Consider the following 115,343-nt stretch of genomic DNA (forward strand, 5'->3'; position numbering starts at 1 on the left):
CCCCAATTTTGGCCGGGCTTTCATTTATCCATTTAAAATTTTCGCTTGCGACCAATGACTGCCAAGCCCAGTAGCGAACCCAGAACGGCCAGTCCCCATAGTGGGGAGACTGACTTATCATCGGTCTGTGGTAAGGTCGCCTTCGTCGTCTTATTTGCGGCGAGAGTGGTCATATGACCGCCATTTTGGCTTGATTCGGCCACAGTAACCGCTGCACCACCCGTTGCTGGCGTCTTAGCCGGCTTGGTCACATTCGGCTTCTTACCATCCGGTTTATCGGCCGCATCACCCGGATTAATCAGATTAGTATCCCCGCCATCCTTTGCATAGATGTAGGTCACCTCACTGTCTTGCTCACCATAAACGCCGTTAGCATTGGCGGGGGTCGTCGCGAGCTTATAACCATCGACAACTGCCGGCACGGTCGTGTAGCTGTCGCCGACCTTCCCAGTCAGAACCACATCCGCCGCCACCGGTGTGCCATTACTCGTTTGATAATGAACCGTCACTTTAACGGTAGCACTTGGCGTCACAACCGGCGGCGTAACTGGCGTCTTATCGTAGACGTAAACCACGTGGATATCATCGGCCGCATACGTTCCGTTAGCATTTTCGGGGGTCTTGGTTAAGGTATAGCCATCAAATTCCTTGGCCGCGGTCGTGTAACTGTCACCGACTAACTTAGCCTCCAAGATCTCATCGTCCGCGAGTGGTTTCCCATCCTTGTCTTGGTAAGAAACCGTGACCATCCCAGCTTTGTCGGATAGCACGTAGGGTTGGAAGAGCACGATCCGTTGATGCTTCTGGCCATCAACCTTTTCAGATGCTTGCCCAATCAAAAAGTATTTGTACGCTTGGGGGATCGTTTCCTTACTTTCGTATGGCGTATTTCCCGGTTCTTGATCCCGCAGGTTGTAAAAGGTAATCGATCCATCGGTCTTGTTAAAGGTATAGTCGCCACCACGGAAATAGGCGTACCCGGCAGCCGGCCCGGACTCAGGATATTCCGTTGGTTGCCATCGACTACCCGAAGTTCCAAGCTTCCAATGATAATTATCTTCATCGGTATAGAGCGCTGGCAAGATGGCGGTCCTAGTGGCTCGGTCAACCCTGATCAGTGGCAACGTCACAAATTGTTCCCAGGCCGTGACACTGGTATTTTCCATAAAGTGGAATCCAGATAGGTCTAAGATACTATTATATTGAATATCGACGCTCTTTAAATTTTTGAGCCCCCATAATGGACTAGCATCGGTAATCCGATTCCCCGTTAAATCTACCGTTTCCAATTTGGTCATCGATGCTAATTCCGAAATATCAGTCACATCACCGTAGTAGTGCTGAGAGGCATTCAAATCAGACTTCAAGGTTAAGTGCTTCACGTTGATCGCATACTCCAACCCCTTCAAGGAAAATGAAGTCGTACCATCAATGTAAGTATCCTTATTCCCTGAATTAGAGCTTCCGCCGACGTGAACTTCATCTAGTAGAGCCATATCATCCTGGGTGATTTCTTCTGGGGTGGTCCAGGTCCGCCCAAGGTCCATTTCATTCAGTCGATTCATGATCGTCAGTTGTAGGGTCTTGTTAGGCAGCCAGTCATTGATCGATTCCTTGACGACTGGAGCCGCCGTTGGGGCCAGCAAACGACGACTGCGAGTCTGTTCTAGCACCACACCACTAGCGACCGGTTCTTCGGTCACTTTCGTATCACTGTCGTCTTTAAGTGCCGGTGTTTTGTCCGGCTTGTCTACCGGTGCGGTCACCGGTTCAGGGTCCGCTTTAGGAACTGGAGCGACTTTAGGCGTCAGGCTAACTTTGTCGCTAGGTGTCGATTCAGCGGTTGTCACCGCAACCGGCGTCGATTCATCATCAGAGCCCACATCCGCGTTAGCCGTTACGTCCACGACCCCCAGGGAGAGACCTATAGCGATGATGCCCGCAAATATCCAGCGCTTACCTTTTTTATACATCTTATAATGCCGTTTAGTATCCATTTTATTTAACACGATATTTCCTCCCTTTCACGGGTTTGCTTAGGGTGTCCAGAATGAATCCGATTACATTATAGTCATGGTAATCAATTGCTTATAGTCATGAACTATGTAGATCCTTATGCAATTAGTATATACCGTCGTCAATAAAAAAGCTAATCTACTTTTCCAATCAAATTTATTTGGTGGTGATTATTTTCGGCAGAAATTGCGTCCCATCAACGTTGTCACACCAACTATTCAGTGAAATTCGTTTTAATTAATTTATCACTAAATAACTAAATATAGTAAAAGAACCTCTCACCAAAAATGGTGACAGGTTCCCTATCCTGTGTAAGTGAATTTTAGTACGAATTGACTCAGGCTGGCTTGCCATTGATTAAAATTTATGCTCCCAGTTCCCTGACTTCCAGAACCTCGAAATCAACCTTAGCCGGACTCATTAAACCCAGTCACCGCTTGGCTAGTCCTGTTCCGCTAGCCAACTGGTCAGTCGGGCTAAATAAGCCTCGGTTTCATCGATAAAAACCATGTGCCGGCTGTTGGTAAATAGCGTCCATTCCGCATTAGGCAAATGATCCACCATCGTTTTCGCTACCAATGGTGTACACAGGTCGTTGACCCCACTGGTCACCAAGGTGGGCATGGTCAGTTCGTAAAGACGATCCGTGTAATCATAGTCGGCCAGGGTCCCCGTTGGAAAAGCTTCATTGGGTCCCCAAGCCGTTTGATAGGCTTGGGTCCCACCAATTTTTGGTCGTCGTAAATATTCGGCCGACGTTGACGTCACCGGTCCGGACGCATGGGCAACCATATAACGTTGATTGGCCGCCAGGTACTCCGGTGTGCTGAAATCACCAGTCCGCTCGGCGGTCGCAAGCGCCGCACGATCGGCGGGCGCCATAAAGGTAATCAGCCGGTGCTGCTCCTGTGACCACAGTGACGAGGAGGATAACGTGCTAGCCAGAATGACGCTTTTGATACCGGCAGGCCGCCGTTCGCAAAGATAAATAATGGCCAACATCCCACCCCATGACTGGCCCAACAAGTGAACCTGATTGAGGTGCAAGTAGTCGCGTAACGCCGCGAGTTCATCGACCCAGGTCGTCGCGTGCCACAGCTCGGGGCGATCGGGAATCGACGACCGGCCGCATCCCAGTTGATCATACATGATCACTGGTCGGCCGGTTTCCGCCGCTATTTGATCAAAGACTTCAAAATAATTGTGGGACGAACCGGGACCACCATGTAGTAACAATAATGGCGTTAGGTCAGATTTGAGGTCCCCCACAATTCGATAATAAGTTTGGTATTGATGAAATGGCATAAAGCCTGTTTTAATTTTCATGAGGCACCTCGTGTTTTCTTATCTGTGACAGCAGCGATCCACTTCTCCGATCAGCATACTGCTAGTGCTCCCGGAACGTTAACTGGACGCCAACGTTTGTTATCCCAGTAGCCAGATCAACCAACCTGTGGATTCTACCGTAATGACCCCGTCAATTGTGCGGGTCCCTTGCTGGAAACAAAAAGTGGCGACCGCCGTGGCCGCCATTTCGCCGATCATTCAGTTAAGTAGTCTAATATCCGAAACATGGCCTGCTGATTGGCCGCTGGAACCGGTGTGGCCAAGATATCGGCCGCCGTTTGTCCCAGAACCGAGCCATTGATATAGGGAAAGTCATTCACGACAATTTCGCGAACGTCGTCAGCCACCGGTTCGAAGTGGAATTGTAGTCCCACGACGTGATGACCAATCACAAAGCCTTGATTGGCAACCCGGTCGCTGGAAAATAGCCGCGTGGCCCCGGTAGGAATGCTAAACATATCTTGATGCCAGTGCAGAACCGTTAGCTGCTCTGGCAATCCGGGAATCACGTCCGTTTGCCGATACACGGGTGCCCAGCCGACCTCCTTGACCGGGGCTTGAGTGACTTCACCACCCAAGGTCAGACTGATTAATTGTGCCCCGAAGCAAGCCCCAAAGATGGGAACATTTCGTGCCATAAGAGTCTTAACCAGCTCGCGTTCCTCTTCAATCCAGGGAAAATCATCGTTCGGACTCATTGGGCCGCCGAGGATCACCAACATGTCGGTCTCGTCCGCACTCGGCACGTAGCCAAACTGGTAGGGATGGTAGATGTACACCTCGTGGCCGTGGCCCTTTGCCCAAGTGGCGATTGAACCGGGACCCTCGTTGGGTGTGTGTTGCAAGATATTAATGCGCATAACGGCTTCCTTTCCATCAACGGCAATGTTGGCATGGGTATCGCCTGCAAATCCCTATAATGACGCTATTATAACACGCACCGCTTGGCTAGAATGCTTCATGGAGAACATCTCACTATTAATAATTACTATTTGTTATTAATAATGTTAATCCGAGAATGTATCCACCATTCTGGCAGCCCCAAGGGCAACGCGCCGAGAATCCGGCCTAGGCTCCAAGTGAGTGATTGACCGGATGGCAACTGCTGAGCGAAAAGCGGATCAAGAAAATCGACTGGAACACCAATTATGGTGCCATTCATGCTGACCCGCAATGCCGCAGCTTCCTGAACCGTTTTTTGCCAATACCGACCAATGGCCTGGCGCGCCAAAGGGGACACTACCTGGGCACGGTCGATATCGGTCACAGCCACTTCGCCATCCATTTCGGCGAGGCTCGAGAAATGCTGAAAAGCCGGTAGGGTCGTTGTTAGCTCTCGATCCAAGGGTAACTTTACCTGTTCAAGGGGATTCGAAACGTTTTGCAAATAATCACATAACCACCAATACCCCAATCGATCGGCTGGCGCTTCACTCCACCAGACCCGAATAGCTTCGCCACGTGCAATGGCCACATCCAACCGTTGCCGTTGTTGCTGAACTTGTTTAGTTAGGATCTCGGCACTCGGCTGATCCGCCTGAGCAGCTTGTACCGCCCAGGCCTCGGGATCAAACGTTTTTAGCCTGGTGAGGTCACCGACTGCCAGATCCCATTGAAGCCCCAGAACCGGTTGTTTTAACGCCATGGACAAGCCATTGGCAAAACTTTTGTTGAAAGTCACATCCATTTTCAAATACTCCCCTAATGCTTCGTTTTACTTTTCTAAGGCTGCTAGTTCAGTGGCGGAATACACATAGTCGACGTGGGCCATCGTGGGTACCTCATCCCAAGGAACTGGATAACCGGCCCCGTGCGCACAGAATACCGAGTCCGGTGTGTTATCCAGGTCGGAAACAGGGGCATAGTCCTGGGCTGCGATGACCTCATCGGCATTGTGACATGGCCGATAGCCGTCGATCAAGCACTCCAGAGCCCCTTGTCCATGTGTATAGGCCTGGACGGCCTGACTGTAGTCCTGCATTTCTGCAACCGGCGCCACACCGGTCAAGGTGGTCATCCCCGTGGTCGCATTTTCTACCGGGGATTCAAACTCTCCGGCCATTCGCTGGATGTCGGTCATCGCGCGACCGACCTGATCCTGACCGACTTCTAACCGGAATCGATACCACGGCTCCAATAGCTCGCAGGCCCCACGTTCCCGCAACATCATCAATCCCTGCCGCACCGCGCGCCAGGTAGCCTCACGAAAGTCACCACCCACGGAATGTACGATGCTGGCCCGGCCACTAATTAAGGTAATTTTCACGTCGGTTAAGGCCGAACCCGTTAAAACACCCAAGTGTTCCTTGGCCCGTAGGTTACTCAGAACCTGATGCTGCCAGTTTTTACCCAATACTTCCAGCGAGCAATCAGCGGCGAGCTGAATCCCGCTGCCCCGTGGTGCCGGTTGTATCAGCAAATGGACTTCCGAGTAGTGACGCAAGGGCTCAAAGTGACCAACGCCTTCCACCGCTTGGGAAATTGTTTCCTTATAGAGAATACTGCCCTCACCGAAACCAACGTCCAGATTAAAGCGATCATGTAAGATTTGTTGCAGAATTTCTAACTGGACAACCCCCATGATCTGCACCCGAATTTCCTGCAGATGACTCGACCAAGACACATGTAACTGGGGATCTTCATCTTCAAGTTCCCGTAAGATCGTTAAACATACATGAATATCGTTGTCCTTAGGATCCAGCGTGTAGTTCAAGACCGGTTGAATCTCCGGCGCCCGGCCATCCGCTTCCTGCCCAAGTCCCTGCCCAGAATAGGTCTCCGTCAGGTTAGGAATAGCACAAACTTGTCCGGCACTCACGGTTGGTTGAATCGTAAATTTGGCACCATTGTAAACTCGGAGCTGGTTCACCTTTTGTTCACCCAAAATCACGGCCTTATTGGCGAGCTCGCCGCCAGTCATCCGTAACCAGGTCAGGCGTTCGCCCTTCTCATCGTGGGAAATCTTAAAGACCTTCGCGCCAAATTCCGACTTGGTCGGCATGGCAACCGTCCACTTTTCTAGGCCGGCCATGAGTTCAGGAACCCCCGTTAGCTTTAGGGCTGCTCCAAAATATACTGGAAAGACTTGCCGCTGACTGATCATCCGTTGAATAGCCCCATCTGACAAATCACCGGCATCCAAATACTGCTCGAGCACCGCGTCATCTTGCATGGCTAGGTTTTCACGATCAGCCGCCGCAAACACGTGGTCAAAAGGCAGACAGCCCCCTGAAAAGGTCGCCTGTAATTGCTCCAAGAGTGCTTGTCGGTCTGTTCCGTTGGCATCCATTTTATTCACGAAAATGACCGTTGGTACCTGATAATCGGCCAGTAACCGCCACAGCGTTCGAGTGTAGCCTTGGATACCATCCGTGGCCGACACCACCAGGACCGCATAATCGAGAACGCTAAAAACCTGTTCCGTTTGGCTCGCAAAGTCGACGTGTCCGGGGGTATCCAGCAGAGTCAGATCCAAGTTTTCCGTCTGTAACCGTGCCTGATGAGAAAAGATGGTGATTCCACGTTGTTTTTCCAGATCATCGGGATCCAAGAAGGCATCCCCATTGTCGACTCGACCGAGCTTACGCAGACCGCCGGCATGATAAAGCATGGCCTCGGATAACGTGGTCTTGCCGGCATCAACGTGCGCCACAATCCCCGCTACAATTTGTTTCATCGGTCATTTCTCCTTTAATTTCATATTTTTAAATGATTTCGTTCATTGCCTAGCTAAAACATCCTCTAACATCATACCATCTCTGTTCCAGTAGGAACATTATGCGTACTCCCTACTCTTACTAACGAAATTACGGCCGAAATTTTCGCATGAATTGACAAAAAAAGCTGAAACAAATCCCATATGGACTTGTTTCAGCCTGAGTTTACAAGGTTTTGACGAGATTATACCAGATCTCCCCCGCGTGGTCGGAATCGGCCACGCCGCGATTATCAAAGCCATTCTTCTCGTAGAAGGGCACGTTACGATCCAAACTGGTGAGGGCAACTGTCTGGCGTTGTTGAGACCTGGCAAGAGCCGTCATGGCGGTCAAAAGTTGACTCCCCAAATGCTGCCCACGATAAGCCGGGTCCACTGCAATCGTAAAGATGAGCTGATTGCCGCCCTGCACCAGGTTAGTTGGCGTTGTCTCATACATCCAGTCTTCCACCAATGGTTCAGTGGTGGCGGGACCAACCACGAACCCCACAACCCGGCAAGCGATCTTCCCCACTAAAAATGTGGCCGCTAATTTGGCAATGCGGTCACGATATTGAGCCTCGGTCCCAGCCTCATCTGGCGTAAAGCCCAAATTCTCAATCCGTAAAATGTCTGGCAAATCCGCCAGTGTTACCTGGTTAATTTCCATTATGAACCCCACCTTCATTCGATAACTTTCGGATTAGCATACCAAAAATCCCAGTGTATGTCCCGTCGTCAATGTTTCATGTGAAACATTGACGACCGCTGTCGCCCCAAACAAAAGGACCGATCACCTTCAATGATGATCGATCCTAAAAGGTTTTGTTTAGCTATCTTGGCGAGTCGCAGCTAAGTCAATTTCCCGGACGTTAACTTCTTGTGGCATATCATAAATGAATTTTACCGTTTGTGCCACGTACTTAGGGTCCAACGTCAGGCCACCCATAGTCTGCTTCCAGGCTTCATAGTCCTTCAGTGCCCCGGCATCGGTCACATGGGTCAACAGTTCCGTTTCACCGGCACCCGGTGCCACCAAAGAAATCCGGACGTTATCGTTGGACACTTCCTGACGAATCGTCTCGGACAAACCATGAACGCCAAATTTGCTGGCGACATAGGCAGCATGGTTCGCGAATGCCTTGAATCCAGCAATGGACGACATGTTGATAATCGTTCCATGCTTCCGAGCCACCATCGCTGGCAGGACAATCTGGGTCCCATTTAGCACACCCATGACATTGGTGTCGAGCATCGTTTGCCATTCCTTAGGGTCTTGGCGTTGAACATTTCCTAACAACATCACCCCGGCATTGTTAATCAATAAATCAGTGGCGCCATACTTGGCTTCCGCTGCTTGAATGGCCGTCTTTAGCGCCGCCTGGTCGGTCACGTCAACGGCCGCCGTCATGACATTGGTAAAGTTCTAAGGGTAACGCTTGAATCTTCTCTACACGGCGTCCCAGTAGCAATAATGGGAACCCGGCCGCATTAAACAACTTGGCATCTTCTGCCCCGAAGCCTGAGCTGGCACCGGTGATCACAACTAATGGTTTTGTTTCTGTCATAATAATAAATCCTCCTAAATGGTCTTGTCTTTGATTGATTAATGGTAGTATAGTTTCTAGAGCTGACTCTAAGTCAAGCCACAAATTCAAAAAAGGCGGTTTATTTTATGAGTTATTCAATTGGTCAAGTATCTGAAAAGCTTTCCATCAGCCCCTATACCCTCCGCTATTACGATAAGGAAGGCCTATTACCATTCGTCGATCGCAACGATGCGGGGCGGCGGCGCTTCAAAGATAATGACTTTAATTTTCTGGAGGTCATCATGTGTCTCAAGGAAGCCGACGTTCCCGTCAAACAGATTGGCGACTTCATTGACCTGTGCATGACCGGCGACACCACGTTACAGGCCCGCTATGACTTTCTAACGGAGCATGAGCAGGCCTTGGAAAAGAAGATGGCTCAGCTTCAGCACACCTTGGACTTCCTCCGCTGGAAGAAATGGTACTACAAGACCGCGCTACAGGCCGGTACCGAAAGTATTCACTATCTTCCCGGCACCAATCATGTTGATCCGGCGGTCCATGTGGAATTTGAAAAATTGGTGGCCAACGGCGCCAGTCCCGAAGAACTGGGAAAATTAGCGTAAAATAATGACCGCCAAGTGATGATTAGCCATCACTTGGCGGTCATTTTAATTTATGACGAGACGGGCTTGTTGCATACAACATCCCACAAAAATCCCTTTTTTATGCCAGCTTCTTATAGAGCACCCGCATCGTTCGACCGAAGCGATCTGGCTTTTGATCAATCATTTGGAAGTCCAGATGCTCGTAGAGCCCCACGTGCTGGGTCACAATGTAAATTCCGTTGATATGGGCTTCAACGGCGACTTTCTCGGCCGTTCGAACCAATGTCAGGCTGAGACCGCGATGACGATACTCTGGATTGACGTATACCGTACTGATGAATGGTGTGTAAGTAACGTCGCGCACCACGTCCTCCGCGGTAACGCCGCAGAATCCCACCAACGTCGCGCCATCGGTCATGTAAATAACCCGCTCAAACGGTTGCCAAGACCCCGCCAGCATATGTTGCTTGAGGGCGGCCCCGGCCGGCCATTCGATGGCCCCGATTTGTTCCGCCGCCATATTCCATAGCGGGTCTGCCGGCGTCATGATTTGTGTTTTCAGCACGATAAGCCACTTCCTTTTACGATATTAATAAGTCCATTATAGGTCACTACTGGTTACCAAAGTAGTCGTTGACAGCTGTCGTGTCACTTATTTAAAAATCGCTTCGCCATTGCGATAGGCCTTAACCTGTCTGGCATATTGGGACTTAACAAACTTATGGGTCTTTTGGTAACCAAAGTCACCAAATGCCATCACCTTTCCCTTTCGGTACACGGCAAAATCAACATGTGAGAACCGAATCATGGCATTCTTTTTAACATGTCCTTTAACACGGTAAAGATGCTTGCCAATCTTTTGATACTTGAGATGATTAATAAATTCCGTTGGCATATTGGAGATGCCAATGACAAACTGGTTCCGCGTGATACTATACCGCGAGCCAAAGCCCTGTGCACCCGTCCGCTTCGCTTGAAACTCACCGCGGATGGCTTTAGGCGTTCCACTATGCCACCGGGAAGCATTGGCCGTTGTTGACATCATACCGCCTAATACGAGTGCCGAGATCGCTGCCATGACCATTTTGCCAACTTTAACCATCTTTTCTCCTCCAAGGTTGTGTGAGTGAGGTAATCCTCATCGATAACGTCATATTAATATTAATTATCAGCATTTTGATTAACACTGGGCATCTTTCATCAACGTTACTATGTGCCTTTTGAGAGGTACCGTCAACTAAGTCGCTGTATAAATAATCTGATACCCTAGCATTGACTATTCAACCCACCCAATCTTGAATAACCACAAAAACATCCTATACTAGAACTAATTAAGGAGGAGAAGTAACCATGAGAAAAACTATGTTAATTGGCACACTAGCAAGTTCATTGTTATTTAGTACAATCATGATCATGCCCGCAACTACGGCGAGTGCTAAAACAACCTACCTACCCAAATCCGTTCGGAGTCACAAATGGTACCGCCTTACCGATGGTTACCAAGCGGGCTACCACGACAAAACAATTTTCAAGGGTAATAAAATGACCGTATCAACCCTTGGTGGTAAGGCACACTGGCACTTTACCGGGCTCAAACGACACAGTAAGAAAATCTATTATGGCCGTCTACATTATTCCAAAAAGAATTCGGAACCCGTTAAGGTAAAGATCATTAGTTCTAAACACTTCGATATCATTCCCAAGCATTTTTCTTGGCTCAAGGGGAACTATACTGGCAACGAAAAGATGGGTGCTAGCATCTATAAGCGGTAATCATTAGTTACATATAAAGGGAAGTCGAGACAATGCTCGGCTTCCCTTTAATTTAATAAAAAAACCTCCATGGCTAGATCTTTCGATCCCACCATGGAGGCTTATTTTATCTTTTAATTATTAATAACAACTAATCTAATCTTTCTTGCCCTTCGTTTCAGACCGCTTGAATCCAAACAGGCCACCGAGAATAGCCAACAGAGCGACACCCCACCAGGATGACGTTTGCCGATCACTGGTTTGTGGTAAGGTCGTTGCCTTGGCCGCAGCCAAGTTAACCTTTTGCGAACGAGCGCCGTTAGCACTCAGCTTAGCCGCTTGGGCCCCACTAGCGACAGTTCCCTTGTTGGCTTGTGAGCCAGTCTTGCCGGTGTTAACCTTGTTGGCTTGCCCACCCTTTTGATCGGGCTTAGCAGGCTTCTTAGGCGTGATAACGGCCGCAGCACCACCGTTGTTGCTATCAGCAGCATACGTGTAGTAAACGTCTTGATTCCCGGCAGTGTAGACGCCGCTGGCATTAGCCGAACTGGAAGCCAACTTGTACCCTTTGATCGTTGGAGCGCTAGTCGTGTAGCTTTGACCAACTTCACCAGTTAACGTTTGATCGTCGGCAACCCTGGTGCCATCTGCCTTTTGGTAGTGGACCGTGACCGTCCCGTTCGTAACGGGATTAACTGGGTTAACCGGCGTACCTGGGTCGACTGGTGTGACTGGCTTTCCAGTTGATTTGTAGTAAACATAAATATCGTTGTTTACGTCGTGAATTGTTCCGCTCAAGGTGTTGTCAGTAACGGTACCACTCCCATCAACATGGTCGAAGGTGTAGCCATCAATCGTCGGCACGTCAACGGTCCATGCGGTATCCTTCTTGCCGGATTCCTTCACAACCTTGTCACCAATGGCATTCCCATTTTCATCGACCAGATAAATCTTTTGCAGTGGATTAAACAGCAACGTAATGTTTTGTGCATCACTATCGTAGGTCACTGAGGAGCTTTCGGAAGTAGCCGTCAGATCTGGCGTATACTTAGCGGGCTTTTCATATTCAAACCCACGGTTTTCCAGGTCAGCAATGGCTTGTTGAACCGATGGATCATCCAAGACATCCTGTGATGAACCAGTCTTGCCACTCAGAATAACGAATGGGGCAATCTTAACCCCACCGTCTAATTGGAAGGCCACCGTGACGGCGCCAACACTCGCATCCGTCGTATATGGAACGGTAATGGTCCCAGTGAAACTAAGGCCATTAGGTGCTGCCGGTTGTGTTAAATCGTTGTGCCGACTAACATCCCAGTCCAGAACAAGCTTACCAGAAGGGGACGTCAGATCATACCAAACGGACCAGTTCCCAGCACCAATCGTACCGCTTGTCGCCGTGGCTTGGGGATCGCCTTCCATGAATTCGTTAAAGTTATACAGATTGTCATAGGCAAATGACCAAGTCGATAAGTGCTTAGTAGTCGGATTCAAAACAGCCGGTGCCGTCGTCCAAGTCTGGTTATTGGCGGAAATCATGTAGGAGATCTGGTCCATGAATGGTTGCCAGTTTAGCCCCAAGAGTGGCGTAATATCATAAATATGGTTATTTGAGAATGAGAAGAACCCTGGTGTTGCCGTGATATTACGCAGTGGCGACACATCCTCAATATCGTTAAATGAAAGCGTAATGTTAGATAAGTTAGTCATCTTGGACATAAATGACAAATCTTTTAATTGGTTATGACCTAAATCAATCGTTGTCAAATTTGTCAACCCGGCCAAAGGTGCCGTATCGGCATCCGTCAACTGGTTATTCTTGAGCTTCAAGGTTACCAAACTCGTGAGGTCTTTCAAGGCCGACAGGTCACTCAACTGACCATTACCGCTGGGGTTACCCCAGGTCTTGCTGGCCGTCGCATCTGGATAAATTACTAATTTTGTCAGGTTCTTAGCGTACTGTAAGCCTGCCAAAGACTTCGCATTGGCAACCGCGTTGTAAAAGGCTTGGTCGGTCCGTTCCTTAGCGGTAGCCGCACTACTACTGAAGTCAATAGATGTTAATTCAGCGATTAAATCTGAGGTAATTTGAGAAACATCCGTCACTTCTGGATGGTTGTTTTGTTGAATAGCAAATAAGACCACCTGTTGGAAATCCTTATCGGGAACCAGATCGTCGACCGTTGGGGTAGCCGCATCAGCAGCCGGCGCCATACGGGCGTTCATCAGCGGAGACTTTTTCGACGTCTCTTCCGTGGTTCCAGTCTTGTCATCGGAATCGCCAAGCGAGTTGCTGACCTTCTTATCGTCGGTAACCTTCCCAGTGTCCTTAGCAACTACGTCAGGGCCATCGCCGTTTGACCCGGACTTATCCTTGCCCGCCGAGTCAGTGCCACCATTGCCAGGTAAATCACCTGAATTATCCTGAGCAGATTGCTCCTCAACTTCTTTATCATCAACTGGTGCATTCTTGCCGGATAGGGTGACTTGCTTATCCTGAGTCGTCCCATTGACAATCTGACCAGCCGCGTCATCGGTGCCGGTAGCCGTAGTTGCCGCATGGGCATTCGTCGATAAACCAATCGTCGTTAAGGTTAAGGCAACGGCACTGGTTAATAGCCACCGATTCTGACGCTGTTTACTGATATTTTTATCTAATTTCATTTTAAAGTCCCCTGTCATTCGTGACGTTTTTCCCTAGTCAAAACAAATAGTCATATGTAAGTTAAGGTACTGATTAGGTTCAATGTACCACCACTAACGCTTTTAATCAACACTGTAAACATTCATTTACATTGTAAATGTCAGCGGCTTAGCCACCCAGCGCTGATATATCAGCGTTTATCAAGACACTTTATTAATTGGATTTAAAAACGCGCCTCTCATATTTCAACCATAAATTATAACTGTTATGCCCGATATTACAGTATTCGTCAGCCGTTTTCGAAGCGCTTTGATAGATATTCACTAAACTGTTACGATCCCGGGGTTATGGATGAACTTTTCAACATTTAAGACTCATCGTCACAAGGCACTGACTACTTTAAAAATACAAATAGGGTAGCAACTGGTTCCTGCCACCAGTCGCTGCCCATAGCGTGTCTATAATGAAGCCGGCGGAAACTGCATTGGCATTGACACAGTAACGTTCCCCGACATGTTTCACGTGAAACTTCGATCACCACTGGTCCTGCCGCCAACACTCGTTCCGACCGGTAATTGACGCCAGTTCGCCATGACCCAAATATGATATAATCACCGCTGGAAGTAAATCATACCAATTAGCGAAGTCTTAAGTATCACTACGCAACCATAAACCAATTAGGAGTTATCAAATGAATAAAATTCTACAAGAACAGTTCCTTGTCGATGACCTTTCGGCCGACCAAAAGACCGTGATCACCAACATTAATGACTATATCAAGCAAGGGCTAACGGGCAACACCTCATCCGTCGCCATCATTCAAGGAGCCGCCGGAACGGGGAAGTCCGTCGTACTGATGGAACTTGTCCGCCAATACATGACCGACAAGCGCTACAAGACCTCGTTGGTCGTGAACCATCCCGAGCTGTACAAGGCCTACCAAGACTTGGCGGAGTCCATTCCCAACATGAAGGTCAAAACAATTCGCCGGCCAACCTCACTGATTAACGACGCCCAAAAGAATCATAAACAGTACGACATTATTTTCGTGGACGAGGCTCACCTCCTGTATTCCAAGTCGGAACCCTACGCCCACTATCGCGGTCAGAACCAACTGACCGACCTAATGAATTTGGCTAAGGTCGTGGTCGTCGTTTACGATTTCGAACAGGTCTTCCAGTCAAAGATGTACTGGGACAAGGATCTCCTTTTCAAAACCATCGGCTCACATCCCCATAAACAATTCGATATGAACTTCCAATACCGCATGGTCGCCAGTGATGAACAGGTAGCCTGGATGGACGACCTGTCTGCCGAAAAGCCCTTGAAGCCGTTCCCTGACAACAGCAATTTCGAATTCAAGACTTTCGATACCGCAGGCGAACTCTTCGAAAACATCAAGAAGCATAACAAAGAGGTCGGCATGAGTCGAGTCGTCGCCACCTCGGGCTTCCCTCGAATTGACGGCCGCCACAACGTCGAAATGGATACCTTCAATCTGCCTTGGGACGAATGGGACCCGCAACGGACGCACTGGGCCAAGCGTGAAGGGTCAATTACCCAAGTGGGAACGATCTACACCCTGCAAGGCTTTGACTTGAATTACGTTGGCATGATCATCGGGCCTTCATTTGGTTACGATAAGAAGTCCGACACCATGACCATCATCCCCAAGAAATATTCCCACAAGGAAATCTTTAAGAAGCGGAAGGATATTCAGTTTTCACAGGAAGAATACAAGACCTTCATCGCCAACGTCCTCAACGTCTTGATGAAGCGCGGAAAGTACGGCCTTTACCTGACGGCCTACGATGACGCACTACGTCAACGACTGGTTGAATTGGATAAGGAACGACAGTAAAAAGCAGCCACCAGGACCCTAGTTCAGGGATCTGGTGGCTGCTTGTCAAGGCCACGTTAAACGACATGCGCTACAACTGTGTCGAGGTCTTCAAGCACGCCGGCGATGACTGGCAGGCCATCCATTCCACTTGGTCCGTCATCCGACCAATGGACGTGGCCTTCGATCCCGCCAAGCCCCTCGTTTAATCGCTGCCGAGGTGGCTGCGTTTGAATGAGGGGCATCTTGAACGCCTAATCGCTACCTAAACAACCATGTCCCATGACCACTAGAAAAGGTGTCCTCAATGAGGGCACCTTTTTGATTTAGCCGTTCTTTTCATGCCACGCCTTGATTTGTGCTAAGCGGTCCTTGAAGCGCCGCTCGTTGCCTTCGCTGGTGGGCAGATAATACTCATGTCCATCCACGGACGGCGGCATGGTCTTCATCGTGGTTAATTTATCCTTGGCGTAGTGGGCCAACTCGTAACCCTTGCCGTATCCCAAGTCCTTCATCAACTTGGTTGGCGCATTGCGAATCTGTAACGGCACGGGGTCATTGGCGGTCTCTTTAACATCCTTGGCCGCGGCCAGCCGGGCCTTGTAAATGGCATTGGACTTCGGGGCCAACGATAAATAGGTCACGGCCTCGACCAGGTGCACGTCACACTCGGGCATCCCCAGAAACTGGCAGGCCTGAAACACGTTAATCGCAATGTTCAAGGCGTTGGTGTCCGCCAGACCAACGTCCTCACTGGCGAAGCGGACCAATCGGCGGGCAATATACAGCGGGTCCTCGCCACCTTCCAGCATCCGCGACAGCCAGTAGATCGCGGCATCCACATCGCTATTGCGCATGGATTTGTGCAACGCGGAAATGATGTTGTAATGCTCCTCGCCGGTCTTATCATAGAGCACAAACTTCTTCGTAATCAGCTGACTGAGATCGGCCATGTTCACCGTGGTTCCTTCGTCAGTCTTGTTCCCATTCAAGATGGCCATCTCAAGCGTGTTTAACGCCATTCTGGCATCCCCATCGGCAAAGTTGGCGATCGCCTGAATCTCATCGTGACCAATCTTGATGGTTTGTTTGCCATAACCTTCCGGATTACTGAGGGCATTTTCAACCAATGTCACGATGTCGGCCTGCTTTAATTCGTGGAGGACAAAGACCTTACACCGCGACAACAGAGCCGAGTTTACTTCAAACGAGGGGTTCTCGGTCGTGGCCCCAATGAGGATAATGCTCCCCCGCTCCACATAAGGCAGAAACGCATCCTGCTGGGCCTTACTAAACCGGTGGATTTCGTCCACAAAGACCATGGTCCGCTCACCAATCTCGCGGTCGAGTTCCGCCTGCTTCATAATTTTCTTAATCTTGCTAATCCCGCTGTCCACGGCACTGAAGCTTAGAAAACTTGACTTCGTTTTTCGGGCAATAATTTCTGCCAGCGTCGTCTTGCCAACGCCCGGCGGGCCCCAGAAGATCATAGACGATACCTGATCATTTTCGATGATTTCACGCAGAATTTTCCCCGGTCCCAGGAGGTGCTGTTGCCCCACGAACTGGTCCAGGTCCCTGGGCCGCACGCGACTCGCTAATGGGGTATTCTCGGGTTGATTGGCGAAAAGTGATTCCTGTTTCATAGATAAGCCACCCCACTTTCAGATTTAACGTCATGAGCCAGTCTAAACCATGACGTAACGTGACAGTCAACGAAAGACCCCTCACTGACCACGCCGTCAGCGATATTTCTTCCGCCCAGCAAAAAAATCCGGTGACGTCCCTCCAAGGCGTCACCGGATTTCACTTCAACTTTGCCGTTGCCAGTCCCTCAGGCGGCCACTCGTTTAACAGAATCGAGTTTTCCCTGGACCACCAGCCGGTTGGGTTCGTTTCGCTTAGCCGAGGCACAAGTCACTAGTGTCACTAACTTCTGTCCTGGCACATCATCGATAACGTCCACCGCATGCCGGTCAACTACTCGCACCCGCGTTACGCGGTAACGGTAGACTTGATTCGCATTCGACAGATACACGCTATCCCCTCGTTTAACCTGTTTCAGCGGTGAAAACAGGAGGTGCTTCGAGGTCATATAGTGGCCCGCTAGTGCGTAGTTGCCTTGGCCCATCCGTTGATCGGCCTTGAACGTTCCCGCACCACGAACCATGACGGCATTACTGACGCCAATTCCAATCGGTAGGTTTACTCCCACCGCTGGAACGCGAAGCTGGCCAACCGCGCCATCGTACCCACTGTGTCCCGTCAACTCTCTGATTTCGTACCCACCAACCGTGAGTGGCGTCAACTGGGAAGTCTTGGCATAGTTGAACGGGGCTGTTTTGCCTTTAGCCGCCTTAGTCGCTCGCTGCACGCTTTCCGTCGTTATCTTCCGCAGAGCCGTGTCTCCCATGCGTGACACCGAGTAACTTTGCGTCAGGGCTAGCAGGACCAGCCCACTCCCGACCAGAAACATTACCAACAGCCAGAGGGAGCTTAACTTGAACGATCGTTTACGCTTCGTCATTTTGCTTCCTCCTTTGCTCGTTGGTAACGCCGGTAACCCGCCCATCCCCCACCGAGGAGCAGCAGGCCCGCTAACACTAGCAGCCCAATCTTGTACCAGTCCCAAACGAACTGTCCCTTAGGAATCGTCTGTGTTTCATTTGGAATCCGCCGACCGGTCACCAGCAGTCGATGCGAATTAATCATATACGGTGTACAGGTCATCAGCGTCACCTGATTCAGCTCTGCGTCGCGCTGAATGGGTTGGCGCGTACTCGGTTTCACCGTTCGCACGTCTGTAACCTCGTATGTCATCAACCCATAGGCATTCTTCAGGTAAAAGCGATCCCCACTCTTTAACCGCGGTAGGTCCGTGAAGAGTTGCGCCCCGGGCAGTCCCCGGTGGGCCGTAATCATACTGTGCTGGTTCCGTTTGCCTTGCGGGACGTCCGTTCCCCGAACCAACCCCGTATACTTCTGTAACACGTCTTCGCTGGCTCCCGCAAAGACCGGGAGCTCCACGTCAATCTTGGGAATCGCTACCAGCGCCAATGGCGTCGTGTCCACAAACCGGCCTGAATCTTCTTTGAATGGGTCCTTCACCATCGTCCGATTAATCGCTTCCTGCCGCTGTAAGGTCTGTCGGAGCGCCTTACGTTGAGCCGTGTTCGCCGTCCGCAATTGTTCTTTATACGCATCGAGGACCCCCTGCTGGCGCCATTCCGTTACCGTATTGCTGACAGCTGGGTAACTAATCAGGCCTAGGCCTAAACAACACAGTAGGATTACGAGCCATTTACGCATGTCGGGGTCCCCCTTTCTTTAATTGTCTAAGTTACGCGGCGTTCCGTTGCCGACGGTACAGGTAACCGGCCCCACCCATCAGGAGCATCCCGATGAGGATAAACAGCCAGATGCCCATTCCCCCAGTAACTGGGAGCGCATGACGCTCGTTTTGAATCGTCTTGATGTCAGTCTTGTCATTGGTTTCAAACGTTGTGGCCTTCCGCAGTGGCGCGTATCCCACCGGCGCTTGCGTTTCGATCAGGTTGTAAGTCACCTTGCCCTTGCGCTGGTCGTACACGTAAGGGACGCCCGTGAAGTCAAAGTGGCCATCGTCTCCGGAAGTTAATTCCGTTGCCTGGTCCTTGTTCGTTACCCATTTAACGAAGGTCTTGCCTTGGAACACTGCCCAGTAAATCTTGCCAGTGTGGTCAATCTTCTGCACTTTAAACTTGGCACCCGCCAGACCTTTGTCCGTCTGAGCATCAACCTTCTTGAATTCCGCGCCTCCCAGAATCAGGTGATTCAGAATCCCAATCCGCGTGCCGTTAATCTTGAAGTAGTCTTTGTTCGGCTGCATGTCCTTTGGGTAAACCTTACCCCGCTTGTCGACCGTGAATGATAAGGAAATTTTGCCATCCTTAACGTCCGTCTGGTTGTACCATGGGTGCCGTGAGATGGAGGCTTCCGTTAACACATACACTGTGCCAACTTCTAAGCCCCCAAATTCAATGTCGCCGTTCTTGTCAGTCACTAATGTCCTGATTTCTCCTAAACCGTCCGCCCGTTTCAGTGTGAATTTCACCTTGTTCAGGGCAACGTGTGTGCCGCTCGTTGGGTCTACTGGGTTGATCCCCACCTTGTGAATCTCAGGGTCAACATCCCGGGCAACCAGGTTCTTAGGGTAGAGGTGAATCGTGTCCTGGTCGTTCAGTGGTAGCGCCACAACCATGGGGGCCGAGACACCCGTCAAATGGTGCTCTGGTGCGGCCGTTTCCATAATCAGGTAGAAGCCCCGATTGTTCAGCCCCGGGAAAGTCAGGCTACTGTTCTGGTCAGTTAACGTTTTCGTCCGGATGGCCTTCAGGCCGTTGGCCGCCACGAAGTCCGTTTGGGCTTCGAGCACATCTTGGGGTTCCGTCTTGCCGTTCGTGATGTCACTAATCAGCTGGTCACGAGCCACCTTGAATTCATCGTCCGTGACCTTGCCGCTCTCAATTCCCCGCTTAGCGAATAGGTCCGTCAGGTCATAAACGCTGTAGCTCACATCGCCAAACTTACTCGGGTCGTAGGGAGTCATGCCATCCAGGAGAGCCATTTCTTCCCCAGTATTTTTAATCGTTTGCGTCGACTGGTTGTCTAACTTGTGCAGTTTCATCGTCACCGTTGCCGGTGCCGAACTACTCGCTTGGGCCGCTGCTGGGCCGCTAAACGTCATGCCGCAGGCGACCAGTGCGGTCACTGCCAGTTGGCGTAAAATAGTTAATTTCATGGGTTATCCTCCTCTAGGGTGTGCACGCCAAATGGCGAGAGACGATAGGACGAGTATGAGCCCTGCAACAATTACCCAGATGATGCCGTGACCCCCAGTTACGGGCAGGCTGTATGGGTCATTTTTAATCTTGTCTGGCGTCGCTTGACCTTGGTTAGAAACCGTGAAGTCATGCGTGCCGCCATTTACGTAGCCGTCTGGTGCTTTCGTTTCGATAAGCTTGTAGTCGCCGTGAGGGAGACCCATCACCTTGAAGTGACCGTTGTCGTCACCCGATAGCGTCGTTGCTTTGCTCTGGCGGTCTACCAAGCCCGTCATCAGACCGTTGTCGGCAAAAGTCAGGTATTGGCCTTTCGCATTTTGAATCACGAATTCTGCATTGGCGAGGGCCTTGCCCGTCGTGCCGTCAACCTTCTGGAATTGGTAAGTGCCCCGCTTGAAGTGCGTTACCACACGGTTCGTGCGCTTGCGCCAAGTGTGGCCCTTGCCGGAGTTAAACGTCATGCTCGCCCGATTCTTGAAAGTCCCAACGAAGTTGTCGTCAATAATCGTCGTCTTGATCCGGATGGCGAAGGGCTTGCCGTCAAACGTTAGCGCTTCAATTTCCTTTTCCGAAAATTTGTAAGTCAGTTTGCCGTCGTCTGAAATTTTGATATCACCAGTCATCGGACCTTCCAGCGGAATCCGCTTGCCGTCCGTGTTGAACAGTTCAACGTCGTCCTTGCCAAACTTTAAGCCCGCTGGTAACTTGTCGCGTAGCGTAATGGCGTTTGGCTTAGCAATGGAGTCGTTGGGAATGCTGTAAGTCGGTTGGTAAATCGTGTAGTACAGAACGTTGTGGTTGTCGTTGTCACGATCAACCGTCACGCCGTCTAAATTGTTATTGTCTAGTCCAACTTCTTCAGTCCGGTGAACTCGTTTCTGCGGTGCTTCTGGTTCCAGTGGCATCACGTAGCCGCTGGAGAAGGACTGCCAAGTGAAGCCAGACTCACTCTTTAGCATGAATAGCTGGTCTTGACCAACTAGTGGGAAGGATACGGCACCCAGCTCGTAGTCGCTGGATCCGAGGTAGTCACCCCAGTTTGCCGGACCATCTTCGCCATTGTAAGTTTCTTTGTTCGTAACACCGACGCCAGTTCCTTCATACCAACCGTCTTCGTATTCAGTGATTTTTGCGCCGGGTGCTAACTTTCCTTGCAGCTTTAACCGGCTGCCTGCCCACTCATGTTCGCCGTCCTTGTTCCCGTTTAGCGAACCAAAAGTGAAGTAGCTCCGAGCATCGCCATTGCCATCGAGTTCCGGGAACACCAGGGCTTGGCGCCAGTCGCTCGTCGTAAACGTTACGTCCATGTCGAGCCGCTTGATGCCGTTGTATACCATGCCGGAGTAGAAGTTGTTGGAAAAGTCGATGAAGGCTTTTCCATCATCATCTTTGCCAGTAATCTTTTCGTGGTACTGGATGTTTGAAATTTTAACGATGGCACCCATTGGTTCCGTCGGTGTGTCTGCCGATGCGGAGTCCGTGTATGCCCCAACGTTGCTGTAGTAAACGTAAATGTCGTCGTTTTCGTCATCAACTGGCTTGCCGGAAACCGCTACAGCGTAGGCTTTTTCTCCAGCTGGTGGGCCATCGATGTCGCCTTTTCTCATGTATGAAACGTGGTAACGGTCTTCAAAGCTGTTTGGAACGTAGTAACCGCCAATTTTAATTTTTTTGTCGTCGTATACCTTTTCATGAACCTTTACATGGTCTTTTGCTGGTAGTGAGCCACCAACGATGAGGCTGTCTGACCAGCTGCCCACCTGGATTTGTGCCCGGTGAACGTTGATGCCGGCGCCGGATGGGAATTGTGGCGTTGCCACCTGTGACGTCTTAGTTTCAGGTGCCTTTACCGCTGCTGGCTTAGCTGGGTCAGTTGCCTTGTCGCTGTCGTCCGTTTCGGCCTGCTTGCCCCGTGAGCTTGCGGAAGGTCGTGTGCCTGACTTTGAGCTGGAAGTTACAGCGTCATTGTCTTGATTGCTGTTTTGATCCTTGCTGTCATTGCTGCTACTCACCTTTGAGGATTCCTTCGCTGCTGATTCTTCGTCTTCTTTGGGAGTCATCACGGCAACTTTAGCCAAGTCAAATGTTTCTGATTTGTCGACTACCAGTAACTTAAGTTCTAGGTCGCTGATAAGTAGTGGGTTAGCCAGCTTAATTGGCACCAGGAGTTCGACCGTTTGCGCCCGGTCCTGGCTGTTGTTTAGGTTTAATTGCTTCTGTTGGTCAACCTCGGCCGCGATGCCTTCAGTTGCCTCTAATTCAGTAATTTCGCCAGGAACAAATTCTGCTTGGTCCTGGTCGGCCAGTGCAATCACCGTGTCACCAGCAGGAAGGTCCAGCGTTAACGCCATTTGCACGTCCTGTGGTTGGTGGCTTGGGATGCTTTCAACAACTCTACCGCTTTGGTCGTGGAGAGCAGCTGATTGAATGATTGTCTTGCGCTTCTTGGCCTGGCCCAGTAGTGAAGTTACGCCAATGAGACAAGTGATGATTAAAATGATTCGTAGCCATTTTTTCATGGGGAACACCTCCATATCAAAGCGGGTTGCGAGTCGTCTCTTCTTCAGTGATTTCAGAATAACAACGAAATATGAATTATTTATGAATACTATATGTAAATACTAATAACATTAAGCCTATTGTTGTGTTATATAGTGAAGCTATTGTAGGATAAGTGTACTTAGTTGCAGGTCTTTAGTCCTTTAGCGGATTTAAAACACTGCTATAACGATGTTCACGTGAGCTAACAATTAGTTTTTGTCAATATTTGTTAGCGATTCGGATCGATAACTTTTCCACTAAATTTTTGCAGAAAAGCTATTATTGCTGATGTCTTGACCGGGTTATAGCCGTCATTTGTATCGACAATCTCACTGATTACCGCTTTGGTTTAGAGCCGGTCAACCATTACTGATGACCGACACGCTAGGCTTCATAAAGCGGGATACCCATCTTCAGGCTCAGGATACCTCGCTTGTTTGTCATACGCGATGACTCTAACCTATCAGCCAGAGACCCATAGTTAACTCTCCCCAAAACAAAAAATAGGTAGGCGTGAATCGAATCTTCCGATTCACGCCTACCTATTCTAATTCTAACTTTCACTAATAAAACTACTTTTTAATCACTCTGGTTTTATTACTAGTAACGAAACTACCGTCACTGAGCATCAAACGCGTTGTTAAATGATACCGGACAATCTTCTTAACTCGTAATATTTCGCCACGCTTCAAATGTTTAACTTGATGTTTAAGCGCCTTGTCACGATAGGCATTCGTTTTCCAAATTACTTTGATTCGCTTAGGATTACCTTGATAGTATGAGTGAACCGTAAAGGCTCGTTTAGCCGTGATATAACCAGTCTTGCCGTATCGTTTAGAGCCAGATGTCACATCCCGAACCAAGTACCGCTTAGTGCCGTTCTTGGAGTACGCAACACCCATAATCACAAACTGGGGCCGCCGCGACCGCTTCTGCTTGGCATAGTAATACTGCCGCGTCTTCTTACTAAAGTCTGGGGTCCGGTAAAATCCGATCTTTTTAACGACGGTGATTGCCCGGTCCTTCTTGGCAACGACGACCGGCTGTTTCTGATCGCCAGTCGAAGAACTGTCACTTGAGCTTGAGGACTCACTGGTAGATGTACTGGTGCCGCTACCGGTCGGGATTATCGGCGCTACCTTATAGGATAGAGTAACACTTTGGGGATCGGCCGTATACGTCCCCGTCAATGAGCCTTCAGTGGCCTTGACGTACTGATACCCCTTAATGGCGGCTGGCTTGACGGTATAGTCAGTCCCTAACGCCCCCCGGCAGCTGGCTGTCGGCTTGAATCGACTTGCCATCCTGGTCAATGTAATGGATCGTCACGGGATTCCCCGGCGTTACTTGCGGTTCCCATTGATACGTTTCGTTCTCAGTTATCGCGAGTTGCCCATTATACTTACCGATTAGATCGGTTGTACTATAGGTCTTTTTATTAGGATCACCGTGTTTTATATATTGGTCCTGACGATTTTCCCAGTTCCCCGTATACTTTGCTGGATCTTTATCTTCCGTCGTATCTGGTCCGAGTAGCTTGGAACCCGTCAGGTCATCTTGCGGGCTCAATGTTAATTCAGTTAGGTTGGAGCTCATCGAGCCGTCAAACATCCCCGTTAGTGGTATTTGGGGCTTCCAATCGCCAATGTTGAGGCTATTAATATTGGCACCGCCAACCATGCCGGAAAAGCCGCCCGCCACCGAAGCCCCAAATGGCGTCGTTGATTTATCTTCATTAACTCGGTCCACATCAAGCTTTGCTAGGTCCAAAGAAACGGGATTGTCGTTGTTATCATTATAATTTGCAAACATCCCACTCACATCGGTAGCTTTACTCGTATCCAGGTTCTCATAACCCTTGACCGGATCAGCGCCATTGAACATGCCATGCATATCCGTGGCGTTGCTCGTATCAAATTTGGACACATCAATACTGTTCTGCTGACTACTCAAAAACATAAACGCAAAGTTAGTTGATTTGCTAGTATCCAGGTTTTGCCAGTTTTTAATCTGTGGCGTATCGTTCAAAAAGTTAGCAAACAGGAACGAGGCATTTACGGGCGTTGTGACCTTACCATCGAACGAGATTGTCTTAAACTTAAGATTATTTTGATCTGCGCCCTCCCGGATTTGTATAGCGAAAAAGGGGGTCACGTAATCACTATATGGTTTCGTCGCCTCAGGTAATTCTCCGCTACCAACATGCAAAACACCATCTGCAGTTAGTTGCCACGGGCAAGTTCCTAATTCCGATTTTTCTGCCGTTTCCGAATCAACGACCGTGGTTGCATCAGAAGCATGCGCCACCGTCTCGGTTCCAATCATAGGAAGTGTAGGGACCGTTCCCAACACCTGAACGCCACAAAAGACTACTCCTGCTGCAACTACAAGCCCAATTACATGTCGTTTCATGAGCGATACTCCTCCCAATATTTGCTGAGTCCATCTAGGTCTTTATTATCCTTAAGTTTAGGAAACCACTCGAACTATTACCGCGTAGCATTGTCGTCTTCAACGACCATAGTGTAACACATCTACACCCGAAAAAGAGGTAATCTTTAAGCAAAAAAACTCGTATCCGCTACGATACTTTCGGCATCTATGCTCAATAACAAACAGGACGACAAACATAAAATCTGTTTGTCGTCCTGTTTGTTATTAATTTGGAACGTGTATTAGATTAATATCACTTATTTATTTGCGGTAGAAGTACAGCAAGTGATCGTTGGAAAAACCATGATCTCCCAATGCCTGTTTACCATGGTGCTTGCCAGCGGTAAACGTCATGAAAGCCGCATAAGGCACTTTGCTCTTAGGAAGCCTGGGCGTATCAGGATAGATGCTGTACACATTGTACTTGCGATCATAATACATGCCACGAATTTCCTTTTTAGAAAAAAGAATGGTCTTGGACTTCTTATGGCCACCCTTAAAATCCATTCTCATGGAGTATGAGTTTTTCTTGAAAGTGTACGTCCATCTAACCTTGATGCCCTTCTTGTACTTAGAGTAACTCTTTTCTTGCCAGGTTCCTCGCAGCGCTTTAGGCATCGTCTTGTAATACGTAACCCGCTTCGCTTTCGCTGCGGCGTTGACCGGTTGGCCAAAGCTGGTCACTGTTCCGGCCAGCCCTAGGCTTAAGACTGCCGCTACCAAAAATTTAACTTTCATAATGTACTCCTCCAATTGACAATCGTTTACGCCATCAATTACATCATAATTATAGCACCATGTTAACCATCAGAATACATAAATATTTGTCGATTGTGACATTGTTGAAACGGTTACTTATAAAATGGTGATCCCGACTCATCGTCCGAACCCACCTGGTAGTAGCGTTATGGTGCTTCAATCTCCAAGGCCCCAAACTGTGAGTCTCTTTTTATATCCCAAGAACGCTGTCTTTCAACTGCAAATTCGTCACTTAAAAATAATAAAGAGGCCGTCCAATAATTTTGGACGACCTCTCGTAAATCGTTAACGTACGCCAGCCTTATTTATCAGTCAACCTAGCGATGATTGATTATTTGCGGTAGAAATAAATAATTCTGTCATCGGCGATAGCATGTTGTCCCAGCGCCTTTTTACCATTGTGGCGACCAGCGGTAAACGTCAGGTAAGCGGCATAAGGTAGCTTACTCTTGGGAATCGATGACCCACCAGGAAAGACATTATACTCTTTGTAGCGGCGGTCATAGTTCATGCCACCAATTTCCTTTTTAGAAAAATGAATGGTCTTGGACTTCTTATGGCCACCCTTAAAATCCATTCTCATGGAGTATGAATTTTTCTTGAAAGTGTACGTCCATCTAACTTTGATGCCCTTCTTGTACTTCGAGTAACTCTTTTCTTGCCAAGTCCCGCGTAAAGCCTTAGGCATCGTTTTGTAATATGTCATCCGCTTCGACTTCGCTGCGGCGTTAACCGGTTGGCCAAAAGTCGTTACCGCTCCGGCAAGGCCCAAGCTTAGGGCAGCCGCTACCAAATATTTAATCTTCATATGTACCCCTCCAATTGATTATCATTTAATACATCAATTACTTCATAATTATAGCACCATGTTAACCATCGGAATACATAAATATTTGTCAGTTGTAGCATTGTTGAAACGGAAATTTCCGCAATAAGAGGGAGGAACCTGCGAAACATTCAGCCAGAACCACTCATTGGTCATCCCTATTTGATCGCGTACTTCCAGGATTTGTAATAAGTATAGAGACCAGCCAATGACATGTACTTAACCTTTTTACCCTTTAATTTCCTGGTACCGGTGTAGTAGAAGCTAAAATCGTCCTCATAGGCCGCGTAGAAGCCAAACATTTGCTTATGATTTTGTTTCTGACGGTAAACATAAAGTTTTTTACCCGTTAAGGTCTGTTCATACCGCCATTTGCCATGCTTATGGAACCTGTAATACTTTTTGACTTGATGTTTCTTGACGATGATCTTACTGGCACCAACATCCTTATCCCAGTTGTACCACGTCCCCCGTGAACGTTTTGGCGTGGTATGGGTGTACTTGAAGCCCTTCAACGTCTTGGGTGACCTATAGGCTTTGGCGACGACATCTTGGGTGTTGAGTGTCATTCCACCCGCCGTCCCTAATACAGCTAGCGTCCCCAGTAAGATAGCTTTTTTAAACATGAAACCCCTGCTTTCCTGGATATGTCCGAAATAAGCCGGCCGTAAACCGATTCATTTCTGGCTTCATTATACAAAATGGTTCTGACATATTGTGTCGCTAATACCAAGCTGTTTTATTTAGACTACTCCCACCGCTACTTTATTAAGCTCAAAACTTATTTAGTCGTTTGAGCATCTAACTCCCTATATGTATACTTAAATTATTAAGGAGGGGAACCGTCATGAAGAAGTCAATACTTATTGGAACAACCATCAGTACCCTTTTACTTAGCACCTTTCTAACGACACCAGTCACCACGGCTAGTGCCAAAACAAAATACTATGCCAATCCATATACATTGCGACATCATAAATACTGGTACTCTTACCAGCAAAACTATTCCGGGAAATGGGGATATCGTCGCCTACACTTTGCCAAACACAGTGTTTTCATCGCGACTAAAACCCACCGTAAGGGCAAATGGCACCACAGTCATATCTCGGCCAAACATTATTATGTCAACAAGCATCACGGTTGGTACACCTTTGGTACCCGGGGGAGTGACAACGTTTATCACGTCAAGCCCAGCTGGCGGTACATGAACAACCATAGGCATTGGACACTGGGTGAATTCGATCCATCAAATAACAATGGCGGCTACCAAATCAATCCACCTTATACTGTTTGGTCATACACGACTTACATGACAGGCGATGGCTGGTATTACAACGTTAATCATGTCCCAAGTTTTTAGGCGGGTCCTATGATTAAACACTAAGAGGCATCGGTTGGTGCAATGACCACCGGATGCCTCTTTTTATTATCATAATTTTTTATTCCTAATGTAGCGCCTATCCAGGGGAGAAAAACCGCATCATTTATGATACAGACCCCCGTAACCACCCAGCGATTAATCCCAGGAAAAATCGCGTCACTTATGATACGGAGACCCCTCATTAATCATAAACGCCCGATAAACCTGTTCCGTCAACACCAACCGCATCAATTGATGGGGCAGCGTGAATCGGCCAAAGGAAATCTGCGTGTTGGCCCGCTTCAGAACGGCTGGCGTGAGTCCTAGGGAACCGCCGATGACGAACGTGATGTCCGAATGACCATATGTGGTCAAATCCTTTAGTTCCTTGGCAAACTCCTCAGAGGAGCGCTCCTTGCCTAGAATGGCTAGGGCAAAAACATACTCCCGATCCTTAATCTTGCTGAGGATGCGCTCACCCTCGGCCGCCATAACCTGGTCCATCTCCGCCTGAGATAAATTCTCAGGCGCTTTTTCATCTGGCACCTCGACAATTGAAAACTTACAGAAACGCGACAAGCGCTTCGCATATTCCGCGATCCCCTGTTTGAAGTACTTTTCCTTTAATTTACCCACCACGACAAACTTAATGTTCATAATTCTCCTCCTATACACAGGTTATCCACAAAGTTATCCACAGGCACTTGATTCACTTTCCCAGATATTGGGGGCAGTTATCTACCGACCCACCACATGTATTTTTACAAAAATGTCAATGATTTTTTAGTTATCCACCGCTGTCCACCAAAACAAGTGTTTGTCGTTCCCGCTTACAATCCGCGTCAAAACTGGGTTTTGAGCGCCATATTTTCACGAACGGTTTTTCTGTCCACAGTTGTCCACCGGGCCTGTGGATAACTTTTCCACCGAGTTCAGGGCCGTTATTCCGGACTTTTGTCAAAATCCCCAGATCTACGTCCGAGTTATCCTCAAAGTTATCCACAGGCTATTCCGAAAATAATTTTGCCGATGAATGACGATGCCCATTCATGGAACTTCGTTCGGTGATTTGGCGAACGAGGACGTTTTCATAGCCCTTCGTTAACCGTTAAACTTCGGTTTTTCATTCATAGTTTAGCATATCAAAAAAGACCGCCATATCAAATGGCGATCTTTCTTTCAAATTCTTTCAAAATTTTCGACTTAGCTTTCGGAGTTAGCGTTTGTCGAGGTCTTTAACTGTGAAGACGTTTCGGTCAATTTAACCTTTGTCGTCTGCTTCTTACCATTGTGATAGTAGGTCATAGAAACCGTATCGTTAATCTTGTACTTATACAACAGGTCCCGCAACGTTGATTGATTAGTAATCTTTTGACCACCTAATTCGGTAATCACGTCATACTTGGCCAATCCCGCATTCTTGGCAGGTGATCCTGTTGAAGCACTCATCACCACAACCCCGCTATCCACATTAGATGGCAGCTTCAAGACGGATTTCTGTTGCGAGCTGGAAACGTTGGCTAAGTCAACGTAAGTAATCCCCAACGCTGGCCGAACAACCTTGCCCTTTTTAACCAGCTGATTGATGATATTGACCACTTCATTGGAAGGAATGGCAAAGCCCATCCCCTCAACGCTGGTGCCTTCGGTGTCACTGGCAATCTTTGAAGAGGTAATCCCAACGACTTGGCCACCGACATTAATCAGCGCCCCACCAGAGTTCCCGGGATTAATCGCGGCATCGGTTTGGATAACCGTGGCGTTCCCAGTCTGCGTCCCGGCGGAATTTGTAGTCTCAATCGTCCGCTTCTTGGCAGAGATGATCCCCTGCGTCAGTGACGTTGCGTATTGACTCCCTAGTGGCGACCCGATGGCCAAGGCGGTCTCGCCGACCTTCACCTTATCGGAATTCCCAAAGGAGGCAACGGTCTTCAAGTCACTCCCATTAACCTTCAACACGGCCAGGTCGGTCACAGAATCTTTCCCGACAACCTTGGCCTGCAGCTGCTTACCACTGCTGGTAACCACCCGCAAAGCCGAGGAACCAGACACCACGTGATTGTTCGTCACGATGTAGGCCGTACTGCCACTCTTCTTGTAAACCACCCCAGAACCCTCGGAGGCTTCTTCCAGTTGTGATTTAGAACTAGATGATGAGGACGAAGAGTTCTCACCAAAGAGTTGGCCAAGAGTACTATTATTGCTGTTTTCCTTTTGGAGGTTAATCACTGAAACCATGGCACCTTTAACCTGATTAAAGGCTTTCGTTGACTGAGTGTTTACATTAACCGTCACGTTCGAGGTCGAGGCATTACCACTCTTGTTACTACCACTAGGAACAGCCGTATCATTAATACCGCTATTATTAATATATGAGATACCACCATAGGCGACCCCACCACCAAGTAACCCGGCAACAACTGCCGTAATAGCAACCTTTGTCAGCGTGAGCTTCCCCCGCTTCCGACCTTGTGGTGCCGACGTTGGCGTTTCTTCGTTGTTATTATCATTAATCTGATCGTTGTTATTATTATTGTCCATCATACTGCGCTAATGCGCTAACCCTCCTCATTTATGGCTGGGAACAGACAATCCGCCAACCATTCTGATTAATTACCCCAATCATACCGATGGAGTGTGAATTTTTTTTGATAAATTCATGCAAAACACCTAAAGTTTACCGTTTCTTATAAAGCCACAAGCGGTGTTGCTTCCTCTGGATTCGTATCGATCAACTGGAAATCATGACCAACACCAAAGTCTCGGTTTTCCATCATTGAGGCCACGGTTAAGTGACAGAGCGACTGCATATTGTTGTGCAGACTCCGGTGACCAAGATAAATCTTCTTGGTCCGGTTACCCAAGACGTCCATCAGGGCATCAGCCCCTTCTTCATTGGACAAATGGCCCTTGTCACCCAGGATCCGTTGCTTCAGAGGCCAAGAATACTCGCCCATCCGCAACATTTCCACGTCATGGTTGCATTCCAAGAGGTAAGCGTCAGCGTTCGCTATGACGCCCTCAATATGCTCTGAGACGTACCCAGTATCGGTGAGGATAACGAAGGTTTTCCCGTGATAATGAACGGCATAAAATTGCGGTTCCGCCGCATCATGTGACACGGAGAAACTTTCAACATCAATATCCCCAAAGGTTTGAACAGTGTCGGGGGCAAATAGGTGTTTCTGAGCCAAGTCAACCTTCCCAATCTTTGAGTCCATGGCATCCCAGGTCCCTTGATTGGCAAACACATTCAACTGTTCGTAGCGTCGGGCCAAGATCCCCACGGCCTGCCGGTGGTCGGAATGTTCATGCGTGACCAAGAGGGCGTTGACGTCCTCCATACTGCGGTTGATATTTCCCATCAATTTTTCAATCTTTTTGCCACTCAAACCGGCATCAATCATGATCTTCTCGTTTGGGCTTTCAATGTAGCATACGTTACCTGTACTACCACTAGATAACACGCTAATCCGCAAGTCATCTGCTGTTTCTGTCCGCAAATCCATCTGACCTCTCCTTAAATTCAATACCGTAATAATACCGCATTTTACGGTCGTTGTAACGAATATTAACATCCAAATAAAAAGGACGGTTCTGCCCGTCCTCGTCATCATTCTTTATTCCGTCGCCGTTTCGGTCCCACTAACCGACTTCACACTACTATCTGTCGTTAGGATCGCCCCGGTGAAGGCGTTGACGTGCTTCAATTGTAAGACGCCAGCATTGGTGCCACTATTGGCTTTCACAGCAATGACCCAGGTTGGAATGTACACGCTGCTATTCTTCAAAGTGAAGTAGCGGGTGTAAGCCAACTTGGTCCACACCACCTTAGTGTTATTCGGGATCTGGTTGTATTGATACAGCCAGATGAGCGCCTTCCGTTCGGAAATAGTTTCCGTCTTTTCCCGTAAGGTTGACACATTGTTCAGGAACCCTTGTTTATAGCCAGTTACCGAGCCATCATTGGTGAGGCTAAACCGAATCTCACCATGTCGCGAATAAATCTGGCCGTCCGCCACCCGCTGGGTATAAACCACTGTGTTTTGACTAGAGAGCTGCCGGTTGTACAGGTACTCGCCCCCATTAAGGATCAAGGAACCGTTGTTAACCACGGTGTCCAACGTCTTGTCGGGATGCTTGGTATCAACACCACTAATCGCGGTCTTGAAGGTCGCAGAGATAATGCCATCGGATTCATAGCGAACCGTTTGATCACTCAGTGAAGTTAAGTTGGTCTTTAAGCTACTGTCATTGCTCGTTGAAATGTAGTAGCCATTGCCACTACTCTTCGAGGGCGACTTGAAGCTAATGTTATCGGCACGCATTTCCTTAATAATCGTCGTATCACTATCCGTGGAACGGCTGGAGGTGGTGTCGGTCTGGCCCGTCGTGTCTCGTTGAAAGGCAACGAACAGGAAAATATCAATGACAATGAACGCAACTAAAAATAACCATTCAATGCGGCGAAAATCCATGGCCGGACCGCCCTCCTTTATTCCGCGTTATTGTTGCTGAAGCAACTGCGTGTAGGTCTTCCAAGCACCGTTGTAATAAACGTACCAGGTTGGTGTCAGGTTAACGACCTTATCCGATGATGCCGAAGCCTTCCATTGATACCCCAACTGAAGACTGGCCATCTGCTTTTTACTATAACCGGCCGCAACCAGCCGGTCAATCACCCGTTGTGTGCTAGGCAACGAAACCGACTTACGATCCGTGGGCACCGGCACTTGCAAACTATAGAGTGAGAAATTATACCGCCGAACCCCTTGCGAGAGCATCTGGATTCGCGCGGCCCCATAGTTACTCTGGTTGAAGATTGGGAACCCTTCAACGAAACTCCGGTAGGTCACCGTCGACTTACCATTGTCGTAACCATAATAGCGCAAGTTTTCCATTGGAATTCCAATGGCCTTTACCGCCTTATAACTGGTCGACAGCGCCTGACTAAAGTTTAACGACGCCTGTAAGGCACTATAGTCCTCGTACAACGCGGTACCACTCTTCGTGTAAATGGCCAGCTGGCGGGAAGCCCCATCGCTGTAGACGGTGCTGTCCTTGGTCTTCTTAGCCGAAACATTGGTGGATTCCCCTTTATTGAGGAGTCGCGTGGTAAAGTAGTCGGTTGATTGTTGGTTAACCAAATAACTATATGACTGAACTGTCACATTATTGGAAACATAAGCCATCGCGGATTTGTTCAGCCAGCCCATCTTGACGTTAACTCGCAACAGATTTTCCTTCAGAATCTTCTTCAACGAAGCCACGTAGGCCTTCTTAACCTGGACGCGATAGACATCCTTACCTACATCATCCAGTAAGTACAGGTGATCACGGTCGTTCAAGGACACCACAATCCGTGAAAACTCAACGTTCTTACGATTCAGCTTGGTACTAAACACCGTATTAAACATATTAACGTTAATTGGTGCGGCATACGAAAGTAACAGACTATTCTTCCGCTGCAAATATTGGTTATAGTCTGCTCGATCCTTCACTCGTACCTTGGTCACCCGACCCAACTGCCATTTGGACAATGCCTGCCGAATTTCCGTCGTCAGATTGACCTTTCGGTTATTCAGCAACTCTTGTTTCCCATCCTCGGCAGTATAAATCACCTGCGTCGGTAGATAGACATCCTTGGCTGGCCGGGCATTCAACTCATTGGTCGGTGTATTCGAACTCCGCTGACGGTTCCGTTCATACTGCGCGGGGTTCGTCCAAATAATTCCGGACAGAACCACACTGACACCAACCGCCACCGTTAAGCCTAGAGGCAAGAGGATTTTAGTTAGTTTCATCCCAAATATCCTCCTCATCGTATGGTTTATATGGCAAAGCAATGTAGAAGGTCGATCCGCGACCCTCACGGCTATCAACCCAAATTCGGCCGCCCAACATTTGGACAACTTCGCGAGAAATAGCGAGGCCTAGCCCAGTCCCACCTTGGGCCCGTGAACGGGCCTTATCAACCCGATAGAACCGATCGAAGATCCGTGGAATATCTGCTCGCGGAATCCCCAACCCTTGGTCAGAGACGCTAAGAATCACGTTATTATGGGTCTCAAGAAGGCGGCAGGTCACAACCCCACCATCCGGTGAGTACTTGATGGCGTTATTCATCAAATTATCCAACACTTGTGTGAATCGATCCGTGTCAATTTCAACCCATAGATCCCGCTTGGTAAAGTCGCGCTTGATAGTATAGGTCTTCTCAGGCCGGTCATCTTGTTTCAACATCATATCGAACCGGTCCAATACATAGTTAAATAGCTCGTTTAAATTAACCATTTCTAATTCAAGTTTTTGCGTCCCAGAATCCATCCGTGACAAGGTTAACAGGTCGTTAATCATCCGGATCATCCGATCGGTTTCTTCCTGAGTAACCTTCAAGAAACGCGGTGCAACCTCAGGATCCTTCCAGGCTCCTTCGGAAAGCGATTCAATGTAAGCCCGAACACTGGTCAATGGCGTCCGCAATTCATGCGAAACATTGGAAACGAATTGCCGGCGGTCCTGGTCAATCTTTTGTTGTTCGGTGACATCATGTAGCACACAGACCAATCCTGAAATAAAACCAGATTCCCGTTGAATCAAGGAGAAGTAGGCTTGCAAGATCAGGTCGTGTTCCTTCGTCGAGAAGTCCAGCACCAGATTATCTGGTGCTTCTAGGAGTTCTCTAAGCGTGTAGTCATCACGGATCTCCAAGAGATCCAGGATCGACTTACCAACGGCCTCGTCTGGATCGGTATCCAGGAAGCTGCTAGCCGTTTCATTAATGATCGTCAGATTTCCCCGCCGATCGGTCGCGAGAACCCCGTCGGTCATGTGTGCCATGACGGAATCCAGCCGCCGTCGTTCAGATTCGGTGGACTCTTGAGCTTCTTCCACCCGGACTGACAGGTTATTAACGGCACTCGCTAACTGCCCCAGCTCATCATTCCCGTAAACATGAACGTGGCCAGAGTAGTCTCCGCGGGCAATCCGCAACGTTTGTTTCTTCATTTCATCAATTGGCCGCGTAATTGCCCGGGAAATAATAATCGCCATGACCAAACCTAAAATAATCGCGACCAAGGTAGCCGAGACGTAGATTAGCGTGATCTGATTAATATTTTGATAGACCGAGTCCAAACTAGACCGCATGTAAATAACCCCGACTAATTCGCTATTGTTGCCCTGAGTACGAATCAGCCGCGTAATGGTGGTATAGTACCGGCTATTATTTTGTGAATTATAGGTCGTGCGGACCACATCACGATTGTTGTAGATAGCATTCTTAATGTTGTTATCCGTTGTTTTTTGGCCAACAATCCCTTGGTTGTCGGCCTCATTGGTTCCCCGGATAGTACCCTTGTTGTCGATGATGCGAATCTGCGCATTGTTTGTATTGTTAATCTCTGAGAGCGTCGATTTAATCTGTTTATCAGCCTTAGTTGTCTTCGTGGAAGACAGCTCGGTTGAGAAACGATTGACGATATAGGTCTGCACTGTTTGCTGCGCCTTAAAGGTGTTGAGGTTTTGGCGCTCGAGTTGCCGCACAAAGACCGCGCCAACAATCTCCAATGTCAATAACAGAAGGAGCGCGAACACCAGCGCGATTTTAAAATGTATCGACTGGAAGAATTTAATTTTACTATTCACGAGGTCACATGCTCCTCAATGCGAGATTTAGCGTTACCGCTAGCTTTAAGCTTGGTCAGAGTCTGGGTTACGTAAGTAGTACCCGACCCCACGCCGCGTTACCAACCAAGTTGGATGGCTAGGACTGTCTTCAATCTTTTCCCGTAGACGCCGCACAGTTACATCGACGGTCCGGACATCACCAAAGTAGTCGTAGCCCCAAACGGTCTGTAACAAGTGTTCACGCGTCATAACCTGACCAATATGTTGTGCCAGATAATGTAGCAATTCAAACTCACGGTGCGTCAACTCAATGTTGGCCCCGCGCTTAGAGACAGAGTACGCCTCCGGATGAATGGTTAGGTCGCCAATTTCAATATCTTGGTTTTCTGGCTCCTCTGGCTGAGCATGGGCCGCGGTATTTTGCCGCCGCAGGTTGGCCTTGACCCGTGCAACCAATTCCCGGTTGGAGAATGGCTTGGTCACGTAATCATCGGCCCCCAGTTCCAGTCCCAAGACCTTGTCTAACTCGGAATCCTTCGCCGTAACCATGATGATAGGCATATCATGCTTCTTACGAATCTCACGAGCAACTTCCAGTCCATCAACCTTAGGAAGCATTAAGTCAAGAATCACTAAGTCAGGGGCATCTTCTTCAACCTGTTGAATGGCGGCTTCACCGTCGTAAGCCACGCTAATTTCGTAGCCTTCTTTTTCCAAATTAAACTTCATAATATCCGTGATCGGCTTTTCGTCATCAACAACCAGAATTTTTTTAGGCATAATAAAAATTTCCTCCTTAAGGAAAGACACAGGCTAATCCGGTAATTGCAGGATTACCGGCAGACCGGCCGCTGGATGTCACATTACCATCGACAGCGGGGTCACTAACATTAAATTCATTTGATTTCATCGTTTAAAGTCAAGAATTAAGGGACCGACAAAAACCGTCGGCCCGCGATTTTTTTAAAAGTGGCGTTGAACGTTGCGAGATAGTTCCGCAAACGAGCAAACAACGCTATCTGAATTATAACACATCATGACCTATCTTTCAGGCCCGTCCGTTCTGGGCTTTAAGGTTCAGTTAACGATCTATTTCCCGGGAAATATTTGGCAACTAATAGACAGTTTGGCCCAATTTGTTTTTTCTCTAGCAACCGATTAAAAATAAATTAATGCTCTCCGGCGTCCATTTTCCTAATTTACAGGGCCTTTTCAGGCCGGCATTTTCAAAAATATCAATTTTTTTGAATAAAAAACAACTTTTTTTCAAAAAAGGGTTGCGCCCCCCAAATCTGCATGATATGATAGTTCTCGTTGATATGGAAGACATACAACACAACCGATATGGGCAGTTAGCTCAGCTGGCAGAGCAACGGACTCTTAATCCGTGGGTCCAGGGTTCGATCCCCTGACTGCCCATCACTTACTAATCAGCTTTCACGAAGCTAACTTCGTGGTTGCTGATTTTTTTGTATAACTAAAGAATAAATATCCGTCGAGCTAATATCTATTCACGGTCCGCCAATTCGTATCGCCGACAACCGTCATCGATAACCAAACCCGCAACGGAAACTTGCAGAGGTGACGTGTTATGGAAACAAAGCACCAGAAGAATCACATGTCGTACCGGATTGTGGCCCTCATCATCGGACTTTTGCTAAATGCTTTTGGAAACGCTCTCAGCGTTGCGGCCAACGCTGGTAGCGGGATTTGGACCGCCGCGGCCGTGAACATCGCCTATTGGATTCACGGCAACGTTGGGGTCATTCTCCTGATTGTTGGGGTGCTCAGTGCCCTATTGAATCAAATCCTTATCCGCAAGGTTGATCTCCCCCGATTTATTGGAGAAGTAGCCTTCATCTCATGTTTCAGCTACTTCATCGACCTATTCGTCGGGGTCTTCACCAAGTGGGGCATCCCCACCTTGCCGCTCGTGTGGCGGATGGTCCTCAGTATCCTTGGGGTAACCATCTTTGCCTGCTCCATCTCCATCTATCAACGGGCCAACCTCATCATGCATCCCAACGATGACACCTCGAATATCCTGCGATTCATGTACCTCGGTGGTCGGGCTACGGCATCACAGTTCGTGGACTTCATTCCGCCCATCATCATGATCGCTGTCTGTTACGCGGCCACTCATCAAATCTACTCAGTTAACGTGGGGACGCTGTATTCCATCCTGTTCAACGGATTCATCATCGCCGCCTCGGATAAGCACATCATGCCCCACCTGTATCATAATTTTCGCGCCTCTCATTAGCGCTAAGCCATCAGCCCCACGGTTGATGGCTTTTTTGTCTCCATCTGGACAATAACTACTAAGAAGACTAATCTGAATTTAATACGTGGATTGGACTATTTTGCCGAAAAGTCATTTATCGAATGGTCCATCCCCATCAGAGAGGATCGGTGTCGATGAAGAAGACCATTACCCTATTTACCTGCTGTCTCGTGCTCCTGAGCGGCGTTTCTGCCGGTGCGGCGACCAAGAACCCCGCCCCCGTCAACAAGTACCGCTATGCCCAGAAGCAGGCGTCGTACTATACAAAATCTACCAGCAAATATTACCGTACCATTTGGCATAACTCCCGGAAGGCTTGGAATAAGTCAAAGGCCTTCAAATGGTCGACGACCAAGAATAAAAAGTCCCGGTCATACGCAACGACCGTGAGCCGGACCACCGGGGTTTGGACCAACGCCACCGGGATGGCGTATAACGGCAAGGGCTTCGACAGTCGGGGTAATCAGACCGGCGCGGGCATGTACCTGAACCGTGCCATCCTGAAGAAATACCAATATAATAAAAAACAACGTACCAACGTTGCCATTCATGAAATGGGTCATGCGTTAGGCCTAAGCCACAATAATGCCGGCTCAGTCAGCGTCATGAACCCGGCCAACCGGCGCTATGCCCTGCGTAGCTGCGACATCAAAGGTGCCAAGAAGGTCTACAGCACCCCCGCTGCCACCCGGGCGACCCTGGCCAGTGCCGCCAAACCAATGCTTACCGTTGACCACATTCACGACTACTCCAATAACATTTATGGCGTCGAGCAACTTAAACACGATGCGGGCACGATCGTTGAGGGAACCATTACCCAAAGTGTGGCCCACCATACCGCCCCACAGAACTACTACACCACCCAGACCATCAAGGTTAGTGACCGCTTTAAGGGAACCAAGCACCAAACGATGACCTTCACCCAGGGTGGCACGCCTCAAATGGCCGTCGCCAACAGCGAGGTGTTGCATCCCGGTGAAGACGTCGTCGTCATGCTGGCCAAACATCCCAGTGGTCAGTACTACGTGATTAACGACGGCCAAGGCATGTTCATCGACACCCACACCTCGAACGGAAACGAACTCTTCGAACACGTTTCCGACCACGGCATCTATACTGAAGACATGTTGCATTAACTAAAAAGCGGCCGACCAGGACATCCTGATCGGTCGCTTTCACTATGTATGGCCGACTATCTTACCGTGAGCGCCAGAGGCGAAACGCCGCCACCAGATCAATTAACGCAAATAGCGCAATAAACCCGCCGACACTCTCAAAGAATAATAGACCGTAACTCCGCCAGAACAACTGGCCTTGCGTGATGAAATCAATCGCCCCTTTTACCAGAAACACGGGGACTAAGAAAAACAGATAAATTCCTAACAAATCAATCGTTTGACTCACTTGGTCTCTAAAAATTTTACGAAAGCTCATCACACAACCCTCCGTCTCCAATGCCATCACCAGATCAACGTCTTGCCCACCGTCAATTCCCCAATTAACGGGCCCCAGAATCAGTCGCAACGTCGGTCATGATTTCCCTAAGTTCCCCATGACGTCATGGTAACATGTCTCGCCCCTAAAAGACTATGCCCCTGGACTAGTTTTTCGAAAAAACCAACACTAATCATATGTTTTCCGGATTAACATGTGCGCTTGGACAGCAAAACGACCGGCTTGCCACCAAGGCAACCGGTCGTCATTTATTTAATCTTATTTCCAATAAGCATACTTATATTGAGCATCGCTCATCATGGTGTATTTCAACCCACCAACGGACTTAGACACTAAGTGTGCCTTGGCTTGTTGGTATAGTGGTACGAGGCCGGCTTGCTTCGTCACGTAGGTATCAGCTTCCTTCAGCATGTCCCACCGCTGTTGCGTGGTGTACTTGGAGGTATCATCAATCTGCTTCATCAGATTACTGAAGTGCGCATTATCCCACTTGGTGAAGTTCACTGAACTCTTGCCATCAGCCATTTGTAAGAAGTCGGATGGGTCCCGCCAGTCGGTCGTCCAACCGTCGAGGTCGATGTCGTAGTCACCAGAAGCCCCCTTAGCTATCTGTTGTGCCAACGGCATGGACTTAATGGTTATGGTCAGGCCTGGCATGTACTTTTGTGCCTGTTGTTGCAGGTATTGCGCCACATGCTTCTGTTCATCGGTATCGGCCGTCAGAAGTTCCAAATTGGCTTTTTTGATACCTAGTTCCTTCTTAGCTTGGTTCCAAAGAGTCGTGGCCTGCTTAGGATTGTAGCTTAGGAGGTTGCCTACGTCCTTAGAGAAGTCTTTGCCGGTAGTTGGGTCATTACCGTCCCCATAAGGAATGAGGCTCTTAGCGGCCGCTGAACCGTCTTGTAAGACGTTCTTGGTCAGGGTCTGCCGATTAACCACGTAGGAGAAGGCTTGCCGGACCTTGGTATTGTGAGTCACGGTCTTCTTGTCGTTAAATTCCAGGAACCGCATGGAGCTCCCTAAGGTCTCCTTCAACTCCGGATTGTCGGCATTTTGCTTGATATATTGACCGGAAAGGACGGTCTCTTGAACCTTGCCGGACTTGAACAAGCTGGAAGAGGTCCCCGGATCTTTCACAACTTGAACGTTAACCTTCTTAATCTTCACGTTCTTAGCATTCCAGTACTGGTCGTTCTTCACGTAAGACCAGTTGTCGGATGAGCCACTCCAGCCCACCAACTTGTAGGCCCCTTCGGACATGGTCTTGTCAGCAGAGGTCCCATACTTGCTCCCATACTTTTCAAATAAATCGGTCTTCATGGGATAAGCGGCGGTGGCTAGAATGTCGCCCAACCATGGTTGGGGCTTTGACAAGGTCATCTGTAACGTTGATTTATTAAGGGCCTTCACCCCTAAAGCTGAGGCGGGTTTCTTCCCAGCTTGAACATCATCATAGTTCTTCACAAACTTAAGCTTGTTAGCCACCTGCGACTTAGACTTCGGATTAACCTGCCAGTCAAAGGAGGTCACGAAGTCTTGGGCCGTGACGGGATCGCCATTTTGCCACTTCGCATTCTTCTTAATCTTGAAGGTATAGACGGTGCCGTTCTTGGTTGGCTTCACCACTTTAGTGGCCACTCCGGCAGCCACCTTACCATTCTTATCCAACGTATACAGCCCCTCAGCCGTCTGGGAAATCATGCTGGAACTGTTACTGTCGCCGGAGATGGCCGGATTGGCCGTGGCTGGGTTGCCCACGATCGTCACGTTCAAATCCTTGTCCGCATTACTCTTGGCTGTGGTGGACCCACAACCGGCCAACGCTGCAACGGCTAATAGCCCAAATCCTAATCCGATAAATTTTTTCATTTTATAATCCCCTTTATTCTGCTCAATTTAAAAAGTCACCCATCCTCGTCAATCATCTCTGATCGACAAGGGCGAGTGACTCGCGGTACCACCTTGTTTTTTACTTAGGAGTCAACCATAGCCGACTCACGTGAGGTAATGGTCACGGACCAGTGACGGCTACTCGTTTCACCGTCACGACGCGCCGATGCGTCCCACTTTCCGTTAGATTCGGCTTCCATCGTCCCGAACTCGCTGGCCTAACAATTGAAAATGGCTCTTCTGCGCTTTGTCGTAATTATTGATTATAAATTTATCATAATTCATTTTAGATGTCAACAACATTATAAATATTCATTTTTATGTATATAGAGGGCGAATTAGACTAAAAAAAGCGGCTAACCCATGTCGCTGTAGGTTAGCCGCTATGAATATTCTGTTAAATAATCGTGTCGGATTGCTCAAAACTTTTTATTTATTCACGCCATGCCACGGTTTAGCATGTTGGGCGTTAGAAACCGTGGTTGTCTGACGACTGACAGTCTTCCCCGCCTGACTAGTCGTCTTCTGCGTTTTCATTTGTACGTGACCCTTGTGAGTCCCATCGGACAGCTGAACCGCCGTCTGACCGGACGTCGGCTGGACCACCGAGTCGGTTACCGTTGGTCGCTGATGAACCGGTTGGATAAAGAACAGCCCACCTGCCACCAGGCCAACCAGCAGACCGTTGATTCCCCTAGTCAATTTTTTCATGTATTTCCCCTGATTTCCCTGAAAACTTGATAACTCCCTGTGTGTTATTATACACCAAAATTTATGATTGCCTATTCATACTTTTCGATATGGGGCTTGTTGCCTACGACCGTGAAGAAGGTTAGTACCAGCATGAAGAGGATGGCAATCGCCGCCGTAATGAACAAGATGGTATAAGAGGAGTGGTCAATGATGATCCCCCCGATTAGCGGACCGAACGCCCGACCGAACGCGCCCCACGCATTGGCTAGGCCTTGATATTTCCCTTTTACCACCTCCGGCGTCAACGTGTTAACGATCGATGGGATCGCTGGGAATGCTGTCGCCTCACCTAAGGTCAAAATCGTCATGGCTAGGACAAAGTGGAGATAGTCTTTGGCAAATATCAGGGTAACAAACGACATTGCTACAAAGAAAATCCCGGCATAAACCAGAACATATTCATTTTTGAAATAGTGGGCCAGCCAATTTAGACAAGCTTGGAAAACTACGATTAACCCAGCGTTTAACGTCCACAGTAAACTGTATTCCTTCATGGGAATGCCCATCCCAGTCATATATACAGCTAGGTTGGAAACCCATTGCTCATACATAATCCAGATAACTACCAGCGAGGCAAAGAAGATAAACATAATCCGCAGGTTAGGGGCCGCGATATGAACGTGTTCGGTTGTTTTCTCTACGGCTTTACGGTGCATCACCGCTGGCGCCCGATAATAGGCGATCACAATACCGAAGAAGATAACAAACAAGCTAAAGGCCAAGCCAAACAGCAAGGTGACACTGATACTATAGACAAACCCGACCATGGCGGTTCCTAAAACCACCCCAAGGTTTTGCGCAAAGTAAAGCATATTAAATATGTATCGCCCATCTCGACTATGGATGGTGGTTCCTAGCGAGTTGACCATCGTCAGCGTCCATCCGGAAGCGAATCCCAGGAGGACTAGGGCAATTGGAAATTGTGGCCAGCCGTGATTAATCATCAAGCCGGCCAACGTAACCAGCGAAATGGTAACCCCACCAAGCGTCAAATAGTAAGGATTCGTCCGGTCAAACAACCGGCCACCCAACATACTTCCAACCACGTTGGCCAGGGAATACATCAGGAGAATCACCCCAACCCTAGTCAATGATGCACCTAGTCGATCATGCATATAAATGGTGGTCAACGGCCAAATAAAGCTCATTCCGATACTACTAAATAGCGCACCCAGCAGTAACCAGCGCAGCTTGATTTCTTTCATAGACCCTCCTCCTAAGAATTGCGTTTATTCCTCATTCTAGCACGGACCTCCCCCGTTTCACCAGCCTTCTTCGGGAATCGCCTCAATTGCTTTAAGCGACCGCTTTCTCTAAACTAACCCCAAGGAGGAAGACCATTATGACAACGCTATTTATCAACGGCAGTCCACGACGACACGGAAATACAGCCACTCTCGGTCGGCGACTCCTTGCTGACCTAGACCATACGACGATTCACCTCGCGGATTACCGATTAAACTTTGAACAGGACCAGCGAGAAACCAACGACCCCCAGATCGACCAAAGTGATGACTTTGAGACCCTCATGGACCAGGTTCGCGTCAGTGAGACCTTGGTCCTAGGCACACCCGTTTACTGGTACGGCATGACCGGTCAGCTCAAGGTCTTCATGGACCGCTGGTTCGACAGCTACTCGGCCGATTTCCCCTTTGCGAAGAAGCAGGTCTACCTACTGATAGTTGGTGCTGATCAGCCCGAGGTGAAGGCGACGGGGATTACCCAAGCCGTGCGCAATTCTTGTGAGTGGCTACAGATGGACTTTCGGGGCACTCTAACCGTCACGGCCGATGGTATCGATGATGTGGCTAATATGGAACAGTTGCCCCCTGCGTTTACCCACATGCGATCCGACCTTAAACATCCTTAATCAACCCTAATGTTTCATGTGAAACATTGAAAAATAAAGCCACCACCGGACCAAGGATACTGGTCTGGCGGTGGCTTTCCGTATTTATTGTCATAGCTGGGTGTAAAGAAATGGTGCAATGCTTTAGGAGCGCTGAAGCTTTAACTAGCAATGGACCCCCCCGGAGCCCTCATTGAGAACCAGTACCGCTCCTGGATACGATCCCCGGCATCTGTGGCTTCCGAGACGAGTTCCCGAACGCAATCAGTTGTGGCTAACCGCTTTTAGGAAAACTCTGAACACAAAAAAACCACCGCTCGGGGAAAGCGATGGTCATCGGAGTAGGGATAACGTCATTTATAAGAATGACGTTAACTATTTTTTCATTATTCCAGGGGAGGAGGAGTACATGAAAAAAGATTGTTAATCTTTGGTAGAAGCACCCAATTGGTTAACTTCTATAATCCATATATTAATCGGAAAATATGACGAAAGTGTGAACTTTTTGACACCACCATATGAATTTTACACATAAGTACTATTAATCCTGTCATTTCAAGTCAAACTCATTGGTTGCGCCCCATCATTGTCCTAATCAAAAACGACTTATCGGACTAAACTCGTCGATAAGTCGTTGGCACTTTTACTATTTATCGGGCACATAGGCCACAGAAGAAAATTTGTTATAGGATTTAACAAATAATAACTTCACCGTTCCACGAGGACCCGACCGGTTCTTTTCAATAATGACTTCAACTTCCCCAACATCCTGGTCGTCACTATCACGGGGATCGCTGTCGCCACCACCATCGTCACCTTCGCCGTCCCGTTCGTAATAGTCATCCCGGTACAGGAAGGAAACAATATCAGCATCTTGTTCGATTGACCCGGATTCACGGATATCAGACAACACTGGCCGCTTGTCCTGACGTTGTTCCACGCCACGAGAAAGTTGTGACAACGCGATGACCGGCACATGCAACTCCTTGGCGAGCTTCTTCAATTGCCGCGAAATATCGGAAACTTCTTGTTGCCGACTTTCATGATTGGTCCCTTCAATCAGTTGAAGATAATCAATCACGATCAACCCTAAGTTGCCCCGTTCCTTGGCTAACCGGCGACACTTAGCTCGGATCTCGGTAATCTTGTTGCCGGCGGTGTCATCGATATAAATGCTGGCCTTAGCCAAGCTACCCATCGCCACAATCAAGTTTTGCCATTCGTCTTCCGACAATTGCCCCGTCCGCAAATGGTTGGCATCAATGGAACCTTCTGCACACAGCATCCGGTTAACCAGCGATTCCGCACTCATTTCCAAACTGAAGATGGCCACCGTCTTGTCGGTTTTGGTCCCCACATTTTGCGCAATGTTTAGGGCAAAGGCCGTCTTCCCCACGGCAGGCCGAGCAGCTAGGATCATGAGTTCATCGTCATGCAGCCCGGTGGTCATCTTATCCAATTCGGCATAGCCCGTCGAAAGCCCGGTGATCACGTCGCCCTGCTCGGATAGCTTATTAATCTCTTCAAATGAGGTATTTAAGACATCACGAATCGGTTTAAAGCCGGACTGGTTCCGGGTTTCGGCAACACTCATGATGTCACGTTCGGCATTATCTAACAGGTCTGAGACATCCTCATCCTGTTGATACCCCTGTGTCGCAATGTTGGTAGCGGTTTGGATTAACCGCCGCAAGATCGCTTTTTCCTGAACAATTTTAGCGTAGTAAGTCGCGTTGGCCGCCGTTGGGACGGCACCCGCCAACTCGGCAATATACGTCACGCCACCGACATCATCCAGTTCATTTTTAGCTGTTAAGCGATCGGTGATGGTTACCACGTCAATGGCTTCATCCCGGTCATTAAGGTCAATCATGGCCTGGTAAATAATCTGGTGTTCCCGCCGATAGAAGTCCGCCGGTTCCAGATATTCCAACGCATCCACCAAAGCATCGGTACTCAAAAAGATCGCCCCGAGGACCGCCTTTTCGGCATCGAGGTTCTGTGGTGGTGTGTGATCGGTTAATACATTGTTATCCATGCTGACTATTTACCCCTTCACTAGACCGTGCGTTTTTGTTAGACCTCATCTTACCATGTAACGCGGGTTCTCGTAAAATAAAAAAGGTCGTCAAGAATCGACGACCCTCATCTATCAAAAGTTAGTGTTGCTTTTCAGCAACGTGAACCCGAATCTTAGCGGTCACGTCGGTGTGCAGCTTAACGGGTACGTTGGTAAAACCAAGCGAACGGATTGGTTCTGGCAATTCTACCTTGCGTTTATCAATCTTCAAATCAAATTGCTTAGCCAATGCTTGAACAATTTGTTTACTTGGAATTGACCCGAATAACCGACCATCTTCCCCAGCCTTAGCGACCAATTCAACGACCGTCTTGTCGTCTTCTAATCGAGCTTGTAAGGCCTTGGCTTCAGCCAAATCTTCGGCTTCGCGCCGATCTTCAGCTTTCTTTTCAGCCGTTAATTGGCTCATAGCGGCCGCGTTAGCTTCCTTAGCTAGGCCCCGCTTGATTAAAAAGTTTTGGGCGTAGCCATCAGGAACGTTCTTGATTTCGCCGCGCTTACCCTTGCCACGGACGTCTTTCGTAAAAATAACTTTCACGTTGGTCACTCCTCATCTTATTGCATCTATTATTTATGGTACCCCTCAAATTAATGAGAAGCAATTAACTACGTCGTAGCCGCCTCCGGCTGTGGCGTGTGATTTAAAATGTCGATCAGCTGTTGCTTAACCTCGGCAACTGTTTTGTCCGGAATCTGGGTCGCGGCGTTGGACAAGTGGCCCCCACCACCCATGGCTTCCATGGTCAATTGAACGTTAATAACCCCGAGTGACCGTGCGGAGATCCCCACTCGACCATCGGCCCGGCGCGTGACAACAAAGGAAGCATCCACACCAGACATATTCAACAGGTCATCGGCCGCCTGGGCAGCCGTCACGGGATCGTACGTCTGATCTTCTTCCCCAGTAATCAGGGCCATGTCTTCATTAACGAACTCAACCATTTCAATTAAATGATTGCGCTGTAGATAATTATCCACATTTTCTTTCATATACTGTTGCAGCTCAACCGCATCGGCGCCGGCAGACCGCAGGTAACTGGCCGCATCAAAGGTCCGGGTCCCGGTCCGCAACGAAAAGTGCTTGGTGTCGACGAAAATTCCCGTCAACATCGCTGTAGCTTCCAGCTTATTAATCGGTTCGGCTTCTTGTGATTGATATTCAAACATTTCGGTAATCAACTCACAAGTTGAGCTAGCGTATGGTTCGATGTAAACCAACAGTGGGTTTTCAGGGAATTCTTCTCCCCGCCGGTGATGGTCAATGATCATGACCCGGTTCTCTAAGCGGTGGTACAAGTCAGCCGAAATGGAAATCGATGGCTTCGAATGGTCAACCATCAGCAACATACTCTGATCATTGGCTTTTTCCAAAGCTTCCTTAGGCGAAATGATGGCGGCCTCGATGTCCGGATAGTCCTTCAGATTATCCAACAACCGTTGAACATCCGAGTGAACGGTTTCCTTGTCGAGAACAATCCAACAGGTCTTATTATTCATCTTGGCAATCCGCCGAATCCCTAAACAAGCCCCTAATGAGTCCATGTCCGGTTGCGAATGCCCCTGAACAAAGACCTGGTCGGACTCGTTCATTAATTCTTGCAGGGCTTGGGAAATCATCCGGGCCCGGACCCGCGTCCGTTTCTCCATGGGATTGGTTTTCCCACCATAATAGCGGGCTTCCTGATCAGCTGCCTTGACGACCACTTGGTCACCACCCCGGCCGAGTGCCAGGTCCAAATTACTTTGGGCTTGATCGGCCAGCTTATTCAGATTAGCGTCACCATACGCAATCCCGATACTTAACGTCAACGGAAAGTTTTGCTTGGATGTACTCTCACGAATGGTATCCAAGATCTTGAATTTATCCGTTTCGATTGCCGTCAACGACTTCGCATAGGCCAAAATAAAGTAATGATCATCGTCCAACTGTTTAAGATACATATCAAACTGCTGAACCCAGGCCGATAATTCATTGGTCACATAGTTCCGCAAATTTGAAATGTCTTGGTCGGTCATTGATTGAGTGACTTCATCATAGTTATCCAAGAACACTTGACCAATCGCAATCTTTTCATCATCATATTGTTCCTGAATCAACTCATAGTGCGAGATGTCATAGAGGTAAAGGGTGTGAAAGTCCGGCTGAACGTACAGTGTAAAACGGTAATCCCGCCATTTCACCGTCGTCATGGTCTTGGGCTCAGCATCATCCACCAGCTTGGCCAACTCGGGATCAACTTCCTCTAGCTCACGGTTCAGAATATCCGTATCGCCAAAAAAGTCTTGTAGGTAAGGGTTTACCCACTCGATTTGGTCGCTGTCTCCCAGAATCATGACACCTGGTGGCATCCGAATTAGGGCTTCTTGCTCCCCCTGCTGAATTCGAAACGACAAGTCCGAGATATACTGTGTCGTATCGGCACCGATTTCCGCCATGGTATTGAAGGCGACTAAGGTCGCAATCCCTACCAGGACCAGAATCACAATCCCGAAGATCCAATTAAGCAGGAACGAAAGCACAATCCCTAAAATCGCTAGAACTGCCGTCATAATGGCGATGCCCCTCAAGCGCCGGTTCTGTAAAAACTCGGGCACATTAGCTCGCGAAAATAATTTATTCATGCTTGCTCCTCATCTGATTCATCTGGAAAAGTTTGTTCTAACCGATCTAATAATCGGACAGATTATCTGCCGACTAAAATGTTACAAATGATAGGTTTATTTTATCACATTCACTGTCAATCACAAACTTTTACCAAGCTGCAAGCCGGAATGACGGGCTTACCACAACTTTTCTAACAATTAAATTGGCGGCTTGACCTTGACGCCACGACAACCTTTATAGTAGGTTTACAGCAAGATTGGAGGTGGCCGCGATGGCCTACAATATTCAGCAGCTCGCGGACCTGGCCGGCATCAGTTCCCGCACGTTACGTTACTATGATCAAATTGGCCTATTGATTGCCGACCGCAACCCGATCAATGGCTACCGCGAGTATGCCGCAGATGCTGTGGATCGATTACAACTCATCCGGTACTTTCAAACCTTTGGTTTTAGTCTACAGGCCATTCAAGCCCTATTGGCTGAGTCACCCGCCAACCAGCTGACGGCACTGACCGATCAGCGCCGACGTCTGGCCGCCAAGCGCGACCACCTCACCACCCTGCTGAATACCCTGGACCGCACCTTAGCGGCCCAGCAAGGAGGTCCACAAATGTCCGATTCCGAAAAATTTGCCGCCTTTAAACGCGATCAGATCGCTACTAATGACCGTGAGTATGGTGCCGAGTCCCGACGACGCTATGGCAAAACTACTTTTGCGGCGAGCCAACAACGCTACGCCAGCTTGAGTGAATCTGATTACCAGGCCATGCAAGCAACCGAGCAACAACTCTTCACGCAACTTAAACAGGTCACAACTACTGGTGATCTGGACAGTCCAGCGGCCAAGGCCGCCTACCAAGCCCACCGTGACTGGCTATGTTTCACGTGGAACAATTATTCAACGGCGGCTCATCGGGGTCTCGCCCAACTCTATCTGGATGACGCCCGATTTACCGCCTACTACAACGACCGCGTAGGCCACCCTAATGCCGCCAAAACACTGGTCGCGATCATCAACCACTACGCCCAATAGACCATTTAACCCCCTGAGACTAGTCTTAGGGGGTTAATATTTGTTAATTATTATTTAGTAGGATCTTTGATCTGGCTCCAAGGAATCACGTGCAGCATCCAAGAAATCCCATACTTATCAGTGAAATGGCCCATCTTGCCACCCCAGAATTGCGTTTCAAATGGCATGTCGATGGTCACTTCGCCACTAGCAGCCAGTTTGTCGTAAAAGGCTTCGGCAGCGGCCACACTGGTCGCGTCATCACCATCGATATCCAGAATAATATCAACTTGATTTGAGGGCTTAACCGGTCCCCGAAAACTGTCGGCACATTGGAAGCTCATGCCCAACACCGTAAAACCACCATGCATGGTCATCGCCTCGAGATCGGCGCCTTCTGGCAAATGAAATTGTTTGGCCTGCTCCGGCTGTGGGCTGAAGCGATAAACATCGGTCGCACCGAAAACTCGCTGATAATAGGCAAGCGCCTCTTTAGCATTTGTAAAAGCAAAACTAGGAATAATTCGGGATTGCATAAATAACCATCTCCTCAATTTGGATAATCTCAGTATAACCACCCACATCACCGAATGGTAGTAAATGCCCTCAATCGTTATTGCTAAGAAACTGTTTATTCCGCTCAAAACAAAAATAAAAATTTTTCCTACATACTCTGTAACCAATCAATTGAGCCCATCTTTTTCAAATTTACCTTTGACTTTCAGGAATTACATGCTAAACTAGCAATCATTAACAAACGATTAGAAAATGAAAAAGTGATGACGAAGACTAGTATCGTCGCTGGTCATTGTTAGCGAGCCCGGTTAAGTGCAAGCGGGTCAAGGCTAGCGACGCGAACTCCCTTCTGAACTGTCAGCTGAAGTCATAGTAAGCCCGACCGGTAGCAACCGTTATCAATGCAGTGAATCGCGACCAATGGCCCCCTCTGCAGGACCTAGCCTGTCAGATCTCGCCTCTAGGAGTGTCGCCGTTCATGTTCAAAGTTAAAAGTTAAGGTGGTACCGTGCATACGCGCCCTTACGGAGAAGTTTATTCCGTAGGGGCGCTTTTTGTTTATCACAACAATTCTAATCGTTTGCCCTAGGAGGTTATTCTTATGCATCGTTCAGTATTTATGATTCCAATTGCTTTTATTATCGCCGTCACACTCAGTGCTTGTGGTAATGCCGCGGGCAATACCAGCAAAAATCGGGCGCTGAATGTCACATTAGCCGACGAACCCGCCACCACTGACCCCAACAAGGCCACCGATACCAATAGTGGTAGCCTGATCTATCAAACGATGGAGGGGCTCTATAAGTACGACAAACACAACAAGATCGTGCCCGGGGTTGCCCGTAAGGTGGTTAAACCCACGAATCACGGCAAAACCTACACCTTCACGCTAAAAAAGAATGCTAAATGGGCCAATGGCCAACGTGTCACGGCCCAAGACTTTGTCACCTCGCTCCAGCGAATGGTGAACCCCAAGACCAAGGCCCAATATGCCAGCGTCCTTTCCGCGTTTAAGAATTATGACGCCATTCAAAAGAGTCAGATGGATCCCTCGAAAATAGGCGTCAAGGCCCTCAGCAAGACCAAGCTCCAATTTCAATTGACCAAGGCCGTTCCTTACTTTAACGACCTGGTTGCCATTGAATACTATCCACTGAACACCGCCGCCGTTAAGAAATACGGCGCCAAATACGGGACCAACGCCGACAAAACCATGGCCAACGGTCCCTACAAGTTGGTCGGTTGGACAGGTAGTAATAACGCTTGGCACTACGTGAAGAATCCCTACTACTGGAACGCCAAGAATGTGAAGATTAATCGTGTTAATGTGGCCGTTACCAAAGATTCCAGCACCGCTGCCAACCTGTTCAAAGCCGGTAAAGTTCAAGAAACTACGGTAACTGGCCAATATATCCGGGCGAATGCCAATAGCAAGGATATGCAGACCCACCTGTTAGGTCGGATGCAATTACTCTACTTCAATCACCAAAAATCGGCTAGCAACTCCGAAAACCTGCGTCAGGCCGTGTCCTATGTGATTAATCGGAAAACCATTACGAACGATGTCCTGCAAGACGGCTCTAAGCCGGCGATGAGCGCCATTCCTCGCGGCGACCAGACCAACCCTAAGACCGGCCAAGACATGGCCAGCGAGGTCGGTAACCTGTTGCCAACTGACGTACAAAAGGCCAAGCAATACTGGGCCAAGTACCTGAAGGAAAAGGGGAAGTCCAAGGTTACACTGACTGTTTTAACCGACGATTCCGATGAAGATAAACACGTTGGCACCTACATGCAAGCCGTCATGGAGAAGAACTTCAAGGGTCTGACCGTTAACTTGACCTCACTCCCCCATGCCCAACACGTTGCGCGCGACTTCGCCGGTGACTTCGAAATTAACCTGATTGGTTGGTCAACCAACTGGCTCGATTCTGCCGATTACTTGGGGTTGGCCACTAAATCCAACTCCGTCAACTTCACACACTGGAATGACGCCAAATACAACCAGCTCTACACGACGGCAAACGCCAAGACGGGTCTGGCGCGCTACAACGGTTTGATGGCCACCGACAAATACCTGATGAAGATTAAGGGTTATGTCCCCGTCTACCAACCTTCCGAAGCCAAGTTAATCAGTCACCAGGTGGGCGGCCTGCACTACTCCCTGTTGAAAGAGGCTCAGTATCAATACGCCTACTGGAAATAAGCCTGATTACTATTAGCTGTTACCCTAATCGCTTTATATAGGAGGAATTGTCTATGACTCAAACCACTTTTAAAAATTTCACGCTCTTTGATGGGGCCCTGGATCAAAATCAGGCAGACGCCTGGTTCGTCGTTGATGATCCGACCGGTAAGCTGGTCGATCGCGGTCAAGGAACACCGCCCGCGGCCGATCGAACCGTTGACTTCGCTGGTCAGTATGTCATGCCGGGTTTCTTCAATGTGCACACCCACATTACCAGTGACCCCGATAGTGCCTCCGGTAACCTCGGTCGCTCGGAAACCGTGGCGACCGTCATGGCCGTCCGAAATCTACGGACCCTTCTCCGATCTGGCGTCACCTACATTCGTCAATGCGGAACCGACTTCGACGTTGATATCAAGCTCAAGCAACTCCAACGTGCCGGTCAACTTCCCCATACCCCCCACATGATGACCTCTGGCCGTGCATTTTCAATGACCGGTGGCCATGGCGATATGCCAGGCTTTGCCTACCTCGTCGATTCTCCAGATGAGATGCGTAAACGCATCCGCCAGGCCTTTAAGGCCGGTGCCGAAAGCATCAAGATCATGGCGACAGGCGGCGTCATGACCCCGAACGACTTCATGGAAGATCCCCAGTTTTCCGAGGCGGAAATGAGGACGGCCGTTGAAGAGGCTCACCATAAGCGGCGTGTGATCGCGGCCCATGCGGAAGGGAATCCCGGCATTCAAAATGCCCTCGATGCTGGCGTTGATACGATTGAACATGGCTTCTACACCACTGCTGCAGAGGCAAAACAGATGATCCAACAGGGGACGTACATCACCCCCACCCTCGTTGCCGAAGCTGCCGTGGCCATTCAGGGCCAGGGCGTGCTACCCGATTGGGAAGTCAAAAAGGCCGCCGATGCCCTCGATGACACCTTTGAGAACCTCACGCAGGCCTTTATAGCCGGGGTCAAATTCACCTGTGGCACCGACGCCGGCACACCTTTTAATGGTTTCGAGCGCACCCCTGACGAATTTGGCTACCTGACCAAACTAGGCATGACCCCAGCACAAGCCTACCAATGTTCCAGTATCAACTCCGCCAAGATGATGGGCGTGGACGCGGAATATGGCACGCTGGAGATTGGTAAATTTGCCGATTTTCAAGTGCTCACTGCCGATCCGCTAGCAGACACGGTCGCCGTCACCCAGACCGACAAACAGGTCTTCATGGGTGGTCATCGGGAATGCTAATCACTGTATAAAAAAGTCCAGCGTCAACCTAATCAAAATTAGGCTGGCACTGGCTTTTCATTTAATATAACCCGGGTTAAGCCTCCGGTATAACATGATAAGCATGGTAACGCCCATGCACCCGCCGCACAGCAAATTCACGAACCGTAAAGGAACTATCACTAGAAGTGTAACCTGGTTGAATCAGGTAATGAGTGAATTCACGCCGACTAACACCATGTCGTCCTTCAATTAAGTATGGCATCTGAGCCTTAATCCCCTGGGGATGTGTCTGCATAGCCATAATCGGATGGCCATCTAACACGATTTTACGCCGAACGGCTCCCTGTGGACTGGTCGTGCCTAAGGTCGTTGTGCCCCATGCCAAGACCAGTAATCCCGCTGCTAAACCGCCACACCACCATATCCGTCGTTGCTGTCTCATCTCTTCACCCCTCGGTATTCCTATTATTAAGAATACTGATAAAGTACTAAAAAATCAATATTGACGAACTTTTATTAATATTTATTCATTTTCAATCATATATTGGGCTACTGTAGCTGAATGACCCTTTATTTCCAACTTTCTTCATTATCGGCCGCCGATTCCCCCATCACCACTCGATATAACCTAGCCCCTTCCACCTCACCTAAAATAATACTAAATTATTTTTCAAGTCCATTATTCCTGTCGGCAACGACTTCTAAACCAAAGCTACCAATGACTTAGCCTTGGTTTGGTCATCACACTTTTGCTTTCATTTTTGCTCAACCCAGTCATTAATTTCAGAAAAATCGTTGACAAACTTAATTTCGGTGCTAAACTAGCAATTATTAACAATTGATTAGAAAATTAAAAAGTGATGATGAAGTCCAGTAGTGGTGGACGAACTTGTTAGCGAACCCGGTCAAGTGCAAGCGGGTCAAGGTCCCTACCACGAACATCCCTTCGGAGCTGTTAGCTGAAATCCAAGTAAGTTTATACCGGGAGCATCCGTTATCAATGCAGTGAATCGCGGGAGTGGTCATTTCCCAAATGTTCCTAGCTTTTGGGGCTTGTCCTCTAGGAGCCCGCCGTTCATAGATGAGGCTACTTTTTGAGTAGCAAAAACTAAGGTGGTACCGTGCGAACAGCACCCTTACAGAGAATCATTTTCTGTAGGGGTGCTTTTTATTTTCTCTGCTAATCAATTGAATCTAGGAGGTTGTTTCACATGAAACATTTTGTTTGGGCAGCGCCCATGTCAGTATTATTACTATTATCTCTCAGCGCCTGTGGTCAAGCGTCCGGTAGTACCAACAAGAACCGTACGCTCAATGTCACACTGGCCAGTGAACCCGCCACCGCCGACCCTAACAAGTCGACTGACACCAACAGTGGGAGCGTTATTTCCCAAACGATGGAAGGCCTCTATACCTATAACAAGGATGGCAAGGTTGTCGCCGGGGTGGCCACTAAGGTGGTCAAACCAACGAACAACGGAAAGACTTATACCTTTAACCTAAAAAAGAATGCCAAATGGGCCAACGGTCAGCAAGTGACCGCCCAAGACTTTGTGACTTCTTTGCAACGTTGGGTGGACCCGAAGACCAAGGCCCAGTACGCCAACCTCCTCTCGGCCTTTAAGAATTACGATGCCGTCCAAGCCGGCAAAGTCTCACCCGACAAGTTAGGGGTCAAGGCCCTCAGCAAAACCAAGGTTCAATTTCAATTAAACCAGGCCGTACCTTACTTCGATGACCTAGTCGCTGAATATTATCCTTTAAACACCGCAGCCGTTAAGAAATACGGCGCCAAGTATGGAACCAGCGCCGCCAAGACGGTCAACAACGGGGCCTACAAGCTAACCGGCTGGACCGGGAGCAATTCTACCTGGAACTACGTCAAGAATCCTCACTATTGGGATACCAAGAACGTTAAGATCAAAAAAGTTAACGTCAACGTTACCAAGGATGAAAGTACGGCGGCCAATCTCTTCAAGAGCGACAATGTCCAGGAGACCACGGTCAGCAGTCAATATGTTCGGTCAAACGGCAATGACAAGCAACTCCACACCCATTTGTTAGGCCGACTCCAATATCTCTATGTTAATAGTAAAAAGAAGTCCACGAATTCGGAAAATTTGCGCCAGGCGGTCTCCTATGTTGTCGACCGGCAACAATTAACTAGCAAAGTCCTCCAAGATGGTTCTAAGCCCGCGCTGAGTGCCGTACCGCGTGGTGATCAAGTCAATCCCAAGACTGGCAAGGATATGGCCACCGAAGTTGGGAATCTCTTACCACACGACGTCACCAAGGCCAAAGCCTATTGGCAGAAATACTTAAAGGAAACCGGAAAATCTAAAGTCACTCTGAATCTCCTAACCGACGATACGGATGATGACAAACACGTGGGCACCTACATGCAATCGGTTATGGAAAAGAACTTCAAGGGACTGACCGTTACCGTCACCTCAATCCCCCATGCCCAACACGTGGCGCGTGACTTCGCGGGCACGTTTGAACTTAACTTAACGGGCTGGTCCTCAAGCTGGTTAGACTCCGGCGATTACCTGGGATTAGCAGCCAAGTCCAACACGGTTAACTTCACCGGTTGGAATGATGATCAATTCAACCAGCTACTTGCTTCCGCTAACAATAAGACGGGCCAAGCCCGTTATGATGGCTTAGTTTCCGCCGACAAGCGGTTAATGGAAGTCAAAGGTTACTTACCACTTTACCAACCTTCACAAGCCAATTTAGTTAGCAGCAAGGTCGGTGGTTTGAAATACAACCTGGTTCACACCGCCAAATACCAATACGCCTACTGGAAATAGCCTGCAACCAAGATCTGAATTTAAACTCGAAACACTAATTATAGGAGGACATTTATATGACTAAAAAAACATTCTTCAATTTTACCCTTTTTGATGGTACCAATGACCAAAACCAAGCCAACGCCTGGTTTACCGTCGACACAGACACGGGGAAACTCGTCGACCGTGGCCAAGGAACGCCCGCTCAGACGGACGAACAGGTAGACTTAGATGGTCAGTATGTCATGCCCGGCTTCTTCAACGTCCATACCCACGTTTCCGCTAATCCCCAGAAGCCAAACGGCGACGACAAGTCCGAATCAGAAACCGCCGTCATGGCCTGGACGAACCTGCAAGCATTGCTCAAGTCCGGGGTAACCTACACCCGGGGCTGTGGTAACGAATACGACGTCGACGTGAAGCTCAAGCGGCTGCAAAAATCCGGTCAATTGTCACATACGCCGCGGATGTTAACCTCCGGCAAGGCCTTCTCAATGACCGGTGGCCACGGGGACTCCCCTCACGGTGGTCATGCCGTGGATTCTCCCGATGAAATGCGCAAAGCCGTGCGGACAGCATTTAAAAATGGCGCCGAAAGCGTGAAGGTTATGGCAACTGGTGGTGTCATGACGCCTAATGACTTCATGGAGGACGCCCAACTATCGGTCGCCGAAATGCATGTCGCCGTTGAAGAGGCCCACCACAAGCGCCGCGTGGTTGCCGCCCATGCCGAAGGGAATCCTGGGATCCAAAATGCCCTCGATGCCGGCGTAGACTCCGTCGAACATGGTTTCTACGTCAATGAAGCCGAGGCAAAACAAATGGTTAAGCAAGGCACCTACCTGACGCCAACGCTCATCGCCGAATGGGTAATCCCCGAATACGGTAATGGTGACCTACCCGATTGGGAAGTCAAGAAGGCGGCCGATGCCTTGGACGACACCTACGTCAATATGCGACGTGCATTCAAGCTGGGCGTCAAGTTCACCTGTGGAACTGATGCGGGGACCCCATACAACGGCTTCGATAAGACACCCGAAGAATTTGGCCTCTTAACCAAGCTGGGGATGACCAATGCCGAAGCCTACCAATGCTCGACCCTGAACTCCCCTAAGTTGTTGGGAGTTGCCGATGAATATGGCACCTTGGAAGTTGGCAAGTTCGCCGATTTCCAAGTCTTGAAGAAAGATCCTCTGGCCGATACGGCCAACGTGGTCCAGGAAGACAAGCAAGTTTACCTGGGTGGGCACCGCGAGTTCTAAGTCTAAAAAAACAATGCGTCAGCATGGGATCCGACCCCCAGTGCTGGCGCATTGTTTTTTGATCTTTATTTAGGCAGTGACTCCACCATCGGCGGTCACCGTCGTGCCATTAATAAACTTCGAATCGTCCGACCCTAAGAACAAAGCCAACTTGGCAATATCTTCGGGTTCACCCATCGGATTGTTGCTAGGATCACCGGTCGCCTTGATTCCCATGGGATCGATGTCGGTCAACGTTTTAGCAATATTGGTATTCACACCACCTGGGGCAATCGCGTTAGCCCGAATATTACTGAACATCCCTAAGGTTGCCGCGATATTTTGTGTTAGCCCAACCAGACCATGCTTCGAAGCCACGTAGGCCGCACCACCCCAGGAACCCCCGAGGCCCCCAATCGAAGCATTGTTCACGATAACCCCGCCGCTAGGGTTCCCTTGCATAATCTTAACGGCATCATGGATGGCTAAAAACGGCCCCGTCAGGTTAACTGCCATAATTCGATCCCATAGATCCTTATCAGCCGTTGCCACCGTCTTGAAATTATCCATAATACCGGCATTATTGACCAGAATATCAATCGTGTCATAGGTCTTCACCGCAAAGTCCACCATGTTCGCAATATCTTCGCTCTTGGACATATCGGTCACCACAGCGCTGACCGTGCCATCGGCCGCCTTAATACCGTCGACCACCACTTTCAGACTATCGGCATCAAAGTCCGCGGCCACAACCTTGGCCCCTTCTGCCGCGTAGAGTTCGGCAATCGCTTTACCCATCCCGGATGCCGCACCCGTCACAATCGCAACTTTACCGTCAAGCTTCTTTGTCATGTTCACACGCCTCCATGGTTTTAGAATTAACCACAATGTAGCATGGACCGTAATCGCTTTCAACGTAGCGAATCATTTCAAATTTGCAAGTTTTTTGCTCATTAGTGCACAAAAAGACTTGAATCCTCGCCATTCCCGTCGACAAGCTCCTCCCAAAAAGCGTATAAAAAAAAGACCAGCCACATTGTGGTTGGTCTTCATGATGACTACTCTTCGCTTACGAATGGCATTAAGCCCATGATCCGTGAACGCTTGATAGCGATCGTTAACTTACGTTGGTTCTTGGCACTAGTGCCAGTAACCCGGCGAGGTAAAATCTTACCCCGTTCGGAGATAAACCGACGTAATAAGTCAGTGTCTTTGTAATCAATGTATTCGATGTGGTTGGCTGCAATAAAGTCAACCTTACGACGGCGACGGCCGCCACGACGTTGTCCTGCCATGAGAAATTCCCTCCTCGTTATTTAGTGATTAGAACGGTAAATCATCGTCTGAAATGTCAATCGAATCACCGGAGTTAGCAAACGGATCGGCCGAGTTATTGTTCCCAGCATTTCCTTGGTTGCCACCTGCAGGATTATTATTCGTAGTCGGTGCTGCACTGGAAGCAGGCGCCGGATTACCACTCATAAATGGATTGTCATTCTGATTCTGATTTGGAGCCTGAGGAGCATTATTCGTGGAACCAGCGTTGTAATTACCACCGGCGTTGCCACCCGCACTGCGATTGCTCGAGCGTGGTTCCAAGAACGAAAAGTTCTCGACGACAACTTCGGTCACGTAAACACGTTGGCCTTGCTGATTTTCGTAATTCCGGGTCTGAATCCGACCTTCAATCCCCACAAGGGAACCCTTGTGCATGAAGTTCGCAAAGTTTTCCGCGGCTTTGCGCCAGATGACACAACTTACGAAATCAGCTTCCCGTTCACCTTGTTGGTTGGTGAACCGCCGATCAACGGCCAACGTAAAGGTGGCAACAGCAGCACCGCCTTGGGTGTAGCGTAAGTCAACATCCCGTGTCAGTCGGCCAGTAAGTACTACTCGGTTGATCATTGCTGAATAACTCCTCTCAAATTAAGTTTAAATTAGTCTTCGCGCTTAACGATCATGTGACGTAAGATACTGTCATTGATCTTAGCTAAACGGTCGAATTCGTTTAAAGCTGCGTCATCGGTAGCATTTACCATATCGATATGGTAGATACCTTCGTTAAAGCCACCAATTTCGTATGCGAACCGACGCTTTGACCAGTCTTTCGAGTTGATCAATTCTGCACCGTTATCAGTCAGTAACTTGTCGAAGCGTTCAACCAGAGCGGTCTTCGCAGCATCGTCAAGGTCTGGACGAATGATGTAGGTGATTTCGTATTTAGTAGTTTCCATGAATGTTACACCTCCTTATGGACTTCAGGCCCCCGCTGCAATGCGGAAGCAAGGAGAGACACTAGCGTAAGCCAGATACTCACAAGCTAGTAGTATAGCATATCCTGATACTTTAAGCAAATCGGGGCCGACCGATGAATGCTGCTTACGTTACACCAGTTAGCTCCGTTGGTCGGTCCCGGTTATTTTTGCAAATTCAATCTTTTTCCATACCTTCCGACACATTGACTCGGTCAACTAACCGTCATCAATGGCCTTTACAGCCATGCTATGGCTTACCGACAGCCGCACCAAGCTGTTCAGGAGAATCATTTCTCCTTATCGGTATTGACGTTAGAACGTCTCAGAACGCGTCTTTCTTCCTCTAATATCCAATACAAAAACCGCTCAGCCTAACTGAGCGGTTCCATTTAGTCAATTTTATTAGTTTTGACGCTTAAACCAGTTCAACCCCAAGAACCCGAGGCTCAGAGCACCGGCAATCACAGCCAACCAACTGGTCCTTTGTTCACCAGTTTGTGGTAAAACTGTTGCAGCCAATTGTGACTTACTTTGGTCGTTAGCCGCGGTCTTCTTGACGTTGGCACTGGCGTGGATTGCCAGTGGCTTTGCGGCATTCGTGGTACTCGTGACCTTCGCAGCAGCTCCGCCGTTATTCAGCGTCACCGCCTTGCCAGTCGCACTGGTCTTCTTGTCGCCGGCATGGCCCTTAGACGTGACAGCGGGCTTCTTGGCCGGTGTCGTTGGCTTAACAACTGGTGTTCCTGGGTCAACCGTTGCGCCATTGCCGCCCTCTGAAGGATCGGTTGTTGGTGTAGTCGTGCCACCGCCATTGTTACCCGTGTTGCCAGTATTACCAGTGTCACCACCGCCGGTCGTTGCGGATGGTACCTTTTGCCAAACGTAAGTGTCGGCCATGGTAGCACCATCGTAAGCAGTGTTCAATTGCGCACTCGTAAAGGTTGCTCCGGCCGGCTTGTCCACCGTACCGGTCCCAACGGCTTGCCAGAGTCCTGTGTAAACGTCGGTCTTTGGAATGTCAGGGAGACCAGCATCGTAGTCAGCATCACCCAGCTTAGTGTTTGGTCCTAAGATAAGTTCCTTTAAGTTCGTATCGCCTGACAAGGCTTCCTTAATCGAAATCCCTTGGTCGCCAGACAAATCAAAGTTAGAAAGATCCAACTTCGTTAAGGCCGAATTGTTTCTGAAGGCCCAGATCATGTAGGCAATTGGCATTGGGTGCCAGTTGCTCAAATCGATCGTTGCCAATGAAGCATCACCATCGAAGAGTGACCCAAATTGCTTAGAACTGGAAACGTCCCACTTGCTAACATCCAGGTCTGACAACTTTGGATCGCCTTGGAAGGCTTGAACCAAGTTGTTAACCTTCGACGTATCCCAGTCAGCCACGTTGATACTCGTCACGTTTGGCATTTCGGCAAACGTGCTGTTCATTGACGTTAACTTGCTGGTGTTCCAGCCACTTAAGTCCAGACTGCCAATTGCTGTTTCTCTGAAGAGCGCATCGGCACTTTGTAGGCTATCCACGTTCCAGTCGGCCGCATCGACATCGCTCAGGTCCTGATCGCCACTGAACATCATCGACATATCCGTGACCTTACCAGTCGTCGAACCCAACTTGACACTTTGTAATTGCATTGTTTTGAGACCTGTACCATCGTTGTACCCGCCACTAAACATGCTAGTCATCGAGGTCACATTGCTCATGTCCCAGCTGCTCAGGTCGATACTCTTTAACGAGGTGTTGCCTGAGAACATATTGTTCATCATCACAACATTGCTAGCATCGACATTTTCCAGACCATCATATTCAGTGATGTTAAACCAATTTTGAAATAGATTCATGGCATACTTTGGCAAAACAACCTTTTGGCCGGTATCACTCAAGGCAAAGACCACCTTGTTGATACTTGCCCAAGTGCCCATGCTTTGGAAATTACCACCATAAATGGTCATAACCCCATTACTATCCTTGGTCCACTTGCTGGTACCGGCAACCCCAGAATCAACAATCGTCGGGGCAACTGGCACATCGGCAGCTCTCAATAAGTTTCCTCGATTGAACTTAGCCGTTGTGTCGCTGACAACAGTTGACCCACCGGTTTTGTCACCGTTGTTGTCAACCTTGTCATCAGTACTCGTAGAACCGTTGTCGCCGGCATTCTTATGAACATCGGGACCGTCTGTGGAACCATTGTCCCCAGATTTGTCACCGCTATCTTGATTATCATTTAAACTATCAGAACCATCGTTGGCATCTGAACCAGTGCCCTTATCCACTGATCCATTAATAGCCCCAGCCTTATCTAAATCAGATTGTGACTGTGAACCATCACCGATAACCACTTGTTTACTTTGCGTGTCGTTAGCCTTTTCTCCGGTCTTAGTCACTGTGTTGGCGTCAATGTCTCCGCTGTTGGTTGCCGCGTGGGCATTGTCCATTTGGTACCCAACACCTGTTACTAATCCCAGTAATACTAAGGTAGTCAACCTTTGTTTTGAAAGCATCCTCAACTTTTTATCCATGGTGAATTCCCCTTCCATGTGTAACACTTCTCAATATCTGGCTAAAGTATAGTCTCTATCCCCCTGAAAGTCCAACAAATATAACAATTAACAACTAATTTGATTCATTTTCACATTTTTAGTTTGTTCGCTTAATAAACACCGTTAAATTAGTGTTGTAGCAATCATTGCTACCCGTGCTTTATGCCTTGGGTTAGCACAATCTTTGCATAAATTATGACATATTACGAAATCCTCATTTTTTAAGACTAAGAAGCAAACGATTTGTCCACTATATAACCCATTTTAAGGAATATTTCACCCCTCTAAGCCTTCAAACCGTTGGGTGATCCCACAAAAAAGGCCGATTAGTCAAAATTGGCTAGTCGGTCTTTGCTTGATTTCACTGAAACTTAGTCTTCGCTAGGGGCGTCGGTATCGGACTCTGCAGGCGCAGCTTCACTCGTAGCGGCTGAATCAGTCACTGTCGTGTCATCGCCATCTGTTTCGTCTTCCTTGGCCACCTTTGCCATCGTCGCAACGGCAGTGTCATCGTTCAACCGAATCAGGTGAACCCCTAAGGTTGACCGACCAGTCTCGGAGACATCGGCGACGCTGAAACGAATCATGACACCCTTGTTGGTCACCAACATGATGTCCTCATCGCCATCGACCGTGGTCAATCCAGCTAACGGACCATTCTTGGCCGTCACATTAACCGTCTTGATCCCTTTACCACCACGACCCTTGATTGGGTATTCAGTGGCAACCGTTTGCTTCCCATAACCCTTTTCAGAAATGACAAACACATGGCTATCAGGCTTCAAGACACTGGCACCGATCACGTAATCATTGTCCCGGAGACGAATCCCCCGAACACCGGTTGCGGAACGACCCATCGACCGGACATCTTGAGCCGCAAAGCTAACGGCGTAACCCAAGTGAGTCCCGATGATGATGTTGGCTTGATCATTGATGATGTCTACACCCATCAACTCATCGTCTTCTTTCAGGCTAATGGCCTTGAGACCATTACTCCGAATGTTGGCGAACTCATCGACTGGTGTCCGCTTGACCGTCCCTTGAACCGTGGTAAAGAACAGGTCACGGTCGGGGTTCTCCCCGGGGTTGGAAACGTTGATGACAGCTTGAACGTGCTCGTTGTTATTGATTCCCAGTAAGTTAATCACCGGAATCCCCTTCGCGGTCCGGCCGTATTCAGGGATTTCATACCCCTTCATGCGATAAACCTTCCCAGTATTGGTGAAGAACAACAGCATGTCATGCGTCGACGTTGCCACCAGGTGCTCGATGAAGTCATCATCGTGGACACCCATCCCTTGGACCCCTTTACCACCACGGTTTTGGGCCTTGAATTCGGACGTTGGTAACCGCTTGATATAACCGTTATGGGTTAAGGAAATCACGACGTCTTCTTCAGCGATTAGGTCTTCATCTTCCAAGCTGAGTACTTCGCCGACCATCAATTCGGTCCGACGAGCATCCCCAAACTTGTTTTGAATGTCGAGTAATTCTTGATAGATGATGGCTTGTTGCCGTTCCTTGGAGGCCAAGATTTCTTGATCATCCTTGATGGCAGCCATCACATCGTTATATTCTTTTTCGACCTTTTCCCGTTCCAAACCGGTCAGACGAACCAACCGCATGTCCAAAATGGCTTGCGATTGCTTATCCGACAAGCTGTAACGCGTCATCAATTCATTCTTAGCCACTTCCGCGGTCTGCGACTCACGGATGATGGTAATGATGGCATCGATATGGTCGAGGGCAATTCGCAACCCTTCCAGGATGTGTGCCCGGGCTTGGGCCTTCCGCAATTCAAACTCGGTCCGCCGGCGAATAACTTCCAACTGGAATTCCAAGTAATATTGCAAGATAGACTTCAAGCCCAAGACCTTAGGCGCACCGTTGACGATGGCCAACATATTAATCCCGAAGGATGTCTGCATCAAGGTCATCTTATACAAGTTGTTCAGGATGACTTCGGCACTGGCGTCACGGCGAACATCGATCACGATCCGCATCCCAGTCCGGTCGGTCTCATCGTTAATATCGGTGATCCCTTCGATCCGTTTATCCCGAGCCAATTCAGCGATCCGTTCGATCAACCTAGCTTTGTTAACCATGTAAGGAATTTCCGTGGCCACAATGCGTTGTTTGCCGTTCTTTTCCTCTTCGATATCAACCTTAGCCCGCAGCGTGATGGTCCCTTTACCAGTCTCGTAAGCCCGACGAATGGCGGCTTTACCCATCACGATACCCCCAGTAGGGAAATCGGGTCCCGGTAAGGCTTCCATCAGATCGGCCAAGGTAGCATCTGGATTATCCATCAAGATGTGTAAGGCACTGATAACTTCCGTCAGGTTATGTGGCGGAATGTTCGTGGCCATCCCGACGGCAATCCCAGAAGCTCCGTTAACTAATAGGTTAGGGAACCGGGATGGCAAGACAACGGGTTCCCGCTCGGAACCATCATAGTTATCTTGAAAATCAATCGTATCTTTATTGATATCCCGCAGCATTTCCATGGCAATTTTACTCAGACGAGCTTCGGTATACCGCATGGCGGCGGCACCGTCACCATCGACGGACCCAAAGTTCCCGTGACCATCAACCAACATGTAGCGGTAGGAGAAGTCTTGGGCCATCCGTACCATAGATTCATACACGGCGGAATCACCGTGAGGATGGTACTTCCCCAAGACATCCCCAACCATCCGAGCAGACTTCCGGAATGGCTTATCAGGGGTAATCCCCAGTTCATGCATATCATATAAAATCCGGCGGTGGACTGGCTTCAAACCATCCCGCACGTCCGGTAACGCCCGTTGAACAATCACACTCATTGCGTAATCCAGGAAGGATGATCGCATCGTTTGTGAAAGGTCAACGTCGGTAATTCGACTTAAATAATCTTGGTCAGCCAAATTTTTACCCTCCGTTCTTCCTGGCACTCACTAAACATCGAGATCGGCATACGTGGCGTTCTCTTCAATGAATTCCCGCCGTGGCGCAACCTTGTCCCCCATTAACATGGTGAAGACCTGGTCGGCATTGATGGCATCCTGGGCATCCACCCGCAGAAGCCGCCGATTTTCTGGATTCATGGTCGTGTCCCACAGTTGTTCCGCATCCATTTCACCCAACCCTTTGTACCGTTGGATTTGTGGCTTAGGGGCTGGTGGTAATTGACCCAATAAGTCCTTCAATTCTTCGTCGCTATCCAAGTAACGTTGCATTTTCCCTTGGCGAACCCGGTACAACGGTGGGCAAGCAATGTAGACAAACCCAGCGTCCAATAGGGGCCGCATATAACGGTAGATCAGGGTCAGCAACAGGGTCCGAATGTGGGCCCCATCGACATCGGCATCGGTCATGATGATCAGCTTGTGATAATTGGCCTTACCCACGTTAAAGTCATCCCCGAATCCCGTCCCCATAGCCGTAAAGAGGGAACGAATTTCTTCGTTCGCCAGAATCCGGTCCATGGAGGCCTTCTCAACGTTTAGGATCTTCCCTCGAATTGGGAGAATTGCTTGCGTCAACCGCGAACGACCCTGCTTAGCAGAACCACCGGCAGAATCCCCTTCGACGATAAATAACTCAGAAATCGCCGGGTCCTTGGACGTGTTATCGGCCAATTTACCTGGCAGGTTAGAAATTTCCAACCCACTCTTCTTCCGCGTTACTTCCCGAGCACGCTTGGCAGCGACCCGCGCCTTGGAGGCTAAAGTCCCCTTATCGACAACCTTCTTCGCAACGTCCGGATGTTCCATCAGGAAGCGCATGAAGTGGTCGGCAAAGGTGTGGTCAACCGCCGTCCGGGCATCGGAGTTCCCCAACTTGGTCTTGGTTTGTCCTTCGAATTGTGGGTCCGGATGCTTAACCGAAACCACAGCCGTCAAGCCTTCTCGAACGTCATCCCCGGTCAGGTTAGGCTCGTTATCCTTCATCAGCTTCTTCTGACGGGCATAGTCGTTAACGACCCGCGTCAAGGCACGCTTGAACCCTTCCTCATGGGTCCCACCTTCGTAGGTATGGATGTTGTTGGTAAAGGTTAACAGGTTATTGTGGTAATCATCCGTGTATTGCAGGGCCACTTCCACCGTAATCCCGTTTTCCTTGCCTTCCACGTAGATTGGGGGTTCAAACAGAGTCGTTTTATTTTCATTTAAGTAATCCACGTAGTGCCGGATCCCGCCTTCGTAGAGGAAATCATCCTCAGTTGGCTTCTCGGGACGTTCGTCACGAATCGTAATCCGTAGGCCCTTGTTCAAGAAGGCTAGCTCACGGATCCGTGTGGTTAACGTTTTAATATCAAAGGTCGTGGTTTCCCGGAAGATATCTGGGTCTGGCAGGAAGTGCACCGCCGTCCCATGTTGATCCATGGGTAGGCCTTCCTTCGTCACGTGCATCGGTACTGTCACATGCCCACGTTCAAAGGTGATCGAGTATTCCTTACCTTGCCGATAGACTTGGGCGTCTAACTCGGTGGATAACGCGTTAACTACGGACGCCCCCACACCATGCAGACCACCAGAAACCTTGTAACCGCCACCGCCGAATTTACCCCCGGCGTGTAAGATCGTAAAGACGGTTTCCAAGGCTGGTTTCCCAGTCTTCTTTTGAATGTCAATTGGAATCCCCCGACCATTGTCGGTCACACTGATACTATTATCCTTGTTCACGGTCACGTGAATCTCATTGGCAAAGCCAGCCAAGGCTTCGTCGATCCCGTTATCCACAATTTCCCAGACCAAGTGGTGAAGCCCTTGGGCACTTGTTGAGCCAATGTACATCCCGGGCCGTTTCCGGACCGCTTCCAAGCCTTCCAAGACTTGGATTTGACTGGCATCATATTCTCGGGCTTGTTCCGCCTTAGTTTCGTGTTCGTAATCAGCCACTGCCTAATCCTCCTTTGTCGCGCCACCAGAGCCTTTGTCACCATCCGCCACCACCTGACCATCCGTAATTTGGAAGATGGTCGGATCTTTAATTAACTGGCGAGTAATGCCACTTAGACTCGTGGTAGTAATAAACGTCTGTACCTTGTCCTGAATAGCCGTCAGCAAATGTGTCTGCCGGGCATCATCCAGTTCCGAAAGCACATCATCAAGTAGTAACACGGGATATTCACCCGTTTCTTCCTTCATCAAGTCAATCTCGGCGAGCTTGACACTTAACGCCGTCGTCCGCTGCTGTCCCTGGGAACCAAACGTCTGCACGTTCTTCCCATTAACTTGAAAATGTAGATCATCGCGGTGCGGACCAACCAACGTCGTCCCCTGATACAACTCTTTTTCTTGTTGTTTCTGGTAGAGTGCCGTCAATGCTGCACAAATGGTCTGTGGGTCCGTCAACTGGTCGTCGGGGACCTGCGTCGCATAGTGAAAGGTCAGCTCTTCACGGCCCTGTGAAATCTCACCGTGAATCACCTGGGCCCAGTGCTCTAATTTTTTAAGCATGCCCAGCCGCGCCGCGATAATCTCTGCCCCGTAGGCCGCCAACTGGTCCGACAACACCGACAGAAAAAGTAAATCCTTCTTCTGTTTGTGTTGCAGATCCTTTAAGTAGCGATTTCGTTGCTTCAAGAGTGTGCGGTATTGGCTGAGATTGTAAAGGTAACGCGGGTTCATCTGACCGAATTCCATATCCATGAATCGGCGACGAACCGTGGGGGCCCCCTTCACAATGGCCAGGTCTTCTGGCGCAAACAAAATGACGTTAAGCTGGCCAACATATTGTGACAGTCGGGCCTGTTCCAGGTGATTAACCTTGGCTCGTTTCCCCTGCCGCGAAAATGTCAGCTCTAACGGAACCGTCCCAGCGGCTTTGACGACTCGTCCGCTAATCTTAGCGGTCTTGGTCTGCCAATTAACCAAATCATGGTCATTCGCTGTCCGGTGGCTCCGCGTTAACGCCAAAACGTAGATTGCTTCTAAAAGGTTGGTCTTCCCCTGCGCATTTTCTCCCAATAAAACATTAATCCCCTGACCAAAGCGGAGATTAGCGGCGGTATAGTTACGAAAATGCTGCAGCTGCAACTCTTGCAAATACATTATTCACCCTGCTTTGAGCGTATAAAAAATAATCCGGCATCAGGGACGGCAATCTTATCACCAGGATACAGCTTACGACCGCGTCGGTTGTCCGGCTCATCATTGATATTTACGGTATTCTCCCGCAAGTACCACTTAGCCTGACCGCCAGTACTGATAATGGATTCTTCCTTGAGCATCTGGCCTAAAGTAATGTAGGGCGTCTCAATGAAAACATCTTTTTTCACAATTTCACCCCTTAATATTCTTCTCTACTATTATACCGCTTTTAGCGTGAAAGGTACAGTTGCACTACCTTATTTCTGCGTTCTCAGCCGATCTACCCATTTCTTGAGTTTTTTGGTAAAAGACCGGTAAATTTGCTCAGGTTTAAAAATAGCGCCGTTCTCGCCGAATAACCCTATTTTTAATCTCATAATCCAGGTTCAAACGAAACTCCAGCAAAAAGCCGTGAAAACCGGTGAAAATTACGTAAAAAAAGAGGCGTTTCGTCCAGAAACGTCTCTTTGTAGATTAGATTTAATTAGAATGTCCGGACTGGCGTGATCAGTTGGATAAAGTTACTGGTATCTTCCGTTGGTACCAGGGTAAATGGCCGCAATGCCGACGTGAAGGCCACCCGAATCGTTGCTTGGCCAAATGAATGCAAAGCATCTTTCATGTAATCAGGGTTGAACGAAATCTCCAGGTCATCCCCGTCAATTTCTTTTGGTGCCAATTCTTCTTCGACATTCCCGACATCGGGAGAGTTACTGAAGATGGTAACCGCATGATCGGCTGGCGTAATGGTTAATTTAACCACGTTGTTACGCGATTCATGAGACAACAGAGAGGCCCGTTCAACGGCGGCCAACAATTCTGGCGCTTCAAACTCAACCGTCGTGGACGCTTCCTTGGGAATCAACCGTGAAGTATCGGGGTAATTCCCCTCCAACAACCGAGAATAAAACGACGTGTCCCCTAGCAAGAAAAGTACTTGGTTTTCGGAGAATTGCATCTTCACATCAGCATCGTCATCCCCGATCATTCGGGATAGTTCGGTCAGACTCTTCCCAGGAATGATGACGTCAAAGTTGGCATCGGTTGGCATTGGCAATTCAATTTGTCGTTGACTCAACCGGTGACTGTCCGTGGCGACCGCCTGGAATTGATTATCTTTCAGACTAAAGTGAATCCCGGTTAAGATTGGCCGACTCTCCTGGTTAGAAACGGCGATAACCGTTTGGCTAATCAGCTCCTTGAAGACCGCCCCCGACAAGACGACGGAATCAGCAGCATCGATCTCTGGTAAATGCGGATAGTTATTGGCATCTTGGCCATTAATGTTAAAGGCTGCGGATCCCGAAGTAATTTCAGTCTGGAAACCGTCCTTAACCTCGACCGTCATCTCTTTTTCGGGAAGCCGCTTAACGATTTCGCCAAAGAAGCGCGCCGTTAACACGATTGAACCGGGATCATCAATGGTTAAGCCAATATCCGGATCATCGGCGCGAATGAGCGTTTCAATTGAAATGTCGGCATTGGACCCAGTCAAAAGTAACCCTGCGTCACTCGCAACAATTTTCAACCCCGTTAAGATGGGAATGGTGGTTTTTGAAGAAATGGCCCGGGACACGTTATTGAGTTCTTTGATGAAAGCTGCCCGGTTAATGGTAAATTTCATAAGATGGACACTCCTTTTTCGTGATGCGTAGTTTAACTTAATTAAAAGAAAAAATAGTAGCCGTAGTAGAGCGGTGTATATTGTGGATAACTTTGAGGAACAGGTAACGGATACGGCTTTTCCACCTGTGGATAACTTGTGGAAAACTCTGGACCTTTTCATTTTTTATCCACACACTGTGGCTGATACTATTTATCATACGCTTTTTAAAACCAGAAAGACCGACAAGTGGCTCCCAATTTTCTGGGGGTCTCGTGACGGTCATGGCATTTAACGACGAAGTTCTTCCTTCAAGTCGTCAATGGCCTTTTGTAGTTCGGGATCGCTCTTGAGCGAAGCGGTAATTTTATCATAGGCGTGAATTACCGTGGTATGGTCCTTACCGCCGAATTCAGTCCCGATTCGTGGTAGCGAGGCTTCGGTTAACTCCCGCGACAGGTACATCGCGATTTGGCGTGGCATGACGATGGCCTTCTTCCGTTTTTTCCCCTTTAAGTCTTTCAGGGAAACGTGGAAGTAGTCGGCAACCCGATCTTGAATGACGGGAATCGTAATGGCATCGCTGGCGTTAGCAAGGTTGAGGCTCTTCAGGGCCTCGGCTGCTAAATCAGTGGTGATCGGCTGGTGCATGAGTTGATGGTAGGCTTGGACGCGGGCCAAAGCCCCCTCCAACTCCCGCACGTTTGAGTCGATTTGCCCGGCGATGTAACTCAAGGTATCGTCGGGAATATCGATTTGATCGGCATCGGCCTTATTCCGCAGGATGGCGATTCGGGTTTCCAAATCTGGCGGCGTAATGTCGACGGAAAGTCCCCAAGCGAAGCGCGAAACTAAGCGGTCTTGCAACTTAGGAATTTCGTTGGGTAGCCGGTCGGACGTCAGCACAATTTGTTTGCCGTCGTCGTATAAAGCATTGAAAGTATGGAAGAACTCTTCTTGAGTCCCTTCCTTATTAGCGAAGAACTGAATATCATCGACCAGCAGCAGATCAACGTTACGGTACTCTTGTCGGAACTGCTCCTGCGTCCGTGTTTGAATCGCATTAATAAAGTCGTTAGTAAAAGCCTCGCTAGTGACGTATTTGACCTTGGTGTCGGGACGATCTTCCAACATTTTGTTGCCAATCGCGTGCATCAAGTGGGTTTTGCCAAGGCCAACGCCACCATAGAAGAATAGTGGATTGTACATGACGCCGGGTTCCTCAGAAACAACTAACGCGGCGGCATGGGCCATCTGGTTACCCTTCCCAATAACAAAGGTATCAAATGTGTAGCGAGGATTCAGCGCCGTTTCTTTCATAAAAGTTGGTGTGGGCTCGTCGGAGGCTGCTTCCCCTGGGGTTGCGGTCTTGGCTTTGAGCGTTGCCTGTTGTTGGCGTTCACCTTCTAGAATTAAAACGGGTTGAATATCTTCGTGAGCGGCTTGGTATGCGTATTCTACCAATTGCTGGTCCAGGTGTTGGTGGGTCCAGTAATCACGATGCAGGGGTGATGGGAGTTCCAACGTTAATTTGTTGCCCTCTAAGGCAATGGGCTTGGCTGTATCAATCCAAGTTGAATAGGTCGTTTTGGAATAATTCTCCTCAAACAACTGTTTGATATCAGTCCACAAAGTTAACAAGTCTGGCACTGATGTATCCCCCTATATTAGTTTAGATGGTCAATTATCGCAGGACGGACTCCGCCCTAACGAAAACGTATATTCAGTGTAGCATGAAGAAAAAAAGTTTTCCACAGGGTATTGGAGGCTGTGCATAATTGTTTCACAGGAAGTGCAAGAAGTTATCCACAAGGAAATATGAAACTGTGGATAAAATTATTAAGCACTAGTTATCCACACCGATCTGTGGAGTAGGAATGGCATGATATCAAGTGTTTCACAAGTTATCCACAAAATGCACAGTTCCTAAAAATAAAAAATAAACAACCTGTGGATCGGTGGATAACTCGGTGACCAAGTCGAAATTAACTTTTATAATATTTGAGAGTTATCCACAGGCAAAGTGCATGAAACAAATTTCTTCGGGGAAAACTTTTAATGAGAAAACCAAAGTTTCGGTTTCATTCTTTCTTTTTTTATGCTAATATGTTCAGGAAATGCATTTAGTAAGTATTGCCTGAGTTATCGGGTAACCAATCAAAATAGAGTTAAGGAGGTGTCACGATGAAGCGCACTTTTCAACCAAAGAAACGTCACCGTTCACGTGTCCACGGCTTCCGCAAGCGTATGAGCACTAGCAATGGCCGTCAAGTATTAGCACGTCGCCGTCAAAAGGGACGTAAAGTATTGTCTGCATAGGCCGCTGAAGGTTCAGTGGTCTTTTTATTTTATCTGCGGGGAGACTGGGACCCCAATCCCTCGCGGACTGTACACAAATCGTGAGAATTTTGGAGATGCACCATGCGAAAATCTTACCGCATTAAGAAAGAAGCGGAATTTCAGCAGGTCTTTGAAACCAGAAATTCAGTCGCTAATCGGCAATTTGTGGTGTATTCAATGGATAAACCAGACCAACCACACTTTCGGGTCGGGATTTCCGTTGGGAAAAAAATTGGTAACGCCGTTCACCGTAACTGGGTGAAGCGCCGGATTCGTCAGAGCCTTCTTGAGTTGAAGCCCTACCTTAAACAGGACGTGGACTTCCTCGTGATTGCCCGGCCCCGTGCGGATGGTATTTCCATGCCCGACGCGAAACATAGCCTGATTCATGTGTTAAAGCTGGCGAAACTACTGGATTCCAACTATAGTGAGGAATAAACGTGAAAAAGTATAAACGAACCCTACTTATGCTGGGTATTGTGAGCTTAGTGTTCATTCTCTCCGCTTGTAGCAACAAGCCAATTACGAATCAAAGCACCGGGTTATGGGATGGCTTAATTGTCTTGAACTTTTCCCGGGCCATTCAATGGTTGGCTAGTCTGTTCGGCGGAAACTACGGGGTAGGGATCATCGCCTTTACGATTATCGTTCGGGTAATCTTAATGCCGTTGATGATTTTCCAAACCCGCAGCATGCGGAAAACACAAGAAATTCAGCCACAATTAAAGGCTCTGCAAAAGAAATATTCGTCACGGGATCGCGAAACCCGTGAGAAGTTATCCCAAGAACAACAGAAATTATATTCAGAGGCCGGGATCAACCCAATGATGGGTTGTCTGCCAGCCATCGTCCAATTACCAATTATCTGGGCTTTGTACCAAGCTATTTGGCGGACGAAGGTTCTGCGTTCGGGGACCTTCCTCTGGTTATCCCTGGGTGATAAGGACCCGTACTTTATCCTGCCATTATTGGCCGCCGTCGCAACGTTCTTGAGTACGTGGCTGGCAACTAAGTCAGCACCAGAAACCAACTCGGTTAACAACATGATGGTTATGGGGATGCCCGTCGTCGTCTTCTTTACGGCGATGAACGTGGCCTCATCACTGTCACTGTACTGGACGGTTTCCTACGTCTTCCAAGTTGTCCAAACCCTGATTATCCAAAATCCGTGGAAGATTCAAGCGGAACGGGATGCCAAGGAGCAGGTCAAGTTGGAACATGAACGGGCAATGAAGCGTGCCGTTCGTAAGGCTAAGCAGAGTCGTCGTAAGTAGACTACCCCTTAGTCATCAAGTAAAAAATGCATTTTAGAACCGCTACCGAAGATTCGGTGGCGGTTTTTTCTATGGTATACTAGCCATTAAATAGAACCGGACGCATTGGAGGAATCAAGTTATGACCATCTTTACGGGGAAAACAGAAGAGGCGGCAATTCAAGCCGGATTAACAGCGCTGAATAGTGACCGCGATCAGGTGACGATTAACGTTGTCACCGCGCCACGTAAAGGGTGGCTTGGCATCGGACAACGCGATGCGATGGTGGACGTGACCTTGAAGGTTGTCGCCCAAACGGCGTCTGCGGCCACGTCGGCCGTGACGCCGGCCAAGAAGACACCCGTGTTCAAGGTCCAACAACCCGCAACGGCTGCGACGCCCGTAGAAGCACCTGCACAGCCAACCGTGAACCCAGCAGAACGTCAGGCACGGCGGGCGGCCGCCATTAGCGCGGTGGAAGATTACCTAGGCACCATCGTCGATCAACTAGGAATCGACGCAACGGTGACCGCCACCAGTGCGGGCCATCGCCAGGTCCAGCTTGAATTTACGACGGACAAGGAAGGTTTGCTGATCGGGAAGCATGGCCGAACCATTAATGCCTTGCAGAGCCTGGCGCAGTTGTTCCTGAACCATCATGGGGCGGCGCATGTCGAGGTTGAACTGGACGTGGCCGGCTACCGGGAACGACGGCGGGTGACTTTGTCCCGGCTAGCGGACAATACGGCGCGTGAAGTCGTCGCCACTGGCAAGCCGATTTACCTGGATCCAATGCCTTCATTTGAGCGAAAACAGATTCATGCCGTATTGGCGAAGAATCGCTTCGTCACAACGTATTCAGCGGGTAAGGAGCCCCACCGGGCGGTTGTCATTGAGCCGGCCTAAGTTTGGTTTGACAAATGGTGGGATTGCCCTTATAGTGAAGACAATCATTCTTATCATGTTTACGATAAAGTAGTGAAAGTACTTTATCCGTGCCCAGTTAGGTGGCGCGGAGTAGGTGCTTTTTTTTATGGCTATAAATGATACGCCAGGGATGTTTGCTAGTTCAGAATTACGATACGGATTATCGCTCAGACAAGGGCTGACGAGGCCTGCAGGCGTGTTACGGGTCCGGTGGTCTAAGTAGGGTCCTTGACTGGTAATCGCCCGGATACGGGAGCTGATCGCTATCATTGGGTAACAGGATAAGAATCACAGACGAAACGCAGTGTTTGATAGAAAAAGGAGGATGACTCATGGCAGTCACCACAACGGAATTTGATACGATTGCGGCAATTTCTACCCCACCTGGTGAAGGGGGCATTGCGATCATTCGGCTATCTGGCGAAGAAGTCTTTAACGTCGCTGGTAAGCTATTTAAAGGTGTCGATTTAAGTCAGGTTGCGAGCCATACGATTCACTATGGCCACATTGTGGACCCTGAAACTAATGAAGAAGTTGATGAGGTCATGGTGACCGTGATGCGGGCGCCTAAGACTTACACCAAGGAAGACATTATTGAAATTAACTGTCATGGTGGGATCGTGGCGACGAATCGGATTCTCCAGCTGTGTCTGAGCTACGGTGCACGGTTGGCCGAACCTGGTGAATACACCAAGCGGGCCTTTCTCAATGGTCGAATCGATTTGACGCAGGCCGAATCCGTGATGGACTTGATTCGGGCCAAAACCGATAAGTCCATGAAGGTGGCCTTAGACCAATTGGATGGGGATTTATCCAAGTTAATTCGGCATTTGCGGCAAGACATCTTGGATGCTCTGGCGCAAGTGGAAGTTAATATCGATTATCCCGAATACGATGACGTGGAAACCATGACAACGAAGATGTTGTTGGAGAAGGCGCAGTCCGTTCAGAAGCAGATTAAGGTGCTTTTAGCGACGGCTAAGCAGGGGAAGGTCTTGCGTGAAGGTTTAGCCACGGCCATTGTTGGTCGGCCAAACGTCGGCAAGAGTAGCCTGTTAAACCATCTGCTACATGAAGACAAAGCGATCGTGACCGATGTGGCTGGAACCACGCGTGACGTGATTGAAGAATACGTCAACGTCAAGGGAGTTCCCCTGAAGTTAATCGACACCGCTGGGATTCGTGATACGACGGATAAGGTTGAAAAAATTGGGGTGGAACGGTCGTTGAAGGCCATTGATACGGCCGATTTGGTCATCCTCGTGCTGAATGCCAGTGAGCCTCTGACAGCTGAAGATAAAAAGTTGCTCAGTGCCACGGCCGCTAACCAGCGCATCTTGATCTTAAACAAGACCGACCTGCCGCAAAAGCTTGATCTGACGGCGGTCAAGGCGGTTGCAGGTGACAGTTCAATCATCGAAACCTCGATCTTGAAGAGTACGGGGATGGACCAATTGGAAACGACCATTGCCCATCTGTTCTTCGATGAAGGGATTGAATCTAACCAAAACAACGTCATGGTGACGAATGCCCGGCACATTGGCCTCTTGCATCAGGCTAGCGATGCCTTGTCCGACGTCATGCATGGGATTGCGGCGGGGATGCCAGTGGATCTGGTCCAGATCGATATGACCCGGGCCTGGGATTTACTGGGAGAAATTACCGGTGACAGTTATCAAGATGAGCTGCTAGACCAACTGTTTAGCCAGTTCTGTTTAGGAAAATAATCAGAAGAGAAAATGGTTGGCGACGAGTCAACATGAAGGGAATCGAAAAGACCATGACTGAAATCAAGGAATATGCCGGTCGCGACTACGATGTTATCGTGGTTGGTGCTGGTCATGCTGGTAGTGAGGCCGCTCTCGCCGCAGCGCGGATGGGCAACCGGACATTACTGATGACGATTAATCTGGATATGGTGGCCTTTATGCCATGTAATCCTTCCGTTGGGGGTCCCGCAAAGGGGATTGTTGTGCGGGAAATCGATGCCCTCGGGGGCGAAATGGGGCACAACATTGATAAGACCTACGTCCAAATGCGGATGTTGAATACCGGTAAGGGACCCGCTGTGCGGGCCTTACGGGCGCAAGCCGACAAGCATGCCTATCATGCCGAAATGAAGCACACCATTGAAAAAGAACCGAACCTGACCTTGCGTCAAGGGATCGTGGATGACCTAATCGTCGAAGACGGTGAGTGTAAAGGGGTTATCACCAATACGGGTGCCCGTTACGCTGCCAAATCAGTGGTAATTGCCGCTGGAACCGCCGCGCGGGGGAAGATTATCATCGGAGAACTGATGTATTCATCTGGTCCCAACAATTCCCAACCCGCAACTAAGCTGACGGCGAACTTGCCAAAGTACGGCTTCGATTTGGAACGTTTCAAGACGGGGACCCCACCGCGAGTGGATGGTAATACCATCAAATATGATGAAACCGAAGAACAACCTGGGGATGAACAACCCAACCACTTTAGCTTCACCACGCCTGATAGTGCCTATCTGGAATTGAAGAATCAATTGTCTTGCTGGTTGACCTATACCAACGAGAAAACGCATGCTATCATCCGGGAAAACCTGGACCGTGCGCCGATGTTCACGGGTGTGATTGAAGGGGTTGGCCCCCGTTACTGCCCATCCATTGAAGACAAGATTGTTCGCTTTGCTGACAAGCCTCGTCATCAAATCTTCTTAGAGCCAGAAGGTCGGAAGACGGATGAATGGTACGTTCAAGGCCTTTCAACCTCAATGCCGGAAGAAGTTCAACAGAAGATTCTCCACTCCGTTAAGGGGTTAGAGAATGCCCAAATGATGCGGCCGGGGTATGCCATCGAATATGACGTGGTTGCGCCCTATCAATTACGGCCGACGTTGGAAACTAAGTTGGTGAAGAACCTCTTCACCGCTGGTCAAACCAACGGGACGTCGGGTTACGAAGAAGCTGCTGGTCAAGGACTCTTAGCCGGGATTAACGCCGGCTTACGAGCTCAAGGCAAGCCAGGCTTCACGTTACAACGCTCCGATGCCTACATTGGGGTCATGGTCGATGATTTGGTAACCAAGGGGACGAACGAGCCTTACCGGTTGTTGACGAGTCGGGCCGAATACCGGTTAATCTTGCGGCACGATAACGCCGACCTGCGGTTAACCACGAAGGGCCACGAGCTGGGATTAATCAGTGACGACCGCTATGAAGCCTTTCTGGCTAAGCGGGCAGCCATCAATGCCGAAATTGACCGGTTAAATAGTATCCGGATCAAGCCTACCGATGCCGTGAACGACTTTGTTGGCCAACACGGTGATAAGCCATTGCAAGATGGCATTATTGCGGCCGCCTTCCTGCGTCGGCCTTACGTCACTTATGCGACGTTGATGGACTTCATCCCGGCTCCAGAACAGCCATTAGACCGGCATATCATTGAAGAAATCGAAATTTCCTTAAAGTATGCGGGTTACATCAAGAAGTCTGAAGAAAACGTGGCTAAGCTGAAGCGAATGGAAGCCAAGACCATTCCAGCCAACATTGATTACGATGCTATCGATGGTTTAGCCACCGAGGCCCATCAAAAATTGAAAAAGATTCAACCAGAAACCTTGGCCCAAGCCACGCGGATCAGTGGGGTTAATCCCGCCGACATTGCCATCTTGAGTGTTTATATTGAACAAGGAAAGATCGCTAAAGTTAACTAGTTAATCATTAATAAAGCCCCGAGAAAATTATTCTCGGGGCTTTATTGTGCCAACAAATAGCTTAACGATAGCGATTAAAGGATATATCTGGGTGATAATTATTAATAATTATCATGTGATTATCAATTTAATAATAAAAGGGACACGTAATCTTTACAGGTTCTTTGCAGTTTTACCACAGAGCGGCGGTAAGGTAGTGAAGGTAGTCAGTTACGTTCGGACCAACCGGGGAGTGTCACGTCAGTGGGGTGTGGGCTAGCAGATTTCGCTGACGAATACGATTGGGGGATGAATCGCATGCAGATGGTTGTGATCACGGGGATGGTCATCACCATGGTGGGTCTTGGCGGTCATGGCTGGTATTTATCTCGGTTCCAGAGGACCCGATCATTGGCCGCTGGGGCGATACTGAGACGCCGCTGTTTAATTTACATCTGGTTGATTAGCTTCGGGGTGTCGTATGCCGCGATGAGTATTTGGGTTCCGATGGCCGTTGGGGTTCGACCGTTATGCTTGTTGATCGGGGCCAACTTGATCGCCTTGGGTCACTGTTTGGTGCACAATCGCCGGCAATGGCCCACGGGAACGGTGCGGCACTTATGGATTCGACAATGGCAATGCCTTGCGGGGAGTCAATTGAGTATCATAGGGACTTTAACGGTGGTCTTGATGACGCTAGTGCAGCGTTAATTAAATGAAGGCAAGACTCGTTGATTTCAAAGACTGATCAATGAGGGTTTTAGAGGGAGGAGCATTAGCGATGAAGCAATATTCACCACTTGCAGCACAAGAAGACTTTTTACAAATTTTGACGGCGGTGCACCGGTTAAAGGAAACGATTTTGGTGACACCGACGGATGCTAATGATGCCGAGGCTGCTGTGATCGTTCCCAAGGGGGAATGGGAAGCGTTGGCAGAACTGGCATTTTTACAAGAACCGATGGTACCAAAGGATGGTCAGTCGGTGTCCAAGGATACCAAAATTAATTTGAGCAACATGGAGTGGGGTTAGCTCGGATTCGATCGAGATCGAAATAAGCGTGAGGGATTAAAAGTCCCTCACGCTTATTTTTTGGTTTAATAACGACCGCCGCCGTATATAAAGGCCTTGACGACCCCAACGAGAATGAAAACGACTTGGACTCCCAGGTCGATTCTGGTCAGAGGATTCGTGTCCCGGGTATCTTCGAAAATATTGAAATGTAACATGATGGTGATCAGGGAGCTGAAGGCCAGAAAGGCCACAATGATGGGTTGCTTGATCATTAGAATGGCAATCAGTAAGGCCCAGGTGATAATGTCCACGAGAATCTTAAAATGTGTTGTTGGATAATGAATTTTAGTCATTGCACTCACCTCATTTGATTAGTCATCGACAAATACAGGCTTCACCATGAGTTTACCTGAGCATAGTGGTGAATGACGGGTGGTGGCTATCGGTAAGTAAGCTAACCGTTATTTCGGGTGGCAAGGCGGCTAAAGAGCCAGCCGATAATCAGTCCGATAATGGCGGGGACGACCCAGCTGAATCCTAGACTGGCAAAGGGGAGGTGTTGGTTCCACGATAGAACCAGTTGGTACCAGGCCTGCCGGTGAAACATCGTCGGTAACGCAATGATGCCGGAGAACAGTGCGGGAATCATGGTCAGCCAGATGCTGGTATTGTAAAGCCAACGAGAATGCCCGAGCCAAGGCATCACGGCTAGGACAATGAGCACGATGGCTAATGGGTAGAGCAACATGAGAATGGGCTTCGAGTAGGTAATCAGTTTGGTCAGCCCAACGTTAGCAAATAAACAAGGGAGGAGACTAGCAAAAATGATCAACCCAGCATAAGGGAGGCGAGGAAACATTTCGTGAATCGTGTCCCCAAAAGCCGATATTAAACCAATGGCCGTTTTGAGGCAGGCCACGATGACGATCAATGCTAACAGGATATTACCAAATGTTCCGAAATAGTTATTAGCAATTTGTGCGAGGGTGACGCCCCCGTTGGCTGCCCGAGTGAACCGTCCCAGACTCATAGTTCCCATGACCGCTAGGAGAGAGTAAATTAGTCCCATCATGACGACACTAATGGTGCCGGCTCTGATCGTGTCTTTAGCAATTTGAGTCGGATCTGAGATGCCTAATGCCTTGATGTTATCGATGACCACGATCCCAAAGGCCAATGAGGCCAAGGCATCCATGGTGTTGTAGCCTTCCGTGAATCCTTGCAGGAGGGGAGCCGTGGCATATGGCCCTTGCGGTGCTGCCGATAGGCCACCCAATGGTCGGACGATGGCAGTCAGCATGAGAAGACCCAATAGAATCAGGAATAGGGGCGTCAGCCATTTGCCGATGTAGGTCATTAACTTACCGGGATTCCGTGCGAGCCACCAGGCGAGGCCAAAGAAACCGATGGAGAAAATTGCTAGGACCAGGGGTTGTTGCGGGGTTGGCGTGAACGGGGCCAGTCCAATTTGAAAGGAGGTCGTGGCGAGCCGCGGGAGCGCAAATAAAGGGCCCAGGGTCAGGTAAAGCAGGATGGTAAAGACGATAGCAAAGGGCCGATTGACGCGGCTACTGAGGTCGAAGATTCCCTTGCTACGGGATAGGCCGATGCCCATGACACCAAGTAGGGGTAAGCCGATTCCAGTGATTAACAGACCGAAGATAGCCGGCCCCACGTTGTGGCCGGCTTGTTGGCCTAGGTACACGGGGAAAATGAGATTTCCGGCGCCAAAGAAGAGCCCAAAGAGCATCATGCCGATGAAGAGGGTCTCACGCCAGGTTAATTGCTTTTTCAAGGTGATCGCAACTTTCTATGCAGGATTAGTTAGAGCTATTATACGGGATTGTCCAATAAAAAACGACACTTACCCAGGGGTTAGTGTCGTCAGGTGGTTTAGCGATCGGCAACGGTGAACCGTTCTTGATGATGCTTAGGAGTTTCCAGTTCATCGAGGATGGTAACGGCCATGGTTCCAGTAGAGGTACCGGATTCTTTTTGATCATTGAACAGTAAGTTGTTGTGACCTAAGATAGCAGGAACGGCAGCTCCCGGGTGGAAGTTTGCCGCTGGAGAAATCCCTACCCAGTTGACGTTGTCGACGTCGTTTAAGAAATTCAATTCTTTCAATTGACTTTTGGGAATGGGAATGAAGTTGGCTGCTTGTGGATCTTTTTCGATGTCGTGGACAAACAGATGGTTGTCATCCCCGGTGTGTAGACTACCGGCTCCTAAGATGAAGAAGAGCCGGGGGGTTGTTGTGCCCCGCAGGAGGTGGACCAAGTGCGCAGCCAAATCCACATGAAGGTAGGCCGTGTCTGCGGCGGTGGCGAAGGCGTCAATGACAACGTCGACGGCTTGTAGGTCTGCTGCCGTGAGGCTGAAAGCATCCCTGACTGCGGTCGTTAATGCCGGACTGGTCGGCAGCTTCGCCAATTTTTCCGCTGAGCGTGCTAGAGCAGTAACTTCGTGTCCCCGGTTTAAGGCCTCGTTGACGAGTTCTGAACCGGCCATACCGGTGGCCCCAATAATCATAATCTTCATGAATAAATGTCCTCCTTCATTGTTTTAATTATTATAGCTGTTTTATTCTGGTGACCCAATTATTTTGGTTCGTACTCGCCGGCTGTGCTAGAGTAGGAACAATTAGTCAGGAGGGGTTACGATGAAAGATGTGGTTCAAGGACGATTGGTCCACTTAACAGAAATGCGCGATGGAGATGCCGAATGGCTACAGGACACCCAATGGGAAACGGGTCTTCTGCGTAATTTGTCAGCGGATGCCTTACACCCAGTGACGGCGGTCCAATACAGCGAACTGGCCGAGTATCCGGATAATAATGATCAGTTTTTCTTCATGGTTCGAGCCAACGCGGATGATGGCCTGTTAGGTTCGGTTATTTTGAATAATATTTTCTTCAAGAATCGGCGGGCATCGTTGGGAATTGCCTTACCGGTCGTCAGTGACCGTGGTCAAGGCTATGGGGTGGACACCCTCAACACCATCTTATCCTTTGCCTTCAATGAACTGGGCCTCCATAAGGTTAATCTGGAGGTCAACGCCAACAACCTGCCGGCGATTCACGCTTACGAGGCCGTGGGTTTTGTGCGAGAGGGGGTCAATCGTGAGGCGGTGTTCCAGGATCAACGATGGATCGACCTTTATCAATATGGCATCCTGGTCAGTGAGTGGACTGATGTTTCACGTGAAACACCAGTTGACCTGACCGACTAAATTGGCCAGGGGGATGCGGTGGTGACGTGGGCGTTCAGGTCGGCCTGCTCATGGCGGCGTTCCCGACGTTGCGTGGCACGTTTGGCATAGCCCGCACAGAGATACCGTTGTTCATCGGTCACGGGCTTCATGGCCGGTAGTGGGGCGCTGGCGGTGGGATCCTCGATGACATAGGTGATGAAACAAGTGAAGCCTACGAACCGGTCACCTGTGGTCAAGTTTTCACCAATTATTTTGACAAACACTTCGAGAGATCGAGTGCCGGTCCCACAGACGTAGGCTTCCAGGTCCATTGAGTCGTCGAGATGAAACGGCGCTAGGAAGCTGACGTGATCAAAGGAAGCGGTAACCACTGTCTTGTGGGTTAGGCGAACGGCGGCCACGGAGGCGCTATCATCCACTAAGGAAAGAATCTTACCACCAAAGACGGTAGCGTGCTCATTTAAATCGGCTTGAAAGACGCGATGGCTGGTGACAATCAGTGTCGCGTTGCAGGATACGGGTACGGAAGCTTGAGTCATAATATCACCTCATGAGTTTAGTAATAACTTCATTCTAACAGAGTCGGTCGTAAGCGACGACCGAGCCCATAGATTACAGCTTTATTAATTTTTACCAATAGTTAGATTGAATCTTGGTGGTTGTTGCGGCGCCTTTGCTATACTGAAACTAATTAAGGCAAGGAGGGGTGTTCGCATGATTTACCATGGTGAGCCGTTGGATTTACTAGCGACTTTAGATCCAATTCAGACGTATCCATTATTGGAATGTACGTTGAGCTTAACCCAACCGATTGATGTGGCTCGGCTTAAGGCTGCGGTAGCAACCACGCAGACGGTCGTTCCCCAAGTTTTAGGACGGTATAACCTTAAACGAAATCGGTTTGAGGTGGATCGGGACACCCTGGATCAAGTGATTAGTGAGTATTCTGAAAGTCACGATCCTGGCCGAGCGCAGTTCGATGTTGAGGTGGGACCACAACTAAAAATTCAAGTGATTCATTATGACACGTATGATCAAATTCGCTTAGTCATGAGTAGCCTGCTTACCGATGGCGAGGGGTTTAAACACTACCTGTATTTGCTGGCGGCGGCCTACTCTGGCGAAGACTTAACCAATTTTACCAACGAGCGAGGTACCCGGAAAATTTTGCAGCACCTCCGGCACCCCCATCGCCCGTTACCGACGATGAATGAGCGCACGGCAGAAAAGGTTCCCGCTCAGCGAGGAGACATTCATCATCACCGTGGTGAGGCGATTATTTCCCAGGTTATAAGTCGACGAATGCGGCAAAAAGCCCACTTTCAAGGAGTGACCATGAATGCGGTGCTTCTGTCGGCCTACGCCTTGTCGTTATCGGCTGTGACGGGGGAACGGCAACTGGTGATTCCCGTTCAGGTCGACCTGCGGCTACATGGGCCGGTCAGTGCGGCCAACGTGGTTCAGGTGGCTAATATGACTAGTGAGATGCCCTTAAAGATTGAGATTGGCGACGGAGATACCCTCCAGGAAGTGGTTCAGCGTACACAGGCCACCATCAGTGACCTCCGGGATCGCCTGGCATATTTGCCACCGTTGGTTGAGGTAAACCGAATGAGTCGGGCGTTGCCACCAATTATTGTGCGGCGGTTAGCGGGGAAGTTTAAACCCCAGGCGCCAATTTCCTTTGCCAATTTTGGGCACATCGATCACACCCGTTTAGATTTCGCCGGTATCGCCGTGACGCAAATTTACTTTGCGGGGGCTTATCGAACCATGCCACACTTCCAGCTAACCGTCAGTATCTATCACGATACCTGGACGTTAGCCTTTCGCATGATGGGGTCCGAACCCGATTACCAACTAGGGATTAAAATTTTAAAGAACGTCGTGGCACAACTCACGCAGTGGAGCCAACACGACTAATAAAGAAGACGCCGCTGAGATTAAATTCTCAGCGGCGTCTTTTGGTTGGCATTAGGATTCGTTGGTTAAGCGATGTTGGTATTTGACCAGTCCAAGAGCGCCTGCGCTACATAGAAAGAGCATGACACCCATGGCGGCATAGGACTTGCCAGACAGGCCGACTAGCGGTGATACCAGTCCACCGCAAGCATCCTGTGATAGGCCAATGACGGCGGAGGCGCTGCCGGCATTGTGGGTTGCTTGGTCCATGATGATGGTGACGGTAAGGGTCAGCAGCGCCCCAATTAGGATGACCAGAATCAGGATTAGCCCACTGACCAACCATACATTGGCCGGGAATAATAGGGAGACAATCATGATGGCACTGACAATGGCGGCCAAAGTTAACAAGCCGGTGACCTGTTGGCGATTGCTAAAGTATTTGATCAACCAGCCGGGAAGATTACTCCCGACCACGATGCCCAAGCCGTTGAAGGCATACAGGAGACTGAAAGTCTGAGGCGCCATACCAAAGCCCGTTTGAAAGACAAAGGTTGAGGCCGAAATGTAGGCGAACAAGGCGCCATAGACTAGCCCTGTGGCCAGAATTAATGGCCAGAAGCTGGGTTGGACCGTCAGTTTACCCATGGCCAGTAGCGACGCGCTGAAGCCGCCCGTTTGCCGCCGGTCGATTGGTAGGGATTCCGGTAGGCCGAGAGCCACGGCCAGGGCAATGAGAACCCCGATGATGGCCAGTAGAACGAAGATGGCTTGCCAGTCAACGTAGTGGATCATGAAGCCCCCGATAATGGGTGCAATGATGGGGAAGACGCCGTTAACAGTGTTGAGTAGGGCATAGAAATGGGTGAGACGTTGGCCGGAGAAGAGGTCTCTGGCGACCGCTCGAGCCATTACTTGGCCCGTTGCGCCGGCTAATCCTTGCACGAAACGGAGAATAATGAGCAGGGTAATCGAATGAATGAAGGCCATGGCCAGAGAAGCGAGGCCAAAGAGAATGAAACCAGCAATGAGGGGCTTCCGTCGGCCATATTGGTCGGATAGGGGACCCGCAATCAGTTGACCGAGGGCCAGGCCGATTAAACAACTCGTGATACTGAGTTGCATGAGGGAAGCGCTGGTGGCAAATTGGGTTTTCATTTCTGGTAAGGCCGGTAAGTAAAGGTCAATGGCTAAAGGTCCGGTGGCGCTGACCGTTCCTAGTAACAGTGTGAGCCAGATGAGTCGGCGCCGTGAAATGGCAGTATTCAACAACAGTCAGTCCTTTCAAATCGATGCCATCCTGAAGGATGACGGTCGATATTATATATTTTATATTCGTTAGAAACAGCACTGGACCGCTAATCTGCTTAGCAGAGTGCGGCCCAGGGAATGGTCTAGATAATTTAAGTATTCTTCTATTATTGCCGGAAAAAGCTGAATTTGCAAGCGCCGTTTTAACGTTGAGTTAGCAAATTTATGATGACTTCATTAAATTCGGTGAAAGCGTAGGGTTTTGCGAAGTTAAATGGTAAAATTACAGGTGACCCTATCAACGACTTGTTTTACTGCCAGGTGTCGGGGTGTATGATAGCAGTATCTAATTAATCTAATTGAAGAATGAGGAGTCACACGCCATGAAAGCATTAAAAGAAGTCATGAGTTGGATTATTCCGGTGGTCATTGGGTTAGCCATTGCTCTTGCCATCAAACAATTTGTTTTCACGCGGGTTCGGGTCGATGGACCTTCCATGGAGCCCAATCTGGATAACAATGAGAAGGTTTTTGCCTTCAAACAATCCAAGATTAAACATCTGAGTGTCATTGTCTTCGATGCCCACGGAGAAGACCCAGCGGCGAAGACCAACACGAACTACGTGAAGCGGGTCATTGGCCTGCCTGGTGATACGGTAACCAGTAAGAATGGTTACATCTACGTCAACAAGAAGAAGATTAACCAGAGATTCATCAGCAAGTCGGAACAAACTTCCGGAACGGGGAACTGGACCCTTGCTAGTCTGCAAAAGACGAACGGCTGGGGTAAGGGGACCACGGTGGTGCCAAAGGGGAAGTACTTTGTCCTCGGGGATCACCGAAGTGTGTCGAATGATAGTCGCTACTGGGGATTCGTCGATAAGGACAAGGTCCTCGGGGTTGTTAAGGTGCCATTCTGGGCATCCAACAAGACCAAGCGCGCGAATGTTAATAATCTGGCTTACTAAATAAAAACGTGGTCGCTAACGCAAGGTCGTTGGGATCACGTTTTTTTCTGCGGGGCGCCCCTTGCTATTTCCTATGAGGTGGCCTATACTTGCGCACGTAAATTTAGGAAGGAGATCGCTTATGGTCAATAGCAGCAACGATCCAGACATTTTAAAATGGTTATCAATTGCCAATCGTTATACGCGGATTGCGCTTGATCGGGATCTCCAGCCGTACCGACTGAATGCCAGTATGTATTACGACATTCTCAGAATTCATGAGCAACCGCGGCTCACGCAAGATAAATTGATCAAGCTAACTTATTTAAATCCTAGTAATGTTACGCGAGCGGTCAATCAACTGGTTAACCTGGGTTATGTTCGTAAGCGGCAGTCCAAGACGGATAAGCGAGTTTATGAATTGTCGCTGACGAAACGTGGTGAGGCTATTTATCCGGATATTGTGGCAATTCGGCAGCATGTGGCCGATCAGTTACTCACAGACATCCCGGCTGACCAGCACGACGAGTTGGTGACCCAAATTCGGCAGCTGGCGTTGCGCGCCGTTGCCAATGAAACGCCCGATCAGGCAGAATGATGAGGGGTTAATTGGATCGGCTTAAACGACCGACCGTCCAGCAATGCTGGGCTTTTTTTATCTATGATTATTAGTCCCGAAGTTATATAATCATGTTATCGGTGTTCAAGGTGTTTTATTGTTCCAATAAACAGTTTTGGAGGAGACGGAAATATGAATACTACACGGGTTAAGAAGATTCTGGGGATGGTCTTGTTAGTTATGGTCGCACTGTTTGCCGGCCTAGCTAACCCACAAACGGCAGCTGCTAAGTCGGTCAGCTATCATAAGACGACTAGTGTCCCAAAGGCCTTCCGGCGGAATTGGTATCACTACGACAAGCCAAACAAGTATGTTTGTCGAGATAAATTTTCCAAGAATCACATCACCTCACGGTCCAAGATCAACGGCCACGTTGGGTCATATACAGCCAAATTGGCGATCCGTAAGAACAGCTATGGTTTTTACAAGACCCAGGAGTATGGTTGGGATAATCAAATCTACCCAGACAACTGGATCATCGTCAAAAATTGGAAGGTTAATGGCAAGAAGCAAACCGTTTTGATGCATATTTTGTTTGAATATGCGCATATTTACACGAAGAAGCCCATCAAAAAAGAACTCTACGTGAAGGTTTATAATCATAAGTCAGTCTTTAAACATATTGGGAGTTACTATACCATGAATCAGTGGCTGGCTAAATTTTAATTAGAATGTTATCGCGGTGGTGACCCTTTAATGGGGACCATCGTTTTTGTTTGGCCACTATCCCATGAACGTTGGGAAGATTGCCTTCCACGAAGAGAAGCGCTAGAATTAGTGCAATGCTTATTATGAGATTATAATGAGAAGTTCAAGGACGAGAGGAGTTAGCTTATGCCAGACATTAAAAACGGGCACGTGCTGAACGCCACCGAGATGGCGGACCTACACGCTGACCTCCAAAACCAACCAGCCCATGACGTGATTAGTCGGGCGGTGATTAAGAACGGTGTCCTAGCCGCTTCGGAAGACCCCCAAGCGACGGTTCGGTTAAATCGTGCTTTTTCCGTGGAATTGGATACGGGGAAAGTGGCCAATCAGAAACATTCGGGACGGTGTTGGTTATTCTCAACACTGAATACCATTCGCCATCAATTTGCGGCCAAATATCACGTAAAGGATTTCGAACTATCCGAGAGTTATCTATTCTTCTGGGATAAGGTCGAACGGGCCAATATTTTCTATGACAATATTCTACGGACGGCCCAGCAACCCGTGACCGATCGGGAGGTTGCTTTTTATCTCAGTCGACCGGGTGAAGATGGTGGACAGTGGGCCATGGGTGCCGCATTGGTTCAAAAGTATGGCGTGGTTCCGGCCAGTGCAATGCCCGAATCATTTAATACGAATGATACGACCGGGTTTGCGGCAACCTTGGACCTGAAACTTAGAAAAGATGCCGTGACGTTACGGCGGCTAGTGGCTGCGGGGGCTAGTGATTCGGAAATTGTAGCCGTACGATCCCAGGCGTTGAAAGAAGTCTATCGAATGGCAGCCTATTCGTTTGGCGAGCCGCCAGCCACCTTTGACCTGGAGTACAAGGATGATAAACAGGTCTACCATCGGGATGCCGACCTGACGCCCAAGGCGTTCTTCGATAAATACTTTAATGTGGACCTAGACGATTACGTGGTGGTGACGAATTCACCCGACAAGCCGTTTAACCAGTTATACAGCTTGCCGAGCCAGGATAATATCGTTGGGGGCAAGCCCATTACCTTCCTTAATTTATCGATGGACGTTTTGAAGAAGACCGCTATCGATCAACTGCAAGGCGGAGAAACGGTCTGGTTTGGCAATGATGTGCTGCAACAGATGAGTCGCGACCGGGGCTTCTTGGATAGTCAGCTCTATCGTACGGCTGACTTATTTGGCGTCGATTTAAGCCTAACGAAGGCGGAACGGCTGGCCTATGGTGAAGCTGAGGTTTCCCATGCCATGACCCTGACCGGGGTCGATCTGGTTCACCGCGAGCCGGTGCGCTGGAAGGTTGAGAACAGTTGGGGTGAAAAGAACTGCGACAAGGGTTATTTCGTGATGACTGATGCTTGGATGGACGACTTCGTTTACGAAGTTGTGGTCCACAAGCGTTACCTGAGCACGGAACAACAGGCATTGTTGGCAATGACGCCGGACGAGTTACCGGCTTGGGATCCCTTACAATAAGATTGCACCAAAATACCAGTCCGTAGACTGGTATTTTTTTAGTTCTAAAGGGTAGAATGTGATTAATGAGTCTCAACTATATTGATGAGGTGAAGTGCGCATGCAAAACTTTTTATTCGATTTTGATAGTACCCTGGCCGATACACGCGACGTCGCCGTGATTGCGACCCAGCGGGCCTTCGAGTCGCAGGGATTATCGCTACCCGAACGAGATATTGTGGTGAGTTACATGGGGGTGCCCATTGAAGTATCGTTTGCTAAGATGGTGAAGGAGTCCTTGAGTCCAGCGGCATTAACGGATCTGTACACCGCCTTTCGGACGCAGTATCAGGCAGCCGAGAAATTGGGGATTAACCTGTTTGATGGTATGGCAGCGACCTTAACGAGTTTGAAGGATCGCGGTGCCCAGTTGTTTGTAGTCTCGAGTAAGCATTCCGTCCCCTTGCAGCGTAATTTGGCTCAAGTGGGCTTGGGTACCATGTTCCAGGCAATTAGTGGGTCGGACACGGTCGATCACTATAAGCCGGCTCCGGATGGTATCTTGGCGTTGGTTGATCGCTTTCACTTAGATCCTAAGGAAAGTGTTATGATCGGAGACGCCAAATACGACATACAGATGGGAAAGAACGCCGGGGTGGCAACGGTTGCGGCCATGTGGGGTGCAGCCGATCCGGATTCGGTTCGCGCCGAAGATCCCACTTATCTTCTGGCTAAACCTGCTGATTTATTAACGTTATAAAGTGAAAAGACGAGTCAGTGACCAAGGTCATTGACTCGTCTTTTTTGGTTAATTAGTAGCTTAAGGCGCGGTAAGCGTCGTGTTTGCGAAGGGTATGAAGTCGTTTGATGGTCATACTAGTCTTTTTCTTCGTCCAGGGGTCGTTGTAATAGGCCCGGGTTTTACTGTAGCCGGATAGGGTGATGGAATGGGTATCAAAGCCATCGAGGCCAGCCACCCAAATAACGACGGGATGTCCCTTGTTAATCTGCTTCTTCATCTGATTGAAGGAGGCCCCCGTCATGTTCTTGGCTGTTCCCAAGTGTCTTTTTACGGTGGACATCAGGCCTTTAGGCGCGACCCACCAGCCGGTCTTGTTGTAAGGGCTGCCGATGAAGCCCTTGTTGGGATTTGAACTGCGGGGCATCTCCTTGGCCAGGGACAACTTGGTGACCTTGACACCGGCATACTTTAGCATCATGGTTGTGGCCGTGATTTCGCAGCCGGTTGGGAGCTGTGGACGCTGACCAATGAGCGGGACGGCCAGAAAGCGGTAGGATTTAACGGTCCCGTTCCGGTGAATCCAACCCGTGGTTTTATGGTTGTAGGTAAATTTGAGCCAGGTTCCGTCGGCCATGGTTTCTTCCCGGGTGATGTGAACCTTTTTGTTTGCAAAATGACGACCACTGCTGATGGCCTTAGCGTTAGCGGCGGAAGAGTGGGCACCACCGGTTCGATAGACCAGATAATTATGGGAACGGTTGGCGCCAATCTTGGTGTAGTAGTTGACCTTCTTCAAGTGGTGTACTTGCCGGTAGACGGGTTGGGTAGTGGCCGCGTGGCTGATGGTTGGCTGCGCTATGCCGGCTAATCCTGCCAAGCTGAGGGCTAGGAGAAACCAATTAAGTCGTTTCATTTGAATACCACCTTAGTTGTCGGATTTTAATGATGACTAGTCGTTGGCCAAGCACCAGGGCTTGGAATCACTGACACCAGACTACTACGGCTAGTTCTCTTAAAGTGTACCTCCAAACCGTTTTGGGTCGCAATAGGTTTAGTGTAAGTTCTGGTAAACAAAAAACCGCCCAGATTAAGGGCGGTTACGCTGAACTGGTTAGGAACAGAGTGGTAAAAATTTTGATTGGTTAAAGAGAACTTGGTCTATGGGTATCCTAACCGGAAATTGTGAAGAAATTGTGAAGAATATTTTTAAAATACTAATGCAAATACATAGATATGGGTAATGATTCACTTGAATCCTGCTAGTTCAGGTGTTGGATTAATTATTACTAATGGCTATTAGTCGAATTTGGCGAATTTACGGGTTTTTAGTTGATAGTAATCGCTTGTTTTAAGTAAAAATGATGGTTTACATAAGAATCTAAAGAAACGTTTGCATGAAAAAAGCCGCTAATATTTTTAGCGGCCGCCGAAGCTAATGGTGAAAGTGCGGATGGGGCAAATGCAATGGACGGGGATGACCGGCGAAGTCATCTGGCTCGTCTGCTTGAAGGCGTAGTTGCTTCGTCCGTTCACGTTCAATTTGAAGTTGTTTTTTAAGCTGACGGTTTTTCCAGTAGCCGTGAATGAGGACGGCAGCCGGGATAACTTGCAGGGCGGCGGTGGCGGGAATTAGCCACGGATTTTCTTCGATGAGAGTGAGCAAACGCGCACGCTGTTCGGGAGAAATGGCCGCGGCGGGGTTGATGGGTAATCGGTGTCCTAACATGGTTCATCACGCTCCTTTTGCCTATGATAGCTCAAAAAGTAAACGCTGTCAGGTTGGACGACTATGCTAGTTAATGGCGATTTCGCCAGACACTGATGATGTGCAGGAGGCTAAAGACAACCCCGATTCCCAGAACGCCGGTTTCTAACATGATTACCAGTGGCAGGTGACGCATTTGCTGGTAAATCACGATACCACCAACCACTATGACGCCTAGTAATCCGGGAATAATTCTTTTCATCAGTGCTCACCTAACCTTTATTTATGTTCGTCGACGCAAAGAAAACGGTCGGGACCGAAGTCCCGACCGTCTTAAATGCTGTCGGTGTTACTTACCGACCTTAACCATAACTGCTTTCGTGACGTCATTATCGACGTCACGGGAGATATGGTAACCGGCAACTTTAAGATGCGTTGCTTTATTCTTACCCGTCAGCGTGTCCTTGACCGTAAACTTTTGGGTCATCGGAATGTCGGACAACTTACCTTTAAAATTGATGAGGGTATCATCACCCTTGGTCTTAAAGGTTGCCTTAAGCGTGCCTTCCTTGTTCAATGCCTTGGCCTTATTGGCAGCGGCATAGGACTTGTAAAGCTTATTGACATTATAGACGGTTACGTTACCTTGCTTATCAAAGCGGTAGGCTTCGAGGCCGGAGTTACTCTTGGCGTTCACTGAACCGGTGACGTACCAAAGTTGTTTTGAACGGGTTAACGTTGACTTAACGTCAGCCTTCTTAGTGGTTTTGTTCTTAAAACTAGCTTGTTGGTTACTCCCCGATTTGCTACTGTTGCTATTACTGCAACCGGCCAGGCCCACGGCCATAACGGCTACTAAGCTTAGAGCAGCGGCAAAAATCCGCGATTTCTTCATATCTCAATCACCTCATCAAAAATCATAACAGTTTTATGGTGTGGGTACAAATGTCCCACGCTTAACTAGTGCCAGTATAGCATGATCACCTAGGCCAAACGATAAGGGGTCAGTTAAAAAAGCGTTAAGTTACCGTTTCTGAGTGAGGACCAATAAAATTTGTAAAAGTTAGCATTCACTAAAGACGAACACATGTTTTTCTGCTAGAATATGACAGAGAGATTTGAAAGGTGAGGGAGGAAGATTTAGATGAGTAAACGTCGTCGAGGACGCCGTCGCCGTAAGACATCATGGGTAGCGGCACTACTCGTAATTGCTATCGGATTGATTGGTGGCGGGATGAGTCAGCAGGGGTCATCCACGACTAGTAGGGTGACGCAACAGGCTTCGAGCGCTGTCAGTCGGGTGACGAGTGGCTCGTCACAAACGGCTGAGGCACCCAAACAATCGATTACCGGGCAAGCACTGGCAAAACAGGCCTACCAGGGCACGCAAATTGTCGCGGTGAACCATAACCGGCCAACCTTTAGTCAGCAGGCACTGTCCCTCAAGCGGGGAGCCTGGGCCACATATGGTTCACTCGATCGTTTAAATCGAGTTACCACGGCTAATGCCATGCTGAGTAAGTCAACGATGCCAACGGCTAAGCGAGAACCGCTATACGTCAATCCAACGGGATGGAAGAATAAACCGTATACGGTCAATGGCAAACGGGGATATTTATATAATCGCAGCCACTTGATTGGCTATCAGTTGACGGGTCAGAATAATAATTTAAAGAATTTGATGACGGGGACGCGGTCACTCAATGATCCAGGGATGACGGCCTACGAAAATCCCGTTGCGAGTTACCTGAGGAGCCATCCAAGTAACCATGTGCGTTACCAGGTTGAACCGGTCTTCCGCGGTCAGGAACTGGTAGCTCGGGGAGTTCATATGCAAGCTAAATCTGTTGAATCCAGCGGGATTTCCTACAACGTTTACATTTTCAATATTCAGGCCGGCGTCAAGATTGATTACAGTACGGGGACGAGCCAGTTGGGTAATCCGGCGGCGTCTTTTTAATGAGCCAACTTGGGTGTAAATAAAAAATGGGCTGTGACGACTGTCACGGTCCATTTTGTTCGTTAATGACGATTCATGTAGCGATAGATAGCATAGAGGACAATTCCGGCCAGCAGAATCAGACCGATGCTGGGGTTGTCGCGAAAGACCCAGCGGACAATCCGAAAGGACCCGGTTCCGTGAAGTCCGCCCAGCAAAGAATACGTGATGGTTGTCATGGGACACCTCCTGGAAAATTAGAGTTATTATGACTAAAAATTAAAAAAAAGTAAAGACATTTGGATGATTTGGCGTATTATGAGGAGACAGAGAATAGAGGAGGGTTTTCCCGTGGACGTGAATTACACATTAATCTTAGAAATTATTGTGATCGTCAACGCTGCGTTGGCCTTCGTGACGGTTTTCCGGGAGAAACGGGATATTGCTGCGACGTGGGCATGGATGTTGGTGCTGGTACTGGTGCCAGTGGTTGGGTTCATTGCCTATGCCTTCATTGGCCGGAAACTACCTAAGGGCCGAATGTTTCGGTTACAGCATCAAGTAGCGGTTCAGTTAGACGAACGGTTACAACAGCAGCGCGATCAGATTGGTAATCAAATTATGCCGGCCGATCAAATTAGCCACTCCGTGATTAATATGGTCAATATGTTTATGGAAACGGATCAGGCCTTTCTGGCCCGCAAAAACCGGGTCCGAGTGATTACGGACGGGCATAAGTTGTTTCACTTAATGATGGAAGATATTGAGGGGGCTCACTCGAGTATTCATATCGAGTTTTATACCTTCTATAATGACAAGATTGGCAATGATATTTTAGATCTGCTGGTAAAGAAGGCCCGCTCAGGCGTTGAGGTCCGAGTAATCTACGATCCCTGGGGATCTTTGGGAACCTGGAAGTCCTTCTTCAAACCATTGATTGATGTTGGCGGCCACGTGGAGCCCTTCCTGGGGACCCAGTCGGCGATCATCGACTTCCGACTAAACTTCCGTGATCACCGTAAGATCGTCACGATTGATGGTGAGATTGGCTATGTTGGTGGCTTTAACATCGGGGATCAGTATCTCGGACGCAAGGAAAAGTTTGGTTACTGGCGGGATACGCATCTACGGATCGTGGGTTCCGGGGTCTTTGCCTTGCAAGCCCGCTTCATGTTGGATTGGAATGCAACTGACCGTGATCATCCGTTTAAGGATGACCGGATTGAAGCACAATACTTCCCATTGACGAAGGTTAAGGGGGAGACCAGTCTGCAGATTGTTTCCAGCGGACCGGACTCCGACCTACAGCAGATTAAAATGGGGTACATGCGGTTGATTCAGACGGCCGAGAAAAGATTATGGATTCAGACCCCGTACTTGATTCCGGATGATAGTGTCTTGGACTCCTTGCGGATTGCGGCTATGGCGGGTATTGATGTACGAATCATGATCCCAGATAAGCCCGATCATGCCTTCGTTTATCGGGCGACCCAATATTACGCGCGGCAGCTGGCCGCCGATGGTGTTAAAATTTACTATTATCATAATGGATTCATTCATGCTAAGACGATGGTGGTGGATGGCCGAATTGCTTCCGTAGGCTCGGCTAACATGGACTATCGGAGTTTTAAATTAAACTTTGAAATTAATGCTTTTATCTATGATGCGGCAGTTGCCACGCAACTCGAAGAGATTTACGAGGCCGATATGCGGCAGAGTGAATTGATTACATCGGAAAAATTTGATCAACAGTCGGCCTATCTAAAGTTTAAACAGACCGCTTCGCGATTGCTTTCGCCAATTTTGTAAAACCTGACTTGGTTTCCGCCGGGGGATGGCGTATCATTGGTCTTGCTGGGTAACCGGCAGTTTAGAAAGTATGTGAGAAGGGCGTCGCAACCAACCGCGGCGCCCTTTTTGTGGATCCTGAGCCGGAATGCTTGGCGAGGAGCGATCGTGGGAAAGCTTATAATCCGGTATTGTCTTCCCGGAAGGATTGACACCAACCGCTTGCCTTGTGTAGATTAAAGTAAGTTGACCCATGCCGGGTCGTTGCGGATTAAATTAATTGGAGGCATCATCATGAAAATCGCAAACCGTCGTTGGCCTTTGTGGGTGTTGTATACCCTGGGGTTTGCGGTGATCGCGTCACTGAGCTTTGGCGTCTTCGGATTAGCACATCGGACGTTAATTTGGAATATGGATGGTGTAACGCAACATTATCCCCTAATCCTTGAACTACACCGCTTGCTCACTAAGTCCGGCCTCGGAGGGGTGGCCGGATGGTCTTGGACCTTTGGCCTGGGAGCCGACAAGCTGACCACACTAGCCTATTATGTCTTAGGAGACCCGTTTGCCTATCTATTGGCACTCTTGCCAACCCATTGGTTAGAAGCGGGCTATGGCTGGTTTATTATCCTTAGACTGTATGCTACCGGACTGGCGTTTTTAGCCTTGGCACGGCACTATCAGTTTCGGCCAAGTAGTCGTTTGATGGGAGCCCTGACGTATGCCTTCACGGGCTACTCATTGATGATCGGCGTACACCATCCTTTCTTCCTCTTGCCGATGATCTGGACGCCCTTACTCTTCGTGGGCATCGATCGTATCTTACGTGGCCAGGGTTGGGGATTCCTGGGGGTTATGACAGGACTCACTATTCTCAGTAATTTTTATTTTGCATACATATTAGGGCTGGGTAGCCTCATCTACGCAGTCATTCACTTCTACTATTTAAAAGACGCTGGCACCTTGGCCATTAAGTGGCCGCGAGCGGTGGGCCGTTTCTTGATGGCTGCCGGCGTTGGCCTGCTCATTTCGGGTGTGTTGCTTTTGCCCTCGTTATTGGCGATGCTGCAATCTACCCGCACGATGTCGGTCTTTGCTAACGGTCTGCTGACGTACCCTAGCGGCTATTACCTCCAGTTGAGTAATATTGTTTTGACGACCGGAAATACCGTTAACTACTGGGCGGTGCTGGGGATTAGTGGCCTAACCTTTTTCGGTTGTGTGTACGTGTTGGTTCATTGGCGCGAGCACAAGTGGTTGGCCCTGACACTGGTAGCCATTGTGGTGGGATTGTTGATACCGGCAGTGGCGGCAGTCTTTAATATTTTCTCAACCCCATCGAACCGCTGGATCTTGATGGCGGCGGTACCATTTGGACTAGCAATCATGACGATTGCCGATCATTTGACCACGCTGACCCGACATGATCGCTGGTGGTTAGGTGGTAGTGCGGCTGGATTACTAGGATTGGTGTATCTAGGGAACGGGTTGGTCTTTAGTAATCCCGGGCGTAATCTAATTACCTATGGGCTCTTGCTAGCGCTGACCGTGGTTATGATGGGTATTAGTCAGCAACCGGCCCGATGGACAGTTGGGTTGGTTTGGACATTGGTGGGCTTAAACCTGATCAACAATGCCTGGGGATACTACGATCCGAATGCCGGGGTTCAAGCGACACAACAGTTGCGGCAGGGCGATGCCACCCAATACATTCAAGACTATTTTGATGGCGCCCAAACGGTCGCTCAGCGGTCACAAAACTTCACACGGGTTAATGCGACCCGGAACTTTAATTTGTTGCGGACAGTTGGTAATAATATGACAATGACGCATGACCTCCACGGAGTAATGTCATATTTTTCCGTTCAAAATGGCTACATCGGTCAGTTCAGTCAGGACTTACAGAACTCGGAGTATTCCATGAATGCGCCCATGGGCCAGGCCGACAGCCGAACGACATTGAACCAGCTCTTAGGTGTTAAGTATTTGTTTGCTCGAGAGGACCAGGTTGCCAAGCATAATGCTTTACCGTACAGCTATCATGCCCAGAAGAAGATCTATCCAGAGAAGCCGGTCTATGGCTTGTCAAATGGGTCGGGGACTCAGGTCCTAACAACTAATTTGAACTTTCCGCTGGTCTACACACAACCAACCACCATGGTGCAATCGACATGGGACGGGCTATCGAGTCTGGATCGCGAACGGAGCCTGAGCCAAGCGGCGGTGGTCCGTCACGGCCACCAAGGAACACAAACAGCCAAGTATCGATCGCCAAAGCGAAACCTTGCTTACACCGTTGAGGCGGAGACGGCACCGGTTATCGATAGCACGAATAAGGTTATCCAATATCGCCTGCAACAGGCCCATAATGCGGCTAAGGCCAGCTTGGGTGAAAAGCAGCTGACTGACTTCGGACGAACTCTGAAGTTGCCCGAGTTAGCCCCCGATCAAGATGGATTGATCAGTGACAAGGAAGTTAAACAGTATGGCCCGATGGTTAACCTCGGTCAAAATAAGACCGCCTTGAAACAAGTTCTGCTGGCAAATCAGCAGATTTTACAAAAGACGACACAGGCTAATCAAAACGGGCTGCGTCAGGTGACGAGCGATGCCCAAGGCAAGCCGATTACGTATACCCTGACTTTAAAGCAACCTAGGCGGGCCCAAGGGACGGAGTTGTATCTAGCCTTAGACGGGATTACCGCGGATCATTTGACCACGGCGGGACAACTTACGGCCCAGAACAATACCAGTACTTTGGGCGCCACGCCACGCTCGGATTTAACGAAGTTGAATGCTTGGCGGGATGCGATAAACCATCCGGACTTAGGTGACTACTGGATCAATGTTAAAACGCGTAATCAAACAAAGCTATTTTCACAGTTTGGGACCGATAATCTGTCGGACTATGAACCTAAGCATCGAGTTCTGATGAATCTAGGGTACTCTAACCAACGCCGTCAGACGATCGATATTTCCTTCAATGCCACCAAACAAATTAACTTCAAATCAGCGAAGTTGATCGCCGTGCCATTTGGGAAAAGCTACGATCGGCAGGTTCATCAGGTTCAAAGGCGTGGACTGCAACGGGCCCACGTTCGAAATAATGAGGTGTCAGGTCAGTTAAGGACCGACCGTTCCAGCATCTTAACGACTTCGATTCCCTATTCTGCTGGCTGGAAGTTGATGATTGATGGTCGACGCGTGAAGACCGAAGTGGTTAATGACGGCTTTATTGGGGCTCGAATCAGTTCCGGAACGCATCGAATTCGATTAATCTATACCACGCCAGGATTGAAAGGCGGGATACTTCTTACATTGGTGGGAAGCCTGATCGTGATTGGTGAGATGGTTTGGCGTCGACGACGTGGGTAACGGTAGCTCCGTACAAATCTGCTTAGAATTTTTCTGTTGAAGAATTCTAAGCAGATTTTTTATTGGTTGGAGAGAGTGAGGCGTATTTCAGACGTATAACCCGGGAAATCTTATAGCAGTTGCCGGAAAATCAAAAAAGCTGCGGCCTCAGCCACAGCTTTTTTGATTATTTAGTTAGCGTTTAAAATCCAGAGGAAGATTACGAAGACCACTGCCAGACTATACATCATCGGCCCAACTTCCTTACCACGCTTAGCAGCCAGCATGGTTAGAGGGTAGGTGATGAACCCTAGCGCAATTCCATCGGAGATGCTGTAAGTCAGGGGCATCCCTAAGACAATCAGGAAGGCCGGAGCGGCGACTTCAAATTTTTCCCAGTGAATATTCTTTAGTGATTGGGCCATTAAGACTCCGACAATAATCAGGGCTGGCGCGGTGACCTGATTCGTCACAACGGCTAACAGTGGTGAGAAGAAGGCGCCAAAGACAAAGAGGATTGCGGTAACGATGGCGGTAAAACCAGACCGACCACCAACGGCAATTCCGGCAGAGGACTCGACGAAAGCGCCCATAGGGGAAGTTCCAAGTAGGGAACCGACGACCATCGTACTGGAGTCTGCCATTAAGGCTTTTCCAATCCGAGGTAACTTGTTGTCCTTAACTAAACCAGCTTGTTCGGCCAAACCAACCAGGGTTCCAGTCGTATCGAAGAAGGTGACCAATAGGAACGTTAATACGACGACAATGAGTTGTACGGAATTAATGTCGGTCATGTGGGTAAAGCCAACCATGAAGGTTGAGCCGATGCTTGGCACAGCGGACACGATGTGCTTTGGCATGGCAATGAGCCCGGTGGCTAAACCAAGAATTGAGTTGGCAACCATTCCAATAAAGATGGCACCGGGAATCTTAGCACTCATCAGGATTAACGTCACTAACAAACCGAAGATGGTTAGCCAGGTGCTGCCTACGTGTAGCGATCCTAAGGTCACAACCGTTGATTTGTCAGCAACGACGAGCCCGCCTTGACTTAAACCGATGAAAGCAATGAAGAGACCAATTCCGGCACTGATGGCCATTTTGAGATCACGGGGAATGGCGTCGACCACCTTTTCTCGTAGCTTGAATGCGGTTAAAACCATGAAGAGTAATGAGGCGACGAAGACACCAGCCAGTGCCGTTTGCCAAGGAACTTTCATGCCGATAACCACTGAGTAGGCGAAGAAGGCATTAATTCCTAGGCTAGCCGAAATGGCAATGGGGTAGTTGGCGAGGATTCCCATTAGGGCACACCCGAAGGCTGAAGCAAAAGCGGTGGCGGTGAAGACGGCCCCCTGGCTGATTCCGGATGCTCCTAAGACTTGAGGATTCACGAAGAGAATGTAGGCCATTGAGACGAAGGTGGTCAGACCCGCTAAAGTCTCTTTACGAAAGTTGGTGCCTAATTCATCAAATTTAAAATAATTAGCAATACGCTGCATTGTTGACGCTCCCTTAACCATCTATTTAAGTAAAACCCGAACATTGTGTAGTATCGTTCGGGTTTATCTGCTAAATCAATCCTTAAACAGCTTATCATTCTTTGAAAATGAATGCAATCACGAAATACAAATATATTAATAAAAATAAAGTTCGTTATTTAGCAAAGAGTAAAAAACCGTCACTGTTTAATCAGTGACGGTCAATCAGTATTAAAGGTTTAATCTGGATCGGCTAATGACTTCCCGCTGGCCTTAGTCTTAAAGCCCGCAAAGGCCTGATCAATAGTGGCGTATTCTACCGGGGTTAGCGTTAGATCAAGAGCTTGAGCGTTGGCAACAACTTGATCGGCACGCTTGGCGCCAGGAATCACCACACTGACTAGAGGATCGGCCATGTACCAAGCTAGAATTGCTTGGGTAACGGTAGCCTGGTGGGCGGCGGCGATTGGGCGCACCCGATCGATTGCCGCTAGCGCTTGGCTGTAACGGGGTTCTTGAAAGTCGGTAATTTGACTACGAATGTCGTCGGCAGGAAAGCTAACGGTTTGATCGTATTTGCCGGTTAAGAGGCCAGAAGCTAAGGGAAAGTATGGGACAAAGCTAATGTGATTATCATGAAGGTAGGGCATGAGGTCGGTCTCATGGTCGCGATGCAGAAGGCTGAATTCGTCTTCCACAACGTCAACATAACCGTCGGCATTGGCTTCTTTGACCTGTTCAACGCTAAAATTTGATAGGCCAATCGCTCGAATTTTCCCTTGTTCCTTTAGTCGTTGTAGGGCACCTACGGCCTCGGCCTTTGGTGTTTGCTTATCGGGGAAATGAATGTAATAAATATCAAGATAATCGGTGTTGAGTCGCTGGAGACTAGCATCAACTTGTTGTGTTAGGAAGGCGGGATCGTTGTTGATGACCTGTTCTCCAGAAGAGAAGTCTTGAGCGCCTTTGGTGGCCAGGGAGAAGCTGTGGCGATCAAAGGCCTTCATGGCCTGGCCAACGAGCTCTTCAGAGTGGCCTAGGCCGTAGACAAATGCGGTGTCGAGTAACCGGATCCCATGCTCTAGACCGGCGGTAACTAAGTTCAAACCATCCTCGTCTTTGAGATTAGGGAAGAGATTGTATCCACCGACGGCGTTGGTTCCTAAGCCGAGTGGTGTGGCTTCGACGGCGCTCTTACCAATGGTGATGTTATTTTGAGTCATAATTTTACCTCCTAGATGGTGATCGCTGGAAAATGAAACTCAGGTTTATTATAACGGATTGAAGTTGAAATAAAACGAATCGTAGTCGGCAGTCGGTGAGAGTTCTGGTACACTGGAGATAACAGCAAGGGAGCGAAATTTAATGAAAGTCTATCTAGTAATTGGTGCGGCTGACATAGGCCAGTCCGTCGCGCGACAGTTGAGCAGGACGGCCGATGCTCAGGTCCGAGTGCTGCATGATCCGCGGCAAAAATTACCGGCAGATCTAGCCGAACAAGTGACAGAAATTACGGGTGATTTGACGAAGGAAGCAGCTTATAACAAAGGCTTGCAAGATAATCCGGTCGTCGTCTCGACGTTGGTTGGGATGGATGTGGATCTGGTCTTCGAGGCGTTGTTTGATGCTCAATATCATCAGCGCCTGACGTTGCAACGTTTTGTCATGTTAAGTACGGCCGGTGTGGATCAGGAGGTCAGTGGTCAACTGGACTATCCGGACATCTCTGACGTTAAGGAATATTTGAATCAACAACGGTATGCAGCCAAGCTAGTGGACGAAGCAGAATTCCCGTATACGATTCTGCGGCCAGTGACCTTAAACGATGATGCCGTGGGTCAGGCAAAAATTATTCGGGAAGGTGAAACGGTACCGGCTGGTTTTGTTTCACGTGAAACAGTGGCCCAGATTGCGGTTAAGATTGCCCAGACGGGAGGCTACGATTATCAATCGCTAGCGATTTGTTAACCAATTGTGCAAGATATTTTAAATACTCACAAAAAAGGCTCATATCTCCGGAGATAGTTTGTTAGAATAGGCGTAGTGGGGTGAAAGCATTGGCATTAAAAATAGACGATGATCAACTACAAGCGATTCGTGAACGCATGGACGAGGCCAATCAACGTGCCCACTTTGTTATTTTCCAATCCGTGGAAAAACAAACGGGGAAGGTCCTGCGTTTGATTACCGACATCGAGAGCTTTCGAACAATTCAGGATCAACATCAGGATGATTCCGAAATGGTTATCATCCAGGATATTGTCCCGATTACGAATACGCTAGCTCGGTGGGCGGTAGCCGAAAACGTTGCCGCCCAGCAGGGGGATAACCCAGACGTCCTGAACGATTTGGAATACTACACTAATGAAGTTTTAAAAGAAAATCATCAAGCAGTTAATCCACCTGAGGATAATAACTAAAACAACCTGACGTCAGTTAGGTTGTTTTTTTTATGACAAATATTGTAAGGCGTTTAGCGATCGACATCCCAGTCGAGCTGGTAAACTAGGGGTAGATTCAGGGGCGAACTATGAGGAGGGATGATCATGAGACACGTTAAGTGGGGGCTTACCGTTGGGCTACTGATGTTGGCACTAGGGTTCCTGGGTAGCGGTATGACCGCATTGGCCAAGCGTACCGATCAAACGGTAACTTTTGGGCAATTAACAGCTAAAAATCCCAAGCGATTAGCAGCGATTCGGCAGGCGGCTCGGCAACAAGTTTTGAAACAGGCTAAGGTTAAAGGGGCCAGTAAAATTGAAGCGGTCTATCAGGTGAAATTGCCGACACATATGACTAAGAAGGCCACCTTGACGGTAGCTGGACTACAGATGAATTTATTGGCCAACCGTTTTAAAGTGAAGCGAATTACCATTCCGTATAGTCGATTAAAGGGGAAAGTTGTTAATCGATACTTGCCGAAGGCTAATCGGACAAAGCGGGTTAAGACGACAAAGATGGTCGCTTTGACTTTTGATGACGGTCCGGACCCTAAGCTAACCCCCCGGTTACTAAAGACACTTAAGAAGTATCATGTTCACGCCACCTTCTTTGAAGTTGGTCAGAGCGTCGCCCGATACCCCAAAATTTCGCGAGCGGTGTTAGCTGGAGGCAATGAACTGGGCAACCATTCCTGGAATCACCCGAATTTCAATCAAATTGGAACCGCTAAAACGGTCAGTCAGGTTAACCGGACCAATCGAGCCATCTATCAGGCAACGGGAACCTTACCACAGTATGTGCGGCCACCGTACGGCAATATTACGGCTACCGAGGGACGAGCAATTGAACAACCAGTCGTTCGGTGGTCCGTAGATTCACGGGACTGGGCTTATCTGAATTCTAGAAAAGACATTAATGAAGTTATGAAGGATACCCATGGTGGCGATATTGTGCTGATGCATGATATCCATCCACAGTCGGTCGCTGCAGTACCGACGATTATTAAACGGTTGAAGGCCAAGGGTTATAAGTTGGTCACAGTTAGTCAATTATTGAATGATCACGCACTACCGGGGCTCCAATACTTTGGTGCTCATGACTACCGGACAACTGGCAAATAAGAAAAAACGATTGGCTTCACGGTAAGACAGACCCGTGAGACCAATCGTTTTTAATTTAGGCAAGAAACTTTTTAGTAAGTTGTTCGTAGACTTGTTGGACGTGATGGAATTGATCCAGGTCCACGGATTCATTTAAAGCGTGAGCATCGTACCATTGACCGGAGCCGTAGACGATGACCGGAAAGACATTCTTAGATTTGATATATTCTGAAGCATCGGTGGCACCGTGAATGACTTGTAAGTTGACGGGTGTGCCAAATTCCGTATCAGCAATTTGTTTGGTCAACTGAACTAATTGGGAATCCTTGCGACTAATGATGGGCTTAAAGCTGTAGTCGATGTGGAGGGTGAGGTTGACGTTGGGCTCTTCATTCAGGTGGTTGACGGTTTCGTTTAGACGGTTGATGACGGCTTCATTATCGAATTCGGGGATGGGTCGAATATTACCCTGGAGTTCCGCCTTAGCAGGAATGCTGTTGACTTGTTCTCCACCCTCAAAAACGGTGACGCTGTGAACCAGAGGGCCTAGCTCTGGGCTAACCGGAGCATCATCGAATTCTGTCGCTTCGGCAGTGACATATTTGATGAGGTTTGTGATAGCATTGACTCCTTTTTCGGGCATGGAGCTATGGGCGCCAACGCCCTGGGAGTAGACGTGATAGTTCAAGGAACCATTGTGGGCATAGACGATGTTGCCCCCGGTAGGCTCGCCTAAAACCATGGCGCTAATGTCATCCGCAATGCCTTGCTTTGTAAGATCGCGGGAACCCATGGCCCCATTTTCTTCACCAACCGTTCCAATGAAACGCAGACGGCCGTTAAGCTGGTCTTGATGATCGGCGAGATTTAGGAAGGTAATAATCATACCCGCTAAGCCACTCTTCATGTCCGCACTGCCGCGACCGTAGAGCCGATTGTTTTCAACGTGGGCTGCGAAAGGATTGAACTTCCAGTCCGCCAAATCGCCGGTGGCGACAGTATCGAGATGGCCCGCCAAGGCTAAGACCTGGTCTGTTTTGTGATTTCCAATTTCGGCAACAATGTTACTGCGGCCCTCGGCATAAGGGGTAATGGTTGACGAGATCCCATGTTCGGCAAAGAGTTGTTTGATATAGTCGGCTACCGCAGCTTCGTTACCGTTGACAGAATTAATCTGAATCAAATGCTGAAGAATCTGAATTTGTTCACTATCTTCCATAAAATTAAAGCCTGCTTTCTCATCGATCTTTAATGTTAAAATTTATTTTAACACTGATTTATCAGAATGGCTGAAAATTCTCTGTAAATGTTTTGTATGGTTAGCAAACGTGTGTTCGCTTTTGTGCTCGGCTGTGCTAGAATATAATAATGATATGAGTCGTCATCACTGAGTTGGTGGCGAATGAACGGATGTCATGAAGGAGGCTGACTGATGAGTTTACAGTTTATTTTGGGAAGTGCGCAGTTCGATCACCGCCAGCCCTTGGTAAAGGCCATGGCGACGGTGGTTGAGCAGCCGACGGAGCAAGCCTATTATTTGGTTCCGAATCACATTAAGTTCGAGACCGAAGTGGATGTGTTGGCGGCGTTAAAGCGGCTCAGCTCACCAGACACGACTTTGTTTGCCCAATCGCAGGTTCAGGTGTTTTCGTTCACACGGTTGGCCTGGTTCTTCATGAAGAATGAACCAGTTTATCAGCTGCCACGGATCTCTACGGCTGGTTTAAATATGTTGGTCTATCAGATTATTCAGCAACATGCCGCGGAGTTGACGGTGTTTCGGGGGGAAGTCGATCGGCCGGGGTTTATCAGTCAGTTAGCGACTCAGTTGGCAGAGTTTAAGGTGGGACAGGTTACGGCGGCCGATCTGGCGAAGGCAACGCAGAATCTAGGGACGACCAATGCCGATCTGCGGGCCAAACTGCAAGATCTGACCGTCATCTATACGGCATTTGAAGAACAAATGCTGGGAAAATATGTCGAAAATACCGACTTACTTAATCAATTGGCGGACTATTTGAAAACGACGGCCGATCTCAGTCATGCGCATTTCTATCTCGAGGGTTTTTCTCAACTGAGCGCACAGGAGCGCCAACTGGTCGCGGTGCTCATTCAGCAGTCGGCCAGCGTCACGGTTGCTTTGGATTTGGATCATCAGGCATCTCAGCAGCTTCCAGATCCGACGAATCTCTTCTTTCAGTCGGCCAGGCTATACCGACAGCTTTATCAGGTCGCGCAGGCTAATCGCGTACCGGTGTTGATTGACCAACAGGCAACGACGCCACGAGTGACTCCTGATTTGCAAGCACTAGCGGACTATTGGGAGGCGACGACCACGTTGTCACCCCAACCAAAGCCGGCAACCACGATCCCTCAAGACATTCAGTTGGTTCAGGCCGATAATCGCTACGTAGAAGTCTCGCGAATTGCCACGAAAATTCGGCAAATGGTGGCGACGGGGGAGTACCGCTACCGCGATTTCTTGATCTTGGCCCGGCACTTGGAGACTTACCAGACGGTGGTAGGACCTATTTTTTCGGCGCAAGAGATTCCTTACTTTAATGACGTTGATATTCAGATGGCTGATCATCCCTTTGTGGAATTGCTCAATGCTTTATTTGATGTTGATCGGAAGAACTATCGATATGCGGATGTATTTCGGGTCCTGAAGTCGGAGTTACTCTTGCCACGGGATGCGGCAGGCACCTTTATGGATCTGCAGGCCTATCGACAAGCGCTAGCTCTGACTGAGAACTTGGTATTAAAAACGGGATTTGAAGGTAAATCGCGCTGGACGCAGAAGCAAGACTGGCAGTATACCCGTTTCTCCGCAGGGGATGATCAGGTTCAGACCAGTCAAGACGAAAAAATTACGGCACAAATTAATACGATTCGTCATTTTATTCAGACGACATTGCCGCCATTCTTTGCCCGACTCAAAAAGGCTAGGAGCTATACGGATGCCGCCACTATTTTATATCAATTTTTAACGGCCAATGGGGTCGATCAACGGCTCATGGCTTGGCGTGATCAGGCTATCGATGAAGGCGATCTCGTTCGAGCTGGCCAACCGGAGCAAACATGGACCACGTTCTGTCAGATGCTGGACGAATGTCATCGGATCATCGGTGACCAGCCTTTCCATCAGGCTGATTTTCAGGACTTGCTGCAGGCTGGATTTGCCGGTGCTAAGTTTAATCAGATTCCATCGACACTGGATCAAGTCCAGTTGTCTGAAAGTGGGATTGTCCAGGCGAACAATCGACGAGTGACCTTTCTGATGGGAGCCACGGCCGATGCCATGCCAGACGATCAGTTGCCAAATACCTTGCTGGCAGATAATGACCGGCGGGATTTAAGCGATGAGCTCCAGGCGACTGATGAAGACCAATATCTTCGTGACGATGCGGCGACTCAATTGGCGGGTGAACCGTACCTGAATTATCTGGCTTTTCTCAGTGGCAGTGAGAAGCTGATCTTGAGTTACCCGATTTCTAGTGATGATGCCAAGAACGGTCTCGACATTTCGCCCTACGTTGCCCGTATTCGGGACTATTTCCACTTGCCAGTCACGATGGCCCCGGCAACCCCCAAGGCTGATGATCAGGACATTCGGCCGTTTGTCGGCACTCGAAGAGCAACACTACGTCACTTGGTTCAGGCTAGTCATGACAGTCAGCAGCGGCAGCAGCGGTTATCACCGGCATGGCTGTTCATTTTGCAGCAGTTACAGGGTGATCGGCAGTATGGGACATTAACGACTAAACTGCTGGGTAGTTTGGCTTATAAAAATACGCCAACGCCGTTGATGCCAGATATTGTGACTCAACTCTATGGCCAGAAGATCAGCACGTCGATCTCTAAATTAGAGGAGTATTATTCGAACCCGTATGCCTACTTTTTAAAGTATGGTTTGAAGCTCCAGGAGCGGGATGTCTTTGAACTCTCGCCAGCCAGCACGGGTGAGTTCTTTCACGCGACGATGGATGGCTTGATGAAGCTGGTTAATCAGCAGCACTTGGATCTATCGACATTGGACGATCAACAACTAGGTGAGTTGACGGATGAGGTTGTGGCGAAAGTCTTAGATACGACGACAAATCCCCAATTTGCCATTTTAGAGAGTTCACATCGGATGGCTTATATTCGGCAACAACTGATTAAGACGATGAAGCAAATGGCTCGGACCATGCGCAATCAAAGCAAACGAACCAAGTTACGACCTAAGCGAACGGAGGTCCAGTTTGGGTTGGGTAATGCTGGTGGTTTAGCACCATTAGCCTTTGATTTGGGCAATGAACGGCAGGTCATGGTTCGCGGACGGATTGACCGGTTGGATGCCTTACAAGTTGACGAGAAGACTTATTTGGGTGTCGTTGATTACAAGAGCTCCGATCACAAGTTCAGTTACCAGGAAGCATATTACGGCCAGGCAATGCAAATGTTGACGTATCTAGATGCTGTGCGGAAGAACCTCCCTAAGTTAGTGGGGGCGAACGCCGCTCAGCAAGCGGAACTAGCTGGAGCGGTCTACCTACATTTACAGAATCCAATTTTGAAGGCGGCCGAAGTTCTAGGAACCGACCTGTCCGAAGCGTTATTGAAAGCGGAACAGTACCAGGGGCTATTACTAGATGATCCGGAATTGTTGACGAATATTGATTCTTTGTTCGAACAACCGGAGTACAGTGGGAGTTCCATTCTTTTCCGTGGTTTGCGACGGACCAAGAAGGGAACCATTACCTCGTATGGCAAGCTGTTAGTCAATCCGGATGAGTTGGACCTCTTACTCCAGCACACGGAAAATCTGATCAAGCAGGCGGCGAGTCAGATCTTCGCCGGTCGCGTCGATTTGGCGCCAACGAGGGAACAGAATCGAACGGCACTGCAGTATTCACCGTACAAATCCATCATGCAGTTTGACCCATTGCTTCAAGAAAATAACTATCATGACCTTACCCCACTCGATAAGGATGAGGTTATGCGACGCATCGCAGAAGAACAGGCAAAGGAGGCACACCATGGGTAAAAAATTTAATTTCACACCAAGCCAAGATCTGGCGATTCATCAAACGGGTAATAATTTGCTGGTGTCGGCCTCCGCAGGTTCTGGAAAAACACGGGTCCTGGTCCAACGTGTCATTGAAAAATTGAAGGCGGGAACGGGTATCGATGAAATTCTAATTGTGACGTTTACCAAGGCCGCAGCCAGTGAAATGCGAGAACGAATTCAAACAGCTCTGCGTCAAGAATTGGCGGCCAATCAAGGGGATACCGATCGACAACAATTCTATCTCCGCCAGTTAAATCAGCTTCCGGTGGCTGACATTAGTACCTTAGATGCCTTTTGTTTACGGATTCTTCAGCATTACTACTATGTGATTGACCAGGACCCGGTATTTCGGCTTTTAGCCGATGAGACGGAGAACGGGCTAATTCGGGACGAAGTCTGGGCGGATGTGCGAGAACAACTGTACGCCGATGATGAGTCGGGAGAGTTTGCGCGGTTGACGGAGAATTCTTCTGGTGACCGGTCGGACGATGGACTCGCGGATTTGGTTCAACAGACTAACACCTTTGCCAATGCGACGGCCGATCCAGCGGCGTGGCTGGCAAAGCTTCCCGATCGCTATGAATTAGATGGCGATCAGTTAACGACAACGACCTTTTATCGAGAACAGCTACAGCCCCTATTTTCGGAACAACTTGATCAAATCAAGGCCGATTTGACGAGTGCCCTGACGTTGGCTCAGCAGGCTCGGTTGGATAAACAAATTAACCACTTAGAGACGGTCTTAGCTAGCTTGACTACGGTTCAGGAGCTAGTCAGTGGTGGACGCTGGAATGACCTTAGAGCGGCCATTCAGGACTTCCCATGGGGGCGAATACCAGCTATTCGGAAGACCAATGAAGATTATCCGATTTATTCTGAGCTAAAGACTACTTACTATGACCCGGCAAAAAAGCAGTTGGAGACGCTCAAGAAGAGTTTCCTGTTACAGACGGAGGAACAAGCCGTCACAACGATTCGTCAGTCTGCCAAGTTAGTGACGGAATTGTCACGGGTTGTCACGGTCTTTCGTCAGGCTTACTGGGATGAGAAACAGCGTCGACATGTCTTGGACTTTGCCGATGTCGAACATGCTGCCCTACGGATTTTGACCCTAGACTCTGATCAGTCACGGCAGGTGGCTGAACAGTTGAGTCGTCAATATCAGGAGATCATGGTCGATGAGTATCAAGATACCAATGGCTTGCAAGAGGCCATTTTGACGGCCATTGCGCATCCGGCACCTGCTGGTAATCTCTTTATGGTGGGGGATGTTAAGCAGTCAATTTATCGGTTCCGGCAAGCTGATCCCACGCTGTTTATGGGGACGACGGATCGGTATGTGGCCGATGATTCTCAAGGACAATTGATTGTTTTGGCGGAAAATTTCCGTTCAATGAAAAATGTGGATGACTTCACCAATTTAATTTTTAAGCAACTGATGAATCGAGAGCTGGGTGAGATCGACTACACGGGGTCGGCTGAGCTCAAGTTCGGCGCAACCTATTATCCCGACGAGGACGTTAAAAGTACGGCCGAACTGTTGGTTTATTTAACCGATGAGGCGGCCGAACCCGGTTCGACGGATGCCGATCAAGAACCGATGGACGAGACTTTCCAGGTGGATAACAAACACCAAGGGGAAGTCTTACTGACGGGGAAGAAGATTCAGGAACTCATCGCTGCTAAGACGCCGATTTACGATCGCGAGGCTAAACAGGTCCGGCCGATGACGTATGGTGACATTACCTTATTGACGCCGACTCGAACCAACAATTTGATTATCACCGATGAGCTTCGGCGAATGGGCATCCCCGTGGTGGTTAGTGATGCGCAGAATTACTTTAAGACCACAGAAATTCAGATTATGATGTCTTTGCTTCAGGTGATTGATAATCCTTACCAAGATATTCCCCTAGCCGCGGTGCTACGTTCTCCGATCGTTGGGTTAGATGAAAATGAGCTAGCGCTTCTCAGAATTAATTCGAAAACGGGGGACTATTTTCAAGCGTTACAACACTTCCAACAGGTGGCCGCTACTGCTGCTACTGGAGATTTCCAACAACGCGTTTTTGAAAAGGTCAATCATTTCCTGGAACAACTAAAGCTGTTCCGAGACGTGGCCCAGCAAAATGAGTTGGTCACCTTGATCTGGCGAATTTATCAAGAGACGGGATTTCTTGACTATGTGGGTGGTATGCCCGCGGGTGAACAACGGCAAGCTAATCTGCATGCCCTGTACGAACGGGCACGGACATATGAGCGGAGTAGCTTTAAAGGGTTGTTCCAATTTGTTCGGTTTGTTCAACGACTACAGCAGCGGGATGCCGACTTGGCGGGTGCACCGGTTCAAACGGCTGAGGATGCCGTATCCGTGATGACGATTCATGGGAGCAAGGGACTCGAGTTCCCGGTTGTTTTTGTCATGGATGCCTCGCGTCAATTTAATCGACAAGACCAACAAGGAAACTATGTGATGAGTGGCAAGACCGGGATTGGGATTGATTATTTGGATCCCGATAGTCGGGTCAAGGCACCGAGCTTACAGAAACTCGTTACGGCCCAGGCAATCTCGCGGGCTAGTCTTGCGGAGGAAATGCGAAAGCTCTATGTGGCCCTGACTCGTGCCGAGTCGCGGCTGTACATTGTGGGTTCTCATAAGACAAAAGAAGAGGCGCTGGCGACTTGGAATCAGGCCTACCAGAGCGCCGATCTCGTTTTGAATGCAACCTTGCGGGAAAAGAATACCTTGGCGAATGACCTGGATTGGATCGGTATGAGCCTGGTACGGTCACCACACTTTGCGGCTGATCTACGAGAAAATTCAACGAGTTTTGTCGGGTTAGCTGATGATCCTGCTGAGTTTAAGGTCACCTTTGCGGGAGCAGCCGAGGTTGAGCCAACGGCGGCCGTTGGAACTGAGGAAGCCGATTGGCTGCAAGCGGCCCAACAGGCAGCTAAAACCGTTTCATCAGCGAAGGTATCCGGGGAACAATTGGTTCAGGTGATGGACTTCAAGTACCCGCATGACTCGGCCACAAAGACGACGGCCTATCAATCGGTGTCGGAGGCCAAACGGCTTTTCGAGGATCCGGATAATGCCACAATTGGTGAATATCAGGCGTCCGCCGATCGTCAGAGTGGACATCGTTTTGTCACCCATGACTTCGCCCGACCAGAATTTTTACAAACGGTGCGAGAACCCTTACCAATGGAGATTGGAACGGCGACTCACCTGGTTCTGCAGCAGCTGGACGTGCAAACGCCGCCAACAACGACTAGCGTTCAAGACTTAATCGATCAGCTGGTGGGCGATCAGGTGCTCGCTGCGGAGGTGGCTAAGCGGATTGACGTTACCAAGATCCTACAATTCTTTGACAGTGTTGTTGGGCAACAGGTATTGGCTCACCCAACGGATTTACAACGTGAAGTTCCGTTCTCGTTGTTGATGCCGGCGAGGAGCCTGTTCGCTGACTTCCAAGAGCAAGATTCACAAGTTCTAGTGCATGGGATTGTCGATGGTTATTTGACGACACCGAAGGGCATTGTTCTCTTTGACTACAAGACCGATCACGTTAATCTTAAGCATGTCGAGGACAGCGAACAAAAATTGATTGATCGGTATGGCGGCCAAGTTAATCTGTATGCGACGGCTTTGCAGCAGATGACAGGCCTACCAATTGTTAATCAGTATTTATATCTATTAGCAACGGGTGATTTGGTTAGTGTTCCACGACAGCAAATTCAAGCCTAAAAAAACGGACGTGACTGTGAAAAGTCGCGTCCGTTTTGGTTATTAACATCTATTTATTTAAGGGTAAAGAGTGAACCTAAGACGAAGAGCTGGACCAAAATAACGGCCAAAATACCGGTGAATCCTGGGTAATAGTGGTGATCCCGATGGTACAGGGTTACTAGGACACTCACCAAGGCAATCAGGCCAACGATTAAGAGAATGATGAGTTTTAATTTAACTGCTGCATCTGCTGCGGCCATAGCGGTCGCCTCCTTCTAAGTCAATGTGTCTTCAGTATACCAGAAGCAGCAACGATTAGCGTTCGAGGAGTAGGGCGATACCCATACCACCGCCGACACACATAGCGGCGACGCCGCGTGATCGCTGGCTGTGTTGGAGTTCGTGTAGTAAGGTTACCACAATTCGTGTTCCAGACGCACCCAGGGGATGCCCCAGGGCGATACTCCCACCGTTAACGTTGAGTTTGTCGGTGGGCAACTGAAGGTCACGAACCACGGCCACCGACTGGGCGGCAAATGCCTCATTGAGCTCATAGCGATCCACGTCATCAACCGTGAGATGTTGATTGGTCAACACCTTTTGAATGGCTTCGACTGGGGCGTATCCCATGATATCCGGATCAATGCCGACTTCCTGGTAGCCCTTAAGGGTGGCCAGGTAAGGGACATTTTGAGCGATGGCGGCCGACTTACGCATGAGAATCATGGCCGCTGCCCCATCATTTAAACCGGCAGCGTTGCCAGCAGTGACGGTTCCATTTGACTTGAAGGCTGGTCGCAAGGCAGCCAGTTTAGCTGCTGAAGTGTTTGCCCGGACGGCCTCATCCTGCGTAATTTTTTGGCCTGCGACAGCGACGGGGGTGATTTCGGCATCGAAGCGGTGTGCTGCTTGGGCCTTGACGGCTTTTTGTTGCGACTTTAAGGCAAACGCATCTTGTTCTGCTCGGCTAATATGGAACTTACTGGCCACATTTTCGGCAGTGATTCCCATGGGGTCCCCGCTGAAGGCGTCTGTGAGGCCATCCTGGGCCAAACTATCCGTTAAGGTAACGTCACCAAACTTATGCCCGGAACGCGTGTGAGCGTTTAAGTAAGGCGCCTGACTCATGCTTTCTGTGCCACCAACTAAGACGACGTCAGCGTCACCCATCATAATGGCACTTTGGCCCAATCTGATGGCCTTTAAGCTGGAGCCACAGACCTGATTAACCGTCATGGCGGTGCTACTGGTCGATAGGCCGGCGTTAAGTTCAATTTGACGGGCAACATTTTGGCCCAAACCAGCCTGGAGCACTGTCCCAAAGATGGTCTGTTGAATCGTTTTGGGGTCTAACCCGCTGCGGTGAATCGCAGCTTTAGCGGCAATGGTTCCCAGCTCAGTGGCGGTCACGGTCTGCAGGCTACGACCAAATTTGCCAATCGGAGTCCGAACGGCACTAACAATGACAACTTCTTCCATGGTCATGGTTTCTCCTTTTCCGATAAGTTTCCGAAACTTAAATATAACCGACTTTAGGCGATTTGTCTTGAGTTTGTCGTTGAGATACCAGGGGATTTGCTTTTTCTTAATTATTTTTCCTATAATGGGGAACAGAGTTATCAAAAGAGGGGGTCCAGTTATGACAAAATCAATGGGAGCACCCAATCATTTAACCGTGGCCGAATTTTTAGCGTCGCCGGCGGCCCATAAGATGTCAGCAAATCAGCAACGGTATGCACAGGCGATTCTTGAAGACGTGCAACACGCTAGGGAAACGGTGAATCTCGCCAACGGGGAATGGTCATCAGCACAGATCGCGGGAACGTTAGCCGCCCTGCCGACGCTGGTTAACCAGCCCCACACTTACTTTGTGGCGGTCGTCCCGGTCTTAACGGCCTATTTTAAGGCACGGCAGCAGCCTAATCTGGCGGCAGTCTTGGCGGCGGTCAAGGCGGCTCGTCCCGCGTTAGTGGCCAAGCACGACCAAGTATCGGCTGAGCAGGCAGCCTACGAAGACGTGGTGGATCTGGTTGAACAGTGGGTTCAAGCAATGGTTGCCCAACCCGAGGTTGCCAACTTGGCACCAGCCGATCTGGAAAATTTCGTCACGGTCATTCATACGACGGCAGAACTCATGATCACTGGGAAGCAGCTACAGCCCGAGGCTTGGACCGTGAATAGCTTAGACGAAATTATGTTTGGGCCATTCACTCATTTACTGGACGAAGAAGAACGGGTGCCAGCGCTCTTTAACCTGGTACCATTCGCGTTGACAACGTTATTCAATTATCTAGGGGAGCAGGGTCGTCTGCCACATCAGGCCGATCTATTGGCGTGGGTGAGCGACCGGCATTCGGCGCTCATCACCATGTATGATCCGCAGCTAGAGCACTTCTTTGAAGATCTTACGGTGGCGATGCAGGCTAAAGGGATTGCGGCCAGTGACCATGCGGCAGTTGACGCCTTTACGCAGGAGTATCTGCGGGCACATCCCCAAGTTGGACAGAAGCTATTTAGTACTGATCAACAATTG

98 protein-coding genes, 1 tRNA gene, 1 pseudogene and 1 other annotated feature (1 of these 101 running past the window's edge) are annotated in these 115,343 nt (G+C 49.0%); of the genes and pseudogenes, 38 read left to right on the forward strand and 62 right to left on the reverse strand.

The features are described from left to right. Positions 1-32: 32 nt before the first annotated feature. The 7 genes and pseudogenes from LSE01S_RS02770 to LSE01S_RS02800 form a co-directional block, all read right to left on the reverse strand. Complete coding sequence (locus LSE01S_RS02770) at positions 33-2,009, reverse strand: MucBP domain-containing protein (RefSeq protein WP_061776105.1); 1,977 nt, start codon at positions 2,007-2,009, stop codon at positions 33-35. Between the two features lie 448 nt (positions 2,010-2,457). Then, positions 2,458-3,342: a proline iminopeptidase gene (gene pepI, locus LSE01S_RS02775; protein ID WP_061776106.1), complete on the reverse strand. Its 885-nt coding sequence runs from the start codon at positions 3,340-3,342 to the stop codon at positions 2,458-2,460. 215 nt (positions 3,343-3,557) lie between these two features. Then, on the reverse strand, positions 3,558-4,223 hold the full coding sequence (locus LSE01S_RS02780) for a type 1 glutamine amidotransferase (protein ID WP_061776107.1): 666 nt from the start codon (positions 4,221-4,223) through the stop codon (positions 3,558-3,560). Positions 4,224-4,351: 128 nt separating this feature from the next. Then, positions 4,352-5,050 carry a DUF1835 domain-containing protein gene (locus tag LSE01S_RS02785; protein WP_061776108.1) on the reverse strand — a complete coding sequence of 233 codons (699 nt, stop codon included), beginning with the start codon at positions 5,048-5,050 and terminating at the stop codon, positions 4,352-4,354. Between the two features lie 27 nt (positions 5,051-5,077). Then, on the reverse strand, positions 5,078-7,039 hold the full coding sequence (locus tag LSE01S_RS02790; protein WP_061776109.1) for an elongation factor G: 1,962 nt from the start codon (positions 7,037-7,039) through the stop codon (positions 5,078-5,080). 205 nt (positions 7,040-7,244) lie between these two features. Further along, positions 7,245-7,727 carry a GNAT family N-acetyltransferase gene (locus LSE01S_RS02795; protein WP_061776110.1) on the reverse strand — a complete coding sequence of 161 codons (483 nt, stop codon included), beginning with the start codon at positions 7,725-7,727 and terminating at the stop codon, positions 7,245-7,247. Between the two features lie 159 nt (positions 7,728-7,886). Beyond that, positions 7,887-8,625, reverse strand: a pseudogene (locus tag LSE01S_RS02800) (SDR family oxidoreductase). Between the two features lie 107 nt (positions 8,626-8,732). Here LSE01S_RS02800 and LSE01S_RS02805 point away from each other — a divergent pair. Beyond that, positions 8,733-9,212 carry a MerR family transcriptional regulator gene (locus LSE01S_RS02805; protein ID WP_061776111.1) on the forward strand — a complete coding sequence of 160 codons (480 nt, stop codon included), beginning with the start codon at positions 8,733-8,735 and terminating at the stop codon, positions 9,210-9,212. 100 nt (positions 9,213-9,312) lie between these two features. On the opposite strand, the gene LSE01S_RS02810 is transcribed toward LSE01S_RS02805, so the two are convergent. Beyond that, entirely contained in the window at positions 9,313-9,759 is a 447-nt protein-coding gene (locus LSE01S_RS02810; protein WP_061776112.1) for a GNAT family N-acetyltransferase, read from the reverse strand. 87 nt (positions 9,760-9,846) lie between these two features. After that, positions 9,847-10,296, reverse strand: a complete 450-nt coding sequence (locus tag LSE01S_RS02815) for a hypothetical protein (RefSeq protein ID WP_061776113.1) — start codon at positions 10,294-10,296, stop codon at positions 9,847-9,849. 248 nt (positions 10,297-10,544) lie between these two features. On the opposite strand from LSE01S_RS02815, the gene LSE01S_RS02820 reads away from it, so the two are divergent. Next, a complete protein-coding gene (locus LSE01S_RS02820) occupies positions 10,545-10,967 on the forward strand; it encodes a hypothetical protein (protein ID WP_156470452.1) in 423 nt (140 codons plus the stop codon). 135 nt (positions 10,968-11,102) lie between these two features. Here LSE01S_RS02820 and LSE01S_RS02825 read toward each other — a convergent pair whose 3' ends face one another. After that, positions 11,103-13,610 carry a MucBP domain-containing protein gene (locus LSE01S_RS02825; RefSeq protein ID WP_061776115.1) on the reverse strand — a complete coding sequence of 836 codons (2,508 nt, stop codon included), beginning with the start codon at positions 13,608-13,610 and terminating at the stop codon, positions 11,103-11,105. Between the two features lie 671 nt (positions 13,611-14,281). On the opposite strand from LSE01S_RS02825, the gene LSE01S_RS02830 reads away from it, so the two are divergent. Further along, complete coding sequence (locus LSE01S_RS02830; RefSeq protein WP_061776116.1) at positions 14,282-15,451, forward strand: DUF2075 domain-containing protein; 1,170 nt, start codon at positions 14,282-14,284, stop codon at positions 15,449-15,451. A 65-nt stretch (positions 15,452-15,516) separates the two neighbouring features. Further along, on the forward strand, positions 15,517-15,639 hold the full coding sequence (locus LSE01S_RS11185) for a hypothetical protein (protein ID WP_268872578.1): 123 nt from the start codon (positions 15,517-15,519) through the stop codon (positions 15,637-15,639). Positions 15,640-15,756: 117 nt separating this feature from the next. Here LSE01S_RS11185 and LSE01S_RS02835 read toward each other — a convergent pair whose 3' ends face one another. The 10 genes from LSE01S_RS02835 to LSE01S_RS02880 all read right to left on the reverse strand — a co-directional run bounded on the left by LSE01S_RS02835 (position 15,757) and on the right by LSE01S_RS02880 (position 27,438). Further along, positions 15,757-17,076 carry a replication-associated recombination protein A gene (locus LSE01S_RS02835; RefSeq protein WP_061776117.1) on the reverse strand — a complete coding sequence of 440 codons (1,320 nt, stop codon included), beginning with the start codon at positions 17,074-17,076 and terminating at the stop codon, positions 15,757-15,759. A gap of 188 nt (positions 17,077-17,264) precedes the next feature. Continuing rightward, the gene (locus LSE01S_RS02840; RefSeq protein WP_061776118.1) at positions 17,265-17,957 is read right to left on the reverse strand and encodes a class A sortase; all 693 of its coding nucleotides are present in this window, start codon (positions 17,955-17,957) and stop codon (positions 17,265-17,267) included. Then, entirely contained in the window at positions 17,954-18,739 is a 786-nt protein-coding gene (locus LSE01S_RS02845; RefSeq protein ID WP_061776119.1) for a class C sortase, read from the reverse strand. Before LSE01S_RS02845 ends, LSE01S_RS02840 begins: the two co-directional genes overlap by 4 nt. Positions 18,740-18,770: 31 nt before the next feature. After that, positions 18,771-20,210, reverse strand: a complete 1,440-nt coding sequence (locus LSE01S_RS02850) for a SpaA isopeptide-forming pilin-related protein (protein ID WP_061776120.1) — start codon at positions 20,208-20,210, stop codon at positions 18,771-18,773. A gap of 3 nt (positions 20,211-20,213) precedes the next feature. Continuing rightward, positions 20,214-22,772 carry a SpaA isopeptide-forming pilin-related protein gene (locus LSE01S_RS02855; protein WP_061776121.1) on the reverse strand — a complete coding sequence of 853 codons (2,559 nt, stop codon included), beginning with the start codon at positions 22,770-22,772 and terminating at the stop codon, positions 20,214-20,216. A gap of 594 nt (positions 22,773-23,366) precedes the next feature. Next, on the reverse strand, positions 23,367-24,098 hold the full coding sequence (locus LSE01S_RS02860; protein ID WP_061776122.1) for a DUF5776 domain-containing protein: 732 nt from the start codon (positions 24,096-24,098) through the stop codon (positions 23,367-23,369). Next, a complete protein-coding gene (locus LSE01S_RS02865) occupies positions 24,046-25,206 on the reverse strand; it encodes a BspA family leucine-rich repeat surface protein (RefSeq protein ID WP_061776123.1) in 1,161 nt (386 codons plus the stop codon). The genes LSE01S_RS02860 and LSE01S_RS02865 overlap by 53 nt, the downstream gene beginning before the upstream one ends. Before the next feature lie 282 nt (positions 25,207-25,488). Next, positions 25,489-25,965 carry a hypothetical protein gene (locus LSE01S_RS02870; protein WP_061776124.1) on the reverse strand — a complete coding sequence of 159 codons (477 nt, stop codon included), beginning with the start codon at positions 25,963-25,965 and terminating at the stop codon, positions 25,489-25,491. A 352-nt stretch (positions 25,966-26,317) separates the two neighbouring features. Continuing rightward, the gene (locus LSE01S_RS02875) at positions 26,318-26,794 is read right to left on the reverse strand and encodes a hypothetical protein (protein WP_061776125.1); all 477 of its coding nucleotides are present in this window, start codon (positions 26,792-26,794) and stop codon (positions 26,318-26,320) included. Between the two features lie 176 nt (positions 26,795-26,970). Continuing rightward, positions 26,971-27,438, reverse strand: a complete 468-nt coding sequence (locus tag LSE01S_RS02880) for a hypothetical protein (protein ID WP_061776126.1) — start codon at positions 27,436-27,438, stop codon at positions 26,971-26,973. A gap of 221 nt (positions 27,439-27,659) precedes the next feature. Between LSE01S_RS02880 and LSE01S_RS02885 the strand changes: the two genes are divergently transcribed. Next, on the forward strand, positions 27,660-28,172 hold the full coding sequence (locus LSE01S_RS02885; RefSeq protein ID WP_061776127.1) for a hypothetical protein: 513 nt from the start codon (positions 27,660-27,662) through the stop codon (positions 28,170-28,172). Between the two features lie 177 nt (positions 28,173-28,349). Here LSE01S_RS02885 and rlmH read toward each other — a convergent pair whose 3' ends face one another. From rlmH to yycF, 7 genes are all read right to left on the reverse strand, one after another. Further along, a complete protein-coding gene (gene rlmH / locus LSE01S_RS02890; protein ID WP_061776128.1) occupies positions 28,350-28,829 on the reverse strand; it encodes a 23S rRNA (pseudouridine(1915)-N(3))-methyltransferase RlmH in 480 nt (159 codons plus the stop codon). 546 nt (positions 28,830-29,375) lie between these two features. Next, entirely contained in the window at positions 29,376-30,716 is a 1,341-nt protein-coding gene (locus LSE01S_RS02895; protein ID WP_082622320.1) for a S1C family serine protease, read from the reverse strand. A 143-nt stretch (positions 30,717-30,859) separates the two neighbouring features. Beyond that, positions 30,860-31,681, reverse strand: coding sequence for an MBL fold metallo-hydrolase (locus tag LSE01S_RS02900; protein ID WP_061776129.1), 822 nt, complete (start codon positions 31,679-31,681; stop codon positions 30,860-30,862). A gap of 111 nt (positions 31,682-31,792) precedes the next feature. Continuing rightward, a complete protein-coding gene (locus LSE01S_RS02905; RefSeq protein ID WP_061776130.1) occupies positions 31,793-32,650 on the reverse strand; it encodes a two-component system regulatory protein YycI in 858 nt (285 codons plus the stop codon). 27 nt (positions 32,651-32,677) lie between these two features. Beyond that, positions 32,678-33,976: a YycH family regulatory protein gene (locus LSE01S_RS02910; RefSeq protein ID WP_061776131.1), complete on the reverse strand. Its 1,299-nt coding sequence runs from the start codon at positions 33,974-33,976 to the stop codon at positions 32,678-32,680. Then, positions 33,963-35,819 carry a cell wall metabolism sensor histidine kinase WalK gene (gene walK / locus LSE01S_RS02915; RefSeq protein WP_061776132.1) on the reverse strand — a complete coding sequence of 619 codons (1,857 nt, stop codon included), beginning with the start codon at positions 35,817-35,819 and terminating at the stop codon, positions 33,963-33,965. The genes LSE01S_RS02910 and walK overlap by 14 nt, the downstream gene beginning before the upstream one ends. A 45-nt stretch (positions 35,820-35,864) precedes the next feature. Then, a complete protein-coding gene (yycF, locus tag LSE01S_RS02920) occupies positions 35,865-36,581 on the reverse strand; it encodes a response regulator YycF (RefSeq protein ID WP_061776133.1) in 717 nt (238 codons plus the stop codon). A 566-nt stretch (positions 36,582-37,147) separates the two neighbouring features. On the opposite strand from yycF, the gene LSE01S_RS02925 reads away from it, so the two are divergent. From LSE01S_RS02925 to LSE01S_RS02935, 3 genes are all read left to right on the forward strand, one after another. Further along, positions 37,148-37,220: transfer RNA gene (locus tag LSE01S_RS02925), tRNA-Lys, on the forward strand. Between the two features lie 172 nt (positions 37,221-37,392). Further along, complete coding sequence (locus tag LSE01S_RS02930; RefSeq protein WP_476738445.1) at positions 37,393-38,064, forward strand: DUF6198 family protein; 672 nt, start codon at positions 37,393-37,395, stop codon at positions 38,062-38,064. A gap of 155 nt (positions 38,065-38,219) precedes the next feature. Then, on the forward strand, positions 38,220-39,221 hold the full coding sequence (locus LSE01S_RS02935) for a matrixin family metalloprotease (protein WP_082622321.1): 1,002 nt from the start codon (positions 38,220-38,222) through the stop codon (positions 39,219-39,221). A gap of 61 nt (positions 39,222-39,282) precedes the next feature. On the opposite strand, the gene LSE01S_RS02940 is transcribed toward LSE01S_RS02935, so the two are convergent. The 4 genes from LSE01S_RS02940 to LSE01S_RS02955 form a co-directional block, all read right to left on the reverse strand. After that, positions 39,283-39,519 (reverse strand): hypothetical protein, encoded by a 237-nt coding sequence (locus LSE01S_RS02940; RefSeq protein WP_061776199.1) that lies wholly within the window; start codon positions 39,517-39,519, stop codon positions 39,283-39,285. Positions 39,520-39,798: 279 nt separating this feature from the next. Continuing rightward, a complete protein-coding gene (locus LSE01S_RS02945) occupies positions 39,799-41,409 on the reverse strand; it encodes a peptide ABC transporter substrate-binding protein (RefSeq protein ID WP_061776134.1) in 1,611 nt (536 codons plus the stop codon). Positions 41,410-41,859: 450 nt separating this feature from the next. Continuing rightward, entirely contained in the window at positions 41,860-42,141 is a 282-nt protein-coding gene (locus LSE01S_RS02950) for a hypothetical protein (protein ID WP_061776135.1), read from the reverse strand. A 71-nt stretch (positions 42,142-42,212) separates the two neighbouring features. Beyond that, positions 42,213-43,388, reverse strand: coding sequence for an MFS transporter (locus tag LSE01S_RS02955; RefSeq protein ID WP_061776136.1), 1,176 nt, complete (start codon positions 43,386-43,388; stop codon positions 42,213-42,215). 137 nt (positions 43,389-43,525) lie between these two features. On the opposite strand from LSE01S_RS02955, the gene LSE01S_RS02960 reads away from it, so the two are divergent. Further along, positions 43,526-44,053 carry a flavodoxin family protein gene (locus LSE01S_RS02960; protein WP_061776137.1) on the forward strand — a complete coding sequence of 176 codons (528 nt, stop codon included), beginning with the start codon at positions 43,526-43,528 and terminating at the stop codon, positions 44,051-44,053. Between the two features lie 625 nt (positions 44,054-44,678). On the opposite strand, the gene dnaB is transcribed toward LSE01S_RS02960, so the two are convergent. From dnaB to LSE01S_RS02975, 3 genes are all read right to left on the reverse strand, one after another. Beyond that, a complete protein-coding gene (gene dnaB / locus LSE01S_RS02965) occupies positions 44,679-46,070 on the reverse strand; it encodes a replicative DNA helicase (RefSeq protein ID WP_061776138.1) in 1,392 nt (463 codons plus the stop codon). Positions 46,071-46,191: 121 nt separating this feature from the next. Further along, entirely contained in the window at positions 46,192-46,650 is a 459-nt protein-coding gene (gene rplI / locus LSE01S_RS02970; protein WP_061776139.1) for a 50S ribosomal protein L9, read from the reverse strand. 68 nt (positions 46,651-46,718) lie between these two features. Then, positions 46,719-48,734: a DHH family phosphoesterase gene (locus tag LSE01S_RS02975; RefSeq protein WP_082622322.1), complete on the reverse strand. Its 2,016-nt coding sequence runs from the start codon at positions 48,732-48,734 to the stop codon at positions 46,719-46,721. Positions 48,735-48,988: 254 nt separating this feature from the next. Between LSE01S_RS02975 and LSE01S_RS02980 the strand changes: the two genes are divergently transcribed. Then, complete coding sequence (locus LSE01S_RS02980; RefSeq protein ID WP_061776140.1) at positions 48,989-49,750, forward strand: MerR family transcriptional regulator; 762 nt, start codon at positions 48,989-48,991, stop codon at positions 49,748-49,750. Positions 49,751-49,800: 50 nt separating this feature from the next. Here the strand turns inward: LSE01S_RS02980 and LSE01S_RS02985 are convergent, their stop codons facing one another. Then, positions 49,801-50,265: a VOC family protein gene (locus LSE01S_RS02985; RefSeq protein ID WP_061776141.1), complete on the reverse strand. Its 465-nt coding sequence runs from the start codon at positions 50,263-50,265 to the stop codon at positions 49,801-49,803. Positions 50,266-50,846: 581 nt separating this feature from the next. Here LSE01S_RS02985 and LSE01S_RS02990 point away from each other — a divergent pair. Both LSE01S_RS02990 and LSE01S_RS02995 read left to right on the forward strand, forming a co-directional pair. Continuing rightward, positions 50,847-52,451 carry a peptide ABC transporter substrate-binding protein gene (locus LSE01S_RS02990; protein ID WP_061776142.1) on the forward strand — a complete coding sequence of 535 codons (1,605 nt, stop codon included), beginning with the start codon at positions 50,847-50,849 and terminating at the stop codon, positions 52,449-52,451. Positions 52,452-52,504: 53 nt separating this feature from the next. Further along, positions 52,505-53,692, forward strand: coding sequence for a metal-dependent hydrolase family protein (locus tag LSE01S_RS02995; protein ID WP_061776143.1), 1,188 nt, complete (start codon positions 52,505-52,507; stop codon positions 53,690-53,692). Positions 53,693-53,768: 76 nt separating this feature from the next. Here the strand turns inward: LSE01S_RS02995 and LSE01S_RS03000 are convergent, their stop codons facing one another. Continuing rightward, a complete protein-coding gene (locus LSE01S_RS03000) occupies positions 53,769-54,116 on the reverse strand; it encodes a hypothetical protein (protein ID WP_061776144.1) in 348 nt (115 codons plus the stop codon). Between the two features lie 409 nt (positions 54,117-54,525). Continuing rightward, positions 54,526-54,815 (forward strand) — a binding site (T-box leader). 70 nt (positions 54,816-54,885) lie between these two features. On the opposite strand from LSE01S_RS03000, the gene LSE01S_RS03005 reads away from it, so the two are divergent. Together LSE01S_RS03005 and LSE01S_RS03010 are read left to right on the forward strand one after the other, a co-directional pair. Beyond that, on the forward strand, positions 54,886-56,487 hold the full coding sequence (locus LSE01S_RS03005) for a peptide ABC transporter substrate-binding protein (protein ID WP_061776145.1): 1,602 nt from the start codon (positions 54,886-54,888) through the stop codon (positions 56,485-56,487). A gap of 56 nt (positions 56,488-56,543) precedes the next feature. After that, positions 56,544-57,728, forward strand: coding sequence for a metal-dependent hydrolase family protein (locus tag LSE01S_RS03010; protein ID WP_061776146.1), 1,185 nt, complete (start codon positions 56,544-56,546; stop codon positions 57,726-57,728). A gap of 69 nt (positions 57,729-57,797) precedes the next feature. Here LSE01S_RS03010 and LSE01S_RS03015 read toward each other — a convergent pair whose 3' ends face one another. From LSE01S_RS03015 to dnaA, 11 genes are all read right to left on the reverse strand, one after another. Then, entirely contained in the window at positions 57,798-58,559 is a 762-nt protein-coding gene (locus LSE01S_RS03015) for an SDR family oxidoreductase (protein ID WP_061776147.1), read from the reverse strand. A 206-nt stretch (positions 58,560-58,765) separates the two neighbouring features. Next, positions 58,766-59,002 carry a 30S ribosomal protein S18 gene (gene rpsR, locus LSE01S_RS03020; protein WP_011666824.1) on the reverse strand — a complete coding sequence of 79 codons (237 nt, stop codon included), beginning with the start codon at positions 59,000-59,002 and terminating at the stop codon, positions 58,766-58,768. Positions 59,003-59,030: 28 nt separating this feature from the next. Then, positions 59,031-59,612 carry a single-stranded DNA-binding protein gene (gene ssb, locus LSE01S_RS03025; protein ID WP_061776148.1) on the reverse strand — a complete coding sequence of 194 codons (582 nt, stop codon included), beginning with the start codon at positions 59,610-59,612 and terminating at the stop codon, positions 59,031-59,033. Positions 59,613-59,644: 32 nt separating this feature from the next. Continuing rightward, positions 59,645-59,941 (reverse strand): 30S ribosomal protein S6, encoded by a 297-nt coding sequence (gene rpsF / locus LSE01S_RS03030; protein ID WP_061776149.1) that lies wholly within the window; start codon positions 59,939-59,941, stop codon positions 59,645-59,647. Positions 59,942-60,364: 423 nt separating this feature from the next. Continuing rightward, positions 60,365-62,488 carry a BspA family leucine-rich repeat surface protein gene (locus LSE01S_RS03035; RefSeq protein ID WP_162257426.1) on the reverse strand — a complete coding sequence of 708 codons (2,124 nt, stop codon included), beginning with the start codon at positions 62,486-62,488 and terminating at the stop codon, positions 60,365-60,367. Between the two features lie 392 nt (positions 62,489-62,880). Beyond that, positions 62,881-65,361 (reverse strand): DNA gyrase subunit A, encoded by a 2,481-nt coding sequence (gene gyrA, locus LSE01S_RS03040; RefSeq protein WP_420843287.1) that lies wholly within the window; start codon positions 65,359-65,361, stop codon positions 62,881-62,883. 84 nt (positions 65,362-65,445) lie between these two features. Next, the gene (gyrB, locus tag LSE01S_RS03045; protein ID WP_061776152.1) at positions 65,446-67,392 is read right to left on the reverse strand and encodes a DNA topoisomerase (ATP-hydrolyzing) subunit B; all 1,947 of its coding nucleotides are present in this window, start codon (positions 67,390-67,392) and stop codon (positions 65,446-65,448) included. A 3-nt stretch (positions 67,393-67,395) separates the two neighbouring features. Next, the gene (recF, locus tag LSE01S_RS03050; protein WP_061776153.1) at positions 67,396-68,547 is read right to left on the reverse strand and encodes a DNA replication/repair protein RecF; all 1,152 of its coding nucleotides are present in this window, start codon (positions 68,545-68,547) and stop codon (positions 67,396-67,398) included. Next, on the reverse strand, positions 68,547-68,774 hold the full coding sequence (yaaA, locus tag LSE01S_RS03055; protein ID WP_061776154.1) for a S4 domain-containing protein YaaA: 228 nt from the start codon (positions 68,772-68,774) through the stop codon (positions 68,547-68,549). Before yaaA ends, recF begins: the two co-directional genes overlap by 1 nt. A gap of 296 nt (positions 68,775-69,070) precedes the next feature. After that, positions 69,071-70,210 (reverse strand): DNA polymerase III subunit beta, encoded by a 1,140-nt coding sequence (dnaN, locus tag LSE01S_RS03060; protein WP_061776155.1) that lies wholly within the window; start codon positions 70,208-70,210, stop codon positions 69,071-69,073. Between the two features lie 270 nt (positions 70,211-70,480). Beyond that, positions 70,481-71,839: a chromosomal replication initiator protein DnaA gene (dnaA, locus tag LSE01S_RS03070; protein WP_061776157.1), complete on the reverse strand. Its 1,359-nt coding sequence runs from the start codon at positions 71,837-71,839 to the stop codon at positions 70,481-70,483. 534 nt (positions 71,840-72,373) lie between these two features. Here dnaA and rpmH point away from each other — a divergent pair. The 8 genes from rpmH to LSE01S_RS03105 all read left to right on the forward strand — a co-directional run bounded on the left by rpmH (position 72,374) and on the right by LSE01S_RS03105 (position 79,413). Then, positions 72,374-72,508, forward strand: coding sequence for a 50S ribosomal protein L34 (gene rpmH, locus LSE01S_RS10765; RefSeq protein WP_081624573.1), 135 nt, complete (start codon positions 72,374-72,376; stop codon positions 72,506-72,508). A gap of 102 nt (positions 72,509-72,610) precedes the next feature. Further along, positions 72,611-72,967: a ribonuclease P protein component gene (gene rnpA / locus LSE01S_RS03075; protein WP_061776158.1), complete on the forward strand. Its 357-nt coding sequence runs from the start codon at positions 72,611-72,613 to the stop codon at positions 72,965-72,967. Positions 72,968-72,969: 2 nt separating this feature from the next. After that, on the forward strand, positions 72,970-73,803 hold the full coding sequence (yidC, locus tag LSE01S_RS03080) for a membrane protein insertase YidC (protein ID WP_201782278.1): 834 nt from the start codon (positions 72,970-72,972) through the stop codon (positions 73,801-73,803). Positions 73,804-73,924: 121 nt separating this feature from the next. Then, positions 73,925-74,689, forward strand: a complete 765-nt coding sequence (jag, locus tag LSE01S_RS03085; RefSeq protein ID WP_061776159.1) for an RNA-binding cell elongation regulator Jag/EloR — start codon at positions 73,925-73,927, stop codon at positions 74,687-74,689. Between the two features lie 353 nt (positions 74,690-75,042). Then, positions 75,043-76,437 carry a tRNA uridine-5-carboxymethylaminomethyl(34) synthesis GTPase MnmE gene (gene mnmE, locus LSE01S_RS03090; RefSeq protein ID WP_061776160.1) on the forward strand — a complete coding sequence of 465 codons (1,395 nt, stop codon included), beginning with the start codon at positions 75,043-75,045 and terminating at the stop codon, positions 76,435-76,437. Positions 76,438-76,490: 53 nt separating this feature from the next. Further along, positions 76,491-78,401: a tRNA uridine-5-carboxymethylaminomethyl(34) synthesis enzyme MnmG gene (gene mnmG / locus LSE01S_RS03095; RefSeq protein ID WP_156470458.1), complete on the forward strand. Its 1,911-nt coding sequence runs from the start codon at positions 76,491-76,493 to the stop codon at positions 78,399-78,401. A gap of 243 nt (positions 78,402-78,644) precedes the next feature. Next, positions 78,645-79,091 (forward strand): hypothetical protein, encoded by a 447-nt coding sequence (locus LSE01S_RS03100; protein ID WP_156470454.1) that lies wholly within the window; start codon positions 78,645-78,647, stop codon positions 79,089-79,091. Positions 79,092-79,161: 70 nt separating this feature from the next. Continuing rightward, positions 79,162-79,413, forward strand: a complete 252-nt coding sequence (locus LSE01S_RS03105; RefSeq protein WP_061776163.1) for a type II toxin-antitoxin system Phd/YefM family antitoxin — start codon at positions 79,162-79,164, stop codon at positions 79,411-79,413. A 65-nt stretch (positions 79,414-79,478) separates the two neighbouring features. On the opposite strand, the gene LSE01S_RS03110 is transcribed toward LSE01S_RS03105, so the two are convergent. From LSE01S_RS03110 to LSE01S_RS03120, 3 genes are all read right to left on the reverse strand, one after another. Then, positions 79,479-79,748: a hypothetical protein gene (locus tag LSE01S_RS03110; RefSeq protein ID WP_061776164.1), complete on the reverse strand. Its 270-nt coding sequence runs from the start codon at positions 79,746-79,748 to the stop codon at positions 79,479-79,481. A 101-nt stretch (positions 79,749-79,849) separates the two neighbouring features. After that, positions 79,850-81,190 carry a branched-chain amino acid transport system II carrier protein gene (gene brnQ, locus LSE01S_RS03115; protein ID WP_156470455.1) on the reverse strand — a complete coding sequence of 447 codons (1,341 nt, stop codon included), beginning with the start codon at positions 81,188-81,190 and terminating at the stop codon, positions 79,850-79,852. Between the two features lie 98 nt (positions 81,191-81,288). Next, positions 81,289-81,936, reverse strand: a complete 648-nt coding sequence (locus LSE01S_RS03120) for an NAD(P)-dependent oxidoreductase (protein ID WP_061776166.1) — start codon at positions 81,934-81,936, stop codon at positions 81,289-81,291. Between the two features lie 121 nt (positions 81,937-82,057). Here LSE01S_RS03120 and LSE01S_RS03125 point away from each other — a divergent pair, with 121 nt between their 5' ends. Continuing rightward, positions 82,058-82,627, forward strand: a complete 570-nt coding sequence (locus LSE01S_RS03125) for a GNAT family N-acetyltransferase (RefSeq protein ID WP_061776167.1) — start codon at positions 82,058-82,060, stop codon at positions 82,625-82,627. Here LSE01S_RS03125 and LSE01S_RS03130 read toward each other — a convergent pair. Beyond that, positions 82,624-83,148: an acyl-CoA thioesterase gene (locus LSE01S_RS03130; RefSeq protein WP_061776168.1), complete on the reverse strand. Its 525-nt coding sequence runs from the start codon at positions 83,146-83,148 to the stop codon at positions 82,624-82,626. The genes LSE01S_RS03125 and LSE01S_RS03130 overlap by 4 nt on opposite strands. Positions 83,149-83,323: 175 nt before the next feature. Here LSE01S_RS03130 and LSE01S_RS03135 point away from each other — a divergent pair, with 175 nt between their 5' ends. Beyond that, complete coding sequence (locus LSE01S_RS03135; protein WP_061776169.1) at positions 83,324-84,532, forward strand: condensation domain-containing protein; 1,209 nt, start codon at positions 83,324-83,326, stop codon at positions 84,530-84,532. A gap of 51 nt (positions 84,533-84,583) precedes the next feature. Here LSE01S_RS03135 and LSE01S_RS03140 read toward each other — a convergent pair whose 3' ends face one another. Continuing rightward, on the reverse strand, positions 84,584-85,780 hold the full coding sequence (locus tag LSE01S_RS03140) for a multidrug effflux MFS transporter (RefSeq protein ID WP_061776170.1): 1,197 nt from the start codon (positions 85,778-85,780) through the stop codon (positions 84,584-84,586). 365 nt (positions 85,781-86,145) lie between these two features. Here LSE01S_RS03140 and lepB point away from each other — a divergent pair, with 365 nt between their 5' ends. From lepB to LSE01S_RS03165, 5 genes are all read left to right on the forward strand, one after another. Beyond that, positions 86,146-86,730 carry a signal peptidase I gene (gene lepB / locus LSE01S_RS03145; RefSeq protein WP_061776171.1) on the forward strand — a complete coding sequence of 195 codons (585 nt, stop codon included), beginning with the start codon at positions 86,146-86,148 and terminating at the stop codon, positions 86,728-86,730. 121 nt (positions 86,731-86,851) lie between these two features. Continuing rightward, complete coding sequence (locus tag LSE01S_RS03150; protein WP_061776172.1) at positions 86,852-87,307, forward strand: MarR family winged helix-turn-helix transcriptional regulator; 456 nt, start codon at positions 86,852-86,854, stop codon at positions 87,305-87,307. Between the two features lie 153 nt (positions 87,308-87,460). Beyond that, complete coding sequence (locus LSE01S_RS03155) at positions 87,461-87,994, forward strand: hypothetical protein (RefSeq protein WP_061776173.1); 534 nt, start codon at positions 87,461-87,463, stop codon at positions 87,992-87,994. 168 nt (positions 87,995-88,162) lie between these two features. Beyond that, on the forward strand, positions 88,163-89,494 hold the full coding sequence (locus tag LSE01S_RS03160; protein ID WP_061776174.1) for a C1 family peptidase: 1,332 nt from the start codon (positions 88,163-88,165) through the stop codon (positions 89,492-89,494). A gap of 100 nt (positions 89,495-89,594) precedes the next feature. Next, complete coding sequence (locus tag LSE01S_RS03165; protein WP_061776175.1) at positions 89,595-90,233, forward strand: HAD family hydrolase; 639 nt, start codon at positions 89,595-89,597, stop codon at positions 90,231-90,233. 52 nt (positions 90,234-90,285) lie between these two features. Here the strand turns inward: LSE01S_RS03165 and LSE01S_RS03170 are convergent, their stop codons facing one another. The 4 genes from LSE01S_RS03170 to LSE01S_RS03180 all read right to left on the reverse strand — a co-directional run bounded on the left by LSE01S_RS03170 (position 90,286) and on the right by LSE01S_RS03180 (position 92,815). After that, positions 90,286-91,128: a C39 family peptidase gene (locus LSE01S_RS03170; RefSeq protein WP_061776176.1), complete on the reverse strand. Its 843-nt coding sequence runs from the start codon at positions 91,126-91,128 to the stop codon at positions 90,286-90,288. A 519-nt stretch (positions 91,129-91,647) separates the two neighbouring features. Continuing rightward, positions 91,648-91,941 carry a hypothetical protein gene (locus LSE01S_RS03175; RefSeq protein WP_061776177.1) on the reverse strand — a complete coding sequence of 98 codons (294 nt, stop codon included), beginning with the start codon at positions 91,939-91,941 and terminating at the stop codon, positions 91,648-91,650. Between the two features lie 70 nt (positions 91,942-92,011). After that, a complete protein-coding gene (locus tag LSE01S_RS10910) occupies positions 92,012-92,182 on the reverse strand; it encodes a hypothetical protein (protein WP_156470457.1) in 171 nt (56 codons plus the stop codon). 87 nt (positions 92,183-92,269) lie between these two features. Then, the gene (locus LSE01S_RS03180; protein ID WP_061776178.1) at positions 92,270-92,815 is read right to left on the reverse strand and encodes a hypothetical protein; all 546 of its coding nucleotides are present in this window, start codon (positions 92,813-92,815) and stop codon (positions 92,270-92,272) included. A 249-nt stretch (positions 92,816-93,064) separates the two neighbouring features. Between LSE01S_RS03180 and LSE01S_RS03185 the strand changes: the two genes are divergently transcribed. After that, a complete protein-coding gene (locus LSE01S_RS03185; RefSeq protein ID WP_061776179.1) occupies positions 93,065-93,880 on the forward strand; it encodes a DNA/RNA non-specific endonuclease in 816 nt (271 codons plus the stop codon). A gap of 62 nt (positions 93,881-93,942) precedes the next feature. Here LSE01S_RS03185 and LSE01S_RS11050 read toward each other — a convergent pair whose 3' ends face one another. Beyond that, complete coding sequence (locus LSE01S_RS11050) at positions 93,943-94,098, reverse strand: hypothetical protein (RefSeq protein ID WP_169790364.1); 156 nt, start codon at positions 94,096-94,098, stop codon at positions 93,943-93,945. A 112-nt stretch (positions 94,099-94,210) separates the two neighbouring features. Here LSE01S_RS11050 and cls point away from each other — a divergent pair, with 112 nt between their 5' ends. Together cls and LSE01S_RS03195 are read left to right on the forward strand one after the other, a co-directional pair. After that, positions 94,211-95,668, forward strand: coding sequence for a cardiolipin synthase (gene cls / locus LSE01S_RS03190; protein WP_061776180.1), 1,458 nt, complete (start codon positions 94,211-94,213; stop codon positions 95,666-95,668). A gap of 273 nt (positions 95,669-95,941) precedes the next feature. Next, the gene (locus LSE01S_RS03195; RefSeq protein WP_061776181.1) at positions 95,942-99,022 is read left to right on the forward strand and encodes a YfhO family protein; all 3,081 of its coding nucleotides are present in this window, start codon (positions 95,942-95,944) and stop codon (positions 99,020-99,022) included. Positions 99,023-99,192: 170 nt separating this feature from the next. On the opposite strand, the gene LSE01S_RS03200 is transcribed toward LSE01S_RS03195, so the two are convergent. Together LSE01S_RS03200 and LSE01S_RS03205 are read right to left on the reverse strand one after the other, a co-directional pair. Next, complete coding sequence (locus tag LSE01S_RS03200) at positions 99,193-100,503, reverse strand: NCS2 family permease (protein WP_061776182.1); 1,311 nt, start codon at positions 100,501-100,503, stop codon at positions 99,193-99,195. A 218-nt stretch (positions 100,504-100,721) separates the two neighbouring features. Next, positions 100,722-101,705 carry an aldo/keto reductase gene (locus LSE01S_RS03205; RefSeq protein WP_061776183.1) on the reverse strand — a complete coding sequence of 328 codons (984 nt, stop codon included), beginning with the start codon at positions 101,703-101,705 and terminating at the stop codon, positions 100,722-100,724. Between the two features lie 142 nt (positions 101,706-101,847). Between LSE01S_RS03205 and LSE01S_RS03210 the strand changes: the two genes are divergently transcribed. The 3 genes from LSE01S_RS03210 (at position 101,848) to LSE01S_RS03220 (ending at position 104,045) form a co-directional block, all read left to right on the forward strand. Further along, on the forward strand, positions 101,848-102,450 hold the full coding sequence (locus LSE01S_RS03210) for an SDR family oxidoreductase (RefSeq protein ID WP_061776184.1): 603 nt from the start codon (positions 101,848-101,850) through the stop codon (positions 102,448-102,450). 80 nt (positions 102,451-102,530) lie between these two features. Then, a complete protein-coding gene (locus LSE01S_RS03215; protein ID WP_235808293.1) occupies positions 102,531-102,902 on the forward strand; it encodes a hypothetical protein in 372 nt (123 codons plus the stop codon). A gap of 126 nt (positions 102,903-103,028) precedes the next feature. Beyond that, entirely contained in the window at positions 103,029-104,045 is a 1,017-nt protein-coding gene (locus LSE01S_RS03220) for a polysaccharide deacetylase family protein (protein WP_061776186.1), read from the forward strand. A 55-nt stretch (positions 104,046-104,100) separates the two neighbouring features. On the opposite strand, the gene LSE01S_RS03225 is transcribed toward LSE01S_RS03220, so the two are convergent. Continuing rightward, a complete protein-coding gene (locus tag LSE01S_RS03225) occupies positions 104,101-105,243 on the reverse strand; it encodes an ArgE/DapE family deacylase (RefSeq protein ID WP_061776187.1) in 1,143 nt (380 codons plus the stop codon). Between the two features lie 213 nt (positions 105,244-105,456). On the opposite strand from LSE01S_RS03225, the gene LSE01S_RS03230 reads away from it, so the two are divergent. After that, positions 105,457-109,053, forward strand: a complete 3,597-nt coding sequence (locus LSE01S_RS03230) for a PD-(D/E)XK nuclease family protein (protein WP_061776188.1) — start codon at positions 105,457-105,459, stop codon at positions 109,051-109,053. Then, a complete protein-coding gene (gene addA, locus LSE01S_RS03235; protein WP_061776189.1) occupies positions 109,046-112,828 on the forward strand; it encodes a helicase-exonuclease AddAB subunit AddA in 3,783 nt (1,260 codons plus the stop codon). The genes LSE01S_RS03230 and addA overlap by 8 nt, the downstream gene beginning before the upstream one ends. Positions 112,829-112,881: 53 nt before the next feature. Here addA and LSE01S_RS03240 read toward each other — a convergent pair whose 3' ends face one another. Further along, on the reverse strand, positions 112,882-113,070 hold the full coding sequence (locus tag LSE01S_RS03240) for a hypothetical protein (protein WP_061776190.1): 189 nt from the start codon (positions 113,068-113,070) through the stop codon (positions 112,882-112,884). Between the two features lie 55 nt (positions 113,071-113,125). After that, positions 113,126-114,289, reverse strand: a complete 1,164-nt coding sequence (locus LSE01S_RS03245) for a thiolase family protein (RefSeq protein ID WP_061776191.1) — start codon at positions 114,287-114,289, stop codon at positions 113,126-113,128. A gap of 160 nt (positions 114,290-114,449) precedes the next feature. Between LSE01S_RS03245 and LSE01S_RS03250 the strand changes: the two genes are divergently transcribed. Further along, positions 114,450-115,343: the 5' portion of a hypothetical protein gene (locus tag LSE01S_RS03250; protein WP_061776192.1), read on the forward strand. It continues 69 nt past the right edge of the window; 894 of the gene's 963 nt are visible here — the first part of the coding sequence; its start codon is at positions 114,450-114,452; the stop codon falls past the right edge of the window.

The sequence above is a fragment of the Levilactobacillus senmaizukei DSM 21775 = NBRC 103853 genome (genome assembly GCF_001592085.1).
GTDB classification, from domain to species: Bacteria; Bacillota; Bacilli; order Lactobacillales; family Lactobacillaceae; genus Levilactobacillus; species Levilactobacillus senmaizukei.

Coding starts and splice junctions, on each gene's coding strand:
- pepI (WP_061776106.1), bottom strand. CDS start 3,342: ATGAAAATTAAAACAGGCTTTATGCCATTTCATCAATACCAAACTTAT.
- LSE01S_RS02780 (WP_061776107.1), bottom strand. CDS start 4,223: ATGCGCATTAATATCTTGCAACACACACCCAACGAGGGTCCCGGTTCA.
- LSE01S_RS02785 (WP_061776108.1), bottom strand. CDS start 5,050: ATGGATGTGACTTTCAACAAAAGTTTTGCCAATGGCTTGTCCATGGCG.
- LSE01S_RS02790 (WP_061776109.1), bottom strand. CDS start 7,039: ATGAAACAAATTGTAGCGGGGATTGTGGCGCACGTTGATGCCGGCAAG.
- LSE01S_RS02795 (WP_061776110.1), bottom strand. CDS start 7,727: ATGGAAATTAACCAGGTAACACTGGCGGATTTGCCAGACATTTTACGG.
- LSE01S_RS02805 (WP_061776111.1), top strand. CDS start 8,733: ATGAGTTATTCAATTGGTCAAGTATCTGAAAAGCTTTCCATCAGCCCC.
- LSE01S_RS02815 (WP_061776113.1), bottom strand. CDS start 10,296: ATGGTTAAAGTTGGCAAAATGGTCATGGCAGCGATCTCGGCACTCGTA.
- LSE01S_RS02820 (WP_156470452.1), top strand. CDS start 10,545: ATGAGAAAAACTATGTTAATTGGCACACTAGCAAGTTCATTGTTATTT.
- LSE01S_RS02825 (WP_061776115.1), bottom strand. CDS start 13,610: ATGAAATTAGATAAAAATATCAGTAAACAGCGTCAGAATCGGTGGCTA.
- LSE01S_RS02830 (WP_061776116.1), top strand. CDS start 14,282: ATGAATAAAATTCTACAAGAACAGTTCCTTGTCGATGACCTTTCGGCC.
- LSE01S_RS11185 (WP_268872578.1), top strand. CDS start 15,517: ATGCGCTACAACTGTGTCGAGGTCTTCAAGCACGCCGGCGATGACTGG.
- LSE01S_RS02835 (WP_061776117.1), bottom strand. CDS start 17,076: ATGAAACAGGAATCACTTTTCGCCAATCAACCCGAGAATACCCCATTA.
- LSE01S_RS02840 (WP_061776118.1), bottom strand. CDS start 17,957: ATGACGAAGCGTAAACGATCGTTCAAGTTAAGCTCCCTCTGGCTGTTG.
- LSE01S_RS02845 (WP_061776119.1), bottom strand. CDS start 18,739: ATGCGTAAATGGCTCGTAATCCTACTGTGTTGTTTAGGCCTAGGCCTG.
- LSE01S_RS02850 (WP_061776120.1), bottom strand. CDS start 20,210: ATGAAATTAACTATTTTACGCCAACTGGCAGTGACCGCACTGGTCGCC.
- LSE01S_RS02855 (WP_061776121.1), bottom strand. CDS start 22,772: ATGAAAAAATGGCTACGAATCATTTTAATCATCACTTGTCTCATTGGC.
- LSE01S_RS02860 (WP_061776122.1), bottom strand. CDS start 24,098: ATGGCAAGTCGATTCAAGCCGACAGCCAGCTGCCGGGGGGCGTTAGGG.
- LSE01S_RS02865 (WP_061776123.1), bottom strand. CDS start 25,206: ATGAAACGACATGTAATTGGGCTTGTAGTTGCAGCAGGAGTAGTCTTT.
- LSE01S_RS02870 (WP_061776124.1), bottom strand. CDS start 25,965: ATGAAAGTTAAATTTTTGGTAGCGGCAGTCTTAAGCCTAGGGCTGGCC.
- LSE01S_RS02875 (WP_061776125.1), bottom strand. CDS start 26,794: ATGAAGATTAAATATTTGGTAGCGGCTGCCCTAAGCTTGGGCCTTGCC.
- LSE01S_RS02880 (WP_061776126.1), bottom strand. CDS start 27,438: ATGTTTAAAAAAGCTATCTTACTGGGGACGCTAGCTGTATTAGGGACG.
- LSE01S_RS02885 (WP_061776127.1), top strand. CDS start 27,660: ATGAAGAAGTCAATACTTATTGGAACAACCATCAGTACCCTTTTACTT.
- rlmH (WP_061776128.1), bottom strand. CDS start 28,829: ATGAACATTAAGTTTGTCGTGGTGGGTAAATTAAAGGAAAAGTACTTC.
- LSE01S_RS02895 (WP_082622320.1), bottom strand. CDS start 30,716: ATGATGGACAATAATAATAACAACGATCAGATTAATGATAATAACAAC.
- LSE01S_RS02900 (WP_061776129.1), bottom strand. CDS start 31,681: ATGGATTTGCGGACAGAAACAGCAGATGACTTGCGGATTAGCGTGTTA.
- LSE01S_RS02905 (WP_061776130.1), bottom strand. CDS start 32,650: ATGGATTTTCGCCGCATTGAATGGTTATTTTTAGTTGCGTTCATTGTC.
- LSE01S_RS02910 (WP_061776131.1), bottom strand. CDS start 33,976: ATGAAACTAACTAAAATCCTCTTGCCTCTAGGCTTAACGGTGGCGGTT.
- yycF (WP_061776133.1), bottom strand. CDS start 36,581: ATGCCTAAAAAAATTCTGGTTGTTGATGACGAAAAGCCGATCACGGAT.
- LSE01S_RS02930 (WP_476738445.1), top strand. CDS start 37,393: ATGGAAACAAAGCACCAGAAGAATCACATGTCGTACCGGATTGTGGCC.
- LSE01S_RS02935 (WP_082622321.1), top strand. CDS start 38,220: ATGAAGAAGACCATTACCCTATTTACCTGCTGTCTCGTGCTCCTGAGC.
- LSE01S_RS02940 (WP_061776199.1), bottom strand. CDS start 39,519: ATGAGCTTTCGTAAAATTTTTAGAGACCAAGTGAGTCAAACGATTGAT.
- LSE01S_RS02945 (WP_061776134.1), bottom strand. CDS start 41,409: ATGAAAAAATTTATCGGATTAGGATTTGGGCTATTAGCCGTTGCAGCG.
- LSE01S_RS02950 (WP_061776135.1), bottom strand. CDS start 42,141: ATGAAAAAATTGACTAGGGGAATCAACGGTCTGCTGGTTGGCCTGGTG.
- LSE01S_RS02955 (WP_061776136.1), bottom strand. CDS start 43,388: ATGAAAGAAATCAAGCTGCGCTGGTTACTGCTGGGTGCGCTATTTAGT.
- LSE01S_RS02960 (WP_061776137.1), top strand. CDS start 43,526: ATGACAACGCTATTTATCAACGGCAGTCCACGACGACACGGAAATACA.
- dnaB (WP_061776138.1), bottom strand. CDS start 46,070: ATGGATAACAATGTATTAACCGATCACACACCACCACAGAACCTCGAT.
- LSE01S_RS02975 (WP_082622322.1), bottom strand. CDS start 48,734: ATGAATAAATTATTTTCGCGAGCTAATGTGCCCGAGTTTTTACAGAAC.
- LSE01S_RS02980 (WP_061776140.1), top strand. CDS start 48,989: ATGGCCTACAATATTCAGCAGCTCGCGGACCTGGCCGGCATCAGTTCC.
- LSE01S_RS02985 (WP_061776141.1), bottom strand. CDS start 50,265: ATGCAATCCCGAATTATTCCTAGTTTTGCTTTTACAAATGCTAAAGAG.
- LSE01S_RS02990 (WP_061776142.1), top strand. CDS start 50,847: ATGCATCGTTCAGTATTTATGATTCCAATTGCTTTTATTATCGCCGTC.
- LSE01S_RS02995 (WP_061776143.1), top strand. CDS start 52,505: ATGACTCAAACCACTTTTAAAAATTTCACGCTCTTTGATGGGGCCCTG.
- LSE01S_RS03000 (WP_061776144.1), bottom strand. CDS start 54,116: ATGAGACAGCAACGACGGATATGGTGGTGTGGCGGTTTAGCAGCGGGA.
- LSE01S_RS03005 (WP_061776145.1), top strand. CDS start 54,886: ATGAAACATTTTGTTTGGGCAGCGCCCATGTCAGTATTATTACTATTA.
- LSE01S_RS03010 (WP_061776146.1), top strand. CDS start 56,544: ATGACTAAAAAAACATTCTTCAATTTTACCCTTTTTGATGGTACCAAT.
- LSE01S_RS03015 (WP_061776147.1), bottom strand. CDS start 58,559: ATGACAAAGAAGCTTGACGGTAAAGTTGCGATTGTGACGGGTGCGGCA.
- rpsR (WP_011666824.1), bottom strand. CDS start 59,002: ATGGCAGGACAACGTCGTGGCGGCCGTCGCCGTCGTAAGGTTGACTTT.
- ssb (WP_061776148.1), bottom strand. CDS start 59,612: ATGATCAACCGAGTAGTACTTACTGGCCGACTGACACGGGATGTTGAC.
- rpsF (WP_061776149.1), bottom strand. CDS start 59,941: ATGGAAACTACTAAATACGAAATCACCTACATCATTCGTCCAGACCTT.
- LSE01S_RS03035 (WP_162257426.1), bottom strand. CDS start 62,488: ATGGATAAAAAGTTGAGGATGCTTTCAAAACAAAGGTTGACTACCTTA.
- gyrA (WP_420843287.1), bottom strand. CDS start 65,361: ATGCGATCATCCTTCCTGGATTACGCAATGAGTGTGATTGTTCAACGG.
- recF (WP_061776153.1), bottom strand. CDS start 68,547: ATGTATTTGCAAGAGTTGCAGCTGCAGCATTTTCGTAACTATACCGCC.
- dnaN (WP_061776155.1), bottom strand. CDS start 70,210: ATGAAATTTACCATTAACCGGGCAGCTTTCATCAAAGAACTCAATAAC.
- rpmH (WP_081624573.1), top strand. CDS start 72,374: ATGAAGCGCACTTTTCAACCAAAGAAACGTCACCGTTCACGTGTCCAC.
- rnpA (WP_061776158.1), top strand. CDS start 72,611: ATGCGAAAATCTTACCGCATTAAGAAAGAAGCGGAATTTCAGCAGGTC.
- jag (WP_061776159.1), top strand. CDS start 73,925: ATGACCATCTTTACGGGGAAAACAGAAGAGGCGGCAATTCAAGCCGGA.
- mnmE (WP_061776160.1), top strand. CDS start 75,043: ATGGCAGTCACCACAACGGAATTTGATACGATTGCGGCAATTTCTACC.
- mnmG (WP_156470458.1), top strand. CDS start 76,491: ATGACTGAAATCAAGGAATATGCCGGTCGCGACTACGATGTTATCGTG.
- LSE01S_RS03105 (WP_061776163.1), top strand. CDS start 79,162: ATGAAGCAATATTCACCACTTGCAGCACAAGAAGACTTTTTACAAATT.
- LSE01S_RS03110 (WP_061776164.1), bottom strand. CDS start 79,748: ATGACTAAAATTCATTATCCAACAACACATTTTAAGATTCTCGTGGAC.
- LSE01S_RS03120 (WP_061776166.1), bottom strand. CDS start 81,936: ATGAAGATTATGATTATTGGGGCCACCGGTATGGCCGGTTCAGAACTC.
- LSE01S_RS03125 (WP_061776167.1), top strand. CDS start 82,058: ATGAAAGATGTGGTTCAAGGACGATTGGTCCACTTAACAGAAATGCGC.
- LSE01S_RS03130 (WP_061776168.1), bottom strand. CDS start 83,148: ATGACTCAAGCTTCCGTACCCGTATCCTGCAACGCGACACTGATTGTC.
- LSE01S_RS03135 (WP_061776169.1), top strand. CDS start 83,324: ATGATTTACCATGGTGAGCCGTTGGATTTACTAGCGACTTTAGATCCA.
- lepB (WP_061776171.1), top strand. CDS start 86,146: ATGAAAGCATTAAAAGAAGTCATGAGTTGGATTATTCCGGTGGTCATT.
- LSE01S_RS03150 (WP_061776172.1), top strand. CDS start 86,852: ATGGTCAATAGCAGCAACGATCCAGACATTTTAAAATGGTTATCAATT.
- LSE01S_RS03155 (WP_061776173.1), top strand. CDS start 87,461: ATGAATACTACACGGGTTAAGAAGATTCTGGGGATGGTCTTGTTAGTT.
- LSE01S_RS03160 (WP_061776174.1), top strand. CDS start 88,163: ATGCCAGACATTAAAAACGGGCACGTGCTGAACGCCACCGAGATGGCG.
- LSE01S_RS03165 (WP_061776175.1), top strand. CDS start 89,595: ATGCAAAACTTTTTATTCGATTTTGATAGTACCCTGGCCGATACACGC.
- LSE01S_RS03170 (WP_061776176.1), bottom strand. CDS start 91,128: ATGAAACGACTTAATTGGTTTCTCCTAGCCCTCAGCTTGGCAGGATTA.
- LSE01S_RS03175 (WP_061776177.1), bottom strand. CDS start 91,941: ATGTTAGGACACCGATTACCCATCAACCCCGCCGCGGCCATTTCTCCC.
- LSE01S_RS10910 (WP_156470457.1), bottom strand. CDS start 92,182: ATGAAAAGAATTATTCCCGGATTACTAGGCGTCATAGTGGTTGGTGGT.
- LSE01S_RS03180 (WP_061776178.1), bottom strand. CDS start 92,815: ATGAAGAAATCGCGGATTTTTGCCGCTGCTCTAAGCTTAGTAGCCGTT.
- LSE01S_RS03185 (WP_061776179.1), top strand. CDS start 93,065: ATGAGTAAACGTCGTCGAGGACGCCGTCGCCGTAAGACATCATGGGTA.
- LSE01S_RS11050 (WP_169790364.1), bottom strand. CDS start 94,098: ATGACAACCATCACGTATTCTTTGCTGGGCGGACTTCACGGAACCGGG.
- LSE01S_RS03195 (WP_061776181.1), top strand. CDS start 95,942: ATGAAAATCGCAAACCGTCGTTGGCCTTTGTGGGTGTTGTATACCCTG.
- LSE01S_RS03200 (WP_061776182.1), bottom strand. CDS start 100,503: ATGCAGCGTATTGCTAATTATTTTAAATTTGATGAATTAGGCACCAAC.
- LSE01S_RS03205 (WP_061776183.1), bottom strand. CDS start 101,705: ATGACTCAAAATAACATCACCATTGGTAAGAGCGCCGTCGAAGCCACA.
- LSE01S_RS03210 (WP_061776184.1), top strand. CDS start 101,848: ATGAAAGTCTATCTAGTAATTGGTGCGGCTGACATAGGCCAGTCCGTC.
- LSE01S_RS03220 (WP_061776186.1), top strand. CDS start 103,029: ATGAGACACGTTAAGTGGGGGCTTACCGTTGGGCTACTGATGTTGGCA.
- LSE01S_RS03225 (WP_061776187.1), bottom strand. CDS start 105,243: ATGGAAGATAGTGAACAAATTCAGATTCTTCAGCATTTGATTCAGATT.
- LSE01S_RS03230 (WP_061776188.1), top strand. CDS start 105,457: ATGAGTTTACAGTTTATTTTGGGAAGTGCGCAGTTCGATCACCGCCAG.
- addA (WP_061776189.1), top strand. CDS start 109,046: ATGGGTAAAAAATTTAATTTCACACCAAGCCAAGATCTGGCGATTCAT.
- LSE01S_RS03240 (WP_061776190.1), bottom strand. CDS start 113,070: ATGGCCGCAGCAGATGCAGCAGTTAAATTAAAACTCATCATTCTCTTA.
- LSE01S_RS03245 (WP_061776191.1), bottom strand. CDS start 114,289: ATGGAAGAAGTTGTCATTGTTAGTGCCGTTCGGACTCCGATTGGCAAA.